The 112,225-nt window shown below is 64.1% G+C and carries 105 protein-coding genes and 4 tRNA genes (1 of these 109 only partly in view); 56 read left to right on the top strand and 53 right to left on the bottom strand.

Features of this window, described 5'->3' with window-relative positions:
- The first annotated feature begins 54 nt into the window (after window positions 1-54).
- The 6 genes from AC5FRW_RS12635 (at window position 55) to bioD (ending at window position 6,384) form a co-directional block, all read left to right on the top strand.
- Window positions 55-1,446 carry a hypothetical protein gene (locus AC5FRW_RS12635; RefSeq protein WP_493568820.1) on the top strand — a complete coding sequence of 464 codons (1,392 nt, stop codon included), beginning with the start codon at window positions 55-57 and terminating at the stop codon, window positions 1,444-1,446.
- 77 nt (window positions 1,447-1,523) lie between these two features.
- Window positions 1,524-2,648 carry a biotin synthase BioB gene (gene bioB, locus AC5FRW_RS12630; RefSeq protein ID WP_493568819.1) on the top strand — a complete coding sequence of 375 codons (1,125 nt, stop codon included), beginning with the start codon at window positions 1,524-1,526 and terminating at the stop codon, window positions 2,646-2,648.
- Between the two features lie 12 nt (window positions 2,649-2,660).
- Entirely contained in the window at window positions 2,661-3,785 is a 1,125-nt protein-coding gene (bioU, locus tag AC5FRW_RS12625) for a (S)-8-amino-7-oxononanoate synthase BioU (RefSeq protein ID WP_493568818.1), read from the top strand.
- Window positions 3,786-3,854: 69 nt separating this feature from the next.
- Complete coding sequence (locus AC5FRW_RS12620) at window positions 3,855-4,499, top strand: hypothetical protein (RefSeq protein ID WP_493568817.1); 645 nt, start codon at window positions 3,855-3,857, stop codon at window positions 4,497-4,499.
- On the top strand, window positions 4,496-5,707 hold the full coding sequence (locus AC5FRW_RS12615; protein WP_493568816.1) for an aminotransferase class I/II-fold pyridoxal phosphate-dependent enzyme: 1,212 nt from the start codon (window positions 4,496-4,498) through the stop codon (window positions 5,705-5,707). Before AC5FRW_RS12620 ends, AC5FRW_RS12615 begins: the two co-directional genes overlap by 4 nt.
- Complete coding sequence (bioD, locus tag AC5FRW_RS12610; protein ID WP_493568815.1) at window positions 5,704-6,384, top strand: dethiobiotin synthase; 681 nt, start codon at window positions 5,704-5,706, stop codon at window positions 6,382-6,384. Before AC5FRW_RS12615 ends, bioD begins: the two co-directional genes overlap by 4 nt.
- A gap of 17 nt (window positions 6,385-6,401) precedes the next feature.
- Here the strand turns inward: bioD and AC5FRW_RS12605 are convergent, their stop codons facing one another.
- Complete coding sequence (locus tag AC5FRW_RS12605; protein ID WP_493568814.1) at window positions 6,402-7,469, bottom strand: phosphotransacetylase family protein; 1,068 nt, start codon at window positions 7,467-7,469, stop codon at window positions 6,402-6,404.
- On the bottom strand, window positions 7,466-9,565 hold the full coding sequence (gene acs, locus AC5FRW_RS12600; RefSeq protein WP_493568813.1) for an acetate--CoA ligase alpha subunit: 2,100 nt from the start codon (window positions 9,563-9,565) through the stop codon (window positions 7,466-7,468). Before acs ends, AC5FRW_RS12605 begins: the two co-directional genes overlap by 4 nt.
- A gap of 113 nt (window positions 9,566-9,678) precedes the next feature.
- Here acs and AC5FRW_RS12595 point away from each other — a divergent pair, with 113 nt between their 5' ends.
- Both AC5FRW_RS12595 and dpsA read left to right on the top strand, forming a co-directional pair.
- Window positions 9,679-10,056: a DUF8048 family protein gene (locus AC5FRW_RS12595; protein WP_493568812.1), complete on the top strand. Its 378-nt coding sequence runs from the start codon at window positions 9,679-9,681 to the stop codon at window positions 10,054-10,056.
- 143 nt (window positions 10,057-10,199) lie between these two features.
- The gene (gene dpsA / locus AC5FRW_RS12590) at window positions 10,200-10,745 is read left to right on the top strand and encodes a DNA starvation/stationary phase protection protein DpsA (protein WP_493568811.1); all 546 of its coding nucleotides are present in this window, start codon (window positions 10,200-10,202) and stop codon (window positions 10,743-10,745) included.
- Between the two features lie 11 nt (window positions 10,746-10,756).
- On the opposite strand, the gene AC5FRW_RS12585 is transcribed toward dpsA, so the two are convergent.
- Window positions 10,757-10,915 carry a DUF7331 family protein gene (locus tag AC5FRW_RS12585; protein ID WP_493568810.1) on the bottom strand — a complete coding sequence of 53 codons (159 nt, stop codon included), beginning with the start codon at window positions 10,913-10,915 and terminating at the stop codon, window positions 10,757-10,759.
- Between the two features lie 93 nt (window positions 10,916-11,008).
- On the opposite strand from AC5FRW_RS12585, the gene AC5FRW_RS12580 reads away from it, so the two are divergent.
- Together AC5FRW_RS12580 and AC5FRW_RS12575 are read left to right on the top strand one after the other, a co-directional pair.
- On the top strand, window positions 11,009-11,626 hold the full coding sequence (locus AC5FRW_RS12580; RefSeq protein WP_493568809.1) for a DUF7547 family protein: 618 nt from the start codon (window positions 11,009-11,011) through the stop codon (window positions 11,624-11,626).
- 153 nt (window positions 11,627-11,779) lie between these two features.
- Window positions 11,780-12,259 carry an HTH domain-containing protein gene (locus tag AC5FRW_RS12575; RefSeq protein ID WP_493568808.1) on the top strand — a complete coding sequence of 160 codons (480 nt, stop codon included), beginning with the start codon at window positions 11,780-11,782 and terminating at the stop codon, window positions 12,257-12,259.
- Between the two features lie 54 nt (window positions 12,260-12,313).
- On the opposite strand, the gene AC5FRW_RS12570 is transcribed toward AC5FRW_RS12575, so the two are convergent.
- Window positions 12,314-12,679 carry a Zn-ribbon domain-containing OB-fold protein gene (locus AC5FRW_RS12570; RefSeq protein WP_493568807.1) on the bottom strand — a complete coding sequence of 122 codons (366 nt, stop codon included), beginning with the start codon at window positions 12,677-12,679 and terminating at the stop codon, window positions 12,314-12,316.
- Entirely contained in the window at window positions 12,676-13,827 is a 1,152-nt protein-coding gene (locus AC5FRW_RS12565; protein ID WP_493568806.1) for a thiolase family protein, read from the bottom strand. Before AC5FRW_RS12565 ends, AC5FRW_RS12570 begins: the two co-directional genes overlap by 4 nt.
- 152 nt (window positions 13,828-13,979) lie before the next feature.
- Between AC5FRW_RS12565 and AC5FRW_RS12560 the strand changes: the two genes are divergently transcribed.
- Window positions 13,980-14,168 carry a DUF7836 family putative zinc-binding protein gene (locus tag AC5FRW_RS12560; RefSeq protein WP_493568805.1) on the top strand — a complete coding sequence of 63 codons (189 nt, stop codon included), beginning with the start codon at window positions 13,980-13,982 and terminating at the stop codon, window positions 14,166-14,168.
- A 265-nt stretch (window positions 14,169-14,433) separates the two neighbouring features.
- On the opposite strand, the gene AC5FRW_RS12555 is transcribed toward AC5FRW_RS12560, so the two are convergent.
- From AC5FRW_RS12555 to AC5FRW_RS12545, 3 genes are read right to left on the bottom strand one after another with little or no spacing between them, the layout of a single operon-like run.
- Window positions 14,434-14,778 carry a DUF8022 family protein gene (locus AC5FRW_RS12555; protein ID WP_493568804.1) on the bottom strand — a complete coding sequence of 115 codons (345 nt, stop codon included), beginning with the start codon at window positions 14,776-14,778 and terminating at the stop codon, window positions 14,434-14,436.
- A gap of 2 nt (window positions 14,779-14,780) precedes the next feature.
- A complete protein-coding gene (locus AC5FRW_RS12550) occupies window positions 14,781-16,373 on the bottom strand; it encodes an acyl-CoA carboxylase subunit beta (protein WP_493568803.1) in 1,593 nt (530 codons plus the stop codon).
- Between the two features lie 2 nt (window positions 16,374-16,375).
- Window positions 16,376-17,119: a beta-ketoacyl-ACP reductase gene (locus tag AC5FRW_RS12545; RefSeq protein WP_493568802.1), complete on the bottom strand. Its 744-nt coding sequence runs from the start codon at window positions 17,117-17,119 to the stop codon at window positions 16,376-16,378.
- A 214-nt stretch (window positions 17,120-17,333) separates the two neighbouring features.
- On the opposite strand from AC5FRW_RS12545, the gene AC5FRW_RS12540 reads away from it, so the two are divergent.
- The 6 genes from AC5FRW_RS12540 to AC5FRW_RS12515 are packed head-to-tail and all read left to right on the top strand — an operon-like array spanning window position 17,334 to window position 25,276.
- Entirely contained in the window at window positions 17,334-18,539 is a 1,206-nt protein-coding gene (locus AC5FRW_RS12540; protein ID WP_493568801.1) for an alpha-1 4-glucan-protein synthase, read from the top strand.
- Between the two features lie 44 nt (window positions 18,540-18,583).
- Entirely contained in the window at window positions 18,584-19,807 is a 1,224-nt protein-coding gene (locus AC5FRW_RS12535) for an extracellular solute-binding protein (RefSeq protein WP_493568800.1), read from the top strand.
- Window positions 19,804-21,429 (top strand): ABC transporter permease, encoded by a 1,626-nt coding sequence (locus tag AC5FRW_RS12530; protein WP_493568799.1) that lies wholly within the window; start codon window positions 19,804-19,806, stop codon window positions 21,427-21,429. Before AC5FRW_RS12535 ends, AC5FRW_RS12530 begins: the two co-directional genes overlap by 4 nt.
- A gap of 6 nt (window positions 21,430-21,435) precedes the next feature.
- Window positions 21,436-23,460, top strand: coding sequence for an ArnT family glycosyltransferase (locus tag AC5FRW_RS12525; protein WP_493568798.1), 2,025 nt, complete (start codon window positions 21,436-21,438; stop codon window positions 23,458-23,460).
- A 26-nt stretch (window positions 23,461-23,486) separates the two neighbouring features.
- Window positions 23,487-24,059 carry a gluconate 2-dehydrogenase subunit 3 family protein gene (locus AC5FRW_RS12520; RefSeq protein WP_493568797.1) on the top strand — a complete coding sequence of 191 codons (573 nt, stop codon included), beginning with the start codon at window positions 23,487-23,489 and terminating at the stop codon, window positions 24,057-24,059.
- 59 nt (window positions 24,060-24,118) lie between these two features.
- Window positions 24,119-25,276 (top strand): ABC transporter ATP-binding protein, encoded by a 1,158-nt coding sequence (locus AC5FRW_RS12515; RefSeq protein WP_493568796.1) that lies wholly within the window; start codon window positions 24,119-24,121, stop codon window positions 25,274-25,276.
- Between the two features lie 89 nt (window positions 25,277-25,365).
- On the opposite strand, the gene AC5FRW_RS12510 is transcribed toward AC5FRW_RS12515, so the two are convergent.
- The 10 genes from AC5FRW_RS12510 to AC5FRW_RS12465 all read right to left on the bottom strand — a co-directional run bounded on the left by AC5FRW_RS12510 (window position 25,366) and on the right by AC5FRW_RS12465 (window position 36,101).
- On the bottom strand, window positions 25,366-26,121 hold the full coding sequence (locus AC5FRW_RS12510) for a dolichyl-phosphate hexose transferase (RefSeq protein WP_493568795.1): 756 nt from the start codon (window positions 26,119-26,121) through the stop codon (window positions 25,366-25,368).
- 78 nt (window positions 26,122-26,199) lie between these two features.
- Window positions 26,200-27,252, bottom strand: coding sequence for an HTH-type sugar sensing transcriptional regulator TrmB (gene trmB, locus AC5FRW_RS12505; RefSeq protein ID WP_493568794.1), 1,053 nt, complete (start codon window positions 27,250-27,252; stop codon window positions 26,200-26,202).
- 165 nt (window positions 27,253-27,417) lie between these two features.
- The gene (locus AC5FRW_RS12500; protein ID WP_493568793.1) at window positions 27,418-28,482 is read right to left on the bottom strand and encodes a glucose 1-dehydrogenase; all 1,065 of its coding nucleotides are present in this window, start codon (window positions 28,480-28,482) and stop codon (window positions 27,418-27,420) included.
- 78 nt (window positions 28,483-28,560) lie between these two features.
- Entirely contained in the window at window positions 28,561-29,625 is a 1,065-nt protein-coding gene (locus AC5FRW_RS12495; RefSeq protein WP_493568792.1) for a Gfo/Idh/MocA family protein, read from the bottom strand.
- A gap of 48 nt (window positions 29,626-29,673) precedes the next feature.
- Complete coding sequence (locus AC5FRW_RS12490; RefSeq protein WP_493568791.1) at window positions 29,674-29,880, bottom strand: DUF8005 family protein; 207 nt, start codon at window positions 29,878-29,880, stop codon at window positions 29,674-29,676.
- A gap of 2 nt (window positions 29,881-29,882) precedes the next feature.
- Window positions 29,883-31,067, bottom strand: coding sequence for an ABC transporter ATP-binding protein (locus tag AC5FRW_RS12485; RefSeq protein WP_493568790.1), 1,185 nt, complete (start codon window positions 31,065-31,067; stop codon window positions 29,883-29,885).
- A 4-nt stretch (window positions 31,068-31,071) separates the two neighbouring features.
- Window positions 31,072-32,070: a carbohydrate ABC transporter permease gene (locus tag AC5FRW_RS12480; RefSeq protein ID WP_493568789.1), complete on the bottom strand. Its 999-nt coding sequence runs from the start codon at window positions 32,068-32,070 to the stop codon at window positions 31,072-31,074.
- Between the two features lies 1 nt (window position 32,071).
- Window positions 32,072-33,064 (bottom strand): carbohydrate ABC transporter permease, encoded by a 993-nt coding sequence (locus tag AC5FRW_RS12475; protein ID WP_493568788.1) that lies wholly within the window; start codon window positions 33,062-33,064, stop codon window positions 32,072-32,074.
- Window positions 33,065-33,141: 77 nt separating this feature from the next.
- Window positions 33,142-34,695 (bottom strand): substrate-binding domain-containing protein, encoded by a 1,554-nt coding sequence (locus AC5FRW_RS12470; RefSeq protein ID WP_493568787.1) that lies wholly within the window; start codon window positions 34,693-34,695, stop codon window positions 33,142-33,144.
- Window positions 34,696-35,021: 326 nt separating this feature from the next.
- Window positions 35,022-36,101 (bottom strand): TrmB family transcriptional regulator, encoded by a 1,080-nt coding sequence (locus AC5FRW_RS12465; RefSeq protein ID WP_493568786.1) that lies wholly within the window; start codon window positions 36,099-36,101, stop codon window positions 35,022-35,024.
- Between the two features lie 288 nt (window positions 36,102-36,389).
- On the opposite strand from AC5FRW_RS12465, the gene AC5FRW_RS12460 reads away from it, so the two are divergent.
- Window positions 36,390-37,190: a DUF8054 domain-containing protein gene (locus tag AC5FRW_RS12460; protein WP_493568785.1), complete on the top strand. Its 801-nt coding sequence runs from the start codon at window positions 36,390-36,392 to the stop codon at window positions 37,188-37,190.
- A gap of 430 nt (window positions 37,191-37,620) precedes the next feature.
- The gene (gfcR, locus tag AC5FRW_RS12455) at window positions 37,621-38,253 is read left to right on the top strand and encodes a transcriptional regulator GfcR (RefSeq protein ID WP_493568784.1); all 633 of its coding nucleotides are present in this window, start codon (window positions 37,621-37,623) and stop codon (window positions 38,251-38,253) included.
- Here gfcR and AC5FRW_RS12450 read toward each other — a convergent pair.
- From AC5FRW_RS12450 to AC5FRW_RS12425, 6 genes are all read right to left on the bottom strand, one after another.
- Entirely contained in the window at window positions 38,250-39,908 is a 1,659-nt protein-coding gene (locus tag AC5FRW_RS12450; RefSeq protein WP_493568783.1) for an alpha-glucosidase, read from the bottom strand. The two genes, gfcR and AC5FRW_RS12450, sit on opposite strands and share 4 nt — an antisense overlap.
- Window positions 39,909-39,980: 72 nt before the next feature.
- On the bottom strand, window positions 39,981-41,090 hold the full coding sequence (locus AC5FRW_RS12445; RefSeq protein ID WP_493568782.1) for a M24 family metallopeptidase: 1,110 nt from the start codon (window positions 41,088-41,090) through the stop codon (window positions 39,981-39,983).
- A complete protein-coding gene (locus tag AC5FRW_RS12440) occupies window positions 41,087-42,202 on the bottom strand; it encodes a Gfo/Idh/MocA family protein (RefSeq protein WP_493568781.1) in 1,116 nt (371 codons plus the stop codon). Before AC5FRW_RS12440 ends, AC5FRW_RS12445 begins: the two co-directional genes overlap by 4 nt.
- 84 nt (window positions 42,203-42,286) lie before the next feature.
- Window positions 42,287-43,009: a TIGR00266 family protein gene (locus tag AC5FRW_RS12435; protein ID WP_493568780.1), complete on the bottom strand. Its 723-nt coding sequence runs from the start codon at window positions 43,007-43,009 to the stop codon at window positions 42,287-42,289.
- Window positions 43,010-43,087: 78 nt separating this feature from the next.
- Window positions 43,088-44,053 (bottom strand): sugar phosphate isomerase/epimerase family protein, encoded by a 966-nt coding sequence (locus tag AC5FRW_RS12430; protein WP_493568779.1) that lies wholly within the window; start codon window positions 44,051-44,053, stop codon window positions 43,088-43,090.
- A 75-nt stretch (window positions 44,054-44,128) separates the two neighbouring features.
- Window positions 44,129-45,598 carry a methyl-accepting chemotaxis protein gene (locus tag AC5FRW_RS12425; RefSeq protein WP_493568778.1) on the bottom strand — a complete coding sequence of 490 codons (1,470 nt, stop codon included), beginning with the start codon at window positions 45,596-45,598 and terminating at the stop codon, window positions 44,129-44,131.
- 189 nt (window positions 45,599-45,787) lie between these two features.
- Between AC5FRW_RS12425 and AC5FRW_RS12420 the strand changes: the two genes are divergently transcribed.
- From AC5FRW_RS12420 to AC5FRW_RS12410, 3 genes are all read left to right on the top strand, one after another.
- Window positions 45,788-47,032 (top strand): mandelate racemase/muconate lactonizing enzyme family protein, encoded by a 1,245-nt coding sequence (locus AC5FRW_RS12420; RefSeq protein WP_493568777.1) that lies wholly within the window; start codon window positions 45,788-45,790, stop codon window positions 47,030-47,032.
- Between the two features lie 400 nt (window positions 47,033-47,432).
- The gene (locus tag AC5FRW_RS12415) at window positions 47,433-47,807 is read left to right on the top strand and encodes a DUF7718 family protein (protein ID WP_493568776.1); all 375 of its coding nucleotides are present in this window, start codon (window positions 47,433-47,435) and stop codon (window positions 47,805-47,807) included.
- Window positions 47,808-48,008: 201 nt separating this feature from the next.
- Entirely contained in the window at window positions 48,009-48,911 is a 903-nt protein-coding gene (locus tag AC5FRW_RS12410) for a 1,4-dihydroxy-2-naphthoyl-CoA synthase (protein WP_493568775.1), read from the top strand.
- 33 nt (window positions 48,912-48,944) lie between these two features.
- Here the strand turns inward: AC5FRW_RS12410 and AC5FRW_RS12405 are convergent, their stop codons facing one another.
- Entirely contained in the window at window positions 48,945-49,385 is a 441-nt protein-coding gene (locus AC5FRW_RS12405; protein ID WP_493568774.1) for a DoxX family protein, read from the bottom strand.
- Between the two features lie 193 nt (window positions 49,386-49,578).
- On the opposite strand from AC5FRW_RS12405, the gene AC5FRW_RS12400 reads away from it, so the two are divergent.
- The 3 genes from AC5FRW_RS12400 to AC5FRW_RS12390 are packed head-to-tail and all read left to right on the top strand — an operon-like array spanning window position 49,579 to window position 53,113.
- Window positions 49,579-50,532, top strand: a complete 954-nt coding sequence (locus AC5FRW_RS12400; RefSeq protein WP_493568773.1) for a 1,4-dihydroxy-2-naphthoate polyprenyltransferase — start codon at window positions 49,579-49,581, stop codon at window positions 50,530-50,532.
- Window positions 50,529-51,569: an o-succinylbenzoate synthase gene (menC, locus tag AC5FRW_RS12395; protein ID WP_493568772.1), complete on the top strand. Its 1,041-nt coding sequence runs from the start codon at window positions 50,529-50,531 to the stop codon at window positions 51,567-51,569. Before AC5FRW_RS12400 ends, menC begins: the two co-directional genes overlap by 4 nt.
- Complete coding sequence (locus AC5FRW_RS12390; protein ID WP_493568771.1) at window positions 51,566-53,113, top strand: class I adenylate-forming enzyme family protein; 1,548 nt, start codon at window positions 51,566-51,568, stop codon at window positions 53,111-53,113. Before menC ends, AC5FRW_RS12390 begins: the two co-directional genes overlap by 4 nt.
- On the opposite strand, the gene AC5FRW_RS12385 is transcribed toward AC5FRW_RS12390, so the two are convergent.
- The 3 genes from AC5FRW_RS12385 to AC5FRW_RS12375 form a co-directional block, all read right to left on the bottom strand.
- Window positions 53,097-53,885, bottom strand: coding sequence for a mechanosensitive ion channel domain-containing protein (locus AC5FRW_RS12385; RefSeq protein WP_493568770.1), 789 nt, complete (start codon window positions 53,883-53,885; stop codon window positions 53,097-53,099). The genes AC5FRW_RS12390 and AC5FRW_RS12385 overlap by 17 nt on opposite strands.
- Window positions 53,885-54,694 (bottom strand): diadenylate cyclase DacZ, encoded by an 810-nt coding sequence (gene dacZ, locus AC5FRW_RS12380; RefSeq protein ID WP_493568769.1) that lies wholly within the window; start codon window positions 54,692-54,694, stop codon window positions 53,885-53,887. Before dacZ ends, AC5FRW_RS12385 begins: the two co-directional genes overlap by 1 nt.
- Before the next feature lie 73 nt (window positions 54,695-54,767).
- Window positions 54,768-55,778 (bottom strand): nicotinate-nucleotide--dimethylbenzimidazole phosphoribosyltransferase, encoded by a 1,011-nt coding sequence (locus AC5FRW_RS12375; protein WP_493568768.1) that lies wholly within the window; start codon window positions 55,776-55,778, stop codon window positions 54,768-54,770.
- Between the two features lie 87 nt (window positions 55,779-55,865).
- Between AC5FRW_RS12375 and AC5FRW_RS12370 the strand changes: the two genes are divergently transcribed.
- Window positions 55,866-56,093, top strand: a complete 228-nt coding sequence (locus AC5FRW_RS12370; protein ID WP_493568767.1) for a DUF7385 family protein — start codon at window positions 55,866-55,868, stop codon at window positions 56,091-56,093.
- Between the two features lie 230 nt (window positions 56,094-56,323).
- Entirely contained in the window at window positions 56,324-56,833 is a 510-nt protein-coding gene (locus AC5FRW_RS12365; protein ID WP_493568766.1) for a universal stress protein, read from the top strand.
- Between the two features lie 340 nt (window positions 56,834-57,173).
- On the opposite strand, the gene AC5FRW_RS12360 is transcribed toward AC5FRW_RS12365, so the two are convergent.
- Window positions 57,174-57,257 (bottom strand) — tRNA-Leu (locus tag AC5FRW_RS12360).
- A 116-nt stretch (window positions 57,258-57,373) separates the two neighbouring features.
- Window positions 57,374-57,892, bottom strand: a complete 519-nt coding sequence (locus tag AC5FRW_RS12355; RefSeq protein ID WP_493568765.1) for an MOSC domain-containing protein — start codon at window positions 57,890-57,892, stop codon at window positions 57,374-57,376.
- A 73-nt stretch (window positions 57,893-57,965) separates the two neighbouring features.
- Between AC5FRW_RS12355 and AC5FRW_RS12350 the strand changes: the two genes are divergently transcribed.
- On the top strand, window positions 57,966-58,277 hold the full coding sequence (locus tag AC5FRW_RS12350) for a transcription initiation factor IIB family protein (protein ID WP_493568764.1): 312 nt from the start codon (window positions 57,966-57,968) through the stop codon (window positions 58,275-58,277).
- On the opposite strand, the gene AC5FRW_RS12345 is transcribed toward AC5FRW_RS12350, so the two are convergent.
- The 5 genes from AC5FRW_RS12345 to AC5FRW_RS12325 all read right to left on the bottom strand — a co-directional run bounded on the left by AC5FRW_RS12345 (window position 58,278) and on the right by AC5FRW_RS12325 (window position 62,366).
- The gene (locus AC5FRW_RS12345) at window positions 58,278-58,766 is read right to left on the bottom strand and encodes a phosphopantetheine adenylyltransferase (protein WP_493568763.1); all 489 of its coding nucleotides are present in this window, start codon (window positions 58,764-58,766) and stop codon (window positions 58,278-58,280) included.
- A gap of 76 nt (window positions 58,767-58,842) precedes the next feature.
- The gene (locus tag AC5FRW_RS12340) at window positions 58,843-59,478 is read right to left on the bottom strand and encodes a helix-turn-helix domain-containing protein (RefSeq protein WP_493568762.1); all 636 of its coding nucleotides are present in this window, start codon (window positions 59,476-59,478) and stop codon (window positions 58,843-58,845) included.
- Window positions 59,479-59,759: 281 nt separating this feature from the next.
- Window positions 59,760-60,842, bottom strand: a complete 1,083-nt coding sequence (locus AC5FRW_RS12335; RefSeq protein ID WP_493568761.1) for a glutamate--cysteine ligase — start codon at window positions 60,840-60,842, stop codon at window positions 59,760-59,762.
- A gap of 64 nt (window positions 60,843-60,906) precedes the next feature.
- Complete coding sequence (locus AC5FRW_RS12330; protein ID WP_493568760.1) at window positions 60,907-61,533, bottom strand: fibrillarin-like rRNA/tRNA 2'-O-methyltransferase; 627 nt, start codon at window positions 61,531-61,533, stop codon at window positions 60,907-60,909.
- On the bottom strand, window positions 61,530-62,366 hold the full coding sequence (locus tag AC5FRW_RS12325; protein ID WP_493568759.1) for an NOP5/NOP56 family protein: 837 nt from the start codon (window positions 62,364-62,366) through the stop codon (window positions 61,530-61,532). Before AC5FRW_RS12325 ends, AC5FRW_RS12330 begins: the two co-directional genes overlap by 4 nt.
- Before the next feature lie 109 nt (window positions 62,367-62,475).
- Between AC5FRW_RS12325 and AC5FRW_RS12320 the strand changes: the two genes are divergently transcribed.
- Both AC5FRW_RS12320 and AC5FRW_RS12315 read left to right on the top strand, forming a co-directional pair.
- On the top strand, window positions 62,476-62,964 hold the full coding sequence (locus AC5FRW_RS12320) for an Hsp20/alpha crystallin family protein (RefSeq protein WP_493568758.1): 489 nt from the start codon (window positions 62,476-62,478) through the stop codon (window positions 62,962-62,964).
- A 129-nt stretch (window positions 62,965-63,093) separates the two neighbouring features.
- Window positions 63,094-65,067 carry an AMP-dependent synthetase/ligase gene (locus tag AC5FRW_RS12315; protein WP_493568757.1) on the top strand — a complete coding sequence of 658 codons (1,974 nt, stop codon included), beginning with the start codon at window positions 63,094-63,096 and terminating at the stop codon, window positions 65,065-65,067.
- Between the two features lie 108 nt (window positions 65,068-65,175).
- Here AC5FRW_RS12315 and AC5FRW_RS12310 read toward each other — a convergent pair whose 3' ends face one another.
- From AC5FRW_RS12310 to AC5FRW_RS12285, 6 genes are all read right to left on the bottom strand, one after another.
- Window positions 65,176-66,618 carry a DASH family cryptochrome gene (locus AC5FRW_RS12310; RefSeq protein ID WP_493568756.1) on the bottom strand — a complete coding sequence of 481 codons (1,443 nt, stop codon included), beginning with the start codon at window positions 66,616-66,618 and terminating at the stop codon, window positions 65,176-65,178.
- A 303-nt stretch (window positions 66,619-66,921) separates the two neighbouring features.
- On the bottom strand, window positions 66,922-67,302 hold the full coding sequence (locus tag AC5FRW_RS12305; RefSeq protein ID WP_493568755.1) for a secondary thiamine-phosphate synthase enzyme YjbQ: 381 nt from the start codon (window positions 67,300-67,302) through the stop codon (window positions 66,922-66,924).
- Window positions 67,303-67,359: 57 nt separating this feature from the next.
- Window positions 67,360-69,351 (bottom strand): SpoVR family protein, encoded by a 1,992-nt coding sequence (locus AC5FRW_RS12300; protein WP_493568754.1) that lies wholly within the window; start codon window positions 69,349-69,351, stop codon window positions 67,360-67,362.
- Window positions 69,348-70,664 carry a YeaH/YhbH family protein gene (locus AC5FRW_RS12295; protein WP_493568753.1) on the bottom strand — a complete coding sequence of 439 codons (1,317 nt, stop codon included), beginning with the start codon at window positions 70,662-70,664 and terminating at the stop codon, window positions 69,348-69,350. Before AC5FRW_RS12295 ends, AC5FRW_RS12300 begins: the two co-directional genes overlap by 4 nt.
- Complete coding sequence (locus AC5FRW_RS12290) at window positions 70,655-72,937, bottom strand: PrkA family serine protein kinase (RefSeq protein ID WP_493568752.1); 2,283 nt, start codon at window positions 72,935-72,937, stop codon at window positions 70,655-70,657. Before AC5FRW_RS12290 ends, AC5FRW_RS12295 begins: the two co-directional genes overlap by 10 nt.
- Window positions 72,937-75,009 (bottom strand): PrkA family serine protein kinase, encoded by a 2,073-nt coding sequence (locus AC5FRW_RS12285; protein ID WP_493568751.1) that lies wholly within the window; start codon window positions 75,007-75,009, stop codon window positions 72,937-72,939. The genes AC5FRW_RS12290 and AC5FRW_RS12285 overlap by 1 nt, the downstream gene beginning before the upstream one ends.
- Before the next feature lie 947 nt (window positions 75,010-75,956).
- Here AC5FRW_RS12285 and AC5FRW_RS12280 point away from each other — a divergent pair.
- On the top strand, window positions 75,957-76,334 hold the full coding sequence (locus tag AC5FRW_RS12280) for a DUF5820 family protein (protein ID WP_493568750.1): 378 nt from the start codon (window positions 75,957-75,959) through the stop codon (window positions 76,332-76,334).
- A 67-nt stretch (window positions 76,335-76,401) separates the two neighbouring features.
- The gene (locus AC5FRW_RS12275) at window positions 76,402-76,851 is read left to right on the top strand and encodes a UPF0179 family protein (protein WP_493568749.1); all 450 of its coding nucleotides are present in this window, start codon (window positions 76,402-76,404) and stop codon (window positions 76,849-76,851) included.
- Between the two features lie 12 nt (window positions 76,852-76,863).
- Here the strand turns inward: AC5FRW_RS12275 and AC5FRW_RS12270 are convergent, their stop codons facing one another.
- From AC5FRW_RS12270 to AC5FRW_RS12260, 3 genes are all read right to left on the bottom strand, one after another.
- Entirely contained in the window at window positions 76,864-77,649 is a 786-nt protein-coding gene (locus AC5FRW_RS12270) for a M14 family metallopeptidase (protein WP_493568748.1), read from the bottom strand.
- 57 nt (window positions 77,650-77,706) lie between these two features.
- Window positions 77,707-78,237: a DUF309 domain-containing protein gene (locus tag AC5FRW_RS12265; RefSeq protein ID WP_493568747.1), complete on the bottom strand. Its 531-nt coding sequence runs from the start codon at window positions 78,235-78,237 to the stop codon at window positions 77,707-77,709.
- Between the two features lie 62 nt (window positions 78,238-78,299).
- Window positions 78,300-78,596, bottom strand: coding sequence for a DUF7501 family protein (locus AC5FRW_RS12260; RefSeq protein ID WP_493568746.1), 297 nt, complete (start codon window positions 78,594-78,596; stop codon window positions 78,300-78,302).
- Window positions 78,597-78,694: 98 nt separating this feature from the next.
- Between AC5FRW_RS12260 and AC5FRW_RS12255 the strand changes: the two genes are divergently transcribed.
- The 4 genes from AC5FRW_RS12255 (at window position 78,695) to AC5FRW_RS12240 (ending at window position 82,164) form a co-directional block, all read left to right on the top strand.
- Window positions 78,695-78,778 (top strand) — tRNA-Leu (locus AC5FRW_RS12255).
- Window positions 78,779-79,819: 1,041 nt separating this feature from the next.
- A complete protein-coding gene (locus AC5FRW_RS12250; protein ID WP_493568745.1) occupies window positions 79,820-80,017 on the top strand; it encodes a hypothetical protein in 198 nt (65 codons plus the stop codon).
- 52 nt (window positions 80,018-80,069) lie between these two features.
- Window positions 80,070-80,900, top strand: a complete 831-nt coding sequence (locus AC5FRW_RS12245; protein WP_493568744.1) for an inositol monophosphatase family protein — start codon at window positions 80,070-80,072, stop codon at window positions 80,898-80,900.
- A 97-nt stretch (window positions 80,901-80,997) separates the two neighbouring features.
- Window positions 80,998-82,164, top strand: coding sequence for a DUF63 family protein (locus AC5FRW_RS12240; RefSeq protein WP_493568743.1), 1,167 nt, complete (start codon window positions 80,998-81,000; stop codon window positions 82,162-82,164).
- Here the strand turns inward: AC5FRW_RS12240 and AC5FRW_RS12235 are convergent.
- From AC5FRW_RS12235 to AC5FRW_RS12220, 4 genes are all read right to left on the bottom strand, one after another.
- On the bottom strand, window positions 82,161-83,462 hold the full coding sequence (locus tag AC5FRW_RS12235) for a hypothetical protein (RefSeq protein ID WP_493568742.1): 1,302 nt from the start codon (window positions 83,460-83,462) through the stop codon (window positions 82,161-82,163). The genes AC5FRW_RS12240 and AC5FRW_RS12235 overlap by 4 nt on opposite strands.
- Before the next feature lie 145 nt (window positions 83,463-83,607).
- Window positions 83,608-85,353, bottom strand: a complete 1,746-nt coding sequence (locus AC5FRW_RS12230; RefSeq protein WP_493568741.1) for a YcaO-like family protein — start codon at window positions 85,351-85,353, stop codon at window positions 83,608-83,610.
- A gap of 32 nt (window positions 85,354-85,385) precedes the next feature.
- On the bottom strand, window positions 85,386-86,204 hold the full coding sequence (tbsP, locus tag AC5FRW_RS12225) for a transcriptional regulator TbsP (protein WP_493568740.1): 819 nt from the start codon (window positions 86,202-86,204) through the stop codon (window positions 85,386-85,388).
- Between the two features lie 251 nt (window positions 86,205-86,455).
- Window positions 86,456-88,510, bottom strand: coding sequence for a hypothetical protein (locus tag AC5FRW_RS12220; protein ID WP_493568739.1), 2,055 nt, complete (start codon window positions 88,508-88,510; stop codon window positions 86,456-86,458).
- Window positions 88,511-88,653: 143 nt separating this feature from the next.
- Between AC5FRW_RS12220 and glyA the strand changes: the two genes are divergently transcribed.
- The 4 genes from glyA to AC5FRW_RS12200 all read left to right on the top strand — a co-directional run bounded on the left by glyA (window position 88,654) and on the right by AC5FRW_RS12200 (window position 92,161).
- Entirely contained in the window at window positions 88,654-89,928 is a 1,275-nt protein-coding gene (gene glyA / locus AC5FRW_RS12215; RefSeq protein ID WP_493568738.1) for a serine hydroxymethyltransferase, read from the top strand.
- Window positions 89,929-90,103: 175 nt separating this feature from the next.
- Window positions 90,104-90,688 (top strand): hypothetical protein, encoded by a 585-nt coding sequence (locus AC5FRW_RS12210; protein WP_493568737.1) that lies wholly within the window; start codon window positions 90,104-90,106, stop codon window positions 90,686-90,688.
- An 80-nt stretch (window positions 90,689-90,768) separates the two neighbouring features.
- Window positions 90,769-91,662, top strand: coding sequence for a bifunctional methylenetetrahydrofolate dehydrogenase/methenyltetrahydrofolate cyclohydrolase (locus AC5FRW_RS12205; RefSeq protein WP_493568736.1), 894 nt, complete (start codon window positions 90,769-90,771; stop codon window positions 91,660-91,662).
- A 1-nt stretch (window position 91,663) separates the two neighbouring features.
- Window positions 91,664-92,161, top strand: coding sequence for an NUDIX hydrolase (locus AC5FRW_RS12200; RefSeq protein ID WP_493568735.1), 498 nt, complete (start codon window positions 91,664-91,666; stop codon window positions 92,159-92,161).
- On the opposite strand, the gene AC5FRW_RS12195 is transcribed toward AC5FRW_RS12200, so the two are convergent.
- Window positions 92,162-92,875, bottom strand: coding sequence for a DUF7117 family protein (locus AC5FRW_RS12195; protein ID WP_493568734.1), 714 nt, complete (start codon window positions 92,873-92,875; stop codon window positions 92,162-92,164).
- 57 nt (window positions 92,876-92,932) lie between these two features.
- Between AC5FRW_RS12195 and AC5FRW_RS12190 the strand changes: the two genes are divergently transcribed.
- Window positions 92,933-93,079, top strand: coding sequence for a DUF8555 family protein (locus tag AC5FRW_RS12190; protein ID WP_493568733.1), 147 nt, complete (start codon window positions 92,933-92,935; stop codon window positions 93,077-93,079).
- A gap of 480 nt (window positions 93,080-93,559) precedes the next feature.
- The gene (locus AC5FRW_RS12185) at window positions 93,560-93,835 is read left to right on the top strand and encodes a PadR family transcriptional regulator (protein ID WP_493568732.1); all 276 of its coding nucleotides are present in this window, start codon (window positions 93,560-93,562) and stop codon (window positions 93,833-93,835) included.
- A 132-nt stretch (window positions 93,836-93,967) separates the two neighbouring features.
- Here the strand turns inward: AC5FRW_RS12185 and AC5FRW_RS12180 are convergent, their stop codons facing one another.
- The gene (locus tag AC5FRW_RS12180; protein WP_493568731.1) at window positions 93,968-95,149 is read right to left on the bottom strand and encodes an AI-2E family transporter; all 1,182 of its coding nucleotides are present in this window, start codon (window positions 95,147-95,149) and stop codon (window positions 93,968-93,970) included.
- Between the two features lie 134 nt (window positions 95,150-95,283).
- On the opposite strand from AC5FRW_RS12180, the gene AC5FRW_RS12175 reads away from it, so the two are divergent.
- The 9 genes from AC5FRW_RS12175 to AC5FRW_RS12135 all read left to right on the top strand — a co-directional run bounded on the left by AC5FRW_RS12175 (window position 95,284) and on the right by AC5FRW_RS12135 (window position 104,111).
- Window positions 95,284-96,552 carry an MgtC/SapB family protein gene (locus tag AC5FRW_RS12175; protein ID WP_493568730.1) on the top strand — a complete coding sequence of 423 codons (1,269 nt, stop codon included), beginning with the start codon at window positions 95,284-95,286 and terminating at the stop codon, window positions 96,550-96,552.
- A 54-nt stretch (window positions 96,553-96,606) separates the two neighbouring features.
- Window positions 96,607-97,944, top strand: coding sequence for an aminotransferase class III-fold pyridoxal phosphate-dependent enzyme (locus tag AC5FRW_RS12170; protein WP_493568729.1), 1,338 nt, complete (start codon window positions 96,607-96,609; stop codon window positions 97,942-97,944).
- A gap of 34 nt (window positions 97,945-97,978) precedes the next feature.
- Entirely contained in the window at window positions 97,979-98,998 is a 1,020-nt protein-coding gene (locus AC5FRW_RS12165) for a succinylglutamate desuccinylase/aspartoacylase family protein (RefSeq protein ID WP_493568728.1), read from the top strand.
- A gap of 120 nt (window positions 98,999-99,118) precedes the next feature.
- Entirely contained in the window at window positions 99,119-99,514 is a 396-nt protein-coding gene (sdhC, locus tag AC5FRW_RS12160) for a succinate dehydrogenase, cytochrome b556 subunit (protein WP_493568727.1), read from the top strand.
- Window positions 99,514-99,879, top strand: a complete 366-nt coding sequence (locus tag AC5FRW_RS12155) for a succinate dehydrogenase hydrophobic membrane anchor subunit (RefSeq protein ID WP_493568726.1) — start codon at window positions 99,514-99,516, stop codon at window positions 99,877-99,879. Before sdhC ends, AC5FRW_RS12155 begins: the two co-directional genes overlap by 1 nt.
- A 2-nt stretch (window positions 99,880-99,881) precedes the next feature.
- Window positions 99,882-100,769 carry a succinate dehydrogenase/fumarate reductase iron-sulfur subunit gene (locus AC5FRW_RS12150; RefSeq protein ID WP_493568725.1) on the top strand — a complete coding sequence of 296 codons (888 nt, stop codon included), beginning with the start codon at window positions 99,882-99,884 and terminating at the stop codon, window positions 100,767-100,769.
- Window positions 100,770-100,788: 19 nt separating this feature from the next.
- A complete protein-coding gene (locus AC5FRW_RS12145; protein ID WP_493568724.1) occupies window positions 100,789-102,621 on the top strand; it encodes an FAD-binding protein in 1,833 nt (610 codons plus the stop codon).
- Between the two features lie 57 nt (window positions 102,622-102,678).
- Entirely contained in the window at window positions 102,679-103,974 is a 1,296-nt protein-coding gene (locus AC5FRW_RS12140) for a 5'-deoxyadenosine deaminase (protein WP_493568723.1), read from the top strand.
- Between the two features lie 38 nt (window positions 103,975-104,012).
- Window positions 104,013-104,111, top strand: a tRNA-Trp gene (locus AC5FRW_RS12135).
- Between the two features lie 1,429 nt (window positions 104,112-105,540).
- On the opposite strand, the gene AC5FRW_RS12130 is transcribed toward AC5FRW_RS12135, so the two are convergent.
- Window positions 105,541-105,625, bottom strand: a tRNA-Leu gene (locus AC5FRW_RS12130).
- Window positions 105,626-105,757: 132 nt separating this feature from the next.
- On the opposite strand from AC5FRW_RS12130, the gene AC5FRW_RS12125 reads away from it, so the two are divergent.
- Genes AC5FRW_RS12125 through AC5FRW_RS12115 form a run of 3 tightly spaced genes read left to right on the top strand, consistent with a single transcriptional unit; the run spans window position 105,758 to window position 108,021 of the window.
- Window positions 105,758-106,258, top strand: a complete 501-nt coding sequence (locus AC5FRW_RS12125; protein ID WP_493568722.1) for a helix-turn-helix domain-containing protein — start codon at window positions 105,758-105,760, stop codon at window positions 106,256-106,258.
- A gap of 47 nt (window positions 106,259-106,305) precedes the next feature.
- Window positions 106,306-107,436, top strand: a complete 1,131-nt coding sequence (locus tag AC5FRW_RS12120; protein ID WP_493568721.1) for an acyl-CoA dehydrogenase family protein — start codon at window positions 106,306-106,308, stop codon at window positions 107,434-107,436.
- Between the two features lie 42 nt (window positions 107,437-107,478).
- Entirely contained in the window at window positions 107,479-108,021 is a 543-nt protein-coding gene (locus AC5FRW_RS12115) for an HAD family hydrolase (RefSeq protein WP_493568720.1), read from the top strand.
- On the opposite strand, the gene AC5FRW_RS12110 is transcribed toward AC5FRW_RS12115, so the two are convergent.
- Window positions 108,003-108,236: a DUF5822 domain-containing protein gene (locus AC5FRW_RS12110; protein ID WP_493568719.1), complete on the bottom strand. Its 234-nt coding sequence runs from the start codon at window positions 108,234-108,236 to the stop codon at window positions 108,003-108,005. The two genes, AC5FRW_RS12115 and AC5FRW_RS12110, sit on opposite strands and share 19 nt — an antisense overlap.
- 95 nt (window positions 108,237-108,331) lie before the next feature.
- Between AC5FRW_RS12110 and panB the strand changes: the two genes are divergently transcribed.
- Complete coding sequence (gene panB / locus AC5FRW_RS12105) at window positions 108,332-109,138, top strand: 3-methyl-2-oxobutanoate hydroxymethyltransferase (protein ID WP_493568718.1); 807 nt, start codon at window positions 108,332-108,334, stop codon at window positions 109,136-109,138.
- A gap of 142 nt (window positions 109,139-109,280) precedes the next feature.
- A complete protein-coding gene (locus tag AC5FRW_RS12100) occupies window positions 109,281-111,839 on the top strand; it encodes an efflux RND transporter permease subunit (RefSeq protein WP_493568717.1) in 2,559 nt (852 codons plus the stop codon).
- A 37-nt stretch (window positions 111,840-111,876) separates the two neighbouring features.
- Here AC5FRW_RS12100 and AC5FRW_RS12095 read toward each other — a convergent pair whose 3' ends face one another.
- Window positions 111,877-112,225 carry the 3' portion of a COG1361 S-layer family protein gene (locus AC5FRW_RS12095; RefSeq protein WP_493568716.1) on the bottom strand. 2,657 nt of this gene lie beyond the right edge of the window, so 349 of the gene's 3,006 nt are visible here — the last part of the coding sequence; its start codon lies beyond the right edge, outside the window; the stop codon is at window positions 111,877-111,879.

Below are 112,225 nucleotides of genomic sequence, written 5' to 3'. Positions count from 1 at the left end.
ACGGTGCAATAGTCATCCAAATACTTATGACTTTGATAGCAGACTTACGGTGGTATGAGAGAGCGTTCTTTCTCGCGGCGAGACGTGTTACGGGCCACGGCGGGGATGGCGACGGTCGGTTCCCTCGGTGGCCTCAGTGGGTGCAGTCAGATATCGAGTTCGCTGGGCGGGACCGGTGACGGGAGCGATCCGATCGAGACCGTGCCGGACGGCTCTCAGTACGTCCTCGAAGTCGACTTCGCAGCGATATACGGCGACGAGGCGCTCCGTGAAGGGATCAACGAGGAACTGACAGCGGTCCGCGGGGAGATGCAGTCCGACGAGGTGCCCGAAAGCGTCACCGCGGCGCTCGACCGGATCGAGGAGGAAGCGGCCCTCGACCCGCGGTCGATGTCGACGGCCATCCTCTCGGGTACCTACGAGGACGACGCCGACTACGACCAGACAGCCTACACCTTCTGGACGGAGTGGTCCGAGGAGGACCTGCTCGCCACGGTCGAGGAAGAAGGTCCAAGTTACACCGAAGAGAGCTACGGCGACACGACCGTCTACGCGCCCGAGCAACGGTCTCGGATTGGTGCGCCGGCACGCCTGGCCGTGCTCGAAGACGGCGTGTTCACCGTGGGGACCAAGTCCCACGTCGAGGCGACCATCGACACGCACAACGGCGACGCGGAATCGGTCAGCGGCGAGGTCCGCGAGGGCTACGACGCGTCGGCCGATGGGCACCTGCGCTATGCCTTCGACGTGGTGGCGTCGGAGATACCCGACTCGTCTGGCTCACAGTTCGACACCACCGCGTTCAGGGACGTGACCTACGGCTATGGCTCGCTCTCGGCCGAGGAGAGCGACCGGGTCGCGAGCCTCGGCATGAAGACGGCCGGCGAGGAGACCGCGAAAGACATCACCGACATCCTGCAGGGACTGCTGGTACTCGCCGAGCAGCAAGTCGAGAACAGCGACGCGACCGACACCGAGGAACTGGTGACGGCACTGGAGGCCACGGAAATCTCGTCGGACGGGAGTACCGCTACCGTCACGCACACGCGCCCGGCGAGTGAGTTCGCCGCTGTCCTGACGCCGGTGTTGCTGTCGTTCGTCGTCGGCACCGGGACAGCACCGTCCGAGCGGCCGCCACAGGTGTCGTTCAGCTTCGATTACACCGAGAGCGGTGGCGACCAGAATCAGGTCTCGATCACCCACACCGCCGGCGACAGCGTTCCCGCGTCCCGTCTCAGCCTGCGGGGCACCGGCTTCGAAGACGTGGACGGTGTCGATCAGGTGCAACCCGGACCGTGGCAGGGGACGACGACAGACGGTGACATCGTGGCGGGAGACACTGTGTCCGTCGGCGTGTCGAGTGACTACGAGCTTTCGCTGGTCTGGATGTCCGAGAGCGGCGACTCCTCGGCGACACTTGCGACCAATACGGGACCGGACGCCTGAGAACGGTCCCGAAAGCGATCAGCGACAGGTCTGGCGACACCCGAACCTATAAGTTCTCGTCAACTGCCATCTAGGATGTGGTTTACGAGACGGGAAACCGAACGATCGACGACGCTGTCGCACGAGTGCTAGACGGCGAGCAACTGGATCGCCGTGACGGACTCGCTCTGATGGCCCAGCCCGTCGACGAACTGGCGGCCGCTGCGGACTACGTTCGCGCCCACTTCGGCGACGGGACGGTCGACGCGTGTTCGATCGTGAACGCCAAAGCCGGCAACTGCGCCGAAGACTGTGGGTTCTGTGCCCAGTCGGCCCACTTCGACACCGGCATCGACAACTACGACTTTCTCGACCCCGAGGAGATCCTCGACGCCGCGAAGCGCGCCGAGCGCGACGGTGCCCAGCGATTCGGCATCGTCGTCGCCGAGAAAGGCGTCTCGAAGGCAAAGCGCCCCGAGGAGTGGCAAGAGGTGTTGCGCGCGATCAGACTGGTCCGGGACGAGACCGACGTGGAAGTCGACGCCAGCCTCGGCATTCTCACCGAGGAGGAGGCCGCGATCCTCGCCGACGAGGGGCTGAATCACTACAATCACAACATCGAGACCTCGCCGCGATTCTTCCCCGAAATCGTCGACAGCCACCGCTTCGAGGACCGCGTGGCGACACTGGAAGTCGCCAAGGACGCCGGCATGGATCTGTGTGCCGGCGTCATCCTCGGCATGGGCGAGTCGCCGACCGACCGGGTCGACGCGGCCATCGCCCTACAGGACATCGGCGTCTCCTCGCTGCCCGTGAACATCCTCAACCCCGTCGCCGGGACCCCGCTGGCCGAGAAACTGGACGGCACCGCCGACATTTCGACTGAAGGGATCGTCGAGACCATCGCGGTGTATCGGCTGCTCCACCCCGAGGCACGCGTGCGCCTGACCGGCGGGCGTGAGGTCAACCTCGACGCCGACGAGCAGCACCTGCCCTTCGAGGCGGGGGCCGACGGGATGCTCACCGGCGACTACCTGACGACCAGCGGCCAATCGCCCGGCGAGGACATCGAGACCGTCGAGCGCGCAGGACTGGAACCGAACATGGAAGCAAACGAGTTCGACCCCGACGCGGTCAAGGCCCGCGGCGACGGCGTGGAGGCCGACGCCGGCCCCGACACCGCCGCCGGGACGGCGACCAGCGAAGCGGAGTCGAGCGACTGAGACACGACACCTATGGACGACATTCGATTCGCAGTACTCGGCACTGGTGGTATCGGCAGACGAACGCTCGACGTCGCGACCCACAAGGACGGCCTGACGCCCGTCGCGGCCTGTGACCGCAACGGCGTCGCGATCGACCACGACGGACTGGACGTGGACGAGCTGCTCGACGCGACGGAGGGGAACATCGCGAGCGGTCCCGAGGACCCCGACGTTGCCGCCGACGGCGTCGTCGGGAGCGACGCGACCGACGGCTCGTCTGATCTGCGATCGGACGGCGGGGCACAGGCCTCGGCGACGGCCGACGGCGTCAAACAGCACGGCCAGCAGGCCGGCATCGTCGCCAGCGAGCAGGGCCGCGAGACCGAGACGCCCATCGACGACGTGATCGCCGAATCCGATCAGATCGACGCCGTCCTGATGGCTCTGCCCAATCTCGAACACGACTTCATCCCTCGCGTGGCTGAGCGATTCGCCGAGGCGGAGTACGAGGGCGTCCTCGTGGACGTGCTCAAGCGCTCACGGGTCATCGGGATGCTCGACGACCGCACAGAAATGCTCGAAGAATCGGGGATCACGTTCGTCTGTGGCGCTGGCGCGACCCCGGGCTTCCTGACGGGCGCGGCCGCACTCGCCGCCCAGTCGTTCGTCGAAATCGACGAGGTCGAGATCTGGTGGGGCGTCGGCCTCAAGTCGGGCTACGAGGACAACCGCGGCACCGTCCGCGAGGACATTGCCCACCTCGACGGCTACGACATCGAACGCGCTCGCGAGATGAGCGAACAGGAGATCGAGGATCTCATCGCCGAACACGACGGTCGACTGGAGTTCCACGACATGGAACACGCCGACGACGTGTTGCTCGAACGGGCCGGCATCTGCGACGCCGAGGACGTCCACGTCGGTGGCGTGCTGGACGTGCGCTCCGACGAGAAGCCCACGACCACGACGGTCCGGGTCACCGGGACGACTTTCGACGGCGAGACCGGGACCAACACCTTCCAGCTAGACGACGCCACGAGCATGGAGGCCAACGTCAACGGTCCCGCCATCGGCTACCTGAAGGCAGCGGTCCTGCGCAATCGTGCGGGCGATTACGGCGTCTACGGCCCGGCCGAAGTGATGCCGAGCTTCTGACTGGGACCGCCTGTGACCCCCTCTCAGGGGTCCAACAGTACTTACACCGACGAACGTCTCCGACAGGACATGACCGATATCGAGGACCTACTGACCTTCTGTACGTTCGGCGAGGACCGGGTCTATCTCCTGCTGGCGATCGCCCGTGCGAAAGAAAATCCCGACACGACCAGCAACGCAGCGCCGGCCATCCGCGAAGTCGTCGAGGACCGCTCGGAGTTGGCCCAGAAGATCGTGCAACTGGACCACGCGGTCGCCCGGTTCGACGAGCAGTTTCGACTCTATCTCACCGTGAACGCTCGCGACGCACTGAAAGCGACCTTTCAGCTTCGACGCCGAATGGACGACTGGCTCGAAGCCCGTCTACACGGTGACGAGGGGAGCAAAGCGAAGTTCAGGCAGGTCGACAGCGAGTACAAGTCCGTCCTCCAGTCCGACGGCTGTGCGGACGAGACGTACTTCATCTTCGACCTGGACGACGCCACCGCCGACGACTGTGCGCGCCTGCGCGAGCAACTGGACGCACGGACGACCGTCGAGTTCGTCACGGAGACGCCGAACGGCTACCACGTCGTGACCGCACCGTTCAACTACACCGAACTGACGACGGACATACCGTACGAGCTGAAGACTGACGGTATGGTGTTCGTCTCCTACATCGGCGACGGCACGCTGACCGAGCGAGTGCGAGCGGTTACGGAGGGCGACCCGTGACCGACCACGGCTTCGATCTGAGCGGGCGACTCGACGAGCGCGCGGAGCAGAACCTCCGCCGACACCTCCGACCCGCCGAGTCGGTCGCCCGCGAGACTCGTTTCGCCGACGATCCGAAGGGCGAAGCGATCGAGTTCGAGGCCCCCGAACTGGTGTTCGCTGCGAACAACTATCTGGGGCTGGCCGACGACGCGCGCGTCCAGCGGGCCGCAGAGACGGCCGCTCGGTCTGTCGGGACCGGTGCCGGCGCGTCACGGCTCGTGACCGGCGACACCGCGGTCCACCGGTCGCTGGAAGCCGACCTCGCCGACTGCAAGGGGACCGAGCGCGCGCTCGTCTTCTCGTCGGGCTACGCCGCCAACGTCGGCACCATCGACGCACTCGGCCCGGATGTCGTCTTCTCGGACGAACTGAACCACGCCAGCATCATCGACGGCTGTCGGATCGGGGCCGCAGAGACCGTCGTCTACGACCACTGCGATCCCGACGATCTGGCGAGCGCGATGGCGCGTCGAGAGCGAAAAGTATCGGAAGCCGGGGACGAGTCGTGGCTCGTCGTCACGGATAGCGTGTTCTCGATGGACGGCGACATCGCACCGCTCGCAGCGATTTGCGACGTGGCCGACGACTACGGCGCGTGGGTGCTGGTCGACGAGGCCCACGCGACTGGCGTGGTCGGCGACGCCGGTGGCGGTGTCGTCCAGCGCGAAGGCTTGGGCGACCGCGTCGACGTGCAACTGGGCACGCTCTCGAAGGCACTGGCCGCACAGGGCGGCTACGTCGCCGGGGACGAGACACTGATCGAGATGCTCCTGAACGCGGCGCGTACCTTCGTCTTCTCGACCGGGCTGGCACCGCCAGCGGCCGGCGCGGCCCGCGAAGCCCTGCGTATCGCACGCGAGGGCGAGCGTCGGGATCGGCTCTGGGACGTGGTCGAACAACTCCGTGACGGTCTCGAATCGGCCGGATTCGAGGTGTGGGGCGAGTCCCACATCCTGCCGGTGCTGGTCGGCGATAGAGCGGACGCACTCGCGCTCGAACGGGCAGTTCGCGACCGGGGCATCGTCGCCCCGGCGATCCGCCCGCCGACGGTCCCCGAAGGCCAGTCCCGGCTAAGAGTCGCCCCGATGGCGACCCACACCGACGCCGAGATCGACCGCTGTATCGCGGCCTTCAGGGCGGGCGGCGAGGAGGTGGGTCTGCTGTGAGCCTGTTCGTCGTCGGCACCGACACCGGCGTCGGCAAGACCGTCGTCACCGCCGGACTTGTCGGGTGGCTTCGACGCGACGGGATCGACGCCGTCGGCGTCAAGCCCTGCCAGACCGGTGCGCCCGAGGACGACGACGCCCGATTCGTCGCGCAGGTCTGTGGCGAGCGCGACGCTGCGACGTGTGGCCCACGGCTCGGCCCGGCGCTCGCGCCGGCAGTAGCTGCTCGTGAGACTGACACGTCACTGTCGTACGAGGGGATCCGCGACCACTGCCGCTCTGCCACCGACGCACACGAGCGTGCCGTCGTCGAAGGGATCGGCGGTCTGCGAGTGCCGCTGACCGAGGAGACAGAGGTGATCGACCTCGTCGTCGATCTCGATCTGCCGACCCTCGTCGTGGCTCGCTCGGGGCTTGGCACGCTCAATCACACGGCCCTGACGGTCGAGGCACTGCGCGAGCGTGGCGTGGCCGTCCGTGGGGTCGTTCTCAATCAGTACGAGGGCACGAGCGTCGCAGAACGGACGAACCCCGAGGTGATCGAGGAGATGACGGACTGTCCGGTTACGACACTGTCACCGATTACGGCCGGAGAGGCTGCAACACTGGCAGACGACGGTGACGCGGTGATCGACGCGGTCGCGTCGGCACTCCCGTCGTCGTTTCGAGAGGGATAGGAGACCCGCGTCGCCGGCTACAGGCCCAGCGCGAGGATTCGCTCGATGTCGACGCTCTCTTCGAGGAGCCGTCCCATCCGCTCGACCGTCGCCTCGTTGCGGGTCCGGCCCGAGCGAAGCAGATTCTCGACACGGTCGATCGTGGTCCGGGTGTCAGACTGGACCAGCAAGATCGGGACGCCTTCCTCCTGTGCACGGCCCAGCACTGCGCTGGCGGGGCGGAAGCCGCCGGTGAGCAGCAGGGCCTTGATACCGGCCGCTTCGAGCGCGGCGGTCTGGATCTCCGAGCGGTCGCCGCCGGTGATCATGATGGCATCCCGGGTACGCCGGAACTGGTCGAGCGCACTGTTGCCACCCATCGCGCCGACGGTGAACCGTTCGACGTGGTCGTCCAGTCCGATCTCGGGGGTGAGCACGTCACAGCCGAGACTCCGGGCGAGGTCGTCGATCGTGACGCCGGCCAGTTCCTGCACGCGGGGGAGCGCACCGTAGACCGGGGCGTCCCTGCTGTCGAGGAACGGCATCACGTCGTCGTTGAGTTCGTCCATCTTGGCGTCCGCGACGCCGTTGAACACGACGCCTTCGAGACGGTCACCGACTGCTCTGGCGCTCGACAGGACCTCGTCGGTCGTCGACACCGATTCGTAGCCAGTCACAAGCAGGACCCGAGCGTCGAGCGCCTCGGCGATGTCCACGTCGGTCAGGTCGACGATGCTCCCCGTCGCGAGGTCGCCACTGCCCTCGACGATCATCAGGTCCTTCTCCTCTGCGAGGGCCTCGAAGTTCTCGACGACCTGCGATCGGAGTTCGTCGGGGTCCTCGCGCCCGCGAATGGCCTCCTGAATGAACGTCGGCGAGTAGACGATGGGTTCCATCTCGTGCATCTCGGCGTCGAGGTCCAGTAGCTCACGGGCGAGCATCGGGTCCTCGTCGCGGGTCTTGCCGACCGCGCTCTGGAGGCGCGTGCCCTTGGGTTTCATGTAGCCCACGTCGTAGCCGGCCTGCTGTGCGTGCCGGGCCAGGGCGAGGGTGATCGCTGTCTTGCCGATGCCGTCGTCCGTCGAGGTGACCAGTAGCGTGTTCATAGTTCCTCCTGATCGAGGGTCAACCGCAAGTCGATGGCCGCCACCCCGTCCGAGGTTGCGACCAGCGGATTGATATCTAATTCAAGGATCGCAGGGAAGTCACTAACCAGTTGCGACAGGCGCTGGATGGTCTCGACGAGAGAGTCCTCGTCGACGGGCGCGCGCCCGCGTGCCCCACGTAACAGCGGTGCCGACTCGATGTCGTCGAGCATCGACCGCGCTTCCGGTTCAGAGACCGGTGCGACTCGCAAGGTCGTGTCTTCCAGCACTTCGACGAAGATGCCGCCCAGACCGAACAGGACGAGCGGCCCGAACTGTGGGTCGCGGTTGACCCCGAGGATCGTCTCGGTGCCACCCTCGATATCGACCATCTCCTGAATCTGGACGCCGAGGATGCTCGCGTCGCGCTGGTAGTTGCGCGCCCGGACGACGAGGTCCTCGTAGGTGTCACGCACGTCCTCGGGCGCGACGCCGACCTCGACGCCGCCGATGTCGGACTTGTGAAGGATATCGGGGCTGACGATCTTCATCACGACTTCGTCGCCGATCTCGTCGGCGACACGCTGGGCCTCCGAGGGCGATTTCACGACTTCACCGTGGGGGGTCGGAATTCCGTAGGCGTCGAGCAAGTCCATCGCTTCGACGCCGAGACGGTTCTGATTCCGGTCGGCCGCCGATTGGAGGATCTCGCGGGCACGCTCGCGGTCCACGTCGAACGACTCGGGTTCGACGTACTCCCGTGACTGGATGTCGTCGTATTCGGCCAGCGCGTCGAGACTGTCGACGGCCCGGGCCGGGTCGAAGTAGTTCGGGATGCCCGATTCGGTGAGCGTCGGGGCCGCCGGACCGACACTCTTGCCGCCCATCAGGGTGGTGGCAACGGGAATCTCGTACTCCGCCTGTACGTCGACGACGACCTCGGCGAGGTTCTCGAAGTCGAGCACTGCCGTCGGGCAGGCCACGACGACCGCCATCGCGACGTTGTCGTCACCCAGTACCGTCTCAAGTGCCGCCTCGAAGCGGGCGGCCGGCGCGTCGCCGATGATGTCGACGGGATTGTAGATGTTGGCCTCGTCGGGCATCGTCTCGGCGAGACGCTCGATCGTGTGATCGGTGAAATCGGCCAGTTCGAGGTTACTGTCGCCGACGGCGTCGGTGGTCATCACGCCGGGACCGCCCGCGTTCGTGACGATGGCGACTTCCTTGCCGTCGGGCAGTGGCTGATCGGAGAGAATCTGGGCGTAGTCGAACAGTTCCTGAACGGTCTCGACACGGAGTGCGCCGGACTGTTCGAGACCGGCCTCGTAGGCCTCCTCCGAGCCAGCCATCGCGCCGGTGTGGGAGGCGGCGGCGCTCGCACCGGCGTCGGTCCGACCGGACTTGACGAGGACGATCGGCGTGTCCTGCGTGACCTCGCGGGCGGTCCGAACGAAGCCAGCGCCGTCCTCGATGTCTTCGAGGTAGCCGAGGATGACGTCCGTGTCGGGATCCGATCCCCACTCGTCGATGAAGTCGCGCTCGTCGAGTACGGCTTTGTTGCCCAGCGAGACGATGTCTTTGAAGCCCACGTCGCGCTCGGCGGCCCAGTCCAGCACGGCCGTGACGAACGCGCCGGACTGACTCATGAAGGAGATGTCGCCGTCGGTCGCCATCTCGTTGCCGAAAGTCGCGTTGAGACCCTTCGGCGTACTCATGATGCCGAGGCTGTTCGGGCCGACGAGATTGAGATCGTACTCGCTGGCCGCAGCTTTGAGATCTTTCTCCCGTGCTGCGCCCTCGGTACCGGTCTCACCGAAGCCAGCGGTGATGACGACGACGTTCTCGACGCCGGCCTTGCCGACCTCACGGATCGACTTGACGGCAACGTCGGGTGGCACGACGATGATCGCAACGTCGATGTCGGCGTCTACGGCACCGATCGTGTCGTAACAGGGCAAGCCAAGCACGTGGTCTTTGTACGGGTTGACAGCGACGATGTCACCCGTGAACGACGCCTGTAGGTTTTCCGTGATCGCACGACCGACTGCGCCATCTGAATCTGTCGCACCGACGACGGCGACCCGGTCGGGCGAGAACAACGTTGAGAGGCGTCCCATGCAGTTCGATGTTTTCGACGTGTGGGGATAACTCTGCTGGGGAATCTCACTGGCTGGAAACGCCCGAAGGCGGCCGACGACCTTTTATAAGCCCTCCAGCCGAAAGCGAAGCGATGGAGACGGACGAACCGACGCTGTTCGACCGGCGTCACGTCGAGGCATCGGCGATAGCACACGACATCGACGTAGAGGGTCTCGCGACGACGCTCGGTGAGCACCAGGACGCCGTCGAGGAACTGCCCGGTGTCGAAGACATCGTCTACGAGTGGCGCAAACAGTACGAGGACCCGCTGGTCGATCGGACCGAGGGGGCCTACTATCTCGTCCTTCCTCGCCACGTCTGGGACGAATTCGCTACGGCGCTGGACATCAGCGAGAACGAACTGGCGGCCGTCGTCGAGGTCCACCGACGGACGGTCGCAACCGACACCGATGCACCCACGACACCGGCCGAAGACGAGTGCTACGTCGCCCTCGACCGGACTCGGTAAGCCCAATCCGAGACGCAGTGACACCGTGAGTCGATCCGGTCGCCACAGGAAGTTGTACAAAATAGGAAATGATTTTTCTATACAGCAAACTATCCTTTCCAATGTGAAAACTTAAGTGCCGCACGACCGTACTCGTAGTTGTAATGAGCAAACAGCGCTCGGTCCAGCAGGAGTTCGGAACAGTCGGCGAGAACGCGCTTCGACTCGACGAGGACAAGTCAGCACAGATCATCGACGCGCTGAACACGGACCTCGCGTCGGCCTACATCCTCTATCATCAGCTCAAGAAACACCACTGGAACGTCGAGGGGGCGGAGTTCCGTGATCTGCACCTGTTCCTCGGCGATGCCGCAGAGCACGCAGAGGAAGCGGCCGACGCGCTCGCCGAGCGTGCGCAGGCGCTCGGTGGAACGCCGGTCGCCAGTGGCAAAGCACTGGAAGAGCACGCACCTGTCGACCCCGAGGACGAGGATGTCTACGACATCCGTACGTCGCTGGAGAACGATCTGGAGATCTACGGCGCCATCATCGAGTCGCTGCGCGAGCACGTCGAGTTAGCCACGAACCTCGGCGACCACGCCACCGCACAGATTCTGCGAGAACTGCTCGTCGAGACAGAAGAGGACGCACATCACATCGAACACTATCTGGAAGACGACACTCTCGTGACCGAGGCAGCGAGGCAGTAACCCCAGAGAAGTTATCGCCGTAGCTCGACCGTCAGATCGGTCGCGATCCACGCGTCCGAGTTTCCTTCTTCGGTGAAGACAGTTCGATCCGGCGTACACTTGTGTGCATTGACAGTCGTCTCGACCTCGTCGGGTTCGGTTGTAGCCTCTCGTTCCGATGCGGGAGCCATTGGAGAAGGTTAGGCTACCCTAAAGCTAAAAGGGTTTTGGTTCCCCTAGTCCACGCGACTGGGTTTTTATAGCTCACGGTGCAAGCCCCGGTCATGAGTACCTCCGACGACGACCTCGCCACGTTGGTCGGTGATCTCGTCACCACCCTCCGGCGACTCGAAGACGAGTTCGAACCACGGACCGACGACGGTCGTCCCCGTCCGCCGACACTGCGTGAACTGCTCCGTCTCACGAGTGACGTTGCGATCCCCGCGACGATTCTCCTGCTCAGAAGTAACATCGAGGCTCTGAAACTCCTCCAGCGGGCGCTGCGGATGGCCGACGGTCGGTCTCCGACGACCGGCAGTGGAAGCGCTGAGGTGCGACAGCGGGCCGAACAGCTCAGTGCAACCACGCTCTCGAAACTCGATGGGGCGCTCGCAGACCTGCAGGACGCCGTCGAGGGACAGCCAACGGACGACGACGCGCGCGAACTCCTGACGGAGGCACGACGGCTACGGTCCGAGATCGAAGACCGGATCGGAGAGTCACAGGACGAGCGTCCGATCACGGTCGACGGTGACAGATCGGACGACGACACGGAGGAGACGGCCGACGACGTGCCGGTCGATGTCGACGCTGAGCTCCAGTCGCTCAAAGACGACATGGCCGACGCGGGCACCGGCGAGGATCGAGACGATGAAGATGGCGACGGCGAGGAATCTCCCTGATCTGTCGCATCGATCGGTAACGGCTGCCAGCCAGACAGTACCATCTGTAAGCTGTTTTCGACGGGATGCGGCGTCGATGCTACAGCCTCCCCCAAAACATAGCTCTATAAACATAATGTTTTATAATCTAAGACCTGTTATGGTGTATCACCCATGCCCGCGACAGAGACGACGGGGGAGCTTCGAGCGACACTGTACGTTCGAGAGACCCTTCCGAAGCCGGCGAAACGGTGCAGCCAGACGATCATCACTCGACTGGAGCGACTCGCCGCAGAGGGAGTCCTCGAAGACTACACCGTACTGTCGTGGGCAAAACGACTCCCGGTCGAAGGTGCAAAGCGACCAGACCAGCGGGAACGGTACAACGAGTTCAGCGACTGGGCACGCGCGAACGGGGTCCGACTGACACCGTTTTTCGACACCAGAGAGTGCTACTCGATGACGACCGGCGCGAAACGAACGGAACTAGTCTTTCCAGCGATCTGCCTCGCCGTCTACGAGGACGACGAGCTGCAGGTCGTCGCGCCACACACGGCCGAGACGGCGGCCGAGTCGGTCAACGACTGTCTCGACCGTCTCAGTGAACAGGCCGCGGACGACCCTGTCCAGCAGACGACGCTGACAGCCGACTGAAACGGACGCTTTTCACTTTCGCTTCGCAGTCACGTGGTTCGCGCCCGAGTCTGCTCACTGGACAGGTTCGAAGCGATACCCATCCCAGTCCTGACTTGCCGGTTCCTTGATCCCGATGTCGGGATCGCGAAGTTCCTCGACGTAGACGGGTTCGACGATGTCGCCGGTCTCCACATCGTCGGTCGTGACCTGACCGATAGCGCGGACGAACGTGTCCTCGACGTCGAACTCGACGATCGCCAGCGTGTTCGGTTCGCGCACACCCGGTGGGGTCGCCGTGGAGTGGGTCCACGTGACGACCTCGCCGCGCCGTTCCGAGAGGTCGATGGTCTCGACCTGCTTCTCGCCACACTCGGGACAGAGCGTGTGGCCGGGGTACGTTACGTGACCGTTCGCACAGCGGTGGGCATCAAACGTCATTCTGCGGCCTCCATGATCGTGGTGATGACACAGTTGCCGAAGCCACCGACGTTACAGGCCAGTCCGACATCGGCCTCGACCTGTCGCGGGCCGGCGTCGCCGACGAGCTGTTCGTAGATTTCGACGCCCTGGGCGACACCGCTCGCACCCAGTGGATGGCCCTTCGATTTCAGGCCGCCGGAGGTGTTGATCGGCAGTTCGCCGTCCTTGGCGGTGTACCCCTCCATCGCGAGTTCCCAGGCGGTCCCCTGATCGGCAACGCCGATGCCCTCTAGCTGGAGGAATTCGAGGATGGTGAACATGTCGTGGAGTTCGGCCACGTCGAGGTCGTCGGGACCCAGCCCGGCCATCTCGTAGGCCTGCTGGCTGGACTCGACGACGCCGCCCATGATCGTCGGGTCGTCGCGCTCGTGGACGACGTGGGTGTCGGTCGCCCCGGCGATCCCGGAGACGACGGCGTAGTCGTCGGTGAGTTCGGCCGCGCGTTCCTCGGTCGTAAAGAGCATCGCCGCGCTGCCGTCCGTGATCGGACAGAAGTCGTACAGCCGTAGCGGGTCGGCGACGATGGGCGACTCCAGTGCTTTCTCCATCGTGATCTCTTTCTGGAACTGCGCGTGGGGGTTGTCTACGCCGTTCTTGTGGTTCTTGACGGCGACCTTCGCCAGTGACTCGCGGGGGGCGTCGAACCGTTCGAGGTAGTGACGGGCGGTCAGTCCCGCAAACGAGGGGAGTGTGACGCCGTGTTTGTACTCGTCGGGGTGCGTGATCGAGGCGATCACGTCGGTCGCCTCTGGCGTGGTCTTGTGGGTCATCTTCTCGCCGCCGACGAGCAGCGTCATGTCGCTCGCGCCGGAGGCGATCGACTGCCAGGCCTCGTAGATGCCCGCCCCGCCGGAGGACGATGTCTGGTCGACCCGCTCGCTGTAGGCTGGCATCAGACCGAGGTCGTGGGCCAGCGCGTTCATGATCCCGGTCTGGCCCTCGAACTCACCGCTCGCCATGTTCGAGACGTACAGGTGCTCTACCTCGTCGTTGTCGATGGGTGCGTCGGCCAGACACGCCTCGCCTGCCTCCGCGAGTAGTTCGCGGATCCAGGCGTCGCGCTGGCCGAACTTCGTCATCGACGCTTCGATTACGGCGACTCCCATGTCCCTGCACTCTCGCGGGGGTATTGTGTTCGTTGTGGTTCCAGTTGTCTTTGCCCTGACCTGTCACTGAATCAGTTGCTTTCGAGCGTGTGGTTTCTCGCTGTCCGGGAGCCCGGACAAAATATATCAGTGTCCCCCTGTCAGACAGACACATGCAGGAAGCCTGGATACAGCTTCAGTGTCCCGATTGTAACAGTGAGTGGGAAGCGAACGTGGGCGACCTGCCGGCACCGGGACGGCAGTTCCAGTGTGATCACTGCGATAGCTACAGTTCGATGTCCGAGTTCACCAAGACGGCGCGTGATCTGGAAGTCCTGCGGAACATGAACGGCGAGGCGTAGCCGGCGTTCGTATCGGTCGCGCGTCTATTTTCGAGTGTCTGACGAGTCAACGAGTGGTAACCCTTCGTGTCGATACAGGAACCCCACTATGCTTCCGACGGCGACACCGATCGACACCGGCAGCGAGTCGATCACACTCGCGACTGGTGCGTTCGACAGCACGAGGACGTGTCCCAGTGTCAAAAAACAGAGTGTCAGGACGAGGGTCGACAGCAAGCGAAAAAGAGCCCGTTGCACCGTGGGATCGAGCCGTGGGATGTCCATCTCAACGGTAGAACGACCGACCAGCGGCTTTCCACTCCTCGCCCTTCTCGACCTGTCCCGGTCGGCGACGTTTGCCAAAACGTGCGAGGCGTCCCTCCAGCACCCACTCGTTTGCGTACTCGGGCGAAGACTGACTGGCGGCGGCCGCGGCGGCCGCGCGCTGGCGGTCGGTCACGTGGGCACCGATGGCAGCGGCGATGGCCGCAGCCTCGGAGTTCGAGGCGTCGGCCGGGAGTGAGATGTCGAGGTCCTGCTCGCCGGCGGTGATCGAGACCGTCGCGTCGGTCTCGGACTCCTCGACGGTCTCTGTCGGCTCTTCTTCGTCGGTTGGTTCCAGTGAGGACATGGTTACAGTGGGATGTTGCCGTGGTCTTTCGGCGGCGACTCCTCGCGTTTGCGTTCGAGCAGGTCCAGATCGTCGATGAGTCGCGAGCGCGTGTCTTTCGGTTCGATCACGTCGTCGAGATAGCCACGCTTGGCCGGGCCGTAGGGATGGGCGAACTCCTCGCGGAACTCGTCCATCAGTTCCTCTCGGCGGGCGTCGGGGTCGTCGGCCTCTGCGATCTCGTTGCGATGGAGGATGTTGACCGCACCACGCGGGCCAAGCACCGCCATCTCGGAGCCGGGCCAGGCGTAGTTCACGTCCGAGCCGAGGAACTTCGAGGACATGACGATGTAGGCCCCGCCGTAGGCCTTCCTGACGACGACCGACAGCAGCGGCACGGTCGCCTCGGCGTAGGCGTAGATGAGCTTGGCACCGCGGCGGATGATCCCGTTGTGCTCCTGATCGGTGCCGGGCATGAAGCCGGGCACGTCCACGAACGACAGGATCGGGACGTTGAACGAGTCACACATGCGGATGAAGCGTGCGGCCTTTTCCGAGGCATCGATGTCCAGGGTCCCGGCGCTGACGCGGGGCTGATTGGCGACGATCCCCACGGAGCGGCCATCCATCCGGGCGAAGCCGACGACGACGTTGCGCGCCCAGTTCTCGTGGACCTCGAAGAACGACTGGTCGTCGACGATGCTGTCGATGACCTTCGTCATGTCGTAGGGCTTGCGCGGGGCGTCGGGGACGATGTCGGTGACCTCAGGTACCTCGCGGTCGGGGTCGTCCCACGGCTTGACGCGGGGCGGGTCCTCCATGTTGTTCTGGGGGAGATACGAGAGGAGTCGCCGGATATTCTCCAGCGCTTCCTCCTCGCTCTGGTAGGCGAAGTGTGCGACGCCGGACTTCGAGGAATGGGAGCCAGCGCCACCGAGTTCCTCCTTGGAGACCTGCTCACCGGTGACGGTCTCGATGACGTTCGGGCCGGTGATGAACATGTGGCTGGTGTCCTCGACCATGAACGTGAAGTCCGTCAGCGCGGGCGAGTACGTCGCACCGCCGGCACACGGACCCATGATCGCGGAGATCTGTGGGATCAGCCCCGACGCTTTCGTATTGCGCTGGAAGATCTTCGCGAACCCGACCAGCGAGTCGACGCCTTCCTGAATGCGCGCGCCGCCGGAGTCGTTCAGCCCGATCACGGGGACGCCGTTCTCGATGGCCTTGTCCATCACCTTACAGATCTTGTCGGCGACGACTTCGCCGACGGAGCCACCGAGGACGGTGAAGTCGTGGGCAAAGAGGAACACCTTGCGCCCGTCGACCTCGCCGTAACCGGTGACGACGGCGTCGCCGGCGAACTTCTTTTCCTCCATGCCGAAGTTCGTCGAGCGGTGTTCGACGAAGGGGTCGACCTCGTTGAACGTACCCTCGTCGACGAGGAAGTCGATGCGCTCGCGAGCGGTCATCTTGCCCTTGTCGTGCTGGGACTGGATGCGGTCCTCGCCCCCACCGAGTTCGGCCTGGCGTTTGCGTTCGCGCAGTTCCTCGATCGGATCTGTGATCTCCTCGCTGGCCGTTCCGTCGTCCTGATTCTGGTCCTGCTTGCTCATCCTTACCACTCCATGCCGCCGTTGACGCCGAGGATCTGACCGGTCATGTAACTGGACTCCTCGCTGGCGACGAACCGGACGATCCCGGAGATGTCGTCGACCGTCGCGAATCTGTCGAGGGGAATCTCGCGCAGGATCTTCTCCTGGACTCGCTCGGGGACCTCGTCTAGCATGTCCGTCGCGACGAAGCCCGGTGCGACGCAGTTGGCCGTCGAGCCGGTGCTGGCGAGTTCGAGCGCGAGCGTGCGCGTAAAGCCGAACAGACCGGACTTCGTCGTCGCGTAGTTTGCCTGCCCGTAGTTGCCCTGCTGGCCGACGACCGAGGAGATGTTGATCAGGCGGCCCGCCTCTGCGGCCTTGAGATCGTCGAAAAAGGCGTTCGTACAGTTGAACACGCCACCGAGGTTCACGTCGATGACGGTCTGCCAGTCCTCGCGGGTCATGTTCTCGAACTTCTTGTCGACGGTGATGCCGGCGTTGTTGACCAGTACGTCGACTGGGCCGAACGTGTCTCTGACACGTGCTGCCATCGACTCGACATCGTCCTGCACCGAGATGTCGGCTTGCGCTGGCATCGCGGTGCCGCCGGCGTCCTCGATGGTATCGACGACATCGCGGGCTTCGCCCTCCGAAGAGCGGTAGTTCACGACGACCTCCGCACCGTGGTCGCCGAGGTCCTCCGCGATGCCGCGACCGATACCGCGTGACGCCCCTGTAACGACGCAGGTCTGGCCCTCCAGATTCATAGCTGCAATCGACCGCCTCCCGAAGTTCGTCCATTCATGGTAGTGAAACACGCCGCCGGAAGGCAAATAATAGTTCGCCTTACACAGTCGACAGTTCGCGGCCGGATTTTCAACCATTGTTTAGAACGCACGATTCGGCCGTCGTTTCAACCGTCGTGGGCATATTTCGACAACGACAGTTACTTTAGGGTTGCCTAAAGAGACTGTGGCAAGGATGGGAGACATCTGCGTTATCGTTCCGACGATCAGGGAATACGAGTGTATCGAGAGTTACGTCGCCAACGCACGCGAACACGGCTTCGACACGGACCGCCTCGAATTCGTCCTCGTCACGGAGGACTTCTGTGACAGCGAGGCCATGCAGCAAATGCTCGACGACCTTGCGGTCGAGGGGGAAGTCTTCGACGGGAGCAGGCGCACCGAGTGGTTCGAATCACGCGGGCTGTCCGAGTACAGCCATCTGATCCCCGAAGCGAGTCACGCCCAGACCTCCTTTGGCCTGCTGTACATGTGGGACGGCGACTACGAGTACGGCGTCTTCATCGACGACGATACGCTGCCCCACGACGACGTGGACTTCTTCGGCACCCACATGGAGAACCTCCACTACGACGGTGTCGTCGAGGAAGTCAGCTCAGACGAGCAGTGGGTCAACGTCCTCTACCAGTCCGACCACGACCTCTACCCACGTGGCTACCCCTACGCGGCGATGGACGAACAGGTCGAGACCGAGACGACCGAGGTCGGGAACGTCGTCGCTTCACAGGGCCTCTGGACGAACGTGCCGGACCTCGACGCCGTGCGGATCCTGATGGACGGTGACCTGCAGGGGCAGGCCCAGACCCGGACGACGGCAGACGACTACGGTGACGACTTCGTCGCCGCCCCCGGCCAGTATCTCACCGTCTGCTCGATGAACCTCGCCTTCCGCCGGGAGGTGATCCCGGCGTTCTACCAGCTGCCGATGGACGACAACGAGTGGGACGTGGGCCGGTTCGACGACATCTGGAGCGGCCTGTTCCTCAAGCGCGCCGCAGACGTACTCGGCGGGGAGATCTACAACGGTGATCCGCTCTGTGAGCACAACAAGGCCCCACGCTCGACGTTCTCGGACCTCACGAACGAGGTCCACGGGCTGGAACTGAACGAACACGTCTGGGAGATCGTCGACAGCGTGGGGCTGGAGGTCCCACGGAACGATCAGACGGCAGAGCCGTCTGACCCGGTCGGCGACGACGCCGACACCTACGCCGGAGTCTTCCGTGAGATGGCCGAGGCGTTCGCCGAAGGCGACTACGAGGACTGGGAGAACGGCCCCTTCCTCAACTACTGTGGCGAGTACATGCTCGACTGGCTCGACTGCCTCGACGCGATCGATTCGACGGACAGAGAGCAGGTGCCGGCCGCCGCGGACGACTGAAAACACAATCCATTTAGGCATTCCTAAAAAACCACCAGCTATCAATGACCGACACACACGACACGACCGACGACACCGGATCGACGTCGTCTCGCCGACGCTTCCTCGCACTCGGCGGGACCGCGACCGTGAGCGCACTCGCTGGCTGTTCGAGCGTCTCGTCGCTGCTTGGCGGTGACAGTACCAGCGAGGAGGGATCGAGCACCGGCAACGCGACGAGCCAGACCGCCGAAATTCCGTCCCTGACCGAATTCCGCGGGTCCGGGTCCCTCGTCGAGGGCCGACCCGCACCGGGCGGCACCTCGATCGAAGAGCTACCTGATCTCTCCGGCTCGCTGAACCTCTATATCGGCGGCGGCGAAGGTGGCATCTACTTCCAGTTCGTCGAGATGCTCCAGAAGATCTATCCGGAGTTCGACGTGTTCGCCAGCAGCGCAGCGTCTTCGTCACTGGCTCAGACGGTCGTCGAAGAGGTCGACGCCGGTTCGCCACAGGCCGACGTGTTCTGGTCGATCGACGCGAGTTCGCTCGGCTACGTCGCGGACAACGACGCCTACGAGTCACTGCCGGACGACGTCGTCGAGCCGGTCCCCTCGGGCTTCCGTGGCAGCGACAACGCCTGGACAGGTGTCGCCGGCCGCGCACGCGCAATCCCATACAACACGAACGAACTCAGCGAGAGCGACGTGCCAAACAAGGTCGAGGAGTTCCCGAACACCAGCGCGCTGCAGGGGACGATGGGCTGGGCCCCGACCTACGGCGCGTTCAAGTCCTTCGTCACCGCGATGCGCCTGCAGAAGGGGCGCAAGGCGACAAAGCAGTGGCTCGTCTCGATGCGGGAAGCCGGGACCGAGAAGTTCCCCAACGAGTACGTCGTCTCCCAGCAGGTCGCCGACGGCGCGCTCAACGCCGGGTTCGCCAACCACTACTACGCGCTGCGCGTGAAAAACCAGCGTCCCGACGCCCCGCTCGACCTCGCCTTTACGCAGGGTGACGCGGGTGCGCTCGTCAACGTCGCAGGTGCCCTGCGCATCAAGGGCACCCAGAAAGGCGACCTCGTCGACACCTTTATCAAGCACCTGCTGTCGGCCGAAGCTCAGGAGTTCTTCACCACCGTCAGCTTCGCCTACCCGATGATCTCCGGCGTGACGCCCGCCGGGGGACTGCCGACCATCGACGAACTGAGCCCGCCGGACATCGACCTCTCGGAGCTGTCGGACCTCGAACCCACGCTCGAACTGATGCGTGAGGCGAACGTCCTCGGATGAGCATCCGCGAGCGTGTGGCACGGATCGGTGCCGGAGCGAGCGGTGAGGACGGCACAGCCGGCGGTGTCGGACTGACGCTGCTCGCGGCAGCGATCGCTGCGGCGCTCGTACTCCCGCTTGGCTGGCTCGTCACCGACGTGTTGAACCTCGGCGGACGAGCGATCGATCTCACGGTCGACCCACAGACACTCGAAGTGCTCGTCCGGAGCGTCGCGCTCGTCGGCGTCGTCACGACTGGGAGCGTCCTCGTCGGCGTGCCACTGGCCGTCCTCACCGTACAAGGGGACATCCCCTTCGGTCGATTCTGGACGGTGATCGCCGCCCTGCCCCTCGCGATTCCAAGCTACCTCGGGGCCTTTGCTGCCGTCTCTGTCTTTGGCCCGCGAGGAACCCTCGCCGACGGGCTTGCACCGCTCGGTATCGAACAGGTGCCGACGATCTACGGATTCGGCGGCGCGGCACTGATCCTCACGCTGTACACCTACCCCTACGTGTTCCTGACCACGCGCGCGTCGCTGTTGTCCCTCGATGCCTCGCTCGTCGAGGCCGCCCGCTCGCTCAACTGTAGCCGCTGGGAGGCGTTCCGCCGGATCACGCTGCCCCAGATCACGCCCGGGATCGCCGCAGGTGCGCTGCTGGTCGCCCTCTATACGCTGTCGGACTTCGGGACGCCAAACATCATGCGCGTCGAGGTGTTCACGCAGTTCATCTACGCCCGATACAACGGCTTTATGCGTGACTACGCGGCGCTGCTTTCGGTCCAGTTGTTCGCCGTGACCGCGGTCATCCTCGCGCTCGAATCCCGGATCGGGGCCGACCGCTCCGGTGCCTACGAATCGAGCGGGAACCGTGGCGGGGCGGATCTGGACCTCGGGCCGTGGCGGTTCCCGGCCATGGTGCTTCCGGCGGCGGTGGGACTGGTCGCGATCCTGTTGCCGATCGGCATCTTCGGGATGTGGTTCCTGCGGACCGGGCCGGGATATGCCAGCGGATCGATGGCGTTCTCGTGGGCCTACGGCTGGAACTCCGTCTACGTCGCCTTGCTCGCCGCGGGCGGGTCGATTCTGGTCGCGCTCCCGATCGCGCTCCGGTCCGCCGTCTCGAACTCGCGGCTCGCAGCGCTGGCCGACCGGGCACCCTACGTCGGCTACGCGACGCCGGGTATCGTCCTCGCTATCGCGCTGGTCAGCTTCAGCCTCGACGTGTTCCCCGCAGTGTACAAGACGATCCCACTGCTGGTGTTTGCCTACGTCGTCCGGTTCATGCCACAGGCGATCGGCTCGATTCGGACCTCGGCGCTGCAGGTCGATCAGAGCCTCGTCGAGGCCGCCCGGACACTCGGTCGGTCGCCGATGAGTGCGTTCCGTGAGGTGACGCTGCCACTCGTCCTGCCGGGAATCGCGACCGGTGGGGCGCTCGTGTTCCTCACGACGATGAAAGAGCTGCCCGCGACCCTGCTGTTGCGCCCGCTCCGATTCGACACGCTGGTGACCTACATCTGGCGCGTCGAGGAGGCCGGCCTGTACGGTGCGGCCGCCGTGCCGGCACTCGCACTCGTCGTGGTCTCCGGGCTCTCGATGGCCGTCATCCTGGCGCAGGACGGTGGTGGCGGTGCCGCCTGATCGCACATGAGCGTCGACAGCCGACGATTCCGACTCGGGACCGGCCTGCTCGCGGCTCTCGGCGCACTCGTCGTGGGACTGATCGCGACGAACGTCTTTCCGTACCACTCGCTGAACCACGACGAAGGCGTGTACCTCCAGCAGGCCGCGATGTTGCTGGAGGGAAAGCTGTTCTTGCGGCCCCCGGTCGAGGACGTGTTTCACCCGTGGTTCTTCGTCGAGGACGGCGAGAAGCTATACCCGAAGTACTCGCCGGTGCCGGCAGCGCTGTTCGCCATCGGCAAGCTACTCGGTGGCTTTCGCGTCGCGCTCGTCGCTATCGCCGCGGCAAACGTCGCGCTCGTCGCGGGCGTCGTCCGCGAGGTGTTCGACCGTCCAACGGGACTCGTGGCCGGCGGGTTCGTGCTGGTCTCGCCGCTCTTTCTGATCGACTCGTCGGTCTTTCTCCCGTACGCGCCCACGACGATGCTGAACCTCACGTTCGCGTACGCCTACCTCAGGGCCGACCGGACCGACGACCGCCGCTTCGCGACACTGGCCGGCGGCGCGGTCGGGCTGGCCTTCTTTTCGCGGCCCTACACCGCAGTGCTGTTCGCGACACCGTTCGTCGTCCACGCACTCTGGACCCTCGCAGCCGACTGGCGAAGAGCGCTTGCGCGACAGGCGCGGACGGCCACAGTCGGGGCCGCCGGCGTCGGAGTCACCTTGCTGTACAACGCCGTCGTGACCGGCTCGCCGCTCGTGTTCCCCTACGAGGCCTTCGCCCCGGAAGACGGGCTTGGTTTCGGGCACCGCCAGATTCTCGGCCACGAGGCAGTCTACTCGCCCGAAGTCGCGATCCAGTCGAACCGGCTGGTTCTGGAACTGTTCTTCACCGAGTGGGTCGCCGGTGGGATCCTCGGGACCGGTCTCGCCGCAGTCGGTCTGGTCCTCGCCGCCCGCTCGCGGTTCAGCCCCCGTGAAGCGATCCTCGCCGGCCTATTCCTCACGGTCGCGGCCGGGAACGTCTACTTCTGGGGCAATTTCAACATCCTCGGCGAACTCGACCGTGCGGGTGACGGACTCGTCTCGGCGTTCGGTCCGTACTACCACTTCGACTTGCTCGTCCCGACCGCGGCGTTCGCGGCGATGGGGGTCGTTGGGATCGGTCGAACACTCTGGCGAGGGTTCGACGAGCGACTCGACGCACGGATGGCCGGCATCGCCGTCACCGCCCTCCTGCTGGTGAGCGTCGGCGCGTTCGGGTCGGTCACCTCCGACGCGATCGACCACCGTATCGAAGAGAACATGGACGTGACGGCGACCTACGAGACGGCGTACGAACCCTTCGCCGACGGGCCGCCGGCGAACTCGCTCGTCCTCCTGCCAGACCCCTACGGCGACTGGCTCAATCACCCGTTCCAGCCGCTTCGCAACGACCCCGGATTCGATGGGCGGGCGATATACGCCATCGACGACGCCCCATTCGAGACCGCGGCGGCGTTCCCCGACCGGCAGGTGTATCGCTACGTCTATCGGGGTGCGTGGGCGCCCTACGCCGATTCGCCCGACGGCGCGCACCTCCAGCGTGTACAGGACGTGTCCGGCGAGCGCATCAGGCTGGCGACGACCGTCGGCATCCCCGACGGGGCGTCCAGTGTCACGGCCCGGGTCGGGACCGACGACGGGAGCGCCTACTACGTGGTTCCCGACGCCGCCGAGACCGTCACACTCGATCTGACGATCACCGACGGCGAGGTGTCGGTCGTCAGTGACCTGCGGCCGGTCGACGAAGGCCGGCTCACGGTCGACGGCCGAGAAACCGTTCAGCTCACAGTGTTCGTCGATTACGGTGCAGGCGGGGGCTTTACCTACCGGTTCGACCTCCCCGTCGAGTCCGGGGAAGACGGACAGACCAGAGCACTCACCCCGCGCGTCGAGCGGTGCGTGAACGCCCGCGCCTGCGGTGGCTCTGCCGCATACATCCCCGAATCGGCACCGCCGGGCGTCTTCGTCGAAACGAATGTGACGGCCGATGAACGGAATCCATAAGTTTAGGATCCCCTAACGAACCTGCAATGGAACTGAATCGGCGGGACGTGATCGCCGCGCTCGGGGCGGCCGGCGTCGCCGTCGGCGGGGGTGGTGCGATAGTGCTCTCCGGTGACCGATCGGCAGACTCCACGGACACCCCCGAATCCGATGACGCCAGCGAGGACCGCCGCTCGTTGACGGAACACGAACGGGCGACACTCGTGGCGGCCGCCGAGGCGCTGTACCCCAGTGAACTCTCCGGGATCGACGGGTTCGTCACCGACTACGTCGACGGGCGTGGGGCGGCCCGACCCGAGCACGCGGCCGGGATGGCCGACGCCGTCGCGTATCTCGACGACTACGCCCGTGCGTGGTTCGACGACGACTTCGCCACCCTCGATCCAGCCACTCGACGGGAGGCGCTCCACCGGATGAACGCCGACACAGTAGAAGCCGACCCCGACGGGGGAGACACCGCACGCGTCCGGTACTACGTGGTCGACGAGTTACTGTTCGCGCTGTATGCCTCGCCGACCGGTGGCGAACTCGTCGGGATCGAGAACCCACAGGGCCACCCCGGCGGCATCGAAAGCTACAGGCGGGGGCCGGAGGCGTGACCGGGCGTCGCCGCTGGGACCACGGGCGATTTCGATCCGATCAGGAGGAAGACTAACCGATGGCAAACAGAACGAGCACGACACGAACCTCAGATTTCGACACGATCGACGCAGCGGTCTCGGACCCGGAGAAGACCGTGCTGGATATCGACGGCATCACCAAGGACTACGGACAGGAAATCGCCGTCGACGACCTCTCGCTGTCGGTCAAGGACGGTGAACTACTCACGATGCTCGGCCCATCCGGGTGTGGAAAGACGACCACGCTCCGCCTGCTCGCCGGGCTGGAACGCCCGACCGAGGGTGAGATCACCATCGCCGGCGAGACCGTGACGGGCGACGACGAGACGCCGTTTCGACAGCCAGACCAGCGCGACGTTGGGATCGTCTTTCAGGACTACGCGCTGTTCCCGCACCTCTCGGTCGCCGAGAACATCGCCTTCGGCCTGACTGATCAGGACGCGACGGCGACTCAGGAGCGTGTCGACGAGCTACTGGCACTGGTCGATCTGGAGGATCACCACGACAAGATGCCGGGTCAGCTCTCGGGCGGTCAGCAACAGCGGGTCGCGCTGGCTCGCTCGCTCGCGCCCGAACCCGACGTGCTCCTGCTCGACGAACCGTTCTCGAACCTCGACGTGCGCCTGCGCGTCGAGATGCGCGAGGAGGTCCGCAAAATCCTCAAACGCGCCGGTGTAACGGCGATCTCGGTCACCCACGATCAGGAGGAGGCGCTGTCGATCTCCGATCGGGTGGCGATCATGCAGGACGGGCGGATCGAGCAAGTCGGCGACCCCGCCGAGGTGTTCGAAAACCCCGAATCACGCTTCGTCGCGAGCTTTCTCGGGCAGGCGAGTTTCCTCTCGGCTCGCGTCGCGGACGACCAGATCGAGACGGGCATCGGAACGTTCGCGACGGATCGGCTCAACGGTCCTGTCGAGGCCTACAACGGTGCGACCGTCGACGTGCTCGTCCGGCCGGACGACTTGCGTGCTGTCCCCGCCGCGGAATCGACAGCCGACGGCTACGTCACACAGCGCCAGTACAACGGTCCGTCGTTCGTCTACCGGGTAAAACTCCACAGCAACGACGTGGTCCATTGCCTGCACAACCACAGCGAATCGTTCGAGCCGGGCGAACCGGTCGAGATCGACCTGACCGCGGATCACCCGCTGGCCTGGTATCCGACTGATAGGGATCATCGTAGTAATCCATAGATTTCCTCTCGGGAGAATCGAAGCCCTCGGCTGGTCGAGGTGGCGTGTTCTCTCCGACCGGCTACGATGATCCCTCTAAATAAGCGGGGCTACCGGACGCGTTCTTCCAGACAGACTTTGACGATCGATTTCGCGATCGCTGCACCGCCGCTGAGTGGATCGAGTTTCGTCTCGCCTGCTCGTTCGGCGTAGGCGATCGGTTCCTCGCGTACGTCGTACTCGCGCATGAGCGGGCGGATGAGCAGTTCCGCCGAGAGACCGGTGTTCTCGGTCCACTCGATCTTCTGGATCACTTCGCGGCGGTACGCTCGCATGCCGGTCGTCGTGTCGTGGACTCGCTGGCCCATGAGGACGCTGGCGAGCGCGGCAAAGGCGTGGTTGCCAAAGCGGTTGAAGGCGGGCATCGCATCGGCCCCGTAGTACAACCGATCCCCGCTGACCACGTCCGCGCCGTCGTTGATCTGATCGAGGAAGTCGCCCAGTCGATCCATCGGGTAGGTGTCGTCACAGTCGGTCGTGACGATCACCGGTCGGTCGGCGGCCAGTACGGCGGCCCGAACTGCGACGCCGTAGCCCTGTGGCTGCTGTTCGATGACGCGAGCACCCTTTTCGCGTGCGATCTCGGGCGTTCGGTCGCTGGAGCCGTCGACGCAGATCACGTTCGCTCGGCCGTCGGTCTCTGCCTCGATGTCGTCGAGAACGGTCCCGATGGCTGCCGCCTCGTTGTAGGTACCCATCACGACCGTCAGGTCGTCGAACGTGTACTCGTCGTCAGTCTTCTCCGCCCCGGTATCGGCCGTCGTGTCCCCGCCGGCCCCATCGTCAGCAGCGAACTGTTGGCTCATTAGATAGCCCTCTCGGCCCGAGTAACTTGAGTTTTAGGTTTCCCAAAAACGCTGGTGCGTGGTAACACGCGACCTCGGCTACAGTTCGGGTGGCGCACCGCGGCCGACGTTGATCGTGAACGCCTCGATGTCTTCGTAGGCGGCAACACGGTCTCCGACAGCGACCTGTCCCTGCTCGGTCTCGATGGTCAGGGTCGCGACCTCGCGATTGCGGCCGAACTCGGCTTCGACGATCTGTCCTTCGACGACGCGAGAATCACCCGTCGCAACGTCTCGACCTTCGATCGCAGCGTAGAACTCTCCGTCGAGGGCCTGCAGATCGGAAATACAGCGTCTGATCGTCCCGTAGCGCCGGGGAAAGGAGAGGTCCTCGCCGTTGCCGACGATGGTCTCGGCGGTCGTCCAGAGCACCGTGTTGAGGAACCCGGAGACCAGAAAGCCGAGTTCCGAGCGATTGAATATGACGCCGTAGCGGTCGTTGTTTCCGCGCACGCTCTCGCGGGTGGCGTACATCGAGTAGCTTCCGTCGGCGACAGCGACGACCGGCGTCGTGATCCCGCGCCGGCCCTTGACCGTGGTCGCGAGACTCCGGTAGTCGAACTGACCAGCCTGTGGGGCTTCCGACGCCGGCGAGACGACCATTTCGATGGCGACGCCCTCGTCGTGGACCGCTCGCAGCGTGTCCTCGAACCGGTCGAGCAAGCGCGGGGTCAGCGACAGCATCAGTTCGTACTCGGCGGCCGTGATGATGTCTTCGAGGTATCGGAGGATCGTCGGACGCGACTTGACGAGTGAGACTGCCTCCGGTTTGCGCGTCGGTGCGGTGTAGCGCCGCGAGAGATCGTCGACCAGATCGTCGAGCGAGGTCTGGACGTCCTCGAACGCCTCGCGCGGATCGATCGCCAGCACCGTCATCGGCCGACTGTCTTTCAGTTCGACGAGTCCCACGTCGCTCAGGCTTCGGACCGTGTCGTACACCCGGGGCTGGGGAATGTCGGTGTGTTCTGACAACTCCGACGCCGAGAGTTCGCCGTGTTGTAGCACCGCGAGATACGCCGTCACCTCGTATTCGCCGAGGTCGAAGACGGTGATGACCTGCTCCAGTGCATCCCGGAGGTCGTCGCGGGGCATGGGCGACCGTTGACGGACGGAGTAACTAAGTCTTCCGGGCGAGCATTCGCGAACGGCGACTCCACCGCAAGCGAACTGCTAGACCCGAACACCTCGAAAGCCCTCGCCCTTTCGAAATGGTCGGCGTCCTGAAAAAGAGAGCGCAGAAGGCAGTGACCGAGTCCGCTAGATCGCTTCGAACTCGACGATGGCCTTGATCTGGTCGTCGCCGTCGTCGAAGGCGGGGGCCACGTCGTCGGGGCTGGTGACGGTCGTGACGAGGTGATCGAGCAGGTCCTCGGGCATCGCCTCGACGACCTCGATGGCCTCTTCGAAGTGGCGCAGGCCGGCGTTGACAGAGCCGATCAGGCACTTGTTGTGGAGGACGATGTCGTTGTGCAGCGACCCACCGTCGATCTCGAAGTCCCACGAACTCGGGATGCCAAGCAGCGCGCCGACGCCGTTCTGGTCGAGTGCGGTGATCGTCTCGAACGCGTGGGGCGCGTAGCCGGTCGCCTCGTAGATGAAGTCCATCGCCTCGTACTCGTCGGGAATCTCGTCGACGGGCGTCTCTCGGGAGTCGATGTAGGTCGCGCCGACTTTATCGATGAAGTCGATGGTGGGGTCGGGGCGGTCACGACGACCGAGACAGTAGGCGCGGTCGAACTCCTGGGCACACTGCCAGAGCGTGAGCAGTCCCAGCGGGCCGTTCCCGAGGACGGCGGCGGACTCCTCGTCCCACTTGAACGCAGAGCGGGAAGCGCGGGCGTGTTCGAGCGCCTTCTCCGTGTTCGAGAGTGGCTCGACGAAGATGCCGTAGGGGGCGATCTCTTCGTCGATCGGGATGAGGTAGTCGGCGGGACTGGTGAAGTACTCGGACATGTAGCCGTGCTCGCCGACGATCCCGCGCTCGAAGTACTCGCCGTCGGGGGCCATATCCGGCTCGTTCCGGCGGAAGTACTTGTTCGTCTCACCGTTGGGCTTGCGTCGTACCGTCGGGACGACGTGCTGGCCTTCTTCGAGTCCGGTGCCGTTTGGGTCCTCGACGACGCCGACGGCCTCGTGGCCCATGACCATGTGGTCCTCGCCGTCGGGGAAGCCACCGTGAGAGCCGCTGAGGACTTCGTGGTCGGTGCCGTCGACACCAACGCGGAGCGTGCGCACGAGCGCCTCGCCGTGTTTCGGTTCCGGTCGTGGCTTGTCGATCAGTGCTGGCTCGTCGCTACCGCGACGAATGGCGACTGCTTTCATGAAGGTTCTATCGGAGAATGAGAGTACCGCGGATTAAATCTTCCTCTCTCTGCATATAAGCCGCCGGTAACGGGCCGCTTATTCGATGGAAACGGCCTGTCCGGTCTCGCCGGAACGGTAGATCGCGTCCATCACGCGCTGGACGGTTAGCCCCTGCTCGACGGTGTTCATCGACGGTGCGTCACCGCTCGCGGCGTGTTCGAGGAAGTACTTCTGTTCCAGTCCGTGGGCCTCGGCCTCTGCGGTCTCGACCTCGGTGTCGCGGTGATGTGACGCCCCGGCCGGCGAGGTGTCGAGTACCGTCAGCGAGTCGTCGCCGATGTCGAGATGGGCACCGCCCTCGTCACCGCGGACGACGATCTCGCGGCTCGGGAAGCGGTTCGTCGCCCATGCGACTTCCAGCGAGAGGGTCTTGCCGTCGGCACAGCGGACGAACGCCGTCGCGGAGTCTTCGACGTCGAAGCCGCCTGCCCCCTCGTCGTAGCCCCACATGTTGAGGTAGGTGTAGTCGTCGTCGGGACCGAACTGTGCGCGCGTCTGAGCGGAGACTTCCTCGACTTCCGGGAAGCCCATCAGGTACAGCGCCACGTCGATGGCGTGGGTACCGATGTCGATCACTGCGCCGCCGCCCGAGACCTCCTTTCGCGTGAACCAGCTTCCACGTCCCGGGACGCCGCGCCGGCGAATGTAGTTCGCCTCGACGTGGGACACCTCGCCCAGTTCCCCGTCGGTACGGTACTGATCGAGGACCTGTACGGGGCTTCGGAATCGGTTGTGGAAGCCGATCATACAGAAGCCGTCGGCGTCGGCCGCCACGTCCGCGATCCGTTCGGCACTCTCCAGTGAGTGTGCCAGTGGCTTCTCGACGAGCACGTCCAGTCCGGCTTCGAGCGCGCCGGTGACGTACTCCTCGTGGAAGCGATTCGGTGTCGAGACGACGACGGCATCGACGTGTTCGTACATCGCCTCGGCGTCTTCGAACACGTCGGCGTCGTACTTCTGGGCGAACGTCTGCCGTGCTCCGTCGTCGACGTCCGAGCCAGCGGCGATGTGACCGCCGATTTCGAGAATTTCGTCTGCGTGCAGATGCGCGATGTTTCCGAGTCCGACGAAACCGAGCCGGACGCTAGAAAAGTCTGTCATAAGTGTGTGAAGCTCTGATTGTGTCGGTTAAAAACGTGCTGGATTTGTTTAGTACAGCTGTTGTTCTCGTTCTTCTCGTTCCTGTTCGCGATCCCGTTCCTCCTTCATCCGTCGCCGACCCCGCCGGTACTGGAAGATGCCGGGGATGATCTTGTTCTTCAGGTCGAACCCGAACGACACGATGCCGTAGACCCAGAAGAAAAACAGGACGAGCATCCCACCCCAGTAGACGAACGCAGCAGTGTCGGCCAGCATGGTCAGTCGTCGCTCTCCGCTGGGGTTCCGCCCGATTCGTCACCGGCCGTATTCTCCGTGAGATCGTGGGAAAGGGCCTCGCCGGTCGTGCTGTGGAACAGGTGGATCTTGCGCCTGTCGAGGACGACGTCGACCGTCTCGTCTTCTTGCATCTCCGAGTCGGGTTCGATGCTCATGAGCAACTGATCGTCCGTCGCGGCCTCCTGAGACATGGAGGTCTCGCCGTCGCCCAGCAGGAGGTAAGCGAAGATTTCGTCTCCCATCGGTTCCAGCACGTCGGATCGTGCCGTAATCCGGGCCGAGGGGGACGGCAAGTCCTCGGCTGCGTCGGCCGGATACACGTCTTCCGGGCGGACACCGAGTGTCACGTCGTCGCCCGGCCCGACACCCTCGACGGTCGCGGGATCGAACTCGACCGAGAAGTTCGGCGTCTCGATCGCATCAGTGCCGACACTCCCGTTGACGAAGTTCATCGACGGCGAGCCGATGAATCCGGCGACAAAGAGGTTCGCAGGCTCGTTGTAACAGACCAGCGGCGGATCGATCTGCTGGAGTTCCCCGCTGTCGATGACGGCGATCCGGTCGGACATCGTCATCGCCTCGGCCTGATCGTGGGTGACGTAGATGATCGTCGTGTCCAGTTCCTTGTGGAGGCGCTGGAGTTCCGTCCGCATGTGGACGCGAAGCTTGGCGTCCAAGTTCGCCAGTGGCTCGTCCATGAGGAACACGTCTGGCTGACGAACGATGGCGCGTGCGATGGCGACGCGCTGGCGCTGGCCGCCTGACATCTCGTCGGGCATCCGTTCGAGCATGCCCTCTAGCTGGACGATATCGGCCGCGCGGGAGACGCGCCGGTCGATCTCGTCTTTCGGGTAGTCACGCAGTCGCAGCCCGAAGCTGATGTTGTCGTAGACGTCCATGTGCGGGAACAGCGCGATGTTCTGGAACACCATCGCGATCCCCCGGTCTTTGGGCGGAAGATTCGTGACCTCGCGGTCACCGATGTGTACTTCGCCTTCGGTCGGGATGGTGAGACCGGCGATGGTCTCCATCGTCGTCGACTTCCCACATCCCGACGGACCGACGAGGCAGATGAACTCTCCGTCTTTGATGTCGAGATTCATGTCGTCGACAGCCGTGACATCTTCGTAGCGTTTCGTGACGTGTTCGAGTTTGACGTTTGCCATTGTGTTACTCCTTGAGTGCTCCTGCGGTGAGTCCGCTGACGATGCGTTCCTGTGCGACGATCACCAGAATCACGACCGGCAACACCGCGATGATGCTCGCGGCAGCCATCAGATTGTACTGCGTCGTGTACTGCGTCTGGAAGCTCAGGATGCCGCCGACGATCGGTGACCAGTTCTCTGCCGACGGTGACGTTGCCATGATCGAACTGAAGAAGTACTCGTTGTACACGGCGATGAACGTCAGGACGGCAGCGGTCGCGACGCCGGGTGCCGACAGGGGGATGATGACCCGGAACAGCGCGCCCAGCCGCGTCGTCCCTTCGACCCGCGCGGCGTCCTCCAGTCCGTCGGGGATCTGGCCGTAGAACGTCGTCAGGATGAAAATCGAGAGCGGCATGAAGAGTGCGCTGAAGGGCATCACCATCGATCCGGGCGAGTTCAGCAGCCGCGGCGGCGTAAACAGCGGAATATCCGTGAACGGGATCAGGATCGCTGCACGACCAGTGAACGCCTCGAAGAGCGGCACGACGAACGCCGCCGGCGGGAAGTAGCTGATCGCGAGGATAGCGAGCATGAGCACGGCCCGACCGGGGAAGTCGAGACGACCGAACACGTATCCCGCGAGGCTCGCGATGATGAGCACGATAACCGTCGTACTGACCGCCAGCGCGAAGCTATTCAGCATGTAGAGGTGGAACGGAAGCTGATTGAACACCTCGATGAACGCCTGGGGATTGAACCCCTGTGGCACCGGCAGCGGGAACGTCGCCGAGATGCCAAAGAGGTCGATCGACGGCAGGTAGCTCCCGGAGAGCAGTCGCCCCTCCGGCGTGATCGCTAGCACGAGCAGCCAGTAGAAGGGGAACAGCGTGGTGACCATGAAAAACACCATCGCCGCGTAGAACAGTGCCCGGTACACCCGTTCGGGGTTCTCGATGGCGCTCTGTGTCCACCGCTGGAGCGGTCCACTGGCGTCGTCCGATTGGGATGTTTCAGTCGCCATCTCAGATCGCGTCCTCCCCTTGCCAGTAGATGATGCCCATCACGACAGCGCCGATGATCGCCGCCGTCGTGAAGGCGATAGCCGCCGAGGTTCCCTGTCTGCGCAGGAACGTCGCGACGACCATACAGGAGAGCGACGGCACGGTTTCACAGCCCGACACGAAGTCGATGATCCCGTAGACCCGCATCGCCTGCACGCTGCGGAACAGGACCGCGATACCGATCGTCGGTAAGATCAGTGGGAACGTGATGTAGCGGAACTGCTGGAACTTCGAGGCACCAGCCACCTTCGCCACGTCGTAGAGACCGCGGTCGATGCTCTGTAAGCCTGCAAGGATCAACAGCGCCATGAACGCCGACGTCTTCCAGATGTCGGCGACGATGACGATAAACAGCGAACTCGCCGAGTCGTTCAGCGTGTTCGTCGGAGCGAGGATGCCCAGATTGGCGAGTGGCTCCGTGAGGAAGCCGATATTGGAGTTGAACATCAGGAAGAACATCATCCCCTGAATGACGATCGGCACCGCCCACGGGATGATGATCGCTGCCCGAATCCACCGGCGGCCGTAGAAGTCCTGATCGAGGATCAGCGCCTGACCCAGACCGATGAGCGTCTCGAAGAAGACGCTCACGACCGCGAAGATGAGGGTCACGACCAGCGCGCTCTGGATCATCGCCCCGAAGGTCAGGCTATCGGGTAAAAACGTGGTCGAGCCGGGCAAAATCGGGTCTTTCGCGCCAGTGATTAGCCCGATGTAGTTGTCCAGGGCGACGAACGTCCCCTGTCCCTGTCCGAGTCGAGTCTCGAACAGGGATAGCTCGAACGTCCGCAACAGGGGGTACAGTGCGATGGCACCGAGCAACACGAACACAGGGACCAACAGCAAGTAGGCGTACTGCGTATCGCTCAGGTTCTCCATCCAGCGCATCACCCGAACGGTGACGCCCGACCGCCGAGACTCGCGTTCGCCAGCACCGGCGGTGTCAGTGCTCACGGAGTGACCCCCCGTCGTCTGGTATCAAATGTCATGGTTTGTTGTTATAAATGGCTACTGTATAGCTGTTGTGCCTGTTAGCCGCTCTGTTCGATGTCTTCGAGACTGGACTGCAGCGTCGCCATCGCGTCTGCAGAGCTGGTCGCCTGGTCGACGGCGCGGTTGGCCTGCTCTGCGATGACGCTGACCTGATCGGTCCAGACCGAGGTCACGGGGCGGGCCATCGTGTTCTGACCGGCGACACGCAGCGTATCGAGGTAGCGCCCGATCACTTCGATGTTCTGCGCTTCGTCGGAGTCGAACAGGGACGGCCGCGGCGGCACCCAGCCCATGATCGAGAACAGTTCGAGCTGGAAGTCCGAATTCATCATGGCCTCGATGACCTGCGCACAGGCGTCTTTCTTCTGGCTGTTGGGGTTGACCGTCGTGTGCCAGCCACCGAGTGCGGCGGTCGTCCCGCCAGTGCCGGGTTCCTCGGCGTCGGATTCGGGCACGGCGTATGGAATCGGCATCGCACCGAGGTTCTCGCCCAGCGCCGGGTCGTCGGTCTCGTCCGGGTTGCGCCCAGTGAGTGCGAGTGAGTACGGCCAGTTACGGTGCATGACCGCGTTGCCCTCGGCGAAGGGCGCACGGGAGGTTTCCTCAGTCCAGCCGAGGATCTGCGTCGGTGCGATCGATCCGGCCATGTCGTTGATGTTGACGCCCTTGTAGTTCGTCTCGAACTCCTCGCCGTGGACGAACCGGCGCATCATGTTCAGCGACTGGACGACCGGTTCCTTGTCGACGGTGACCGGGCGCTCGCCGACCGGTCCGAAGAGGTTCTCGCGGCCGCCGAAGTACGCGCCGCCCCACGAGGACATGACTTCGTTGAAGTCACAGCAAGCCGTCCCGACGTAGACGTCCCACTGCGTGGTAAAGCCGTGTTCGACGCCGGAGTTGTCGAGCGTGTCGGCGGTGATGTGGGACCACTCTTCCCACGTCATCGGCTCGGTCGCCCAGTTGTTTCCTTCTGGGTCGTAGCCGGCCTCCTCGACGAGGTCCTTGCGGTACTGCATCGTCGGGAAGTCCGGGTAGATCGGCACGCCGAAGAGGTCACCGCTGCCGGGGTCACGGGCCGTCGCGGTGAAGCCCTCGAAGAACTCTTCGTCGACCGTCGACACCAGCTCGCTCGGGAGCAGTTCGCTGAGGTTCTCGATGAGGCCGGCCTGAATGAAGACGTTCACCCAGCCGTTGTCCATCATCAGCATGTCGGGACTGGTCTCACCGGAACTCAGCAGTCGAGTGTAGTTGTCACGTCGTGCACCCGTCTCCTCGTCGCCACCGATGAAGTTGACCTCGATATCGTCCGAGAGGCCACCGAGTTCGTGGAGTGCCGTCGTGATATCGTCGCTGAAGTCCTGGGCTGCCGTCGGGTCGAACCCGAAATTGACCGTCGTCGCTGCACCGCTCCCGCCATCACCAGTCGACGTTCCGGTATCACCGTCCCCGCCCGTGTCACCGTCGCCCCCGCCGACGAGGTCGGCACATCCTGCGAGTGTCGCCGCCACGCCCGTTGCCCCGCTCGCTGCAACGAACCGCCGTCGTGAGACACTGCTTCGCTGTCCGTCGTCGTGTGAGCCGTTATCTGACATCGTCTTTCGTTGAGTTGCGGCGGTCATACTTAAACGTTGCCGATAGTTAACCACACCTGTTGTAAACGTCGTTAGAAACGATGTATTTTCGGATGGATGAACACACATATTGTTAGAATAAATTCACATCTGCACGGACATATATAAATGGACGAGCGGAGGTGTGGAACCGGGATAGTAAACGCGAAACAGATTTCTTGTTTTCTGAAATCGTTAACGGCGGGTGATAACGGCTAGAAGGTAGTGCTTACTGGCTGTCTGACAGGGCCTACCGTCGGCTTATTCGGTGTCGCTGTACGAAAAGGAGACAGTCAAGCGACGAGCCGTCAGTCGTACCGGACGTCTTCGATCGTGATCTCGGAGGCTTCGACCTCCTCGATGACGGCCCCCCAGCCACCGACTTCGACGGGACCGTCGTCGGTTTCCAGCGTGATGCTGACGCGGCCGGCCAGCTGTGAGAGCGGGAGTTGCTGGTCGCGTCCGACCGTCTCGCCCGAGTAGTTCACACGGGCGATCCGGCCGTCGAGGGACACCGTCTCGTTCGAATCGGTTTCGTACCCCTCGACGGTCGCCCTGATCGTCGCACCCTCTTCGAGCAGCGGGTCCACGTCACGGACGCAGTGGCGAAGGTCGACGTAGGTCGTCGGCGTCGTCGGCGTTCGGAGCGTGTAGACCGTGTCCCAGATCTCCCAGAGGCAGGTGAGGAAAAACCAGTGGAACACGTACGTGTGGGTCCGGTCGCTGACGAGCACACCGTACTCGTTGAGTGACTGGCTGTGGGGTGCAAAACAGGTCCAGCGCCGGTCGACGAGCACGAGGAACGGGGAAGGGATGTCCCTGTGGCGGGCTTCCGTACACACACGCGCGAGTTCGTCTTCGGTCGGAAGTGCCTCGTCGTCGGGCGAGGTACAGAGGCTAAGTTTGATGTTGACGCCGCGGTCGAGGGCGTCCGCGAGGGCGTCTTCCAGCGCCCGGAACTGCTCGACGTTGATGCCGATCTGAATCTGTTTCTCGGCGTTCTCGATGATCTCACGAGCGCGATTCATCACCGTGTCGAAGCGCTTGACGATGCTCACTTCGTGTTCGGTGACTGCGGGCTGGTTCCACCGGTCTTCGATCTCCTCGGCGGCGGTCAGGTACTCGCTCGACCGGGATCGGAGGTCGTCGAGCACCGTTTCCGGGTCGTGTGCCCGGGCCGTGAGACTGTCCTGCTGGTACGTCTCGATGTAGCCCTTGGATTCGAGGTCCCGCAGGACATCGTAGATCCGAGGGTCGGGAACCTCACAGGCGTCGGCGATGTCGGTCGCCGAGGCGTTCCCGAGTTCCAGCAACGTCACGTAGGCCTCCGCCTGATACGGCGACAGACCTGCGTCCTCGAGAACCTCGATCAGATCATCGTCGTTCATCGTTTGTGTGTCGCTTCCACAGGATAGGTTATATGCCCGTTGTTCTGTACATTATCTGTCCCCGGGGCGGACGTGACTGTACAGCCGGATCGAACGAGGATCGAGCGAGAGTTCGACCGAGCACCGTCGCTGGGTTCCGGCCGGCCAGCGCTCGAACCGGTGTCTCGGGTGATCGTCTGCCACTGGCACGCCATACCATGCCTTACAACAGGAGTTGTTAAAAACATTGGTGACGGCGAGCCAGTCGGGTTCGCCAACCCTCAAGCCACCCGGGAACGAAGCCGTGGTATGAACGTCCTCGGCACGCTCCGTAATCCGTCCCATACGGGAGAGCGCCGCTGCGTGCCGTGTACGATCGTCAACGTCGCCCTCCTCTGGGCGCTGGTCAACGTCATCGTACTGCTGGGGCCGGCGGTCGTCGCGGTCCCGGTCCTGATCGTCGGTCTCGGTGTGATCTGGCTCCGTGGCTATCTCGTTCCCTACACGCCACGGTTCGCCCCGAAACTGGTCGCCGCCTCGCCGATTCCCGACGAGTGGTTTCACGAGACGAACGAGGCCGGCGCACTCTCGCCCGCCGACGTGGACGGCGAACAGTTGATCGCGGCTCTCGTCGACGCCGGTATCGTCGAGGTCGAGGGCCAGCAGGTGTTACTGGCGCGTGAATTCGAGCGCCACTGGCACGAGGAGATGGACCGACTGGCGGCGCGCTCTCTCTCGGGACTGGCGGACGAAATCGATTCACACGCGGGCGCTCCCGAGGCACGGCCGATCGAGACAGGGGGACAGTCGTGGCTCGCTGTCGACGGGCAGACGGCGCTCATTCCTCGACACGTCGCCGTCGCGGAGGTGGGTGCCGTCGAGGCGCTTTCAGAAGCTATCGAGGACCCAGAGCAGCGACTGGCGATGGCGCGACCGCTCCGTGAGTTCCTCACTGTCTGTCCGGTGTGTGAAACGGCGTTCGAACGGGCGACGGAGGTCACTTGCTGTGGGGGCCACACGAACCCACGCGAGACACCGCGCGAGACGCTAGTCTGTCCGACCTGTGAGCAGGAGTTCCTGCGATTACCGTCGGCACCGGACACAGAGTGAGAGACTATAGTAGCCATTGAAAGTCAATGCACACCCGATCGCACGAGGACAGTGCGATCGGTGTGTGAATCGTGTCAATTGTTACTATAGCAGCCGGCCGGACGGTATGTGGAACGACGAGCAGTTTCGTCGGTGCCGTCCGGCAGGCCGGTACAAGGTGGCCGGGTGTGAAGTGGGGGGATATGGCAGAGGTGTTGTGGGGGGTGAATAGCGTCTGCCGCCGTCGTTCGGGGGGACAAACGACGGTGTCCGACCCAGCCACACGATTTTTACATCAGTTGTAGTAAAAATCTACCGATTCGTATATTTCATAGAATTTGACACGAAACAAGCTCGTGCTCGGCCATTGTGAGTGACGAACGGTCGCCCGTGGACGCGTCGAAATCCCACTGGGTATTAATCCCTCCCGGTCGGAAGGGTCAGTACGACAATGAAGAACATCGACGATCTGATCGAAAGTGCTGCCGATCTCGCCGAACACGGACTCTCGAAGGGTGAGATCGCCGACGAACTCAACGTCTCTCGCGAAACGGCGAGCTGGCTCGTCGAGCAGAGCGGAGGGGCAAGCGAGCCGACGACGGAGCCGACCGGGGGGCCGTTCGACATCCACGTCGACTGGAGCGCGATCGGTCGCGACAGCAGTCGTCTCTCGGCGGTCGGTTCCGCGATGGCCGACCTCCTCCTGAAGCAGGGCGAGGAGATCGACCTCGTCATCGGGATCGAGAAGGCCGGCGCGCCGCTGGCGACGACGGTCGCGACCAACCTCGATGCGGACCTCGGTACGTACGCACCGAGCAAGCACCAGTGGGACGACGACACCGAACAGTCGCTCGATGGCTCGTTCTCCCGGAACTTCGCGCAGATCCGCGGCCGAGACTGCTACATCGTCGACGACACGATCACGTCGGGAACGACGATGACCGAGACCATCGAAGCGATCCGCGATCAGGGCGGCAATCCCGTCGCCTGTGTCGTGCTGGCCGACAAACAGGGCCTGAGTGACGTGAAGGGCGTCCCGGTCTACTCGCTGCTGCAGGTCATCCGCGTCGGAACCGAGAACTAGATGCGGTAGACGGCGGCTTCGTACGGTCGAAGCGTCGTTTCCGAAAGGGTGGTCCCCGGATCGTCGTAGTTCGACAGGAGACACTCGGTCGCGGCTTCGACCGGTAACTCGACCGTCGGCGTCTCGCCGGAGGCGTTCAGGACGACGACGATCCGTTCGTCGTCAAGGCGTCGCTCGTAGACATAGACCTGCTCGTGTGCTGGCAGCAGATCCTCGAAGTCGCCGTCGATCAGCGCCGGTGTCGCCGTTCGTAGCTCGATCAGGTCCCGGTAGTACGAGAGCACGGACTCGGGGTCGTCCGTTTGCTGGGCGACGTTGATCTCGCTCGCGTTGGGATTCACGTCGATCCACGGCTCGCCGTCCGTGAATCCCGCGTGCTCGCCATCGGTCCACTGCATCGGTGTCCGGGCGTTGTCCCGCGTTCGATACTCGACGATCGGTCGAATCTCCGCGTAGCCACAGTCGCGCTCGTCCATCAGTTCGTGGGCGTGGTTGATCGCGTCGACGTCACGAAGGTCGTCGAGCGACTCGAACGGCGCGTTCGTCATCCCCAGTTCCTGTCCCTGATAGACGAACGGCGTGCCCCGGAGCGTCATGATGAACGTCCCCAGTAGCGTCGCCGACTCCCGTCGATACTCGTCGGTGTCGCCGTAGCGGGAGACGACGCGTGGCTGGTCGTGGTTCTCCCAGTAGAGTGCGTTCCAGCCCTCGTCGGCGAGACCGGTCTGCCAGCGTGCCGTGATCTCTTTGAGTTCGGTCAGATCCCAGTCGCCGACGGACCAGCGCCCCGCTGGCCCGTAGTCGAGTTTGGTGTGCTGGAAGTGAAACGCCATGTCGAGCGGCCCGTCCAGACCGGTGTAGGTCGTCGCGTCCTCGACGGTCAACTGTGGCATCTCGCCGACGGTCATCGCGTCGTAGTTCGAGAGGACTTCCCGTTCGAGTTCGACGAGATAGTCGAGCAGTTCCGGTCCATCGATGAAGTGCTCCGAGCCGGTCCACGCAGCGGTCGGATCGCCGTCGGGCAGTCCCTCGGTCTTCGACAGCAGATTGATCACGTCCATGCGGAAGCCGTCGATACCTTGCTGGAACCACCAGTCGACGACCTCGTAGACGGCATCGCGAACGTCCTCGTTCGCCCAGTTCAGATCCGGCTGGCTCGTGTCGTAGAGATGGAGGTACTGGGCGTCACGCACCTCGTCGTCCGCCCAGGCCGACCCACCGAAGAAGGAGTCCCAGTTGTTCGGTGGCTCACCATCCTCGCCCTCGCGCCAGTGGTAGAAGTCCTCGAACTCGGGGTCACCCTCGCGCGAGCGCTGGAACCACTCGTGGTCGACGGACGTGTGGTTCACCACGAGGTCCATCACGAGTTTCATATCGCGGTCGTGGACCTCGTCGAGCAGGCGTCGCCACGTCGCCATGTCGCCGAAGGTGTCGTCGATGGCCCGGTAGTCGCTGATGTCGTAGCCGTTGTCCCGCTGGGGCGATTCGTAGACAGGATTGAGCCAGATCACGTCGACGCCCAGATCGGCGACGTAATCCAGTTTCTCGATGATGCCTTGCAGATCGCCGATTCCGTCGCCGTCCGAGTCGTAGAAACTGCGCGGATAGATCTGGTAGACGACTGCCTCTTGCCACCACGTACGGTCCCGTATCATACCACAGCACTAGCGAGAGTTTACTTAGTCTTTTGCAAGGAGTACAACAGCAGTTGTAAATTATTCTTGGCGCTACAGATGTAACACGTCGTGACGTTCTAGCGTCAGATCGTCTTCGACCGACGACACGGTCATCGTCGGCCAGTCGCCAGTGACAGACAGCGTCTCGACGCCGTCCTCGGTGATCAACTGCGTGTCCTCGCTCTTTGCTCCCTGTACCGTCGGATTCCACGAGTAGGCCATCGGCAGGTAGACCGGCGCGTCGTGGGTCGGCGTGGCGATCCATTCACGGCCGGCGAATCCGGCGGCCCCGCCCTGATGGTGATGCTGCCACTCGCCGTCCCAGCCCAGATCGGCGTAGGCGTCCTGAATCGCAGCGAACACGTCACCGGCGGTCCCACCCGCGTTGCCGACTCGCTGGGTCGCGGCGACGGCCGAGGTCTCGACGCGCGCAGCGTCTTCGGTTCGCGATTCGAGCCAGTCGGGTGCGTCGAACGCGATGGTTCGAGACGTACTCAGGAACAGACCGTCGCGCATCGACGTGATGCTCGCGAGGGCGTAGTCGCCCAGTTCCGTCTCCTTTGCGGTGTAGTGGCGGTACACGGGTGCGCGCTCGCCCCCGCCCACGAGGACGACCGGCGACCAGATGCCCTCGTCTTCGAGCGCACTGTGGATGCGGGCCGCGACCTCGCGTTCGGTATCACTCTGGTCGGCGTTCTGCAGGACCGATTCGAAAGCCGCGGTCGCGTCCGCCGCGAGCGAGCGGTACTGCTCGATCTGGTCGTCGGTGAGTGGCTGGCGGAGATCCCGTGCGTCGACCCGATCGAGTCCGGACACGTCGAAGTCCGCGGCGGCAGGCGTCGGCGTGTGTTCGAGGATCGCGTCGGCAACGCCGTCCTCGTACCACTGGACGGTCTCGACCGCCACGTCGCCGACCTCCTCGTCGATCAGGCGCTGGCCCTCGATGTTGTTCGTGACGACCGTCCGCTCGTCGCCGTCGTAGCCGACCGCGCCGACGCCGATGTCGGTCGCGCGGTCGACGATGTTGTTCCCGCCGCCGGTGAGCCACGCGAAGGAGTTCGGTCGAGCGAACCAGACCGCTTCCAGCCCCTCGCGTTCGAGATAGTCGTCGAGACGGGCCAGCAGCGGCTCGGGATCGACGGCCACGTTCGAGGCCGTCATGCGACGCTCACCCACTCGCCGCGCTCGTCACTGCGCTCGACGGCATCGAGCACCCGCTGTGCTTCCAGCCCGTCCGCGAAACTCGGCTCGAAGTCGGTGCCGTCCCGGATCGCGCTGAGGAACTCGTAGTTCTCGTGGACGAACGTGTGTTCCCAGCCGATGACGTGGCCCGGCGGCCACCAGTGGTCGATGTAGGGATCGTCTGGATCGGTGACCAGCACCGTTTCGAAGCCACGGTTCCCCGCGCGCTTGAGTTCGAGTTCGTTCAGGCGTTCGAGGTTGAATCGCAGGCTTCCCTCGGAACCCTCGATCTCGATCGTGTGGTCGTTCTTACAGCCGTTGGCAAAGCGAGACGCTTCGAGCGTCCCCATCGCGCCGTTCTCGAACTCGACCTGGGCGCTGTAGGCGTCGTCGACCGTCACTGCTCGTGTTTCGCCCGCACTGCCGTCGACGGGGCGCTCGTCGACGAACGTCTTGAGATGCCCGCTCAGTCGTTCGATGTCACCCGCTGTGTCACCGAGCAGGAAGTGCGCGAGATCGACCGTGTGGGCACCCAGATCGCCCAGCGCGCCGCTGCCGGCCATCTCCTCGTCGTTGCGCCAGCTCCACGGTGCCTCGGGGTCGACGAGCCAGTCCTGTAGATAGCGCCCACGGAAGTGATGGATCTCGCCGAATTCGCCCGCTTCGATCAGGTTTCGGGCCTTCCGCAGCGCCGGGACGAAGCGGTAATTGAACGCCGTGCCGTGGACGACGCCGGCATCGGCCGCGGCGTCGGCCATGTCCTCGGCCACGGCAAGCGTCGGTGCAAGCGGTTTCTCACAGAACACGGGCGTCCCTGCTTCGAGCGCGGCGATAGATGGCTCGGCGTGGACGTGGTTCGGGCCGAGATTGTAGAACACGTCCACCTCGTCGACCACGTCGCGCCAGTCCGTGGCGGTCCGGTCGAAGCCGAGCCGCTCGGCCGCGTCTGCGAGTGCCTTCTCGTCCCGTCCCACGATCACGTCGCGGTTGGTGTCCGGTGCGTCGTCGAAGAACATGGGCAGGCGGTCCAGCGCGTTGGAGTGAGCCTTGCCCATGAACCCGTACCCGAGAATACCGATATCGAGCGTCATGTTGAGATCACCTCAAGAGTCACGCCTGACGGTTCACAACGGTGGTAGTATAGTCCTTCGCCTCGGGGCAACAGCCGAAAGTCACTACAGGAAGTCGTCGATACCGGGACTCTCGCCGCCGGACCCACCACCACTGTCGCCACCGGGGACCAGTTCGGCGACGGCCGTCGCGAAGGCGTTGAGACCGCGCGTTTGATACCAGACAGTGCCCGGCCCGGAGAACTCGAAGACCAGTCCTTCCCCGCCGAGCAGCGTCGATTTCATGCCGCCGGGTCGGTTGGCGTCGAAGTCGACCGACCCCTCCCAGGCGACGACGTTCTCGTTGTCGATGTGATACGTCTCGCCGGCGTCGAGTTCGATCGACTCCAGCCCCCCGAACGCTTCGAGGAACACGTCCCCGGTCCCGTCGAGCGTGAGCGGCGTGATGCTGGCCCCCGCCAGCATCGACTTGAGACCGCCGAATTCCGTTTCGATATTGACCGCGGGGTCAGACGCTAGCCACGCGCCGTCGACGGCGTAGATCGTCTCGTTCGAGAGGTCGTAGTGCATCACGTCGCCCGGTGTCGGCGGTGCGAGCGTGACGCGACCGGACCCACCCGTCGCGGTGAACTCGTTCGAAAAGAAGGACTCGCCACCGAGCATCGACTTGGCGGAGTCGAGCAGTCCGTCGTTGCTCGTCGTCGTATCCATCGACACGTTCGAAGAGTGACTCGTCATGGCGCCCGGTTCGGCCTGAATCGTCTCACCGTCGTCGAGGTCGACGACGACGTGCGTGTAGGAGGGCTTGTGTGTCAGCTCGTACTCCATATTGGCAAGTGGCTCGGTGCTATGGTATAAACCTACGGGAAAAGACAGTACGGAGATACTTCTGTGCAGGCGAGTGGACTACACCCAGTGAGCGTCGCCGGGCTGGGTCTCGAAGACGACCTGTTTGAGCAGGTCGACGCCCTTTTCGAGACCTTCGTTGGCGGAGGTCAGGGAGTCCTCGTGTTCGATCGAGAGCGCGCCGTCGTAGCCGACCATCCGCAGCGTCGAGACAACGTCGCGCCAGTGATCCTCGCCGTGGCCGTAGCCGATCGAGCGGAACAGCCACGAGCGGTCGATTTCGTCCGTGTACGGCGTGGTGTCGAGGACCCCCTTCGTGCGGGCCTGCTCCTCGTAGACCTTCGTGTCCTTGGCGTGGAAGTGATGAATCGCGTCGTGCTCGCCCAGCAGGCGAATCGCGTCGGTGATCGAGATACCCTGCCAGTACAGATGTGAGGGGTCGAAGTTCGCACCGATGTACTCGTTGGTCATCTCGCGGAGGTCGAGCATCCCCTGTGGCTCGTAGACGAGCATGTTGGGGTGCATCTCGATGGCGACGTGCACGTCGTGGGCTTTGGCGTGTGCTGCGAGGTCAGACCAGTAGTCGACGGCCACGTTCCACTGGTACTCGTGGGCCTCAGCGTGTTCGTTGGGCCACGGTGCGGTGATCCAGTTGGGTACCTCGCCGGCCTCGCTCCCGGCGGGGAGTCCCGAGAAGCAGGTGACGGCGTCGACGCCAAGTTGGTCAGCCAGTTCGATGGCTTCGCGCAGTTCCGTGTCCGCTTGCCCGGCGCGCTCCTCGTCCGGGTGGAGGGGATTGTTGTGCGTCGCGAGCGCGCTGACCTGCATGTCGTGTTCGTCGAGCAGATCGTGCAGTTGAGCCTGTGCGTCCTCGTCGTCGAGATACTGCTCGCGTGAGAGGTGGTCGTCGCCGGGAAAGCCACCACAGCCGAGTTCGACGGCGTCGACACCGATGGTATCGAGGTACGAGAGGGCATCTTCGAGGGACTGACCACCGAGGGGAACGGTTAGTACACCTACGTCCATGGCCGAGTTTTACAACGGTCGTTGTTATAAAGACAGGGGAGCGTCACGGTGCGCCTGACGGCATCACGATGGGGCTTACTCCGCGACGGAGTAGCGGTCGAACAGCGTCGAGAGCTGTTTCGAGCGCATGGTGAGCATCTTGACGTTGACGTACATTTCGCCGAGTGCGAGGTTCTGCTCTTCGGCGATGCCGGCGACGTGTTCGGCCTCCTCGACGTTCTCTCGGGAGATCTCGGCTGCCTGATCGGCGATCGAGGCGACCTCCTCGGAACTGGCGGCCTGGTCGTCTGCGGCGTTGCTAATTTCCTTGACGCCACTGGAGGTTCGCTGGACGTGTTCCATGATCGATTCCAGCGATTCGAGGCTGTCCTCGACGGTCTCGCGACCGGTCTCGACCGAGCCTTGCATCTCCCTGATCTCGTCGGATGCCTGCTCGGTCTGGTCCTGTATTTCGCCGATGAGGTTCTCGATCTGGTTGGTCGCGTCTTTGGTCTGCTCTGCCAGTGATTTGACCTCGTCGGCGACGACGCCGAAGCCGTTGTTGTTCGCCCCCGAAGAAGCGTGGGCTGCCTCGATCGAGGCGTTGAGCGCGAGGATGTTCGTCTGTTCCGCGATGTTGTCGATCAGGTCGACGATCTGGCCGACCTCGTCCATCTGGGCGTTGAGTTCCTCGATGGAGTCGACCACGTCTTCGGTCTGATCGGAGGTGTCGACCATCGCATCACGGGCTTTTCGCCCCGACTCGATGCCTTCGACGGTCTGTTTCTCGGTCTTGTCCGCCATCTCGGAGACCTCGTTGGTCGACGCAGCGATCTCCTCGATGGTCGCGGACATCTCACCCATCTCGTCGCTGATCTGGGAGATCTGCTGGTGCTGGTCGTGGAACACGTCCGCGATCTCCTGGACCGACTCGGCGACGTTGGCACTGGCTTCCTTGACGGCCTGGGTCGCCGACGTGACCTGCTCACTCGAGCTTGCAACGTCAGCCGAAAAGGCCCCGCCGGTCTCGACCGTCTGTTCGAACGCCGCGGACATCTCGTTGTACTCGCGGCCGAGTTCGTTCAGGGCCTCCGAGGGCGTGTCAGTGTCCATTCGCTGACCGAGATTTCCCTCGGTGGCCGCGTCGATGACTTTACAGCTTCTGGCGATGTGCTCGTCGAGTTCTTCGAACGTCGACCCATCACCCGCGGCGACACCCCCGTCCGGCGTCACGGTCGGGTCGGAAGACGGATCCGGTAACGAGGCTCTGGCCTGTTCCAGATCGGCACGGATCTCCTGAAGTTCGCCTTCGAGGGTCGCGCGCCGCGAGTGGACCGATTCGTTCTCCGATCGGAGCGCATCACGTTCCTCGATGAGTGAGTCGACCTGCCGGCGGAGGTCGACGACCGAGTAGACGCCACCGGCCACAGCGACGAGGAGACCGAGCGCTGCGAGCGGCAAGTACGCACCACCGGTCACGACTGCTGGAAGCGACATCTGATAGATGCCGTGACAGAGTTGCCCACCGACAGCGACGGAACCACTTCGTTTGATAGTGTCTTCCATGGTCATTGGCTTTGAGAGGGATTCACTATCTTTACTGGTCGGTTCATAATCTTAGCGGCAATACACCACGGAGTATAAAGTGCTGATGGGTCCGATTTCAGCGTCTGATAATCCACCCACCGCGCCGGCAAGCGTTTCGAGTGGCGCAACATGGAATATCTTTTTACCTGCCGGTCGGAATCAGCAAGCATGGGAAACGACATTAATTACGCAGACCTGCACGATCCCAACGCGGAGTATACGATGCGGGACCTCTCGTCGGAGACGATGGGTACGACGGCAAAGCGCGGCGGCGGCCGCGACGTAGAGATAACGGACGTTCAGACCACGATGGTCGACGGAAACTTCCCGTGGACCCTCGTGCGCATCTACACCGACGCCGGCATCGTCGGCACCGGTGAAGCCTACTGGGGAGCAGGCGTCCCCGAACTCATCGAGCGAATGAAGCCGTTCGTCATCGGGGAAAACCCACTCGACATCGACCGCCTCTACGAGCACCTCATCCAGAAGATGTCCGGCGAAGGCTCCGTCGAAGGCATCACCGTCACCGCCATCGCCGGCATCGAGATCGCACTGCACGATCTGGCCGGCAAGATTCTCGAAGTGCCGGCCTATCAGCTTCTCGGTGGCAAGTACCGCGACGAGGTTCGCGTCTACTGTGACTGCCACACCGAAGAAGAGGCCGACCCCGACGCCTGTGCGGCCGAGGCCCGCCGCGTCGTCGACGAACTCGGCTACGACGCCCTGAAGTTCGACCTCGACGTGCCCAGCGGTCACGAGAAAGACCGCGCGAACCGACACCTCCGCCCGGGCGAGATTCGCCACAAGGCCGAGATCGTCGAGAAGGTCACCGAGGAAGTCAAAGACGAGGCCGACGTTGCCTTCGACTGTCACTGGACCTTCTCCGGTGGCTCCGGCAAACGCCTCGCCAACGCCCTCGAAGAGTACGACGTGTGGTGGCTCGAAGACCCCGTTCCGCCGGAGAACCTCGAAGTGCAGGAAGAGGTCACGAAGTCCACGATGACGCCGATCACCGTCGGTGAGAACCGCTATCGCGTCACCGAGGAACGCCGCCTGATCGAGAATCAGGCCGTCGACATCATCGCGCCCGACCTCCCGAAGGTCGGTGGCATGCGCGAGACCCGCAAGATCGCAGACGTGGCGAACCAGTACTACATCCCCGTCGCGATGCACAACGTCTCCTCACCGATCGCGACGATGGCGAGCGCCCACGTGGGCACCGCCATCCCGAACGCGCTGGCCGTCGAGTACCACAGCTACGAACTGGGTTGGTGGGAGGACCTGGTCGAAGAGGACGTCATCGAGAACGGCTACATCGAAATTCCCGAAGCGCCGGGTCTCGGCCTGACGCTGGACGAGGACGCCGTCGCCGAGCACATGGTCGACGGCGAGACCCTCTTCGACGAAGCGTAGCAAAGCGAGCTTCGTCGTGCTCGATAGACGAGGGTAGCGAGTCTATCGGTGTTCGATCTGGCTGAATAAGCCGGATCGAACCGGCGAATCTCCGATTCGACTCGTTCGACGAAGCGTAACGGAGTGAAACGAATCGTCGAGCCAGCAAATCTCCCGATTTGTATTGTTTGACGAGGCGTAGCGAGTCTGTCGATTTTCGACGAAGCCAGAATTCCGTCGAGGCAACAAGTCTCTGATATATACTGTTTGAAAAAGCTCGAGGACCCACCACTTCAGCGGAGAGTCGGTGATGCTGACCGTCTGAAGAGAGAATTTTCGAGTGCTGGTACCGCTGCCAGCACCATCCGAAGCGATCCTCCGAGAATACTTCAGGGATCACGAGGGCACGGCAGAACGTTGAATGCCACACTATGAAGTGACACCGCCGCCGGACCGGATCGCCGATCGTGTACAGATCCGCTCTGGTTTCACCACGGAACGGGGAGAAGTGATCCGATTCATGGTACAACTCGAATACTGGTATGAAGGAAAGTGGACGCCGGTCGTTCGGTACGATCACGACCGTTATGCAGACGGCGGCCACGACATCACCGAGGAAGGACTGCACGTGGACATCTATCGCAACGGAGAGAAAGTGGACGTGAAGGGCATCTCTGGCCCGATTCCAGCCGACGAGGGATTCGACTACGCCGAAGACGACTTACGTGAGAACGTGCAACGATACATCAAGAGGTTCGAGCAATGGCACGACATCAGGAACGGGAGCAACCTGTGAGCGACGAAGAACTCGATGCGATGCCCGACCGTATCAGTGACCACTTCGACCGCGTTCGGGAGGCACTCGACGAGTCGATCGAAGACGAGTAGCTCCGTTTCAAACGTCCTCTCTTCTCGGTGCCACGAGAGCAAAGACACCTCTTCGAACGGAGACACCGACCTCGGCACCTTTTTGCGCGCACCACCCCGACTCACCGCCATGGTTTCGGAGCTGTTCGACCCCGACGCGTGGGAGGCTATCGACCGTTTTGACTTCTCGGACATCACCTACCACCGGGCGACGGAGACGGGTGCAGTCCGCATCGGCTTCGACCGCCCCGAGGTCCGCAACGCCTTCCGCCCGGAGACGGTCGACGAACTGTCGACGGCGCTGGATCACGCCAAGCGCCTGACCGACGTTGGGTGCGTGTTGCTGACCGGTAACGGCCCGTCGCCGAAAGACGGCGGCTGGGCGTTCTGTTCCGGCGGCGATCAGTCGATCCGAGGGGAGTCGGGTTACGAATACGATGCAGATGCCGACATCGGCGCAGACGACGCTCCCGACAACGTCGGCCGCCTCCACATCCTCGAAGTCCAGCGCCAGATCAGACACATCCCCAAGCCCGTCGTCGCCGTCGTACCGGGGTGGGCCGTCGGCGGCGGCCACTCGCTGCACGTCGTCTGTGACATGACCATCGCCAGCGCCGAGCACGCGAAGTTCCTCCAGACCGACCCCGACGTGGGAAGCTTCGACGGCGGCTTCGGCTCTGCCTATCTCGCCAAGCAGGTCGGCCAGAAGAAAGCACGCGAAATCTTCTTTCTCGGGAAGACCTACGATGCCGCCGAGGCGGCCGATATGGGGATGGTCAACGAGGCCGTGCCCCACGAGGAACTGGAAGCGACGGCCCTCGACTGGGCCGAGCGCATGAACGGTAAGTCACCCACCGCGATGCGGATGCTGAAGTTCGGCTTCAACGCGACCGACGACGGAATGGTGGGCCAGCAGGTGTTCGCCGGCGAAGCGACGCGACTGGCGTACATGACCGACGAGGCCCAAGAGGGGCGAGACGCGTTCAACGAAGGGCGCGACCCCGACTTCGACGACTACCCCTGGCACTATTAGCTCGGGTCAGAGTTCGCGAGCAGACGGGAGCGCTCAGAACAGTGCGAGACCGACGCTGTAGGGCCACGTCGCACCGGCGAGTGCGGCGAAGGCCAGCGCACCGCCCGCGCCGAACAGATTCTTGAGGAAACTCGTCATCTCGTTTTGCTGTTCCTCGGGGTCGTCGACCGACCAGAAGTCGTGGAACAGGACAGCCGACGCCAGCAGGAAGAGAGCGAGCGCGAACCCGGACAGCACCGGGAACGCACCGGCGGCGATGCCGAGCCCGGCGAAAACGAGCAGGCCGCCGGAGGCAAGCACCGAGAGTTTCGGGGCCGGGGCGCCCTTGAACTGCGCGTAGCCGACCATGTCCTCGGTGTTCATGAAGTGGTTCAGGCCCATGAACGCGAGCACGCCGCCAAACAGGAGGCGAGCGAGCAGGAACACCTCGGCGCTGCCGGTCGCCGCGAACAGGTCTGTCTGGAGTGGAATCATGCGTTCACCGTGACAGTACGTTTCGTCTGGTTAGCTGCTTTCATTACGTTACTACCTTGGCGGGACGCCTTTATATCGATTTGGCGACACGACAGTTACCAGGTGACAGCGATGCCACGCGGGGACACGCGTGCCGGCACAGCGGTGGCGAGAACCACAGTCGCTTTGGGTCTCCCAGCCCGAGAATACGCCAATGAGTACGGCGACAGCGGACGTTTCGAAACGGCGAGCCTGGGTGATGGCTGCCCGGCCACAGACGTTGCCAGCAGGGTCGGCCCCGGTCATCGTGGGTGGCGGACTGGCGCTGCACGACGGTGTCTTCGCACCGTTGCCGTGGGTGGCCGCGCTGGTGGGCGCGTTGCTCATCCAGATCGGGACGAACTTCGCGAACGACTACTACGACGCCGTCAACGGGACGGACACCGAGGATCGCGAGGGGTTCACCAGAGTGACCGCTGGCGGTCTCATCCCGCCGGCGCAGGTCAAGTACGCGATGCTCGGGACCTACGGGCTTGCGGTCCTGCTCGGGAGCTACCTCGTCGCGGTCGGCGGAGTGCCGATCCTCGTCGTCGGCCTGACGAGCATCGCCGCGGGCATCCTCTACACCGGCGGTCCCTACCCCTACGGCTATCGCGGACTGGGCGATCTGTTCGTGTTCGTCTACTTCGGCGTCGTCGCCGTCACCGGGACGTACTACGTGCAGGCGGTCGCCGAGAGCGGCGTCGCGCTCTTTCCGATGTGGATTCCGAGCGGCGTCGATCTGGTGACGGCAGCGGTCGCGAGTCTCCCGGCCGCCGGTCTCTCGACGGCCATCCTCGTCGTGAACAACGTTCGTGATCGCGAGACCGACGCCGAGACCGGCAAGCGAACGCTCGCTGTCATGCTGGGCTATGGCTTCAGCCGAGTGGAGTTTCTCGCGATGGTCGGAATGGCCTACGTCGTGCCGATCCTGTTCGCCCTCGACGGGGGCTTCGGTCTCGCCGCGCTTGCCCCGCTGCTCACGCTGCCGCTCGCAGCGTCGGTCACCGAAACCGTCCTCGAACGGACCGACGGCGACGCACTGAACCCCGCGCTCGAACGGGTCGGCCAGACGCTGTTCGTCCACTCGCTCCTGTTCGCGGCCGGACTTGCCATCACAGGACTATGAGCTGTCGACGGTTCTCACTCCCGCTCGCGACGCCGCTGTCGACCGCTGACGGGTCGATCGAACGCCGGGAAGGGTTCGTCGTCCGGTTCGACCACCGTGGCGAGACGGGCATCGGCGAAGCGACGCCCCTCGCTGGATGGACCGAATCACTCGACGACTGTGAGCGTGCGATCGAACGGGCACTCGACACGTACGAAGACGACGGCCACAGCGCCGCACTGCTGGAACTGGACGCCGACGCTGTGCCGGCCGCCCGCCACGGCTTCGCGACGGCGTTGCTCGACGCCGACGCCCGCGCCGACGCCATTCCACTGGCCGAGTGGTTCGACGGGGACACCGAGACCGGGTCGGTGCCGGTCAACGGAACGATCGGCGACGGCGGCGTCGACGAGACGGTCGAAGCCGCCCGAGCGGCCGTCGACGACGGCTTTGGCTGCCTGAAACTGAAAGTCGGTGCCCGCGACCTGTCGACCGATCTCGACCGCGTCGCCGCGGTCCGGGCGGCCGTCGGCACCGACGTGACGCTTCGAGTCGACGCCAACGGCGCGTGGGACCGTGAGACGGCGGCCGAGGCCGTCGACGGACTCGCCGACCGCGATGTCGAGTACGTCGAACAGCCGCTGCCGGCCGACGACCTCGACGGACATGCGGACCTTCGCAATCGAGGCGTCGAAATCGCACTCGACGAGGCGCTGCGTGCCCACGGCGCTGCCGAAGTCCTTCGCTCTGGGGTTGCCGACGTGCTCGTCCTCAAGCCGATGGTCGTCGGCGGCCCGGGCAACGCCCACACGCTGGCGATGCGAGCGCGAGACGCGGGCATCGAGCCGGTGATCACGACGACCGTCGACGGCGTCGTCGCCCGGACTGCGGCCGTCCACGTCGCAGCGGCGATCCCGGCCGTTCGCCCCTGTGGACTCGCCACGGCGAGCTATCTGGCCGACGATCTGGCCGACGACCCGGCACCGGTCAGCGACGGCCGCATGGCGGTCCCCGACGGCCCGGGACTCGGTCTCGACCCCGAGGAGGTGTCGCCGTGACACTCCCGTCGCCCGCGGCGTGGCCGGTCGACGATCCGCTGCCAGCGGAATCGGCCGACGTACTCCGGGAGCGTGCCGAGTCGACGCCGGAAGCGACGGCCCTCGTCGATACGGACAGTAGTCGTTCGATGACCTACGCACAGGTCGACCGGCGGGTCGACGACTGGAGCGCAGCGCTCGCGTCGGCGGTGACCACAGAGTCAGAACGGATCGGTCTCGCGCTTCCGACCGGTCTCCGGTTCGCGACGGCGTACGTCGCCGTCATACGGCACAACTGGACCGCCGTCCCGCTGAATCTCCGGGCGGACGAGGCGACCGTCGAACGGCAGGCGTCCGCGGCCGACCTCGACGCGGTGCTGTGTACCGGTGCGACTGTCGCCTTCGCTCGCGCGGTCGCGCCGACTGACGCGGTGATCCTGTCGGTCGACGGTGCAGACGGCGCTGGCGTCACGGCCTTCGACCCGGACGCGAGCGCAGTCGCGGACGACGCCGTGGGCGACACTGCCGACCGGGAGACCGAGCGGCTCGTCCTCTTTACCTCGGGGACGACCGGCGACCCGAAAGGCGTCCGGCTGACGCGTGGGAATCTGCTTGCCAGCGCCGTCGGCTCTGCCTTTCGACTCGGCGTCGAATCCGGCGACCGCTGGCTCGTCTGCCTCCCGATGTGCCACATGGGCGGACTCGCACCGCTCGTCCGGTCGACGCTGTACGGGACGACGACCGTCCTGCAGTCGGAGTTCGACGCGGGCGCGACCGCGACGGTGCTCGACGAGTACGGCGTGACCGGCGTCTCGCTCGTGCCGACACAGCTCACGCGACTGCTCGACGCGGGGTGGACGCCCTCGGACACGCTTCGGTTCGTCCTGCTCGGGGGCGCGCCGGCACGCCCTGAACTGATCGAACGCTGTCGAGCGGCCGGCGTTCCGGTGTATCCGACCTACGGCACGACCGAGACAGCCTCACAGATCACGACCGCGACACCCGAGGAGGCGTTCGCCGATCCGGCGACGGTCGGTCGGCCACTCCGCGGGACGAGCGTGGCCGTCCTCGACGACGGGAGCGACTGTGAGCCGGGAACGACGGGCGAACTCGTCATCGCCGGGCCGACCGTGACGCCGGGCTACCTCGACGACGCCCAGACTGCCGCGGCCATCGACGACCGCGGCTTTCACACCGGCGACGTGGGCTATCGGGACCCAGAGGGGCGATACGTCGTCGCCGGTCGCGTCGACGACCGAATCGTCACCGGCGGCGAGAACGTCCAGCCGGCGATGGTCGTGCAGGCTCTCGAAGCACAGGACGAGGTCGCGGCTGCCGCAGTCGTCGGCATCCCGGACCCTGAGTGGGGCGAGCGCGTGGCTGCGGCCGTCGTCCCAGCGACCGACGGCTGCACGCCCGAGACCGTCCGAACGGCGGCGAGTGAGCGACTCGCGGACTTCGCCGTCCCCAAAACGATCGAACTGGTCGAGGCGCTCCCACGGACGGCGTCGGGGACCGTCGAGAGAGCGCAGGTGCGCGAGATGCTCGCTAACTCCGAATCTTGACGACGCCGGCCCCGAACACCGTGTCGTTCGGAACGATGTACTCCTCGCCGTCGCTCTCGATGTGGGTGACGAAGATGTCGACTTCCTGAACGATCCCCTGCTGGTCGTCGATCCGTATCTCGTCGCCGATACTGTATGGCTGGGTCAAGACGAGATACAGTCCGGCCGCGCCGGCCGAAAGGAGATTCTTGAACGCAAGCCCACAGAGGAAGACGAGTCCGAAGGCGTAGGCCGCGAGCAGGATCAGGAGTGCGGCCGTCGCGACACCCAGTTGCCCGAGCGCGACCAGTGCGGCGAGGAAGACGATACTGTACTTCACGAGCGTCGGCAGCAGTTCGGCCTGTGGCAACTTGACGCTGCGAAGCTTCTCGCTGACCGAGAGCTTCGCCTTGTCCCCGGCGATCAGCCCGACGATCAGCGCGAAGACGGCGACAAAGAGATTCGGCAGGAACGTGACGAACCGCGACCAAAACGAGATGTCCCGAAACAACTGCGAGACGTTCAGCGCGAGCAAGATCGCACCGATGTACACGAAGATGGCGGCGAGTGTCGCGATCAGGCCGATCGTCGACGTACCAAAGCGCTGTGTCGTCCGCTCGAACGGCGTCCCCTCGACGGCTTCCTGAACACCGGCATCACGGAGGAAGTAGTACGTGTATCGCCAGACGAGATAGGAGAGCAACACGCCAGTGACGAGGATGCCGACCGCCACTGCGAAGGCCGCCTCCTGAGAGAACAGTTTGCGGATCAAATCCGGCCAGTTGAACTGCATCAGTACTCCTCCGGATCGACTTCGAGAATGATTTCACCGCCTTTGAACGCCCGAACTAGCCCGTCACTCTCCGAGAGGACGATGGCGATGGCGTTCGTATCACGCGTGACCGCCCCCGCCGCCATGTGGCGCGCGCCCAGTCCCTTCGGAATGTCGACGCCCTCTGCAGAGGGTTCGAGGTAGCGATAGGCCGAGACGATCTTGCCGGCGTCCGAGATCACGAACGCCCCGTCGAGCCGAGAGAACTCCTTGAGCATCACGTTCACGATCGGATCGCCCACATGGACGTGTGACTTCTCGAAGGGATTGTACGAGAGCGGACGGGACTTGTTCATCACCTTGCCCGCGTCGCCGACGACGAACAGCGCGCCGACCGGCTTGCCTTTCTGGCCCTTTTTGCCGAGTTCGACCGCGACTTCCAGCACGTCGCGGATCACTGCCGGCTCCGCCCGCGAATTGACGAACAGGTCGTACACCCCGGAGGCCGAGAACTCGCCGACCTGAATCCGAAGGAGCGAGTCCGAAGCGTCGTCGAACACGTCCGCGACACAGACGACGGTGGCGTCCTCGTCGACGAACTCCTGTTCGAGTGCACCCTCGACTCCGAAACGGACACGGCCAGCCAGATCGGTAAATTCGAGCGGTAGCTCGACGAAATCCGGCGCGTCCACCGTGTTCTCGGACGCGACGACGACCACGTCGACGTCCTCGTCCGCGAACGACTGGTACAGTGACGCACTCGGCGCGAACAGAAACACCGCGTCGGTGTCGGCAACGATGTCGTCGAAGAACTCACGCAACGCGCTCATCATCCGAGGTTCAGCGCGGCCCCTCAAAAAGGTTTGCTGGCCGTCAGACGCCTGTGGGGTAGTCGTCAGTCACTCATCGAGAACGTGTCAGTTCGTCTGCGAGTGTCGCGACCCGGTCGCGCACAGTGGCGCGGTCGACGCCCGCACGCTCGGCCAGCGCCAGCGCACCACCCATTCCGACGCCTTCTTTGGCCTCACCAGCCTCGAACCGCTCCATCACCACGTGATCGCCCGCGTCGAACGCGGGATCTGTCACCGTCAAATCGAGGTCGAGGTCGGACGCCAGTGTTCGCAGTTCCGCCGACGGATCACGATCGACGTACGCTGTCGTCGCGAGCGACAGCGGCCCTTCGACACCCGCGTGTCGGACGAGTGCCCCGACGGCGGCCATCTGAGTGCCACCAGCGAGCATCACCGCTCGGTCGGACTCTATCGCACCGATCGCGATCCCGGCGGCGACGGCGAGTACGGGATCACCCATCCGACGAACCGCTCGCTTTGGCTGGCCCGCTGCATCACCCGGTGCCAGTGCACTCGCCGCTAGCCCCTCCTCGACGACAGAGCGCTCCTGTTCGATTGGGTTCTCTGGCAACGACGACGACACCGCACCACGCTCGCCCAGCGCACGGAGCACCCCGAGCGCCGTCGTCGTCCCCCCGGGGATCGACTCGCCCAGCATAACCTCGTCCGCGGGCAGTACACGCCCAAACTGGCGTGCCGCTTCGAACGCACCGGGCGCGGACGACACCGGATCTTGGTCCCGGATATCGGCCCCCGGGTGTGCGCCGACCGACACCGTCGGCGCACCGCTTGGCTTCGCCAGTCCACCGTCGACGACCGTCACGTCGAGATTCAATAGCTCGACGACCGCCCGCGTGACGACCGCCGGTGTGAGACAGCCAGTCGGACTCTGTGGCACTGCCGGCGCTCTGAGTAGCCCGCCGTACCTGAGAATCTCGGCGTCCGCCGCCGGGGTGTGCGCGACGAGCGCACCATCCGCACCCGCCCCAGAGAGCCCGTCGATTTCGGCCGTCCGTGTCGATCCGCCCACGAGAACGAACCGCGTGCCGCCGCTTCCGTTCATACGCGTGGCGGCGTCCCTCGACACCTTCAACACGTCGATCCCGAGGACGCCCCAACCATTTATTGCCAGCCCACCCCCTCCACCGGTATGGAAGATTTCGACGAACTCGTCTCGTCGCTCACGCCACGAGAGGACAACGAAGCCATCTCGTCGTATCAGAACACGACGGCCGTCGCGTGCCCGGCCTGCGAACAGCCGTTCGACGACATGGTCGTCTGCAAGAACGAGCACACGTCACTGAACCTCGATATGGAACTGGACCTCTGTACGACGATCCACGACGGCAACGTCGTGCTGTTCACGCACAAACCCTGACCGACCGACGCGTCACCGGGACAGCATCCCCACCCGTCACTTCGCTCCACGTCGCTACGAATTGCAGGTCTCCAAATCAGGTCCTGCTCTTCGCTCATCGTGTGGAGGGATGCGACGACCAGAGGCTCTGGTGACTGTCTTCAGATCCCACTTGAACGACTCTTAGCCACGGTTCCCATTGTTTGATAACGGTCCCGGGAAGCTATTTGTATTATCAATAAACTTTACATATGACACTCGTTGTTCCGTTCGATGGCTCGGACCTCGCTGAGGCGGCACTCGTTCGCGCAACAGAGTTCGGGAACGTCTTCGACGAGGACGTACTGGCTGTCAGCGTCATCCCACAGGGAGCCACCGACTATGCCAGAAAACGCGGTTGGATCAAGCAGAACGAAGAATTCGATATGAACACCGTTGTCTCAAGATTACACGAACAAGTGACCAACTTAGCGCCGAGTGCAGATTTCAGACATAAAGTTGTCGGTCGTCGTGCACCATCTGGCTCTATAGCAAAACGTCTGCGAAGAGTGGCGCGAGAAGAAGACGCCTCGATGGTCTTCCTCGGCAGTGAGAATGCCGGTCATCTCGTTTCTGCGGTAGGGAGCGTCGGGTCGACTGTTGCGGCTGATGACGCCTACGATGTCGTCATCGTTCGCGATCGGACTCCCAGCAAGATTGCCAAATTAAAAGCTGCCTCGCCACACGAACGCTCGAAGTCGGATTTTTATGTTACAGAGTGAACGACGACCCAGGCACTATCGTGAAGTTGTCATGAGGGCAGATCACTCACCCGCTAGAATCCGAAGTTTGTGTATGATTGCTGCTGCTCGCGGGCTTGCTCGCAGCATCAATGCGCGGGACCGGATTTGAACCGGAAGAAGACTCGCTCCGCTCGTCTTCTGGGGCTCAAATCCGGTCCTGCTCCTTCCTTCGTTTTCTCGCTACGCTCGAAAAACTCAGTCAGTGCGCGGGACCGGATTTGAACCGGAGTCAGACGTGCTCACTTCGCTGCGCGCGACTGACGGGATACAAATCCGCTCGTCTGATTGCTGCTGCTCGCGGGCTTGCTCGCAGCAGCAATGCGCGGGACCGGATTTGAACCGGCGGACCCCTACGGGATAGCGTCCTAAGCGCTACGCCTTTTCCTGGCTTGGCTACCCGCGCTCATACGGAAAGTTGTAGATCTTTCCCGGATCGACCGCACACATCGTGCAGTCGGTCCGAGTGAACGGCTACAACTTTTCGTATCAGTTTGGCGTATTCCCGACCGCTTCAAGTACTTATCGCTCTCCGATGCGGTCCCTGATGGCGTCGGCGAGGGCATCGGGGTCGTCGAGACGGTCGACGACAGCGAGTTCGTCGTCGACGGCGATGGTCCCAGACTCGATCACGTCGGCACAGATGCCGCCGCGTTCCTCCCGGAGGGCGCGGGCGACCCCGTCTTCGTCGGCGACTTCCTCGACGTGGGCACAGGGCGGGCGTCGGCGCGTTCCCTCGAAGACGGCGTCGCCGATCCGAAAGCGGGTGTCGAGCAGGTCGACCACGTCGACGCCGTCGACGACGACGTTGCGGCGGTGGCGACCGTCGAACAGATCGATGTCGAACGCTCGTCGGATGTGGGTGAGCGCCGAGCGTGAGACGAGCGTCACCTGACACACGTCGTACGGCGCGTAGTGGCCGGTCCCCGTCGCGTACCGGTCACCGCGGAGTCCCGCGTCGGCGATGGCCTCGACATGGTCGTGAGATTCCATCGGCGCACCACCCTCTGGGGCAGTCCAAAGCTGTGTGACAGTCGGCATAGGTGACGTTGGCACGGGTCGCTCATAGCTTCGCCGACGAGCGTTTAAGACCGATGGAGAACAAGCGCTGGGTATGTACCGTGCGAGCGACCGGCGGGAACACGAAGCGTGGTTAGAGAAACTCGAAGCAGCGGCGGACCGACTGGACCTCGAGAGTACCGCCCGGTCGCGGGCGATTGACCTCTTCCTCTCCTCGATGCCGGTCGACGAAGAGCGATCCAAGCGGGCGGTGATGGCGTCGAGTCTCTACGTCGGCGCGCTGGTGAGTGGACAGGAACGATCACAGCGGATGGTCGCCGACGCGACGGACGTATCTCGGCTGACGATCCAGCAACGGTGGAAACCACTCCTCGAAGAGGCGGGTCTGGACGCGCCAGACTGGTGATTACATCCGTTCCGCGCGGCCGTCACTCTCGGGCGTGACGGTGCCGTGTTCGTCGATCTCGCCGCGGACGATTCGGGTACTGGAAATGATGTCCCCGTCGTCGGCGTGGACGTGGGGTACGACTTCGATTTCGAGTGGGTCGTCGCCGTTGTCCGTTCGGATCTCGTTGATACGCTTGCCGCCGGTCTCGGTCTCCGGGGAGACGACGAGCACCTCGAACTGGGACTCGGTCGCGATCCCCGTCGGCTCCGTCAGTTCGCGGATCTCGTAGGCGCGGTCGTACTCGGTGGCGAACCGTTCGAGTTCCGAGTCCAGATCCGCACGGCGTTCCGAGAACGATCTGATGTGTCGGTCCGCGTGACGGGTGTTTCGCGCGAGATCGTCGCTGGTCAGTCCAACCGTTACGTCGCCGAGTTCGAACGCACGCTCGAACAACGCACGATGCCCATCGTGTATCGGATCGAACGTCCCGCCCAGCGCGACCTTCATACAACGGGCCAGAACGTCTCCGGGTTTATGGGCTTCGACTCCGGCAGTCCAACGAATCGATCACACACACCGTCGATCACTCCTCGGTGTCGTCGGGTTCGTCGCCGGCCGCCGAGTCCGCCGGTGTGTCGTCACCGGTCGCACCGTCCTCGGCCTCGCCGCCGTCGTCCGTCTCCTCGCTCACACTGATCGTGACTGGCTCTGATTCGGCCTCGGTGTGCTCGTCGCGGTCACCGAGATAGCGATCCAGATTGAACACGGTGTTCAGTTCGGACTGCACGTCGTCGACCACTTCACCGACCAGTTCGCTCGGCGCGATAGCAGCGTACTCGTAGGGGTTGTTGCCGGCACCACTGTTCTCGCGTTTCTTGCGCGTCACTTTCCCCTCGTCGTGGAGTCCGGCCAGGGCTTCGCGGACAGTGCTCGGATACAGGCCCGTTCCGTCTGCGATCTCCTCGCTCGTGCTGTCGGGCCGCTGCCGGAGGTGGACGTAGATCCGGGCGCGTGTCTCCGTGTCGAGCACCCACGAGAGGAGATCGACGATCCCCTCGTCGAACGATTCGACGGCGCGGTCTGCCTCCTGTTCGAGGCGCTCACGCACGTCTACATCGTCGCTGAGTGGGTCTTCGTCGGTGTCGTCGAACGGATCGTCACCGAACGGGTCCTCGCCGAAGCCGTCGTCCGTGTCGTCGGGAGTCTCGTCATCAGTCATGTCCTTTCTAGAAGGACGGAAGTCCCTGTTTCACAAAAACCCTTGCTTCGGGGCGGAGTTCGATTACCACCGAGCATTACTGACTTAAAGAGCGGTCGAAACCCCGTCCTGTTATCGACGGTGAAACGGCTCGGTAGCTATTTACCCTCCTGAGAGCAATATAGCAACAGCGGTGTGGCATGGGATGATACACCGCAGGTGGTCTTCGATCGGAGTGGTGATCCGATCGGCACCGGGACGCCCACTCTGGGCGCGACGGCTGGGGACTGGGGGGTGGGACCCTACTTCGTTCGGAGAACGAGATCGTCAGCGAGCGCAGCGACGCCGTCTTCACGGCGGAGTCGTCGTTGTCGCGTCGCACCGCTCGGAGCGTCGTAGAGGTCTTTGAGACCGTCGATTCCGAGTCGATCACATTCTCTGTCGACGAGTGTGCCAAGCGACGCCGTCGAGCCGTCACGAGTCAGCAGTGACGCGTCGTGGCCGTGGCGAATCGCTCGCCACTTGTTTTCGTCGAGGTACTCACGACGCATCGCGGTGTTTTGCTCGCCATCCTCGTATCGGTCGGCCATCGACTCGACCAGCGCGTGGACGTACTCGACGAACGCGAGGACGTACTCGGGGTCGCGCTGTCCGTCCGGGGTCCGTACCTCGACGGTGCCGTGGCCCGAGTGGGGGCGCACGTCGAACCAGAGTTCGCCGCGGTCGTCGATGCTGTCGGTCTCCACCATTCGCCGTTCGAAGCGCTCGAAGGCTCCGTAGTCGTCGAACGCCGTCGGCATACCGGTGTTTGGCAGCCCCTCGAATATCTTCGCGCGGGCAGAGGCAAGCCCGGTATCGAAGCCGTTCCAGTACGGCGAGTTCGCCGACAGTGCGAGCATGAGCGGGAGATGCCACCGGAGTTCGTTGGCGATCCAGACGGCCTTGTCGGCGTCGTCGACACCGACGTGGACGTGCAGGCCCGCCGTGGTATTACGATGCTGTGGATACTGGATTCGGTCGAGCTGTGCCCTGTAGCGTGGCTTCTGGGCGTGTTCGAGTTCGCGCCACTTCGCCAGTGGATGTAGCCCTGCGGCTGCGATCTGAAACCCGTTCGCGTCGGCGTGTTCGACGAGGGCGTTCCTGACTGAGTGCAATGCCTCACGGGCGTCCGTGAGTCCGTCGAGCGTCGGCGTCTGGGTCTCGACGACGGTCTTGAACAGTTCGTGGTCGAGGCGTCCGTCGAGAATCGCCGGTGGCTCGCTCTCGTAGACCAGTTCGTCAGACCCCGAGGTCGGCCGACCGTAGTCGTCGACGACGTAGAACTCCTCCTCGATACCGAGGGTACCCATCCGGTCGAACGCTGCCGCGGAACCCGTCTCCTCCATCGATCTGGTTGTCGGTTGCCCAGCGTTAAAACGTTCCGTCACGGCCCAGCGTCGCGCCTCGATCCTATCGCGGCCGGGCGACGACGCCGAGGTGATCGTCGTGGTACGGCCCAAGCGGTTCGGTCGACAGCAGCTCGTACTCGGATTCGAGCGTGTCCAGCACGTCTTCGAAGACCGTCTCGGGATCGGCGGTCACGTCCTCGCTGCGGGCCTTGATCGCGAGCAACAGGCGTCCGTCCGCACGGAGGAACTGAGCGTTTCGGTTCGCCACGAGCGCCTGTCCGCGGGTCGCAACGTCCTGAACGATCACGTCGACCGGTTCGACGACGTGGGCGTAGGTCTCTGGCTTGCGGGCGTCCTTGAGGAGCGGCAAAAGGTTCCCGCGCGGCTCGGCGGCGTCCAGCAGGTCCCGGACGGGTCGGGGCGCGAACTCGACGGCGTAGGTCGGGCCGGCGAAGTCCGCGACGTGGCTCACGGTGGTCCCGGCGGCGGCACCGAGATAGAGGACCGTCTCGCTCCCGTCGAGACCCGTCTCCATCCCGTGTTCGAGCATCGCGCCGAGTTTCGAGCGGTGGGGGTCCCAGCGTCGCCAGTCGCCGTCCGTCGCTTCACCGTACACTGGCTCTCCGCGGGTCGCCAGTCCGGTCTCGGAGCCGAAGGCGTGACGCTCGACGCCGTCGGGAAGCGTCATTCCGCACCCTCCGTGCGAGCCTGAATCGTCTCGATCCGCTCGTTCAGGTCGGCCTGTAGTTCCGGTCGCAGATCACCGCTGTAGTGGTCGACGCGCGCCGCGATAGAGAGCTTCCCGGCCAGCGCGCGGGCGGCCGATCCGCGGTTATCTGGATGCGTGCCGCGAACTGCTTCGTGCGTGAAGATGATCCCGTGTTTCGGTGAGGGAGCGTTGCCCCGGAGGTGTGCGAACAGCGCGTCCTCGGCACCGAGGACCTGCACAGTGCCACTCGGCTTCTTGGCGAGCGATTCGAGACCACCGGCCAGCGAGAGTAGTCGTGCGGTCAACACCGGCCCGGCGAGCGCCGAGAGGTTCGGTGCGACTTCGGGTGCGGTCTGGTCGATGTAGGCGCGCAGGCGCTCTGCTTCCTCGTCGAGGTCGACGACGCGCTGGGCGAGCGACTGCAGGCCAACGCCGGCCGCGTCAGTCCCGTCAGCAGCCGCCAGTTCACGGGCGTAGTCGATGCCGCTCCCGGCGTCGGTCGAGCGGCTCTCACCCCACTCCGCGACACGCTCGGCGAGTTCGTTGGCCGTTCGCTCGCAGTCTGCCATCGCTCGTACCGCGTGGACCAGCTGTCGGTCGTCCGCACCCTCCCGGGCCGCGACGGCAGCCTCGGTGGCCGCCATCGTCGCGTCGTGCAAGCGCTCGTAGTACGCCGTCGCATCGTCGGCGTACCCCTCCTCGATCGCGATTTCGGGCCAGTCCGCTGGCCGCGCTGTGCTCCCGTCACGGATCGCGGCAGCCGCTCCGTCGAGGTCGTCGGGGTCCAGTCCGTCGAACCACCCGTCGGTCATACCACTGCTTGCAGGGCGGCCGCGTTAAAGGGCGCGATCACGCTATCGGACGACTGCTAGCAAACATCTCACTATATTTATATACTTACGGAGACAATTATAGGGTGTTATGCGAGAACGCATCGACCCCTTCGAGCAGATGGACCGAATGTTAGACCAGATGCGGCGCGGTCTCTGGACAGGCTACGGCGGTCCCGACACTGCCCAGTTCGGTGTGTGGCGGCCTACGGATCTCCCTGCGGGGCGTGACGAGATGAGCAGTGGTGACGGTATCGAGGCCGTCGACCGGACGGGTGGCGACCACGCGCTGACGCTCGACCACACCGACGACGGCTTCGTCGTGCTGGCTGACCTCCCCGGCTTCGAGAAGTCGGAGATCGACCTCACTTTCGAGGAGGGCGTCCTCGCGATCAGTGGCACCCACGAGGTCACCGACGACCACAGTGCACGAAGCCGTACGGTCCGCGAATCGGTTCGAGTGCCCGGAGAGGTACTGGTCGAGGACATCAGCGCCACGTACCAGAACGGCGTCCTCGAAGTGACGCTCCCACTCGACGAGGGTCACGCGACCGACGACCACCGCATCGACATCGAATAGCTGACATTCTTCGCAGGCACCGGGCGATTTCTTCGTGGGAAATAAACGGAAGTCAACGGGAACGGTCGAGAACCTCGACCCCGTTACACCCCCTTATTTATATGATGGTCGACCGTGTACATTCGTCACATGGTAGGGTCTCGATCTGAGCCGGCGTGGCGAACGGCGGAGCGAGAGTACACGGACGAAGTGATCGGCGATACGACGGTCCCGGAGTTGTTCGAGGCGAGTGCCGACCGGAACGCGAATCGGTCGGCACAGCTATACAAGGGTGGTGTCTACGAGCGCTCGCTCACGCCGAGCGTGATCCCTGCCGCACCGGAGGGTGCGTACGCCTCGATCACCTACGACGAGATGCAATCGATCGTGCGCCATCTGGCCGCCGGATTCCGCGAACTCGGCGTGGACCACGACACACGTGTCGGTATCTTTTCCAGTACCCGGATGGAGTGGGCACAGTCCGACTTCGCCGCACTCACTGCCGGCGCGATCGTGACCACGGTCTACACCGAATCCTCACCCAGACAGGTGCAGTATCTCCTGAGCGACCCCGGCGCGGACGGCGTCGTCGTCGAGAACGCCGCGTTGCTCGACCGTGTGCTCGATGTCGAGGATCGGCTGGGCCTCGAATTTATCGTCGTCATGGACGAGTACGAGACCGACCGTGACGACATCTACACACTGGGTGAACTCCACGACCTCGGACAGAGCGTCTACGACGACGCGAGCTATCGGTCGTGGCTCGAAGAACGCTCGCCCGACGACCTGGCGAGCCTGATCTACACCTCCGGGACGACCGGCCAGCCCAAGGGAGTGAAACTGACCCACCGAAACTTTCGCTCGAACGTGAATCAGGTGTACAGACGGCTCGCACCCCGCCCCGACAAGGACCCGGACATGCCGACGTTGTCACCGGAGACGACATCCATGGCGTTTCTCCCGCTCGCGCACGTTTTCGAACGGCTCGCAGGACACTTCGTCATGTTCGGCGTCGGAGCGGCGGTGGCCTACGTCGAGGACCCCGATACGATGGCCGACGACATCAAACTCATCAAGCCCGACACCGGCGCGTCCGTGCCACGAGTCTACGAGCGAATCTTCGACCGAATGCGCGAGCAGGCCAGCGAGTCGCCGATCAAACAGCGCATCTTCGAGTGGTCGGTCGAGGTGGCCCGCGAATGGGCCAGAACTGACGACCCGGGTGTCGGCCTGCGATTGAAACACGCCATCGGCGACCGTCTCGTCTACAGCCAGCTCCGGGAGAACCTCGGCGGGAACATCGACTTCATGGTCAGTGGCGGGGGCAGCCTCGCGAAAGAACTCTGCGAGACGTTCCTCGGCATGGACTTCAAGATCGTCGAGGGATACGGTCTCACCGAGACCGCCCCCGTCGTCACGGTCAATCCGCCCGAAGACGTTCGCCCCGGCACGCTCGGCGTGCCCGTCGTCGACGAAGAGGTCAAGCTCGACACGCACGTCGTCGATCAGGACGACTTCGACACCAGTCGCGATGTCGGCGAACTGCTGGTACGGGGCCCAAACGTGTCGACCGGCTACTGGAACCGCGAAAAAGAGACCGCTCAGTCGTTCAGCGACGACGGCTGGTTCCGCACGGGCGACATCGTCGAACGGACCGAGGACGACTTCCTCATCTACCACGACCGACTCAAGGAAGTGATCGTCCTCTCGACGGGCAAGAACGTCGCTCCCCAGCCGATCGAAGACGAGTTCTCGACGAGCGACCGCGTCGCACAGGCGATGGTCGTCGGCGACGACCAGAAGTTCGTCGCCGCGCTGTTCGTCCCGAACTTCGAGCAACTCCGCAAGTGGGCCGACCGCGAGGGGATCGACCTCCCGGCGACGGAAGCCGAGATGTGCGACGACGAGCGAGTCCGCGAGTGGATTCAGGAGGACGTCGACGAGGTCAACGAGGACCTAGAGAAAATCGAGACCATCAAAGCCTTCGAACTCGTCCCCCGCGAGTGGACCGCCGAGAACGACCTGCTGACGCCGTCGATGAAGAAGAAGCGACGTAACATCACGAAGGCGTTCGAGGAGCGCCTCGACGATATTTACGGTGAAGCGGCGACCGCCGACGACTGATCGGTCCTGACGCCGGCCCCGCTTCGTACCGTCGGCCATAGACTACCGAAGGGGTTCGCCACCGCGAGGTGGCGGCTCTCTTCGTGAAGTGACAGCCAGCAGTCTCAGCTAGGCCGACGACCCGTCCAGACCGACCATCGGTGCCGGATAGTCGATCCCAATTTCGATGCCGTATTCGGCCTGTTCTTGCTCGCTCATCGCCCACGGTCTGTGGGCGTACTCCGGCGGGAGTCCGTCGAGTTCGGGACACCAGTGGGTGACGTACTCGGCGTCGGGATCGTACCGGTCTGCCTGCCACAGCACGTCGAAGGAGCGGTCGCGCGAGTCGTTCCCGACCCCCGCCTGATAGGCCCAGTTACACCAGTTCGAGGCCACGTCGTAGTCGACCAGTCGCGCCTCGAAGTACGCCGCGCCCAGCCGCCAGTCGATGCGGAGATTGTTCGCGAGAAAGGAGGCGACGTTCTGGCGTCCGCGATTGCTCATGTATCCCGTCGCGTTCAGTTCACGCATGTTGGCGTCGACGAAGGGGATACCGGTCTCCCCGGCCGCCCACCGCTCGAACTGCTCGCGATCCCGTCGCCACGTGATGTCGTCGCGCTCCCTGATCCCGCCGGGCTGGAACCACTTCCGGCCGTACTTTTCGAGCTGGAACTGGAAGAAGTCCCGCCACGTGAGTTCGAACCGGAGCCAGTACGTCGAGTCGTTCTCGATGCGTTCTCGTTCGTACTCCCGGATCGCCGCGTCGATCCGGCGCGGCGAGAGACAGCCGAGTGCGAGCCACGGCGAAAACTTCGTCGAGTAGTCGCGTCCGAGGAGACCGTTGCGGGTCTCGCGGTACTCTCGAAGCCGGTCGCGGTCCCAGACGTACTCCTCGACCCGCTCCAGCCCGGCCGACTCACCGCCGGTCCAGTCGAGGACCCCACGCTCGTCGACGACGGCGTCGTCCGTCTCGAAACCGAAGGTCGACAGCGTCGGCAGCCGTCCCGGATCGATCTGCTCGCCGTCGACGGCCGCGGGTGTCGGCACGTCGACCGGAGTAGGCACCGGCTCACGGACCGTCGTCTTCGCTTCCGTTCGGTCTTTCCACGGCGTGAACGTGTCTTCGATCTCGTCGACCGGCCGCGGAAGGTCGTCCCGGTGATACAGCGTGTGCGTCCAGAACGACCGGAGGACGACGCCGCCGTCGGCGAGCGCCCCACGAACACGGCCCGCCTCGCCGCGTTCCTCCGTGCCCGGAAGGTCCTGCCAGTAGACGGCGTCGGCGTCGAACTGCGCGGCGACTTCTGGAACGACCTGCCCGGGATCACCCTGCCGGACGAACAGACCGCTACCCCGCTCGCGCAGCGATTCGCGGAGGTCTGCGAGGCTCTCGATCAGGAACTGTGCACGGTAGGGGCCGACCTTGTCGAGCCCGAACATGCCGTCGCTGGTCAGTCGGTCGGGCACGCAGTACAGCGGGATCACTTCGTCGGCGTCCGCAATAGCCTGACGCAGGGTGGGGTTGTCGTGACAGCGCAGATCACGACGGAACCAGACGACGATGGTGTTCATATCGATACGTCGGGCCGCGTCGGCCTGAGTACGATGGATAACAGCGTAGGTATTCGGTCGGAACGAGTGATAAGAACCGGCACGGGGTCGGCGTTCGGTCGTCCGCTCAGTCGTCGAGGTTCCGCCAGTCGCAACGCCACGCCTCGTGCTGGCGCGCTCGCTGTGTTCGGATACGATCCGCGATGTCGTCGGGTTCGGTGGAGGATGTCGTCATAGTGGACCGTCGACAGGGACTGTCGACATCCGAGGCGACGCCCGTCGATGTAAAGTGCTTCGTGGAGGCTACAACGTGTCTTGAAGCGATCACGCCCGCACGTCGACCGCCCGCTCACGCGGGCCGTCACACTCGACGAGCAGCACCGATTGCCACGTTCCCAGGTCGAGTTCGCCGTCACTGACCGGGATGGTCACGCTCGGACCGATCAACAGCGCCCTGATGTGCGAGTCGGCGTTCCCGTCGAGGTCATCGTGTTGCCAGCCCTCGTCCGGGACGAGGTCGGCGAGCGCCGTCTCGAAGTCCCCCAGCAGACGGGATTCGCGCTCGTTGACGGTGATCGCTGCCGTGGTGTGGCGAACGAACACCGTCGCGGTCCCGTCGGCGTCGTCGGGGAGGTGTGCCCGAACGCGGTCGGTGATGTCGACGACGGAGAGCCGGTCCTCGGTACTGACGGTGAATCGTGACATACCGGAACACACGGGCAAGAAATAGAACTGTCTTTCCCCGGCACAGCGTCGGCGCGACTACGACACCCACTCTTCGGGCTTGGTGTCGTAGTCGATGTCGTCGGCGTCGAGATGCTCGACTTCGGACCAGTCGACCTCCTGCATCGTGATCTCCTCGCCGTCGTAGCGGATGCGCCGACCGACTTCCTCGGGTTCGGGTTCACGGTCCCGACGACGGGCGACCTCCACGTCGTGTTCGTCGAACTGCTTGTCGATGGTCAGCAGATTGACCGGGCGACCCCAGAGTTCGAACACGCGCTCGAGCGTCTCCTGTGCCTGCCCGAGGTCCAGTACGACGCCGTTGTACTGGTGGGTCAGGAGGAGTTCGTTCCGATTTCGATAGTTCCCGTCCTCGACGGTGATCGTCGGCTTGCCGAAGTTCGTGAACTGGAGCATCAGCTTCTTTTTCACGTCCTCGGCGGCCGTCGAGGTCGCGCGGAAGTCACCCGACGAGTGGGTGTACTCGTAGGTGAAGTAGTTGTGCTCGTCGACGAACTCCTGAGTGAGGAACTCGTCGAGGAAGGTCACGTCGTTGTGACTCTCCCGGACCTCGCGCATCCGATCCCACCCGCGGGTGTACTCGACATCGGCCAGCGCCTCCTCGATGGTACTGTAGCGGGCGTCGTCGAACATGTACCGCGAGATGCGTTCGAGATCGGACTGGGCGATCCGCGAGACGAAACCGCGGTACTGGGGCTTGACCAGCGAGTAGTGGCGTTCGGCCAGCCCCTCGGTGGTCAGTACCTTCCACGGGTACGCGTCGACGTCGAGGTCCCCGTTTCTGGCCGCTTCGAGTGCCTCGGCGTCGACGCGAGGGTCCGCTGGATCGAACGCATCGAGGTTCCCCGGCACGTCTTCGAGCAGCGGATCGGGCGCGATGAGGTCCTGCACCTCAGTGAAGTCGATCACGTCGTGGAAGTTCCGCCACGTCACGTCTTCGACGCGCAGCAGGCGCTCGACGACCTCGCGGCGGTTCTCGCTGTTTTCGAGGTACTCCCACAGCTCTTTGCCGAGTTTGTAGGGGTTCAGCCCCGGCGAGCCGAGCACGCGGGCCTGATGGTCGGCATAGAGGACGAACTCGTCGTCGCCGGCAAACAGCTCCTCGCCCATCATCATCGACTCCCAGTAGGCGGCCCACCCCTCGTTCATCACCTTCGTCATCTTCTGGGGGGCGAAGTAGTACGCCTCCCGACGCAGGATACCGAGGATGTCGATCTGCCAGTCCGCCATCTCGACGGCTTGCTGGCCCTCGCGGTCGTACTGCATCCCGTGCTGGCGCAAGAACGCGAGCACGTCTTTCTGTGGTTCCTCGGGGAACGTGATCGGCTCGTCGTCGTCGGTCTGGGCGTCGAGCCACTCCTCGGTAAAGACCTGCCGACGGACTTCCTCGGAGAGTTCGAGGTCGTCTAGCTGGTCGGCGACCTCTTCTAAGTCCACGTCTTCGGGCCGATCGTGACTCCCGACGGGCGAGTAGGGCTTGTGCTGGTCGATGTTGTCCTCCAGACAGAGGACGTGGTCGATCCACTTCTCGACCTCGGCCCGATCGATCTCGGGGTCCTGCATGTACTCCTGAATCGTCTCGGCGTGGCGAGCCAGCATCGCCGACGCGTCGGGGTCGTCGGCGAACAGGCCGAACCACTCGTTGTTCGCGAAGAAGTCGGCGTGGGCCTCGACGTGCGTGATGACGGCCTTCTGGTCGGCCAGTTCGTTCGACTCCTGCAGGAACGCGTGGGCCGGCTTGTCGTTGTTGACGATCTCGAAGGCCTTCCCGCCGAGGAACTGGCCCTGCTTTTGCTGGCGGTCGTACTGCATCCCCCAGCGCCAGTGAGGGTATCGGTGCTGGAAGCCGCCGTAGGCGATCAGTTCGTTCATCTCGTCGTAGTCGACGATCCAGTAATTGACCGGATACGGCGAGAGACCGAGTTTCTTCGCGAGTCTGGCCGCCTCGGTCACTGGCTCTTCGAGGTCGCCAGCGACGCGCTGTTTTCTGATGTGGTCGTCGGTCGTCATTGGTCGTCCTCCGTGCTCAGGATCTCGTAGATGGCGTCGACCACGTCCTCCGGCGTGGAGACGTAGGCGACGGCCACACCGTTCTCGCCGCGGAAGTGCCGTTCGACCTCCTCGGCGTGGGTCGCGTTGATCGCGTTGCCCGACGGCTGGGTCTCGACGTACGCGTGGAGGTTGGCCGGAATCTCCTCCATCAGTGGAATCACGTGTTCCTCGGTGTCGTTCGAGGAGTTCTCTGAGTCACCCGCGGCGAAGACGTAGCGGTTCCAGTCGCTCCAGGGATACTCCTCTTCGAGCCGATCCAGCGCGACTTCGTAGGCGCTGGAGATACGGGTGCCACCACCCGATCGGATGCCGAAGAACTCGTCGCGGTCGACTTCCCACGCGTCGGCGTCGTGGGCGATGTAGACGAACTCGGCGTGGTCGTACTTGCCCTGGAGGTACCAGTCAAGCGGCGTGAACGTCCGTTCGACGAGTTCCCGTTTCTTCTGGCGCATCGACCCGGACACGTCGCGGATGTTGACGACGACGACGTTCTTCTCGCGTTCCTCCTCGATTTCGGGGTAGCGGTAGCGCTCGTCTTCCCGGCGGAAGGGAATCTCCTCGACGCCCTCCCGGCGGATCCGGGTCGCGGTGTCCTCTCGCTCGACGTTGTCGCGCATCTCGTCGATGCTCGCCCACGTCGCCGTCTCGTCGGCGGGCAGTTCGTCGTAGGCGTCGTCGATCCACGCCTTCGAGACCGGGATGTTCTCCTCGCGCGCCCACTCGAACACCGTCGCCGGTCCCCAGCCGTCGACTTTGAGCGCTTCGCGGACGAAGTTCTCGTCGAAATCCATCGCCAGCTTCCGCTTGAGTCCCTGCTTGAACAGTCGTTCGAAGTCGAGCGTCGAGGACGGGCCGGTCCGGGTGATGTCGGTGAAGTCGCCTTCGACCTCCTCGATCACCTTCTTGCCTTTCGGTTCGAGGTCGAGTCCGAGTTGCTCGTCGAGTTCCTGTGCGAACTCCTCGGGGTCCATCTCGTAGTACTCGTGCTGGCCGCCCTCCTCGCCCGGCTCGCCGTCTTCGTCGCCGTCCTGATCTGGCTGGGGCTGGCCGACCGGATCACCGGGCTGGGGCTGGCCGCCCTGTCCCTGTCCGACGCCGCCCATGTCGCGCTGGTCGTACGCGAACTCCGGCAGGTCGACGATCTTGATCGGGATCTGGACCGAGTCCTGGCGACTCTGACCCAGATCGCCGTACTGGATGAAGTCCGCGAGGTCCTGTCGTCGTTCCTCGCCGACCTCACGATACCGTTCGAGGTCGTCTTTCAGTCCCATTTGTAACTCACCTGGCTCATGACGTGGCGGCTCGTCAGTTCGGCCGACGCCTCGCTGTAGTCGAACAACTCTCGCATGTTCTCGATCGTCTCCGCTTTGAGATCGGCCGTCTCGGTCCCGCTCGGTGGATTGTCCCACTGGCGCGGGTCGAAGTCCTCGTAGGTCCGTTTCACGTCGGCCCAGTCGTGACTCCCGAGGACGGTCTGGATGACCGGTATCTCCTTGGGGTTGACATCGCTGACGCGGAACTCGTCGTCACGGGACTGCCACGCGTGGCGGTTCAGCGCCGTGATGATCTTCTCGGTGCGGAACTGTCGGACCGCGTCGTCGGGGTCGTTCCCGTCGTAGTTCTCTTCGGCGAAGCGCCCGAGGTGCTCGATCTCGAAGATCTTCATCTTCAGCGGATCCGGCTCCTCGTACTCGCCGCGCTCGTTCTCGATCTGTTCGTCGCCATCCCAGGCGTAGACGTGTTCGATGTACTCCTCGACGGTCGAGGTGTCGACGCGCTTGTCGCGCATGATCGCATCGAGCACGTCGCGTTCCTGCTCGCCGAAGATGTAGTTTTTCACCGGGACGACCCGCTCTTCGAACTCCGTGGCCTCGGTCGGTGAGAACACCGGGGCAGTCCCGAGCTTCTCGGCCATCCGATTGAGCACGTCCCGTGGCATGATGACGTTCTCGACGGGCAGGTTCGGGTGGTGGCGGTCCTGCTCCTCGTGGAGCAGGTCGGCGATCACGTCACGGGTGAAGGTGACAGGGATGCCACCCTCGCCATCGTCTGCGTTCTCACCGAGGTCGAAGTCCTCGACGGCGATTCGCTCGTCGCCCTCCTGCAGATAGCCACGGTCGAACAGGAGCGCCTTGTCGACGAGGTCCAGTCCGCCGGGCACGTCCGAGCCGTCGAGTCGCGAGACGACCGCGAACATCCCCGCGGCCTCGATAGCGTGCGGAGCCAGTTCTACGTCGGTCACCCTGCTCGAACTGTCCCGGACGGCGACGGTCAAGGGTTCCTGAATCCAGTCTTCGAGTTCGTCCCACGAGTCGGCGTCCCAGACGCTCGTCTCGTTCGTGAGTTCGCGCCGGAGCAGTTCGGCCTCCAGCGAGAGATTCGTCAGATACGTGAACTCGTGTTTGTCCAGTCTGCGCTTCAGGGCCTTCAGCGGGTCCTGTCCCTCGCGCTCGGCGTGTTGATTCAGGCGCGCCTCCAGATCGGGATTCGAGATGATGATCAACTGCGTGTCGATGTCCATCCCGATGCCCTTGTCCAGTTTCACGTGGCCCTCGTCGGGGACGTTGAGCAGTTTCTGGAGCAGGTCGGCGTGCTGGGCCGCGTCCTCGACGATGGTCAGCAGGCCGTTGCCCTGCGAGAGGACGCCGTCGTAGGAGAAGGCCTGTGGGTTCTTGCGCCCGCGCGAGTCGAGTTCACGCAGCATCCCGTGCATCCACGACCCGACCAGCCGTTCCTTGGGTGACCCCTCGTCTTCGGAGTGGAGTACGCCGATACCGTCGCCCACGTCGACGACGAAGTTCTTGATCCGCAGGTGCTTCGGGTCCGTCACGGCCGAGAACAGGTCCGTGACGCCGTCGCGTCGGTACTGCTCTTCGAGGAACTCGTAGGCCTCCCGGGAGAACGGATCGAGCTTGCCGTTTGCCTGCAGACTCACGTGATCGTCGAGCCTGTCGTTTAGCTGTGCCAGCAGGTCCCGGCGCACGTCCATCGGGAAGACGGTCAGCGGATTGACCTGCACCGGACTGGCGTACCAGTCGTCCTCGTCCTCGGCCGGGCTATCGCCGTAGGTCAGCGCACTGTCGCTCGACCCCGCGCCGGAGACGTTCCACTCGACGGTGTATCGGCGGCCGTCGTCGGTGCGAGAGTACTCCCGCAGGCCGTTGATGAGACAGCGCTTGAGTTCGGACTTGCCCGTCGCCGTCGGGCCTTCGAGCCAGATGATCTTCTCGTCCTTGCCGCGACCGGCAGCGATGGATCGGAGGTCGTCGACGAGTTTGTTCAGGACCTCCGTGTTGCCGAGGATGGCGTGCTCGCCGTCGTTGTGCGGGTCGTCGAAGAAGCGGTAGCGCTCCTTTCGCTCGCCCTCTTCGATGACGCTTCGCGTGCCGGCGTCCTCGATGGCGTCGAGCAGGTACTTCGAGGCGTGGGAGGCCAGTTCCGGGTGCTCTAGCAGGCGGTCGACGTACGCCGAGAGGCTCATCGGCTCTTCGTAGGTCTGATCGAGCGCCTCGTCCGCGCGACCGATGAAGTCCTCGCCACTCATTACTCTTCCATCTCGCTTTTGGCGACCTCTGCACCGGCGAACTCCAGCACCTCCTTGGCTCCTTCCTCGGAGTAGCCCTGCTCGATCAGTGCGTCGATCCACTCGTTGCGCTCGTCGTCGTCCATCTCGCCGCTGGAGACCAGCGCAGAGAAGTTGATGTTGTGTTTCTTGTCTTCCCAGAGCTTTCGCTCCAGCGCGCGCCGCAGGCGGTCGTTGTCCTGCGGATTGAACGTGTCTCCTTCGCGTGCGCGCCGCGAGACCCAGTTCGACACTTCCTGTCGGAAGTCGTCCTTGCGGTCCTCGGGCAGGTCGAGTTTCTCCTCGACCGAGCGCAGGAACTGCTCGTCCGGTTCCTGCTCGCGGCCCGTCAGATCGTCCTCGACGGTGTCGTCGTCGATGTAGGCCATCACGTGGTCCATGTACTTCTCGCCCTGGCGCTGGATCTCGTCGATGTCGTAGGCCAGTGCGTGGCGCACGTCCTCGATGGCTCGCTCCTTGTACTCCTCACGGACGAGTTCGAGGTACCGGTAGTACGTCGAGAACTTCTCTTCGGCGATCGAGCCGTGGTTTTCGAGGTTCCCTTCGAGGTGATTGAACGTCGTCAGCGGCGAGAGGAACTGCCGGTCGCGGTGCATCGAGTCCATGATCGCCTCTGCGATCTCGTCGCCGATGAACCGCGGCGAGACGCCGTCCATCCCCTCGCCGATGTCGGCGGTCGCTGCGGCCTCCTCGCGGAGTTTCTTCACGTCCACGTCCTCGGCTTCACCGATCTCGCCGTTGTAGGCTTTGGCCTTCTGGAGCATGTCGACCTTCTCGGCGTCCGGCTCTTCGATGCGGGTAAGAACGCCGAAGAGACCCGCCATCTCCAGCGTGTGTGGTTCGACCTGGATGTCCGGCAAGTCGGCGTTTCGCAGCATCTTCCGGTAGATCTGGGCCTCGTCCTCGTAGCCCAGCACGTACGGGAAGTCGATGCGCTTGGTGCGGTCGTTGAACGCCTCCATCTTCTCGTCGCCCTTCTTGTCGCGGTACTCGGGCATGTTCGTCCGGCCGACGATCACCTGATCGATGTCGATCCGGGGGTTGCTCTTGGGCTTGATCGTCTGTTCCTGGGTCGCGTGCAGGAAGTCGTAGAGGAACTCGCGCTGGAGTTTCAGCAGTTCCTCGCCGGAGAAGATACCGCGGTTCGCGTTACAGAACGCCCCGGAGTAATCGAACGCTCGCGGATCGCTCTCGCCGTAGATCGCGATCTTCGAGTAGTTCACGTCGCCGGTCAGTTCGGTCTCGTCCTGATTCTTCTTGTCCTTGGGTTCGAACGTCTCGATCCCCTGGCGCTGGTTCTCGTCGGCGACGAAGCGGATGATCTCGACGTGGTTCTCCAAGACGGCCTGCAGGTCGTCGTCGTAGTGAGCCAGCAGGCGATCCATGTAGAACTCACTGGCCGGGTCGAGCGCCTGCTCGTTGCGGATCGTGTACGGTGCGTCGAGCGTCTCGTTGATGTCTTCGATCACCCGGTCGCGTTGCTTCTGTGGCAAGAGGACGATCGGGTCCTGATTCATCGGCGACCGGACGATGTCGTCGGCCGGGTCCTGATCGTCGATCACGTCACAGAGGTTCGTCCAGCGGAAGGTGTACATCCGCCCCTCGTCGAGTAGCGTGTAGTCTTCGAAGTAGCGACGGACCTGCCGGTCGAAGTCGGACTTGCCCGACCCGACCGGCCCGAGCATCAGTTTGATTCGCTTTTCGGGACCGAGACCGCGAGCCCCCGATTTGACCTTGTTGACGAACTCGTGCATCGCCTCGTGGACGACGCGACCGTAGAAGGTGTTCTCGCCGTCGTGCAGTGGGTCTTCGGAGGCCAGTTTGTACTCGACGACCCCGGCGTCCTCGTCGTACTCGGTGCCGTAGTAATCGAACATATCCGCCACCCGCTGGTGGGCGTTGCGGGCGATCCGAGGATCGTCGTACAGTTCGTCGAGATACCAGTCGAACGAGTGGGTCGTCCGCAAGTCCGCAGGGATGGAGTCCTGGTACTCTCTGCTCAACTCTTCGAGTGATTCTTTGGTGCCTGTCATGCTATCACAGCGTCTGGGGCGCTGACGACGTGGTTAGTCGCGCAGAGACCCCTGTCTCGGGAACCGTTCGTCACAGCAGTAAGCCGACGCCACAACACCCGCTCTCGCGACCGGGCGATGCGTGACTGCGTCGTTCGATGGGTGCATGCCATGTTCATACGTACCAACCGGCGTCACGGGGACACCGTTCTGAGGGTTGGTACCATACCGCTGACCGGAACCGTTTCCGATACTATTTATTGTATGAGTCTTGTGACCATATAACAGTTGCCTCGACCCCCCACTCACCCGCCATTAATTCCAAGGTTTTTTGTCGAGAAAGTACGGTTGCGTAAGCCGGTAGCTCCGAACTACTGAGTGAGAGCGAACAACAGGCACTTATATGATACTGGGTGGGCCGGCGGCCACAGGGACAGCGCAAGTCCGATGCCGTCCATGGATTTCGGGGACGGATCGGCACCGGCGAGCGAACTCGTGAGACGGATGCGGGGTCGACGACGAGCACTGTCGTTCTGGGCCTGTCGCGGCCCTGTGCCGGGGCCGTCCCAGCATCGGAATCGGCGCGCGCCCGGAACTCCGATACCACGGCTGCGATCGTCAGTAGCTGTGCTGGGATCGACAGGGCGGCGACCAGCAGTTGCAGCCATAGCAGGTGCTCTTGGGTGAGAGACACGATGTGCTCCTCCTGTCGAACGGGGCCCCGTAGACACCGGAGACCGCGTTCGTGACAGCGGACAGATCAATTGGAGGGCAGTGAGGCACATAACACTTGCTTCGACTCCTGCTCACACATCATTACTTCCAAACCTCGTGTGTCGAAAAGTGCGCCAACACAGGAAGATCGGTGATCCGCTTGACCGATCCAAACCGACTGCGTTTAAATAGTGGGTGGAACGCTTTCGAACCCGGACCGCTGGACTCTTTTCCACACGTGTCGGAGCCTGTGTATGGCACTCGACTCGCTCGGGACCGCGTGGGTCGTCTGGAACGAGGAAGACGCACGTATCGTCCTCGCCTACCGACCGGACGTGTTCGACGGTGGCGACCTCCCGGCCCCGTGCATGCCGACCATCTACGTCACCCGCGGCCGACGGGGCCGACGCCCGGGCGGCGAGCGCGTCGGCGCGGACTGGTTCGTGACGCTGTATCTCGAACCCGACGTGGACTGTGGCACCGACAGCTACGAGAGCCGAGCGGAAGCCGTCGATGCTGCCGTGGCACTCGCCGAGGAGTTCGCGGCTGGAGAGATCGATTACCGTGACCAATATCAGGTCCCCCGCGAAGCGTACTTTCAGCGTCTCGACGACCTGACCGGGCGCGAGTGAGCACGCGAACTCGTCGGGGCGTCCCGGGCCGATACCCTATAATGTGCTGGCACGTGTAGACGCCCCCATGACCACAGTCACGCTGATCGGCGCTCGTCTGGCCTCGACCGGCGAGGAATTCGTCTACCGAGGGGAGGCCAGTGGGTGCGAGGGCTGTCCGTATCGCGACCAGTGTCTCAATCTCACTGAGGGGCGTCGCTATCGTGTGACGGACGTGCGCGAGTCCGGCCAGTTGCTCGACTGCGCCGTCCACGACGAGGGCGTCAAAGCCGTCGAGGTCGAACCGGCCCCGATCAAGGCCAACGTCGCTTCGAAAGGAGCCTACGCCGGAAGTAGCGCCACGCTCGAAGGGCCATGTCCCTACACCGGCTGTCCGAGCCACGAGTACTGCGAACCCGCCGGGGGGGCCTTCGACGAGGAGTATCGCATCGACGAGGTCATCGGCGACCCACCCCACGACTACTGTGGACTGGACCGTGACCTGACGCTCGTCGAGTTCGCTGCGCCCGACGAGTAAGTCGACCGGTCGCTACAGCGTGCCGACGCGTTCTGCGGTGTACCCGAACACGTCCTCGTACCCCTCGGGCGAGAGGAGGACGGGATAGAAGTCTTCGTCGGCCACGACTGGCTCACCGTCCGTCGCGGCGAACTGTTCGCCCGCGGCCACCCGCTCGAAGTTGCTGGCATAGACTTCGTACACTTCGCCCATACCCTTGGGAATCGGCCGGCAGAGGTCGAACACGGGGAGGTCGCCGTCGGCACCCGCCGGTTCGCCTGCCAACACGTCGAGCGCTCGCAGGAACGCCCGAGTGATGCGCACCGCGTTGTCGGCGGCCGCCTGTGACCCCTGATACCCACACTCGACTTCGACCGTGGCTGGCACGCCCGAGAAGATCCGTCCCTCGTTCGTGTCGCGCGTCTCGATGACGGCGTCGATGGGTAACTGCGGGCAGATGCGTCGCCAGCGGTCGTCAACGGCATCGACGAGGGCGAACATGCCTTCGTAGGACTGGGTCGAGTGCAGCGCCAGCGTCGTACAGTCACCGATTTTCTCGACGAGTGCGGCGGCGAGTCGTTCCTCGTGGACCGGCGAATCAGGATCGCCGGGGAACGAGCGGTTCAGGTCTGCGTCGACGTAGCGCCGCTCCCGTTCGATCGCTTCCTCGTTGGCGAGGACGAACGCGACCGGACGCTCGACGGCCGGTGCTTCCGACAGGAGCGTCTCGACAGCGTGGACCCCACAGGGTTCGTCTCCGTGAATCCCACCCACGACCGCGACCGCAGGCTCCCCGGTGCCCAGTTGTTCGACGTACACAGACGAGTGAACGATCTGGCGCAAAAAGAGTGCCTCGCTTCGTGTATCACGGCGATCTCACTCCAGACGTTCGACGAACTCGAAGTCCGCCTCGCGCGCGGTGGGATAGTCGCCGTCGAGCCTGATCTGCCAGTCGTGCAGGACCGTCGGATCGTCGAGCGCGTTCGTCAACGTCGTCCGCACGTCGAGGACGTCGACGCCGTAGAAGTCCCCGGGAACTCCCTGAAAGTACTGCAGCGACGTGCGAAACAGCGAGCGCATCCCCTCGTCGTCCCCTTCCGGGGGATCCCCGTTTGGGTTCCCCGTCGCACGCTGCTGGGGGCTCTCGAAGTCGAAGTGCTTGTACGCGCCGGCGGCCACCTGCACCATCGCGTGGAGGAATTTGCTCTCGACGCTGCCGCGGCCGTAGTTGTACCACTCGTCTTCGTAACAGTCGTGGGATTCGTGATACTCGCCCGCGTTGTACAGACGCACGCCGTGGACGACCGCACGTCGGAGCGTCGCGTGCTCCCAGCGGCCGTCGTCGCGCCACCCGGTCGGGTTTCCGTCCGGCGGCCCGACGCTCGGGTCGCGAGTGTGTTCGTCCATACCAGAGAGACGGGACGCAGGCTGGTAATCCCACCGCTCCACTTGGCTTTGCTCCTCCTCGATCAAGCGAGCCCGGCCCAGTCGATTCGGCTGGCGATAAAGACGATGCCGCTGGCGATGACGCCGAGCAAAATCGACCCCTGGATCACGAGCGCGTACAGCATGATCACGGCGACGAGGACCCACACGGTCGCGCGCTGGGCGTCACTCGGCATGCGTACCACGCTCGACGAGCCGCCCGAGTTCCACTGTGTGAACGACGCCGCGCAGTCGTCGTGCGCATCGAAGTGGTCGTCGAGCGATTCGTCCATCGACAACCGCGCACCGCAGAACGGACAGTAGTCGGGGTCGGAGGGCATGGCTGGCGCTTCAGCGGGACCGCGAAAAAACGATTCGGTGCCCCACAGCGTTTCGTGCCGCATTTATACTTCCCTCCGTTCCCTACGAATGCAAGCGTGCGAGGGTAGCCAAGCCTGGAAACGGCGGCGGACTCAAGATCCGCTCCCGTAGGGGTCCAAGGGTTCAAATCCCTTCCCTCGCATGACGCGGCGACACACCGTGTCGGCGCGGAATGCACAAGTGGAAGGATTTGAAGCAGGGAAGTCGCAGCGGTCGAGGCGACGAGACCGACCGTCTTCCCGTGGTTCAAACCCCTTCCCTCGCACTGTAGCGAGGCGCACTAACGCGCCGAGCGAAGTGCACACGGAGAGATTTGAACAACGTCGGACCACATCCGACGGTCGTTCAAATCCCTTCCCTCGCACTGTGACCGACCGCTCTCGCCGCCGGGCGACGACAGCCGCCCGGTACGTGAGAGTAGTCGGGCATCGGACTACCGCGGTCCCTCGCAAACAGTGCAGGAAGATCCACACGGAGTGATCTTCCCTCGCAAACTTCTACAGCGGACAGACACAAACAGCCACGCTTGGATACGGCGGCGGACTCACGATCCGCTCCCGTAGGGTCATCGCGAGCGAAGCGAGCGATTGCTCGGAAGACGAGCGGTGCGCGGTTTGAACGGAGTGAAAACCGCGATAGCGAACGGCGAAGCCGTGAGCAAGCGAGTCTTCCGGTGGTCCAAGGGTTCAAATCCCTTCCTCGCATGACGCGGCGACACCACGTGTCGGCGCGGAATGCACAAGTGGAAGGATTTGAAGCAGGGAAGTCGCAGCGGTCGAGGCGACGAGACCGACCGTCTTCCCGTGGTTCAAATCCCTTCCCTCGCACTGTGACCGACCGCTGTCGCCGTCGGGCGACGACGGTCGTCCGGCACGTGAGAGCGGTCGGGCATCGGACTACCGCGGTCCCTCGCAAAACAGCGAGTCGGTGCAGGAAGATCCACACGGAGTGATCTTCCCTCGCAAATTTACGCCGACGTACTAACACGGAGAGCGACGCTCACGGCACCGGAGCCACCAGTCGCCCCCCCGTGCAGCCAGCCCGATGGAAAGCGCCGCGACTCACGTCTGAGTAAGGACACATAGAGCGCCGGTGCTGGCGTGCATTCAGGTAATTTCGTGCGCTGTGCGAGACAAATCCGTCTGGGCGTAGATTTAAGCCCATTGACGTGGTATGTTAAGGCATGGCAACGGACCAGCGAGAACCGACGGGTCTGGACGTGACGCCACTGGAGAACACGGCGTTCTTTTCCATCGAGACCGACGACGGCTACGTCCGCATCGAACAGTCACTCGGGAATCAAGTACTGTACACCCCCGAGGAGGCCCGCGACATCGCGGAGTCCATCCTCGAAGCGGCCGAGCGGGCACCGGAGCAGTAGACAGGCAGCCGGAAGCGACGGGGCTTTTTAGCAGGGCGACCCACCCGCGAGCATGACGGACGCCCATCACAGAGCAGCCATCGCCGAGCGAGCAGCACGCGCCGGCGGTGTCGTGGCCCGCGAGCAGTTCCGCGGCCACCTCGACGTCGAGACCAAGGACGACAAGACCGATCTGGTGACGGTCGCCGACCGCGAGACCCAGCAGCAGGTCGTCGCGACGATTAGAGAGGAGTTTCCCGGCGATCAGTTCGTCTGCGAGGAAGACAGTCCACAGCTATCCGGTCCCGAGAGCGGTGAGACGGAGCCGACGATGGTCGATGACATCCCCGAGACCGGCGCGTCGTGGATCATCGACCCCATCGACGGGACGACGAACTTCGTCCGCGAGAGTCGCCTGTGGGCCACGAGCGTCACGGCGCTGGTCGACGGCGAGCCGGTCGGATCGGCGAACTACCTGCCGGCGATGGGCGACCTCTACGCGGCCGGTCCAGAGAGCGTCAGCCGTGACGGAAAGACGATGCGCGTCAGCGAGGCGACCGACCCCGAAGCGTTCCTCGTCGCGGTGGTCAATCGCTGGACCGATCCCGACGCGTTCGGCGCGATGTGCCGGGCCGCCGACGAGCACCTCGGCGACATCCGCCGACTCGGGTCGTTTCAGGCGACGCTCGCGATGCTCGCGGACGGTGGCTTCGACGCGGCGGTCTGCACCCAGCAGGCCAACGCGTGGGACACCGTCGCGGGGGTTCACATGGTCAGGGAAGCCGGCGGAACGGTGACTGACGTCGACGGCGAGCGCTGGCACGCCGACAGCGAGGGGATGGTCGCGTCGAACGGGACCGCCCACGACGAAGTGCTGGCGGCGGTCGAGGCGGCCATGGAATGATACCGCTGGTCCCACCGTGTGACGAGGGTCGTGGCGGTTTCCACGGGCGACGCACAGGACCGGAACGCTAAAACAGCCACCTCACGCCGGAACACACATGCAACAGGAGGCTCGACAGGATTCGAGACTCGGCGGGCGGGACCCACTGAAGCTCTGGCTCGCGTCGCTGGTGGGGCTGGTGGGGCTGGTCATCGCGGCGGCGAGGGTCGCGACCCAGACGGTCTGGGATCGCTTCATCTGGCAGTACTTCTGGGGACCGATCGCGGCCGACGCACAGGCCGCACGCTGTGCGCTCAGAGACGGGAGTAGCGTCGAGCTACTGTACAGCAGTAGCGCGTGTAGTCAGGCCCAAGCGGCCGGTCGGCTGATCTACGCGGAGCCGGGATACACGATCACGTCAGAGATCGGGTACATGGTCGTCCTCGTGTACATGCTGGTCGGCGTGTATCTCGGCCTCCAGCGGTACGATCTGGTCACGGATGTCGAACTGTACTACCCGCTGGTGCCGTTCATGCTACTCGGTGGCTCGCTGCGAGTCATCGAGGACGCCACCGACGCCGCCGTCCGTGCCGGCATCGACCCGGCGATCCCCTACCCACTGAATACGCTGCTCGTCAGTCCGATCATCTACTTTACGCTGTTCGTGCTGACGCTTGGCTCGCTGGTCGTCGTCCGTCGATTCGAACGAAGCGGCCAGATCGAAGACGGGAATCGGGCGCTGGGAGTACTCGGCAGTGGCTTCCTCGGGCTGACACTCGTCTACCTGCTCGCGCTGTCGGTCACCAAAGAGTACGTCACACTGTACCCTCAGATGGTGACCATCGTCGTGGTCGGCGCGGTCGTGTTGGCCTACCTCAACTGGCGAGGCATCGAAGCGATCTGGCCGGAACTGCGCAGCGCCACGGGCTACATCGGCTTTTTCGTCCTCTGGGGCCACGCCATCGACGGCATCGCGAACGTGCTCACGGGCGACTGGCTCGACGCGCTGGGTATTCCCGGTGACTACTTCGCGAAGCATCCCGCCAACCGCATCATCATCGCCGTGACCGAGTCAGTCCAGCCGGCGGAACTGTCGGCCGTCATCGGTACCTCGTGGCCGTTCCTCGTCGTGAAGATGCTCGTCGCTTCGCTCGTGCTCTGGCTGTTCACCGAGGAGTTCGTCGAGGACAGCCAGCGCTACGCCCTGCTCTTGCTCGTCGCAGTGACCGCCGTTGGTCTCGGACCCGGGACGCGAGACATGCTTCGGGTCACGTTCGGGATCTAGCGTCGTTCCCGCGGACGATCACGGGCGAGTGCGTGTCCAGCGAGCACCAGTGGCAGGCCACAGATGACTACCGCAACGGCGTAGAACGTGTTCAAAAAGCCCAGCAGGAACGGAATCCCGAACGGAGCGAAACGCGAGAGGACCGCGACGGCGAACCCGGCGACGACCGTCATCACGGCCAGCCGGCGGCGTCCTCGCGACAGCGCGTAGCCGGCCGGGAGACACGCGAACACCGGCACGGCGAACCACAGCGCCACGAGTTCTGAACGGAGGAGACCACCCGAGTGAAACAGCGACACACTCGCGACGGTCGTGCCGGCACCGACGGCGAGACCGATCGCCGAGTGACCGAGCAGGGCTCGATATGACTGGCCCGCCCGCACCGAGAGCAGTGCGCCGAGTGTCGCGATTCCGACACCGGCACCGAACATCGGTCCGTCGGACGTACCAAGGAACGACCCCGTGGCCGCGAGCAGCGATCCGACGGCGGTGACGACGCCGAGTATGCCGAGGGCGGTGGGGACCCGGTCGGCGACGGACGAGAGGTCGGGACTGAGCCACGCAAGCGCGCCACTGAGGGCACCGAAGAGAACGCCAAACACCGCGGTCGGGAGACCGACCGAAACGAAAGCGTTGAGCGCGACGACAGGACCGACGAGGTCGAGGATCGAAAGCAGGCTCCACAGTGGTGCGAGCGCATCATCGGACTCGACGAACGTGACGAACCCGGTGTCGTCGAGTGCGGTCAGCGTCATCCGTGACCGGTCATCCGAGACGGTCGCGCCCGGCGCGGCCCAGCCGATCGCCATCCCATCCGGTGCGACGACAGTGAGCCGGTCGGCACCGAGACCGTCGAGATTGCGGTAGCCGTATGCCTCCGTGAACGCACCCGAGCGCACCGTTCCCGCGACAGCGCGCTCGGCGAACTCGGGGTCTCGGTAGCGAAGCGTCACCACGCCGTCACTGGAGACGTTCGAACCAAGTAACTCGGTGTCCCACATCGCGCGGTCCGCGATCGCAGTCCGGTGGCTCTCGTTCGCTCGCAGTCGTTCCAGGCCACTCGATTGCGCGAGTTCGTTGTGGACGGTCCATATCGCGGTCCCGTTCTCGTGGACACGGACGGTCGCCGTACTGCGTTCGACGACCACATCGACGCCGAACCCGTCAGCGGTTTCGGCGAACGTCTCACCGCAGGCGTCACAGAGCGGACGAGGCGGCGGTGCGCCGGCGATGGGAGCGCTGAACGTGGCGAAAACGAGAAGTACGAGAGCGACGAGGGCGAGGGGGCGGCGACGCATGTCGGCGGCCACGAACGACGGAGACAAGAAAGTGCGGAACACTCAAACGGCGATCGAACCGACCGGGGCAGACGGATCGTAACGCCGCTTGCCCGGTCGAACGACTGTGTGCGGTGTATCCGGGGCAGATCGACACCCGTCCGTATCAGGGGAACGGATGGAACGGCCGGTCGAGCGCCGGTTCAAAGCCCAGTTCTTCGGGGACTCGCTCGGCGCGCTCTCCGAAGAACGGGTCACTGAGGAAGAGTGGCTGGGCCTCGGGAACGAGGACACGGACGCCTTCGAAGCCCAGCGCATCGAGATCACGCGTCGTCGTCCGGGCGGCGTACGGCGTCAGATTTCGCTCGTCGAGTTTCTCGACGAGGAATGCGAGTGCGTCCTCGCCGTCGGGTACCTGATCGGGACCGACCGCGGCGGCGGGAATCGTCTGGCTGTAGTCCAGCAGATCGACGGCTCGGTCGGGCATCCGGGCGTACTCCCCGATCGCACCGCTCGCCCCCTCGGCCTGTTCCGGCCCCATCCCGCGCAGCTCCATCCAGTTCTGGAGCGCCTCTTCGAGTGCGCCGCGTGCAGCCTGTGCTGGATCGAGGTGGGCACTGGAGCCGATGGCGAAACTGGGCCACTCATCGCGGTGGACTGCGACGGCGACGACCGGCACGTCGACGTCCTGCGTCAGCAACAGCGGCGTCACGGCCAGGTCCTCCGACTTGGCGCGGGCGTACAGCGTCCCGAACACGTCGTCTTCGACCGTCAATCCGAGCGGTTCGAACGTCGAGTACCACGACAGCATCGCAGCGTCGCGCTCGATCACCTCGTACAGACCGGCAAGCAGCGCCCCACAGCCGGCCGAACCGAGTCCGAGACCAGTCGTCAGCGGCGGCCGAATCACGGAGTCGGCCGGCGGGTGAACGACCAGTTCCGCCGGGACCATCGCCGACGCTCCGGTCCCGAGGTGCTCGGCGGCGACCCAGTCAAGTTCCGTCTCGGCGTCGACCTCTCGTGAGTCCGGTGCGACGAAGGCCGACGGCGACACCGCACCGTCGAGTTCGGCGGCCGTCGCCGTCGTCACGTCCGCCTCGGAGTAGACCCCGGCAGCGTAGCGCTCGTAGGACTCACCGAGTGCTTTCATGAACGCGCTGTTCCAGTCCGCGGCGACCCCGGCGGCCTGTCGCGGTGCCGTGACCTCGCTAAAGCCGACGGTGTCGGTCAACTGCGCGAGGTAGTACGGTGCCGGGAACGACTCGGCTTCGGCGACCTGCTGGACGATGCCGACGCGGTCGTCGAGGGCCTGCTCTGCGCGAGCGAGCGCCGTTTCGGTATCGACAGGGTCGTAGCTGTGGTCGAGGGTCGTGTCGCGCTCGCCAGCGCACGAACAGCCCGGAAGCGGGAAGAACCGACGCTTCTCGTAGGGGAGTTCGATCGTGTGACCGAGGATCGACGAGCGCTCGCCGGCCGCTGGATCGTCCTCGTCGGCGGACCCAGTGAGATGTTGTGCGACCGCTTCACCGGCGACCGCACCGGCGACGCGTTCGGTCGCGGCGTCCGGGTCGTCGACCGACGCCGCGTCCGCCGTCGTGTTCGCGGCGACGCGACCTTGCAGACAGTGATAGCACTCCCGTTCGGGATCGAATCCAGTGATCGCGGCGGGCGTGAGCGCCGCGCCACCGATCCCACCGAGTTCGACGGCCAGCCACGCGGTCCCCGCCGTCAGCGCCTGCTCGGTCGCCGTCTCGAAGACCTGTGCGCCGGTCTCGGCGACCACGACCGCGAAATCGGCGGCATCCATGGCGGGGCGCTCGCGGCGCTCGATGCGCACGTCCAGATCCGAAAGCGTCGCGAGAATCGATTCTGTCGCTGGTCCACTCCCCACGACTTCGACTACCGATGCCATGGGGAGGGGTGTCGGGGACGGGGTAAAAAGGACTAGGAGGCGAGGATACCCTGCGCGACACTCGCGAGTTCGTCACTGTCTGCCGACTCCAGTCGGTCGTCACCGAGCATCAGACGCAGGCGCGGTCGGCCGACATCGATCGGGACTTTCTCCGTGTCGATCAGGCCCATGTCTTCGAGGGTCGTCTTCGTTCGGGAGAACGTCGCCTTGCTGGCGAGACCGATGTCTTCGCCCCACTTGCTGATGTCGTAGAGCAGTTCGCCGTTCTTGGCGGCCACGAGCAGGCTGATCGTCACTTCGTCGAGACCGTCGCCGTCGCCACGGGCGGTCTGGAGCGAGGAGAGGACACCCTCGAAGTCGGCCGCGGTCTCCGGGCCGATGTCGGATTCGAGCGTGCTCATGACGCGCGTCATCGCGGGCGTCCGCAGCGAGTAGCTGTCGGCACGCTCCCACTGGTCGTCGTAGAACGAGGAGATGTCGTCGAGGAACGCATCTTCGTCGGTGGTGAGTCCGGCGACAGCGTCACCGGCGTCGATCAGCGAGACGACACTTTCGGAGCCGATCAGCAGCGAGTGATTCGGAACGCGCGACAGAATTTTCAGTTCGAGCACGTCGGCCTCGATAAGGTCTGCAGCCGTACTCGCGACGATGAAATCGCCCATCTCGTCTTTCAGCGCACGGTTCTCCGCGAGCAGTCGCACCGTGGGTGGACTCTCGTGTGCATCGAGAACCGAAATTAGCTCAGAGAGGGTCTCTCTGGAGGGGTTCACGACCATCAGCGATTCGCTTTCACTGTCGAGTGCCTCAGAGAGAACCGTCCCGATATCGTCTTCGAGTAAGTTGGTGTGCATTGTTCTGTTAGACATCTACGACTTTGTCATATTTAATTTTACTGGCCCCATTCTATTGAATTCGTAAACAGAGATAATACTGCCATGGTATCATGAACTAAATATTGCCGGCTCCTGTGAAGCCCCAACTGCCGCCTTCGCTGGTCGGAACGATTCGGGAGGTGCTGCTTCGAGATGCGGTCTTGCGACGACAGCAGTCGCTCGTGCGAGCGTCGTCGTGCCGACGATTTCGTTGAACAGTGGAAAGGACGTTACAGGGCGTCGACCAGTTCCTCGGACCAGTGGAAGTCGCCGTCGTAGATCACCGGCAGCGACATGGAATCGAGCACGCGTTTCAGTTCGGCCCCGGAGACGGTCGTTTCGAGGGAGTCCCCGTTGAGGATCTCACGCCCGTCGAACGGGAGGTCGTACCGATCACCGTTGGACTGAGCGGTCAGCATCTCACAGCGGATTCGATACCCCGTTTCGCCGTCCCTGATTCGGACCACTGCCGGCTGTTTCGGGCTGGGCAAGAGCGCGTACGTGCCGTCGCCGACGACGGCGTAGTCTTTGCCCATCATGATGCGACGCCGTGCGAGCTGGAGGGCGCGCTCGATGCTGAAGCCGTGGACGAGCAGTCGTGCGAACGCCGTTCCGACCTTTGCCGCTTGCTTGTCCAGTACTTTCTTGAACGTGACGCCGCCGGCGATAGAGCCTTGCTCGACGAGGGACAGTCCCTGCTCGTAGGAGCCACAGGCGTTGAGGAAGAACGTCTGCGTGTTCGACGCCTCGATGTCTGCGATGTCGAGGTTCCCGTCGGGACACCTGAGACCGCCGTCGTCACAGTGACCGATGTAGTGGACGAAGTCGTTGTTCGCCTCGAAGGTGGCGGCGAGTGCCGAGCGACTCAGCCCGGACTGGATGGTCACGTCGATAGGCAGGTCCGCCGCACGTTCCTCGTAGATATCCGAGACGGTCTCGTGTTCGTCACACATCCGGTCGTCGTTGAGGACGACCGAGACCTGCAGGCAGTCGTTCTCCCGGGTTCCGTACTTCGCTCGATTCCGGTAGGCCTGTGGCACCGGCTTGAACGCGTCGATGGGCGTCCCCGGCGCGAGCCACGCGTGTAGCTGGCCCGCCTGCAGTTCCGGCTTTAGGACGCCCGACGACGAGGTTTCCCCGCGGGCGGGATAGGCGTCGGTCAGCGTCTGATCGAGCAGTTCGTTCCGGTTCAGTTCTGTCGCGCGCGGGAGATAGATCAGGCTGAGCCGATCGAGCAGATAGGGGAGACACGAGATACGGTCCGGTGTCGGCTTCGCGTACGTCGAGAGATGCCAGTCGGGCAACAGTGAATCGAGGTCGCGAGCGGAGATAGCGAGACACTGTTCGAGTCGCCCCGCCGGGCCGAGTTGACACAGTGCGTCGATGTCGACCGGAAGCTGATCGAGCGCGTCGCTGCAGGTCCTGTCCGGCGCGACACGGCGGGCCTGACAGTCGAGGAAGAACGACCGGCGGAGCAACTGCGCACACTGATGCTGAAAGCCGGGCAGCGCGTCGAACTCGTGTTCGATCGATCGGTCGTCGACGCGGAGCATCGGCGTCTCGCGGTCGGTGACACGGACCGTCGCGCCGAGATAGTAGGCAAGCGGTGCGGCCACGAACAGTTTGTCCAGTTCGTCGGGCAGGAGGAACTCGATGCCGGTGTCGGGAGTCCCGGCCGCGACGGCCGACGGCACGCTCGTCTCCGATCCAATCTCCAGCAGCGGCGGGTGCTCGCGGAAGCTCGGATGCGAGCGGACCGGGGCCGTCGTGTGGTGGGCGGCCGAGAGATGGGTCAGTCCCGTCGCGAGTCCTTCTGGCGTCGGTTCGATCGTGATGGTTCCGACACCGGCACGGTCGCCCGACGACCCGCCGACGGTGACGGTCGTCGGTTCCCAGAACGAGACGACGTAGTGTTCCCCGTCGGGCTTGACCGAAACCGGCCCCGGGAACCTGAGATAGCTCGTCGGCGAGTGGGTTGTCGACTTCGACGATCCGCGGCAACGAAGGAGATATTCACCGTCCGGTAGTTCCGTCGGTGTCGTGACGCGATACTGTGCATCGAGGTCGAGTGCCGTGACCGTCACGTCGGTACACGGAATCGCGAGTCGCTCGGCCTCGCCGCGAAAACACTCGTCGACGTCTCTCGGGATCGCATCGCGTGTCGTTTCCGTTGGCCGATCCAGTTGGGCACACAACGCTGGCAATCCAGTCGCCACCGTCCCCTCGAACTCCCCATCCGAGGTCGACGACTGCATCCCTGCGTATGTCACCCCCCAAGTAGACATACGACAGAGTATGTGTCCTTTGCATACATAATGGTTGCTGGTCGTGTACCAGACTGACACGTTCGTTCTGTGAGGAATGACAAGCAGTGACAGTCGGTCTCGGGAAAGGTAGATTATTGACACCCCGACCGTACGGTTCGAGTATGCACTTCGACTATCTGGAGTCGGCAGACCCCGACGTGGCAGCGGCCCTGTCGGGCGAAGTCGAACGACAGAACGACACGCTCGCCATGATCGCCTCCGAGAACCACGTCAGCGAGGCCGTCCTCGAAGCGCAGGGTTCGGAACTGACCAACAAGTACGCCGAGGGGTACCCCGGCGAGCGCTACTACGGCGGCTGTGAGTACGCCGACGAGGTCGAAGAACTCGCCATCGAGCGCGCGACGGAGCTGTACGGTGCCGACCACGTCAACGTCCAGCCCCATTCGGGCTCACAGGCCAACATGGGCGTCTACCTCGCGGTGCTGGAACCCGGTGACAAGATCCTCTCGCTCGACCTGACACACGGCGGCCACCTCAGCCACGGCCACCCGGCGAACTTCGCCGGGCAGGTGTACGAGGTCGAACAGTACGAGGTCGACGCGGAGACGGGCCGGATCGACTACGACGACCTCAAAGCACAGGCCGAGGAGTACGACCCCGACATCATCGTCTCGGGCTACTCCGCGTACCCCCGTACCGTCGAGTGGGAGGCAATTCAGGACGCGGCCGACGCCGCCGACGCCTACCACCTCGCCGACATCGCTCACATCACGGGCCTCGTCGCCGCCGGCGTCCACCCCTCGCCGGTCGGCGTCGCCGACTTCGTCACTGGCTCGACGCACAAGACGATCCGGGCCGGCCGCGGTGGGATCATCATGTGCGACGAGGAGTACGCCGACGACATCGATTCGGCCGTCTTCCCCGGCATGCAGGGCGGCCCGCTGATGCACAACGTCGCCGGCAAAGCGGTCGGCTTCGGCGAAGCGCTCGAACCCGAGTTCGAGGCGTACGCCCAGCAAACAGTCGACAACGCGAAAGCACTTGGCGACCGCCTGCAGGAACACGGTCTCGACCTCGTGAGCGATGGCACCGACAACCATCTCGTCCTGATCGACCTCCGTCCCTCCCATCCCGACACGACCGGCAAGGAAGTCGAGGAAGCCCTCGAAGAGGCCGGCATCATCCTCAACGCCAACACCGTCCCCGGTGAAACCCGATCCGCGTTCAATCCCTCGGGCATCCGCGCCGGGACGCCCGCCCTCACCACCCGCGGCTTCGACGAAGCAGCCTGTGAGGAAGTCGCCGATCTGATCTTCGAGGTCGTCGACGCCCCCGGCGACGAGGACGTGATCGCCGAGGTCAGCGACCGGGTCGACGAACTCACCGACGAGTTCGACCTCTACGGCGAGGACAGCGAAGGGCTCGTCTACGAGTAGCGAGGGGCGACACGAGCGAAGCGAGTGTCGGCCCTCGAAGCGAGCGGGTGCGAACTGAGTGAGCGACACGCGAGCAGCGAGAGACTGAGCGCAGCGAAGGGTCTCGTCCGTAGCGTGACCAACTCGCAACCACGACACAACCGATCTTTTTGCCGCCCGCGTGCGTTCGACCGGCATGCCCACCGAGCGACCGCGCCGGGACCTGCTCGTCGGCTGTGTAGCGACTGCAGCGTGGCTCGCAGGCTGTCGCCAGCCCGGACAGGCCGGCCGATCCAGTCGCCCCGCTGGAGAGTCGACAACGGGGGACCCGCGCGAGGAACAGCCCGTGAGTACGGATTCGGCCGACGGGACAGCAGCGGCGACCGACACGCCGACCGCGACGCCGGAACTCGACTTGCGGGAGGCGAACGTGGTCGGAGTGACGGCCGAATCGGTCGACGACGGCCGATACCGCTTCGACGTGACCCTCCTGCACGACGACGACGGCGAGGACGGCTACGCGAACTGGTGGCAGATCGAGACGCTGGACGGCGAGCAGTTGGGTCGGCGCGAACTCCTGCACGCCCACTCGACGGCACCCTTTACCCGCTCGGAGACGGTCGAGGTGCCCGAGAGCACGACCTGCGTCGTCGTCCGGGGCCACGACCAGACCCACGGCTACGGCGGGCAGGCGATGCTCGTCACGCTCGACAGTGGTGCCACGCGAGCAGTCCAGCAAGGGTCAACACGGACTGATCTGTCCGGTCGAGAGTGTCGGTAGGCGGGCAGTCGGTCTGTGTCCCAACTGTGTCGACACTGTCATAGGAGGGCTTTTGGTTCGGGGGCCACCCCCATCAGGTGATGACCGAGATTATCGACGGCAACGAGGTCGCCCAATCGATCCGGGACGGCCTCGGTGATGCGATCGCGACGCTCGAAGACGAGGATGTCACGCCCGCGCTGGCGACGGTGTTGATGAGCGACGACCCCGCCAGCGAGACGTACGTCTCGATGAAGCAAAACGACTGTGAGGAAGTCGGCATCGAAGCGCTGGACATCGAGATCAGCCCCGACGCCGACGCCGAAGAGCTGTACGAGACCATCGGCGAACTCAACGCCGACGACGCCGTCAACGGCATCCTCGTCCAGATGCCGGTTCCCGAGCAGGTCGACGACCGGAAAGTCCTGCGAGACATCGACCCTGCGAAGGACGTCGACGGCTTCCACCCCGAAAACGTCGGCCGCCTCGTCGCCGGCAACGCCCGTTTCAAGCCCTGCACGCCCCACGGGGTCCAGAAGCTCCTCGAATCCGCCGGTGTCGATACCGAAGGCAAGGACGTCGTCGTGGTCGGCCGATCCGACATCGTCGGCAAGCCGATGGCGAATCTGCTGATCCAGAAGGCGAAGGGCGGCAACGCGACGGTGACGGTCTGTCACTCCCGGACCGACGACATGGCCGCCAAGACCCGCGACGCAGATATCGTCATCGCCGCGGCCGGCGTCCCCGAACTGATCGACGGCGACATGCTCAGCGAGGGCGTGACCGTCATCGACGTGGGCGTCAATCGCGTCGACGCCGACACCGAGAAAGGGTACGAACTCGTCGGCGACGTGGACTTCGACAGCGCCAAAGCGAAGGCCAGCGCCATCACGCCGGTTCCCGGCGGCGTCGGGCCGATGACACGAGCGATGTTGCTGTACAACACGGTCAAAGCGACGGCCCAACAGCACGACATCGACGTGGACCTGCCCTGAGATGGCCGACGGAGACGACGACTTCGACCTGCCCGAGGACGCCCGGCGGTTCGAGACCACCCAACGGCTCGATCCAGACGCCTTTACCCACGCCGAGTCCAGAGTCGACGGCGGGTTCGAGACCGGCGTCGAGGCCTTCGTCACGGACGACGACGGCCGCCTGCTGCTGGTCTGTGAGGACGGACGCTGGTCGCTGCCCGGCGGCGAAGTGACAGACGAAGAGCGTCAATCACTGCCCGACACAGCGGCGACGGCCGTCGACGCGGCGACCGGGCTGACAGTCGAGAGTGGCGACGTGCTGGCCGTCAACGAAGTGACGCTGACCGACGGCGAACGCGAGGCGACGCTCTCGTTCGTGATCTACGAAGCGACACCGGTGGACTCGTCCGAGACGGCCGATCCCGGCCGGAACTCGATCAGCGCCGTCGAGTGGCACGATGACCTCCCGGCGGCGACGATCGATCGGTCAGTGCTGGCCGCCTTACTCGACGAGAACTGATCAGTTCTCGATGCCGTTGAGCCAGTTGTCCGCGGTGACGAGCGCACTCTCGTCGTCCCGTTGCAGATACTTTCCGAGGTCCCGTGTCGCCCGGAGGAGGCGCTCTGCGTCTTTGGGCGCGACATCGCCGTCGAGTGCTTCCATTCGTTTTCGGTGGTCGCGGATGCGCCCGGAGAGGCTGCTTGCCTGTTGGTCGGGCCGGTCGGTGAGGTACTCGCGAACGTCGCGCTGGTAGGTCTCGACTGCATCCGCCATCGCGAGCCCGTACGGTTCCCGGAGGCTATCTGGGACCTCGTCGGCCGGCGGTCGGTCGCCGTCGTCGGTCCCCCGCAACAGTTCGAGGAAGTAGAGTTCGTCTCCGTCGCTGGTCCTGAGGCCGCGCGCGAGGGTTCCACCGACGTGTCGGAGTACCGTCGCGGCGACGAACGTCTCGTCGAGGACGAGCAACTCGCCCGCGTCGACGAAACCACGCTTGCGAACGTACTCGGCCGACCGTTCGGCGGCGTCCTCGGCGATCTGCCGGAGTGACGCCTCGTCGATCCGCGACCGGACCGGTGTGAGATCGAGTGTCGCGGGAGTGTTGGTGTGGCGCGTTCGGTCGTCGACGCCGACGCTACGCAGGCTCCCACAGTCCGGGCAGGCGACGCTCGCAGTCTCGTAGTAGGACCAGCGCGTACCACAGTCCTTGCACTCGCGGTCGCCACGAATCTTCATACCGCCTCTGGGTCCGGTGGCCTCAAGTTCCTTCCGTCACCGGTCCGAAGTAGGCCCATGCGCTCGGAAGCGGAGATCAGAGAGCAGTACGAGTTCCTCTGTGAAGAACTCGACAGCGAGGAAATGACCCACGACCGTGTCCGGATGATGCTGACCCACTATCGCCGCGCACTCGGCTGGGCGCTCGAAGAGGAACATCTGTAGTACCGAGACAGTGATCAATTCGGAAACCAGAATCGGCGGCTGGCGATACTTTTATAATGCTGAGTCACCCATCGTCAAGTGACGCTTCGCTTTGGAGGGCCGAAGCGTCAGCGGGGACCAATTCAGGGCGGCAAGCGAACCGGGTCTTTTCACCCGGTTCGCTTTCCACTTACTTTACTCGACGATCGATAGATCAGCCGTTCGCTCGTCACTGCTTGTGGGGGCGCGTGTGCTGTGTGCAGGAAATCACTTGCATGTCAGCACCGACCAAACATCACGGATGTAGATTATACTCTTGGCACAACACTTTGCTCGGATCAAATACAATCAGTCTCACAACCATTCTATCAGGAAGAGTAGTACGAGCGCAGAAGTGTAGTCGGTCGACTGTTCCGAGGATAAGGAAGACTCGATGAAATATCGAGTCGGATCCGATATACTTATTAGATTCCGACAATAACTGATGGATGGACTTTACCGATGTACGACCTGACAGGTTTTCAGCGTGACCTCCTCTACGTCATCGCTGGGAAGGAGGAACCCCATGGGCTGGCGATCAAGGAAGAACTCGAGAACTACTACGAGAAGGAGATTCACCACGGGCGACTGTACCCGAACCTCGATACGCTTGTCGACAAGGGTCTCGTCGAGAAGGGGCAGCGCGACCGACGGACGAACTTCTACAGTCTGACTCGGCGGGGGCGACGAGAGATCGAAGCGCGACGCGACTGGGAAGACAACTACGTCGAAGTCTGATTCTCGCCGGGCCGGCCCGTCGCTGGTGTGTCGGGTCGAATCAGCGGTGACGACGGGATCCACGGATCGGTCTCGTACTATCAGTTGTCGTCGAAAGCCGAAAGCGGGGGCGACGGAATCGCGACCGTTGGGCTAGACGCTACTCTGTGCGCCGTCCTCGGTATCGCTGTCAGTTTCCGGTGCCGGCTGTGGGTGTTCCCCCGAGAGTGACGACGGTTCGAGCGAGTCTGGCTGGATGCGCTCGTTTCGGAGCAGTTCCGGGAGGATGATTCTGGCGAAATGCGAGAGCAAGACCAGAATGACGGGTCCCAGAAAGATGCCGTACCAGCCGAAGACGAGCGGGCCAAGGATGTACGCGAACATGAGCGCGCCGGTGTGGAGTTTGCCCCCGGAGACGTAGGGCCTGACTAGCAAGTCGGGAATGACGTCGACGACGACGAAACTGATCGCCGCGAAGACGACGACGAACCACCACCCCTCGCCGTTCGTCCCGGCGAGAATCGCGAGATACCCCGTCATCGGCACGTAGACGAGTTTCATCCCGACGATGGGGATCAGACTGGCACCACCGGCGAGGAGACCGGTCAGCGCCGGGTACGGGACGAACACCGCTGCGGGCGCGAACTGATTCAGTACCGAGAAGACGATCGCACCGATGATGGCAGTGATGATCGCGTTCAGGATGTTGCCGTAGAACACCTTGTCGAAGCTCGCGTCGACCTGTGCGACGAACTCCTCGAAGACGCTGCGCTCTGCGGTCAGATGACCGGCCCAGTCGACGAAGCGCGATCCGTCCCGGAGGAGGTAAAACGCCAGTGCGAACATCACGAACAGGTGCAGGAGTCCGGTCCCGACGACACCGAGATAGCCCAGCAGCGATCCAAGCGTCGTCGTCACCGTGTCCATGCCGCCGATGTTCGTCAGAGCCGACCCCGGATCGTTGAGCGTCGCTGGCAGATCAAGATACGGCTGCGCCGCTTCCAGCAACTGATTGAGCGGTGAGTCGGAGCCGACGCCGTTCAAACTCTCGACGAAGCGGTCTAGCTGCCTGAAGCCGATGACGAGCGTGTACGAGAGGAGTGCGAGCGCCGGGAGCGCGAGACCGACGAGCGAGATACCGGCGGCCATCGACGGCTGATTCACCCAGCGGCGGACGTGCCGATACAGGCGTCGGGTCGCGTAGTAAATGAACAGACCGAACACGAACGTCCCCACGAAACGGTAGACGACGTAGAGGAGGGCGGCCCCGAGCACCAGACCGAACACGAGCCAGATCGTCCGGGGCCAGTCGATGTCGAATTCGAACTGGACCATAGCGCCTCCTTCGACACACCCGATTAAAACGTTCGGGGTCGATCCAGTCAGTCCCCGGTCGTCGAGACGGTCCAGCGACGTGGGCTAGATCTGCCTGCCGTGGACATTTATACTCCGCGCGAGTAGTCGGAGGGGTGACCGCACTCGACCAGTTAGCCCTGTCGCCGCTCGGGGGCGAAGTACTCAGGATCGTTCTCGCCGGTGCGCTCGGGATGTTTCTCGGGCTAGAGCGAGAGTGGTCACACAAGGCTGCCGGGATCAGGACCTTCGCGCTCGTCAGCCTGCTGGGGGCCGTGTTCACGCTCGTGGAGTCCGAGAGCCTGCTGATCATCGGTGGCCTGCTGGTGGTCGTACAGGGAATCTTACTCGCGGTCGCAGGATTTCGGGACGAGGAAGAGGGACTGTCACTGACGACCTCGGTCTCGATGCTGGTCGCCTACGGCGTCGGGGCACTCGTGATGCAGGAGTTCATCCTCGAAGGCGTCACGGTCGCGGTCCTCTCGTCGCTGTTGCTCGTCCTCAAGCGCGAACTCCACAGTTTCGCGTGGGGACTGGAACGTGAGGAACTGCGCTCGGCGACCGAGTTCGCGATCCTCGCGTTCGTCGTCTACCCACTCCTACCGGCCGACCCGGTCGTCGTTCCGGTCGTCGACCTCTCGTTCGAACTCGAACTTCGGGTCGCGTGGCTGCTGGTCGTGACGGTGGCCGGTATCGGCATCGTGAACTACGCGATCGTCCAGAACTACGGAGGACGGGGCATCGCAGTCACGGGATTTTTCGGCGGTCTCGCATCCTCGACGGCCGTCGTCGGGACGATGCTCGATCACGTTCGACAGCGCCCGGAGGCGGCCAGTTACGCCATCGCTGCGATCTTGCTGGCCGACGCCGCGATGGCGCTTCGCAACCTCGTCATCGCGATCGCGTTCACGCTGGAACGCGGCATTCTCTTGCAAGCAGTCGTCCCGCTCGGCGCGGTCGTACTGGGGAGTGTCGCCGTCGCGGCCCACACCGCGGACTGGCGTGAATCGGTCGAGATGGAACTGGAGAGTCCGTTCTCGTTGCGGAACGCGCTCGCCTTCGGGACCATCTTCCTCATCGTGCTGGCGGGCAGTGCACTCGGCAAAGCCCAGTTCGGGACCGGTGGACTGTACGTGACGGCGCTCCTCTCGGGACTGGCCTCCAGCGGCGCAGCGACCACCTCGGCGGTCTTGCTCTACCGTGGCGGCGCCGTCGGCGCCAACGCCGCGACGGTCGCGATCTTGCTGGCGACCGCATCGAGCATCGTCGTCAAGGCCGCTCTGACCGTTGCGAGTCCCGATAGCGGGTTCGCAGTTCGGGTCGCACTCTGGAGTACCGCACTGCTGGCTGGGGCGGCGGTCGTGACGGTCCTGACGATGATCTGACCGTCACCAGTTGCGCGTTCTTTTATTACAGTCGGCCTCGAATCACGTGCTAGCATGGACCGTGATAGCGTCGAGCCGTCTGTCACCGACGTTCCGGGACCGCGCGCGAGCGAGCGGGTCGACTACCACCACGAACACGCGGCACCGAGTACCTACCTCTACGAGTTCGTCTGGGATCACGACGCGCCAGCGATCGGGCCGTTCTGTACAGACGCCGACGGCAACGTCTTCATGGACTGGACTGGTCACGTCGGTGCGATGCCACTCGGGTACAACAACCCCAAGATCCTCGATCCACTGGCCGAGTTCGACCTCGTCGATCCAACGAAGATCGCTGGACAGGACTTCTACGCGACGGCCGGAGACGGGAGCGACCTGCCGGGTGCGGCGGAGTTGATGGATCGACTCACCGACGTCTCCAGCCACTACGAGATGGACACGGTCTTCCTCTCGAACAGCGGCGCGGAAGCCGTCGAAAACGCGATCAAGATCAGCTACGACCACCGCCGCGGCAAGTACGGGATCACCTTTCAGGGAGCGTTTCACGGCCGGACGCTGGGTGCGCTCTCACTCAACCGTTCGAAAGCGGTGTACCGCCGCCACTTTCCGGAGATTCCCTCGATCCACGACGCCCCCTTCTGTGACGACCGCCACTGCACGCCCGAGACGTGTGACTGTGGCTTCTTCGCCGGCGACACCTCCGTCCTCCGACGGATGCTCGATACCGAGACCGGCCACGTCGACGCCACGGAGGTCTCGTATCTCATCCTCGAACCCATTCAGGGAGAAGGCGGCTATCGCTTCCCCAGCGACGCGTTCGTCGACGAGATCACGGCTCTCACCGAGAGCCACGACATCCCGATCGTCGTCGACGAGGTCCAGTCGGGGCTGGGACGGACGGGCGAGTGGTGGGCATCCGACCACTACCCCTTCGACCCGGACGTGATCGCCAGCGCGAAGGCCCTGCGCGTGGGCGCGACGATCTCGCGATCGCACGTGTTCCCGGAGGAACGGAGTCGCCTCTCCTCGACGTGGGGCGCGGGCGACGTACTGGCCTGTGCACAGGGCGTGCTCACCATCGACGCCATCGCCGAGTACGACCTCAGGGACAACGCCGTCACGCGAGGGCAGGCGTTCAAAGAACGCATGCGCGACGCGACCGCGGGCCTCGATGCCGTCACGGACGTCCGCGGGAAAGGACTGATGCTCGCCGTCGAGTTCGATAGCAAGGAACATCGTGAAGCGGTCGTCGAGGCCGCCCTCGAACGCGGACTGCTGACCGTCGGCTGTGGTAACAGGACGCTTCGAGTGTTACCGCCGCTCGATTCGACGGCGCGTGAGATCGAGCTCGGAACGACGCTGCTGGCCGAAGCCATCGACGCCGTGGTGTGAGAGGGGTTTTACCGCTCGACATCGTTGGGCGGCTATGGACGAGGCGAGCCCGTTCACCTACGACGGCGGGCGGGTAGACCCCGGCGAGACGGCAAACATCCGATACACGGTCAGTGAGACGTACATGGGCGATCCGGTGCGGATACCTGTGACGATCATCGTCGGCGAGAAACCCGGGCCGACGGTGTTCCTCTCGGCGGCGGCCCACGGCGACGAACTCAACGGCGTCGAAGTCGTCCGCGAGGTCGCCCACGAGTGGGACCACGCTGACTTGCACGGCACGCTGGTGTGTCTGCCGGTGTTGAACGTCCCCGGCTTCATCGCCCAGCAGCGGTATCTCCCCGTCTACGACCGGGACCTGAACCGTTCGTTTCCGGGCAAAGACGACTCGACGGGCGCAAAGCGGATGGCTCACCAGATCTTCCGCAACTTCGTCGCGCCGTGTGATCTCGGACTAGACTTCCACACGTCGACGCGAGGTCGCACGAACATGATTCACGTCCGTGCGGACACGGGTAATCGACAGGTGGAGCGTCTCGCCAAGGCGTTCGCGACCAACGTCGTCATCTCCTCGGACGGTCCCGACGGAACCCTGCGGCGGGAGGCGACCGACGCGGGCGTGCCGACGATCACGATCGAGATGGGCGAGGCCCACCGATTCCAGCGCCCGCTGATCGACCGCGCACTCGTCGGCGTTCGGTCGGTGCTTGCGGAGTTCGGGCTGATGCCCACCCACTCCGTGTACTGGCCCGGCTGGCGAACGATCATCGCCGACAGCGACGACAAGACGTGGATCAGAGCCGATGCCGGCGGTCTCGTCGATATGCACTACGATCGGGGCGACTTCGTCGACGAGGACGAGGCGATCTGTACCATCGCGAACCCCTTCAAAACCGAGAGCACTGTCGTCGAAGCGCCGTTCCCCGGATTGCTCGTGGGCGTGCTGGAAAACCCACTCGTCTACCCCGGCAATCCGCTCTGTCACCTCGTCAAACTCGACGAACGGACCCGACGGGCCATCAAACGCAACGGCGGAACTGACGACCGTATCTGACGGCTCGCTGTCTTTTTCTGCAGTCGATATTTCCCAGCACGAAAAACGCGGCGCGCGACTGGTGACAGCGCGCGGGCGTTGTAGTAACTTCTATTTGTCCCCGCGCTAAGTCCCGGGTGTATGAGTCAGTCTTACAACCGCGGCACCGTCGAGGACTTCGGACGGTGGCGGGACTTCTCGGCCGGGATGTGGGCCTGGATCTTCCACAAGTTCACCGGCTGGGTACTCGTCGGCTACCTCTTTACCCATATCGCCGTGTTGAGCACGTCGATCCAGGGAGCGGAACTGTACAACGGCACACTGCAGGGACTCGAAGCCCTGCTCGTCGTTCGGTTCCTCGAGGTGGGCCTGCTGGCCGTTGCCGTATTCCACATCCTCAACGGTCTCCGCCTGCTGTTCGTCGACCTCGGTGTCGGACTGGAAGCACAGGACAAGAGTTTCTACGCGTCGATGGTGCTGACGGGCGCGATCGTCATCGCCAGCATCCCGACGTTCCTCGGGGGGAAGCTCGTCTAATGGCCGAACACTACTCCTCTTTCGAACGGAAAGGCTCGCGCTGGCTGCTCCAGCGTGTCACGGCCGTGTTCCTGATCGGCGTACTCGCCTTCCACTTCATGCTGTTGCACTTCGTCAACCACGCGGCTGAAGTGACACTCGCGGGCACGACGACCCGGATGAGTTCCGTCGGCTACTTCACGACGATGTGGCTGTTCCTCGTCACCGCGACGTTCCACGGCGTCAACGGCGTGTACAACGCACTGATCAACCAAGGCCTGACCGGCACCCGCAAGCAGGCAGTCAAGTGGGTGCTCGTCGTCGCCGGCGTCCTCCTGATCGCTCAGGGGACCCGCGTCGCCGTCGCCATGACCAACCTCGTCTAACTATGAGTACGATCGAACAGGAAACAGAGACAGAGGAACCAACCGACGAGACCACCGATGTGGCCGTCGAATCACCCGGCGAACGCCGTCGGGCCGAGAAGCGAGAGCGGACCCAGGCCCGAGAGGACCAGCGCGTCGACGAAGAGATCGACTCCTCCGAAGAGACGATCACGCTGAAAGTCTTCCGCTACGATCCCGAAGTCGAGGGCAAGGAAGAGCCGCGTTTCGACGACTTCACCGTCCCCTTCCACAAGGGGATGACCGTGCTGGACGCGCTGATCTACTCGCGCGACCACTACGACTCCTCGCTTACCTTCCGCCACTCGTGCCGACAGGCCGTGTGTGGCTCGGACGCGCTCTTTATCAACGGTCGCCAGCGACTGGCCTGCAAGACCCAGATCGCAGATCTGGATGCGGGTACGATCCGCATCGAGCCGCTTCCCCATCAGGAAGTCGTCAAGGACCTCGTCGTCGACATGGAGCACTTCTACGACCAGATGGAAGCCGTCGAGCCATACTTCGACGCCGACGAGCTGCCCGACGACGAACTCGAAGAACAACGTCAGGATCGGGAAAACCGCGAGAAGATCAAGATGTCGACGCGCTGTATCTGGTGTGGCGCGTGCATGTCCTCGTGTAACATCGCCGCAGGGGACAACGAATATCTCGGGCCGGCCGCGATCAACAAGGCCTACCGCTTCGCGATGGACGAGCGTGAGGGCGAGCAGCGCAAGCAGGAACGCCTCAAGATCATCGAACAGGAACACGGCGTCTGGCGGTGTCAGACCCAGTTCTCCTGTACCGAGGTGTGTCCGAAAGACATCCCGCTGACCGAGCACATCCAGGAACTCAAGCGGGAAGCGGTCAAGAACAACCTCAAGTTCTGGTAGTCCTAAGCGACATCAAATCATGTACGAACACGACGTGATCGTGGTCGGTGCCGGCGGTGCCGGCCTCCGAGCGGCGATCGCAGCACACGAAGAGGGCGCCGACGTGGCGCTCGTGACGAAGCTCCACCCGGTTCGGAGCCACACGGGCGCGGCCGAAGGCGGGATCAACGCAGCACTGCGCGACGGCGACGACTGGGACCTGCACGCCTACGACACGATGAAGGGGTCGGACTACCTCGGGGACGCCCCCGCCATCGACACCTTCGCGCAGGACGCCCCCGAAGAGGTCGTCCAGATCGAACACTGGGGGATGCCCTTCTCCCGCGAGGACGACGGGAAGGTCTCACAGCGACCGTTCGGTGGGATGTCGTTTCCACGGACGACCTACGCCGGTGCCGAGACGGGCCACCACCTGCTTCACACCATGTACGAGCAGGTCGTCAAACGGGGCATCGAGGTGTACGACGAGTGGTACGTCACGAACCTCGCAGTGACAGATCACGACGACCCCGAGGAACGCCAGTGTCACGGCGCTGTCGCCTACGAAATCGCGACTGGCAACGTCGAAGGCTTCTGGGCGAAAAACGGCGTCATCCTCGCGACGGGCGGACTGGGTCAGGCGTTCGATCACACGACCAACGCGGTCGCCAACACCGGCGACGGCTGTGCGATGGCCTACCGTGCGGGCGTCCCGATGGAGGACATGGAGATGATCCAGTTCCACCCGACGACGCTGCCCTCGACCGGTGTCCTCATCTCCGAGGGTGTCCGCGGTGAAGGTGGCATCCTCTACAACGACGAGGAAGAGCGCTTCATGTTCGAGCACGGCTACGCCAACAACGACGGCGAACTCGCCTCCCGTGACGTCGTCTCGCGGGCCGAACTCGACGAGGTCAACGCTGGCCGCGGTATCGAGGACGAGTACGTCGATCTGGACATGCGCCATCTGGGCGAAGAGCGCATCCTCGACCGACTGGAGAACATCCTGCACCTCGCGGAGGACTTCGAGGGCGTCGACGGGCTGGACGAACCGATGCCGGTCAAACCCGGCCAGCACTACGCGATGGGCGGCGTCGAGACCGACGAGAACGGCGAGACCTGTATCGAGGGTCTCTACGCTGCCGGCGAGACGGCCTGTGTCTCGCTGCACGGTGCGAACAGGCTGGGCGGGAACGCACTGCCGGAACTGCTCGTGTTCGGTGCCCGCGCCGGCCACCACGCCGCCGGCAAGGACATGAAGACCGCCGAGATCCAGACCGGCCTCTCCGCCAAGAGCGAGGACGGTGACGTGAAACCGCCCGTCGAACCCGGAGCCATCGAGGCCGGGAGCAGTGACGGTGACGTCGCCGCTGACGGCGCGATGGTCGAACCGAAAGAGACACTCGAACACGCGATCTCACAGGAGCGCGCGCGCATCGAGACGCTGCTGGAGGAGGACGGCATCAACCACGCTGAGGTCCGCTCGAACGTTCAGGAGACGATGACCGAGAACGTGAACGTGTTCCGTGAGGAAAGCGCGCTCAAGGACGCGCTGCGCGACCTGCGCCACGCCCGTGAACGCTACGAAGACGTGGCCGTCGCCGACCCCTCCCGCACCTACAACACGGACCTGATCCACACCATAGAGACCCGCAACATCCTCGACGTGGCCGAAGCGATCACGCTGGGCGCACTCGCCCGCGAGGAGTTCCGCGGTGCCCACTGGCGCAAGGAGTTCCAGGAACGCCGCGACGAGGAATGGATCAAGCACACGATGCTCGCGTGGAACGACGGCTCGCCGGAACTGTACTACAAGCCCGTCGAACTCGAAAGCCAGTGGAAGGAGTACGAACCAAAAGAGCGCTCGTACTGACCGGACTGACTTTTCTGACCCCAATCGCTTAGACGCTGGCGCGGTTGCCCTGTAGTGATGCGACTTACCGGGACCATCGTCCCAGACTGCCAGACCGTCCACGAAGCAGGTGCCGTCGTCACGAGCAGCGACGAAATCGTCTTCGTGGGGGACGCCGAGACCGCCGCCGAGCGCTATCCCGAACACGCCGAGCGACGCTTCGATATCGTCGCGCCGGGGCTAGTCGGCGCACACGTCCACTCCGTCCAGAGCCTCGGCCGCGGGATCGCGGACGACGAAGCACTCCTGCCGTGGCTGTTCGAACACGTCCTCCCGATGGAGGCTGCGATGGATGCCGACGAGATGTGGACGGCGGCGATGCTCGGCTACATGGAATGTCTCGCGAGTGGCGTCACGACGGTCGTCGATCACCTCTCGGTGAACCACGCCGAGCAGGCCTTCGAAGCCGCTGGGCAGATCGGTATCCGGGGAACACTGGGGAAGGTGCTGATGGACCGTGATGACTCGGACCTGCAGGAAGACGCCGAGAGCGGGCTGGCCGAATCAGAACATCTGATCGAACAGTACCACGGGAGCTTCGACGACCGGATTCGCTACGCCGTCACGCCGCGCTTTGCGGTCTCCTGTACGGAAGAGTGTCTCAGGGGTGTGCGTGAACTGGCCGACGCCCACGACGGCGTTCGAATCCACACCCACGCCAGCGAGAACCGCGACGAGATCGCAACTGTCGAAGAACGGACGGGAATGGGCAACATCGAGTGGCTCCACGAGGTCGGCCTGACCGGCCCGGACGTGACGCTCGCTCACTGCGTCTGGACCGACGAACGCGAGCGCCGACTCCTCGCAGAGACCGACACGACGGTCGTCCACTGTCCGAGTTCGAACATGAAACTCGCCAGCGGCGTCGCACCCGTCGGCGACTACCTCGACCGCGGGATCACCGTCGCGCTGGGTAACGACGGCCCGCCGTGTAACAACACACTCGACGCCTTCACCGAGATGCGACAGGCCGCGCTCCTCCAGAAGGTCGACCATCTCGACGCCACGGCGCTGCCCGCAACGACCGTCTTTCGGATGGCGACCGAGCACGGCGCACGCGCAGCCGGCTTCGACGTGGGCGTCCTCGAAACGGGCCGGCCCGCCGACGTGATCGGGATCGCGACCGACACCCCCCGATCGACACCCATCCACGACCCCCTCTCACACCTCGTCTTCGCTGCCCACGGCGACGACGTTCGGTTCACGATGGTCGACGGCGAGGTCGTCTACGACAACGGAGCGTTCCCGAACGTCGACGCCGACGACGTTCGAAGTGACGCACAGCGGTTCGCCGACGCGATTGCACGGCGCTGACCGAGGATTAAAGCCGCTCACGTCCCAACGCCTACTGCGGAAGGGTGGCTCAGTGGTAGAGCGCCGTCGACCGGCTCCAGCACCGGTGGACGGTTACCCGCACAGGGCTTCGCGTGGTTCGAATCCCGCCCCTTCCATCGTGCGCCGAACGACAGTGAGGAGCCGATGGATTAGACGAAGGGATTCGAATTATAGAAGACGCAATCTCGTTCGCGAGGAAGCGTCTTCGGGTGGTTCGAATCCCGCCCCTTCCATACGTCACCGCGAACGGACGTGAGCGGTGCGTACACAGACAAGGGATTCGTGCCCTGGAAGACGAGCGCAGCGAGTCTTCCTCCGGTTCGAATCCCGCCCCTTCCATCGTGCGCCGAACGACAGTGAGGAGCCGATGGATTAGACGAAGGGATTCGAATTATAGAAGACGCAGTCTCGTTCGCGAGGAAGCGTCTTCGGGTGGTTCGAATCCCTCCCCTTCCATCGTGCGCCGAACGACAGTGAGGAGCCGTTGCTACACGCATGGAAACGAGCCACAGCGACGGTCCGAAGTGACCGACCGTCTCGTCCAGTTCGGATTCCGAAAAGCGGTCGTGGTCGTCGGTGAGCGAACACACTGCTGTCGCTCACGGGTGTGAAAAGTAAGGAAGGGGTGGTGGGTGGTGGTGGTATTGGCACCGGGATGGCGCCGTAGATACGAATTGCCGCCAGCAGGTAATAAAGATATCGGCCAATTATCGATTTCTATAACAGGAGTGGAGATTCTGGACCGGCGACGGTGAGCGAGTCATCTCGGTGGACTTACCGACCAGAACCGGGCGATAGCACTGGGTTCGCGATGGGTCGACCGACGCTATCGGAGGAGGATACGGCGCTGCTTGTGGATCATCTTACGAGCAGTCGTGGACGAGTATCAATGCTGATGACTCGACAGGCAACTCAATACTACGACGACAGTGGGAAGACACTGAACGCCGGTCAGATTTCGACAACAGACGGGAGAACGGATTCGAACCGGAGCAAGACGGTCGGCCTCGCGATGCTCGGCCGCTGCGACTTGCAGGGTTCGAATCCTCGGTACGATGTTGCCACTCGCGAATGTGCTCGTGGCAAAAATGCGTGGGACCGGATTCGAACCGCCTGAACTTCGGTCGCTTCGCTCCCTCGTTCCGTGCTTCGAATCCTCGGTACGATGTTGCCACTCGCGAATGTGCTCGTGGCAAAAATGCGTGGGACCGGATTCGAACCGGAGCAAGACGGTCGGCCTCGCGATGCTCGGCCGCTGCGACTTGCAGGGCACGAATCCGCTCGTGATGCATCTCTTCACTCGTGTCCACTCGTTCAGAAGATGCGTGGGACCGGATTCGAACCGTACTCAGACGTGCTCGCTTCGCTGTGCGCGACTGATAGGATACGAATCCGTTCGGAAAGATTTCTGCTGCTCACGATGTTGTTCGCAGCAGAAATGCGTGGGACCGGATTCGAACCGGAGGAAGACTCGCTGCGCTCGTCTTCCAGGGCACGAATCCGCTCGTGATGCATCTCTTCACTCGTGTCTACTCGTTCAGAAGATGCGTGGGACCGGATTCGAACCGGCGGACCTCTACAGGACAGCGCCCTCAACGCTGCGCCGTTGGCCTGGCTTGGCTACCCACGCTCGTTGCGTCGTGCGCATTCGTTGCTATCCCGTGGTTGGGTAAAAGCACTTTCGTTTGCGATGCTCCGCGCGAACCTCTCACACTCGCGACAAAGCGGACGTTTCAAATACGTTCGGACCGCTACGGCCCGCATGGCAAAATACTCGACCGGCAGTGGTAGTGGAAGCGCCGGCGAGAGCTGTGAACTCTGTGGCGCGTCGGGTGACGATCTGGAGACCGCGACAGTCGCAGGGGCGACGTTGCAGGTGTGTTCTGACTGTGCCCAACACGGCGAGGGTGGGGACACCGGCAGTTCGAGCGGTTCTCGCGACGATCAGGACGTCAACCGGAAGAAGCGCGCGGCCCAGAACGCTGCCCGACTCCACGACGCCCAGCAAGGGGACAGCGGCCACTGGGAGGATGGTGCGAACTACGACGACGATCAGCTCCCGTATCTCGTCTCCGAATACGGCCAGACAGTCACCGAGGCGCGCCAGGACGCTGGTCTCCAGACACAGGAACTGGCCGAGGAACTCGATGTCGAGGAGTCCGAAATCCTCGCCGTCGAGCAAGGGCGTGCGACGCAGGCAGGCGTCGGCGGTTCGGTGATCGTCGCGCTCGAAGACTACCTCGACATCGAACTCTCCGAGTAGCGCCGCCGCGCCGTGGCACCTTTTGTCACCCCGCTCCAATGGGGTGTATGGATCTGTCGTCCGAACAGCGTGCGATCCGCGACGCCGTTCGCGAGGTCGCCGTCGAAGAGATACGACCGACGGCCAGCGAGTGCGACCGCGAGGGACGGTTTCCGGAGGACGCGTGGGACACGCTCGCCGACATCGACGTGACCGGGCTGACCGTGCCCGAATCCTACGGGGGGCTGGCCGTCGACCGATCGACCTACGCCGTCGTCAACGAAGCCGTCGCCTACGGGTCGCTGTCGGTCGCGACGGCGCTTTCGGTCCACTGTCTCGCGACCTCGTGCATCGCCGAGTTCGGCGACGAGACGCTCCAAGAGGCGTGGCTGCCCGAGATGGTCGACGGCCGCCCGGTCGGCGCGTTCGCACTGTCGGAGCCACAGGCCGGCTCGAACCCGCGCCAGATGAGCACCGTCGCACGCCGCGAGGGCGACGAGTACGTCATCGACGGCGAGAAAGCGTGGATCACGAACGGGAAACGCTCCGGCGTGGTGATCGTCTTCGCCAAGACCGACCGCGACGATCCAGACTCGGTGACGCAGTTCCTCGTTCCGAAAGACGCCGACGGGCTGACTGTCGGGGAGAAAGAGGAGAAACTGGGACTGCGCGCGAGCGATACGACGACGCTTTCCTTCGACGGCGTCAGGATCCCCGCGTCGAATCGCCTCACAGAGGAGGGGCAGGGCCTCGCCGCCGCGCTGTCGATCCTCAATGGTGGACGGATCGGTATCGCAGCACAGGCCGTCGGTCTCTCGCAGGCCGCCATAGACGAGACAGTCGCGTACGTCACCGAGCGCGAGCAGTTCGACGGCCCGATCAGCGACATCCAGAGCGTCCGCCACACGCTCGCGGAGATGGAGACGACGATCCGGGCCGGTAGAGAACTGACCCACGCCGCCGCGCGAGCGATGGATCGCGGCGAGAACGCGCGGGCCACCGCCAGCGTCGCGAAGTATTTCGCCACAGAGGGCGCGGTCGACGTGACCGAGCAGGCCGTCCAGTTACACGGTGGCTACGGCTACACCACCGATTTCGACGTCGAGCGGTTCTACCGCGACGCGAAGGTGACGACCATCTACGAGGGGACGAGTCAGATCCAGAAGAACGTCATCGCCCGGGCACTGCTGGGCGAGTGAGTCGCCCGAAGGCTCTTTTCGATCGGCCGCCTTCGTCCGGTCGTGACCAACGACTACGACGCCGTCGTCTACGATCTGGACGGAACTCTCGTCCGTCTCGCTGTCGACTGGGACGCCGTTGCCAGTGACGTTGACGCGGCGTTGCGTGAGCGGGGCGTGGACACCGACGGCCGGTCGCTGTGGGACATGCTCGAACTGTCCGACGAGACGGGCCATCGCGATCTCGTCGAGAGCGCCATCGCCGACCACGAGCGAGCGGGCGCACGCCAGTCCAGTCGGCTCGGACTGGCCGACGAACTGCCCCTCGACGTACCGGTCGGCGTCTGCTCGCTCAACTGTGAGAGCGCCTGCCGGATCGCGCTTGCGACCCACGAGATCGACGCGCACGTCGAGTCCGTCGTCGGCCGTGACTCGCTTGCGACGTACAAACCCGATCCCGCGCCGCTCAGAGCGATCCTCGACGATTTCGGCGTCGAGCCGTCGGCGGCGCTGTTCGTCGGCGATTCAGAGAGCGACCGGACGGCCGCCGAACGGGCGTCGATGGACTTCCAGTGGGTCCGTGATCGTCACTCGTCGTCCCGGTAGCGAGCGTAGGTGTAGACGCCGGCCGCAGTGAGGAACCAGACCACAGCACCGACCCTGATTGCGAACTCGGCCCAGCCGAGCCACGTCGTCAGTTCGACGAACAGCGAGAGCATGGCGACGACGGGCGCGCCGAGGAGGATGGTCGTGACGAACGTCGTCTGCATCACCCACCCGAAGTCGACGCCGTCGGGATCGGTCTCCTCGACGTGTGGCATACCTGCGACTCGGGTGTTCTCGTGCTAATCAGTTGCGGATCGTCACCAGTCAGTCTATGACAGTGTTTATCAGCGGGCGAGGCCCATCCACGGGTATGCGGGCCAAAGACATTCGCGCGAAGGCCGGCGAGAAGCCGGTGACGATGCTGACGGCCTACGATGCGGCCGATGCGACAGTCGTCGACGAGGCCGGCGTCGACATCGCGCTGGTCGGGGACTCGATCGGGAACCTCCGTTTCGGCCACGACTCGACGCTGCCGGTCACCGTCGACGAGATCGCCAGCCACACTGCCGCAGTCGCCAGAGCGACCGAAGAGGCGTTCGTGGTCGCGGACATGCCCTTCCTCTCGTATGGCGTCGACGAGGCCGAGTCGATCCGAGCGTGTGGCCGGATGGTCAAGGAGGCCGGTGCCGACGGCGTGAAACTCGAATCCGGTCCCCACACCGTCGATCTGACCCGACGGCTCGCGCAACTGGGCATTCCCGTGCAGGCCCATCTGGGGCTGACCCCACAGAGCGAGAACGAGACCGGTCTGTTCCGGCAGGGGACCGACGCGGAGTCGGCCGAGGAGATCATCGACCTCGCACGCGCCCACGAGGAGGCCGGTGCCTTCTCGCTCGTCCTCGAACACATCCCGGCGAACCTCGGGGCCGCCGTCACCGACGCCATCGACATCCCGACCATCGGTATCGGTGCCGGCCCGGAGTGTGACGGGCAGGTCCTGACCATCGACGAGGTGATCGGACTCTCCGAGCGCGTCGCACCGTTCTCGAAGCGCTTTGGCAACGTCCGCGAGGAGATGAACTCGGCCGTCGAGAGCTACGTCGACGCCGTCGAGTCCGGCGAATTCCCGGGTGAGGAACACAGTTACGTCGAAGACGAACTGGACGATCTGTACTGATACTGCCGGCTGTAACTGTTTCAAGATGTTCGCGACCCCGGGGTCGCGAAATTCTTCACAGACGTACAGCCGGCAGTATGCGGAGCCGTCGCCCGATTCGGCGGTCGTTATCCCGTGCAAGCGAACCTTACTCCACTGAACGGTGTCGTCCGTTCTTGGACTGGCGGCCGTTCTCCACTCCGTGGCACCGAACCGCTCGACGCCAGCCTCGGAGAACGACAGCGAGACTGACGGCAAGTCCGCTCGCGGTGTCGAACAGGTCGTCGCGCTCGTGGTTGGGCGACCGCGCGTCGTCGTCCTGACCTTCCTCCTGCTGACGATCCCGTTCGCGGTGGGTCTGGCGAACGTGACGACCGAAACCGGCACGGAAGCGTTCTCGGAGGAACTCCCCGAACAGATCGCGCTAGAGGCCGTCGAACGGGAGTTCGCGCCGCCGTTCACGCCGGCCGACGGGACGACACAGTTCATCCAGCGCGGCGAGAACATACTCGAACGGGACGCACTGGTTCGGATGCTCGTGTTGCAGCGTGAGATCCGCGAGCGGCAGGACCTCCGCGTCACGGACACCCGGAGCGTCGCCGAGCGGGTCGCACTCGAACTCGATCCGGGGGCGACGACGCCGGCCGAACGGGTCCGTGTCGTCCGTCGAGCGCCGCCGAGTGAGATCGACGACGCCGTCCGCCGGGCCGGGGCCGATCCCGGATTCTCGGCGCTGCTCAGCACCGATTTCAATCGGGAGGCGGCCAGCGCCTCCGCGACGATCGCAGTCGTCTCGCACGCCGTCCCGGCCGCGCCAGAGGGCGTCGAACCGCTCGGGCCGATCCAGCGCCGCACAGCGCTCGTCGCCGACACCCTCGCACCCGACGTGACTGTCTTCGGCGGCGGGATCATCGAAGGCGAGTTCGGCGCGGTGATCGGCGATACGCTGCTCGTGGTCGTCCCGGCGTCGGTCGTGTTGATCGTCACCTTCCTGATCCTCGCGTACCGTGATCTGGGGGACCTGCTGGTCGGACTGGTCGGGCTTGGGATGACGACCGTCTGGACGTTCGGGCTGTTGGGACTGATCGGGCAGCCGTTCGACCAGATCCTCGTCGCCGTGCCGCCGCTGGTGCTCGCGGTCGGTATCGACTACGGCATCCACGCGATCAACCGTTACCGCGAAGAGCGGGTCGAGGGAGCGGCGATCAGGCCCGGGATGGCGGTGACGGTCCGACAGTTGACCGTGGCCTTTGGCGTCGTCACGATCACCTCGGCGATCGGATTCGCCTCGAACCTCTCCAGTGGTCTCCTCCCGATCCGGCGGTTCGGACTGGTCGCAGCCGTCGGAATCGTGTTCACGGCGCTCGTGTTCGGCGTGTTCGTCCCCGCTGCGAAGGTACTCGCCGACGAGTATCGCGCCCGGACGTGGCTGCCCGAGGCGACGGCCAGACCGATCGGGTCCGATCGATCCCGTGTGGGGCGAATGCTCTCTGTCGGCGTCGTCGTGGCTCGGCGCGCACCGCTGGTCTTTCTCTTGCTCGTAGCTGTCGTGACCGCTGGAGCGACCGGCTACGCCACCGGTGTCGACACGGAGTTCTCACAGGAGGACTTCCTGCCCCCCGCCGAGACGCCGTCGTACCTCGACGCTCTCCCCGAACCGTTCCGGCCGGGCGAGTACACCGTCACGCGAACGCTGGATTTCCTCGAAGACCGCTTCGAGACCGGCGAGGAGGACACCGTCACGATCTACGTTAGAGGGCCGTTGACAGCGGACGGAACGCTCGAATCGCTCCAGCGGGTCGGCACCGATCCACCCGGGACCGTCGTCACGGGACCGGACGGCACCGCCCGGAGCCAGTCGATCGTGACCGTCATCCAGGCCTACGCAGCGGCCGATCCCGACTTCCGTGAACTGGTCCGGCGGAACGACCGCGATGGCGACGGGATCCCCGACCGGAACCTCGGGCAGGTGTACGACGCACTGCTGGCCTCGCCGGCGGGCGAGACGGCCCGCTCGTACCTGAGCGAGAACGGGCGCAGCGCACGGATCGTCTACGCGGTCGAGGCCGACGCCGATCCGACCGACGTGACGGCGAACGCCAGAACGCTGGCGGACCGGATGCCGTACACGGCGACGGCGACAGGCGACATCGTCGTGTTTCAAGCCGTCGCCGACCTCATCTTCGCGTCGGCGCTGTCGAGTCTCGCGGTCGCGCTGGTCGGGACCGGGCTTGCCCTCGCAGTGGTCTTCAGGCTGCTGTTCGGCCGGGCGACGCTGGGGCTGACGGTCCTGCTCCCGATCCTGACGACCGTCGCGCTGGTCGGTGCGTCGATGCGAGCCATCGACATCGCGCTGAACGCCTTTACCGCGACGGTGCTCGCGCTCACCATCGGGCTTGGGGTCGACTACGGCGTTCACTTCGTCCACCGGTTCGCCGACGAGCGCCGTGGCGGTGCGGCCCTCGACGACGCACTCACGACGACGGTGACCGGGACCGGTGGGGCACTGGCTGGCTCCATGCTAACGACGGTCTTTGGCATCGGCGTCCTCGTGCTGGCGACGTTCCCGGCGATCGGACAGTTCGGTGTGCTGGCCGCGCTGAGCGTCCTCTATGCGTTCCTCACGTCGTTGCTGGTCCTGCCGTCCGTGCTCGTCGTCCGGGCGCGCTGGGCCGGTGCCGTGGGGGGAGACGCACGGTCGCCGACGCCGGCACGGTCCTGATACGGAACGTTGTCGTTGCGTCTGAAAGTATCCGGCGTCACTGCCCGAACGCACCGAGGATCGCCGCCCGCTTGACGTAGAGGAGTGCGACCAGTACGAGCACGGCGACGCCGACCGTGACGGGCAAGATCGGGACCGGGAACTCACGGGCGGGCGGTTCGACCACGTCCGCGGCCACGAAGTACGTATCAGAGAGGACGCTCTCGCCGCGCTCGTCCTCGTAGGTGAAGTCGACGAGCAGGGGGTACTGCTTGCGAACGGCACCGGCGTCGGCCGAGACCGCGAACCGAAGCGTGGCCGTCTCGTTCGGGCCGAGTTCCGGAATGAAGGCTTCGCTGTTGTCACTCGCCAGCGGGTCGTCGACGAACAGGCGCGCCCGAACGTCT

The sequence above is a fragment of the Halomicrobium sp. HArcht3-1 genome, assembly GCF_058933345.1.
This window is presented reverse-complemented; position numbering and strand designations above follow the sequence as displayed.

Bases quoted from the DNA above. Each gene is read 5' to 3' on its own strand.
- AC5FRW_RS12515 (WP_493568796.1), top strand. From the start codon at position 24,119: ATGGCAAACAGAACGAGCACGACACGAACCTCAGATTTCGACACGATC.
- AC5FRW_RS12385 (WP_493568770.1), bottom strand. From the start codon at position 53,885: ATGCAGTTCAACTGGCCGGATTTGATCCGCAAACTGTTCTCTCAGGAG.
- AC5FRW_RS12320 (WP_493568758.1), top strand. From the start codon at position 62,476: ATGCGAGAACGCATCGACCCCTTCGAGCAGATGGACCGAATGTTAGAC.
- AC5FRW_RS12180 (WP_493568731.1), bottom strand. From the start codon at position 95,149: ATGGTCCAGTTCGAATTCGACATCGACTGGCCCCGGACGATCTGGCTC.
- AC5FRW_RS12565 (WP_493568806.1), bottom strand. From the start codon at position 13,827: ATGGGAGTCGCCGTAATCGAAGCGTCGATGACGAAGTTCGGCCAGCGC.
- AC5FRW_RS12155 (WP_493568726.1), top strand. From the start codon at position 99,514: ATGGCCGAACACTACTCCTCTTTCGAACGGAAAGGCTCGCGCTGGCTG.
- AC5FRW_RS12200 (WP_493568735.1), top strand. From the start codon at position 91,664: ATGGCCGACGGAGACGACGACTTCGACCTGCCCGAGGACGCCCGGCGG.
- AC5FRW_RS12310 (WP_493568756.1), bottom strand. From the start codon at position 66,618: ATGAACACCATCGTCGTCTGGTTCCGTCGTGATCTGCGCTGTCACGAC.
- AC5FRW_RS12210 (WP_493568737.1), top strand. From the start codon at position 90,104: ATGCCCACCGAGCGACCGCGCCGGGACCTGCTCGTCGGCTGTGTAGCG.
- AC5FRW_RS12290 (WP_493568752.1), bottom strand. From the start codon at position 72,937: ATGAGTGGCGAGGACTTCATCGGTCGCGCGGACGAGGCGCTCGATCAG.
- AC5FRW_RS12555 (WP_493568804.1), bottom strand. From the start codon at position 14,778: ATGTCCTCACTGGAACCAACCGACGAAGAAGAGCCGACAGAGACCGTC.
- AC5FRW_RS12520 (WP_493568797.1), top strand. From the start codon at position 23,487: ATGGAACTGAATCGGCGGGACGTGATCGCCGCGCTCGGGGCGGCCGGC.
- AC5FRW_RS12605 (WP_493568814.1), bottom strand. From the start codon at position 7,469: ATGAACACGCTACTGGTCACCTCGACGGACGACGGCATCGGCAAGACA.
- AC5FRW_RS12370 (WP_493568767.1), top strand. From the start codon at position 55,866: ATGGAAGATTTCGACGAACTCGTCTCGTCGCTCACGCCACGAGAGGAC.
- AC5FRW_RS12185 (WP_493568732.1), top strand. From the start codon at position 93,560: ATGTACGACCTGACAGGTTTTCAGCGTGACCTCCTCTACGTCATCGCT.
- AC5FRW_RS12365 (WP_493568766.1), top strand. From the start codon at position 56,324: ATGACACTCGTTGTTCCGTTCGATGGCTCGGACCTCGCTGAGGCGGCA.
- sdhC (WP_493568727.1), top strand. From the start codon at position 99,119: ATGAGTCAGTCTTACAACCGCGGCACCGTCGAGGACTTCGGACGGTGG.
- AC5FRW_RS12345 (WP_493568763.1), bottom strand. From the start codon at position 58,766: ATGAAGGTCGCGCTGGGCGGGACGTTCGATCCGATACACGATGGGCAT.
- AC5FRW_RS12110 (WP_493568719.1), bottom strand. From the start codon at position 108,236: ATGCCACACGTCGAGGAGACCGATCCCGACGGCGTCGACTTCGGGTGG.
- panB (WP_493568718.1), top strand. From the start codon at position 108,332: ATGCGGGCCAAAGACATTCGCGCGAAGGCCGGCGAGAAGCCGGTGACG.
- AC5FRW_RS12485 (WP_493568790.1), bottom strand. From the start codon at position 31,067: ATGGCAAACGTCAAACTCGAACACGTCACGAAACGCTACGAAGATGTC.
- AC5FRW_RS12545 (WP_493568802.1), bottom strand. From the start codon at position 17,119: ATGAATCTGGAGGGCCAGACCTGCGTCGTTACAGGGGCGTCACGCGGT.
- AC5FRW_RS12530 (WP_493568799.1), top strand. From the start codon at position 19,804: ATGAGCATCCGCGAGCGTGTGGCACGGATCGGTGCCGGAGCGAGCGGT.
- AC5FRW_RS12250 (WP_493568745.1), top strand. From the start codon at position 79,820: ATGGCAACGGACCAGCGAGAACCGACGGGTCTGGACGTGACGCCACTG.
- AC5FRW_RS12410 (WP_493568775.1), top strand. From the start codon at position 48,009: ATGGTTTCGGAGCTGTTCGACCCCGACGCGTGGGAGGCTATCGACCGT.
- AC5FRW_RS12635 (WP_493568820.1), top strand. From the start codon at position 55: ATGAGAGAGCGTTCTTTCTCGCGGCGAGACGTGTTACGGGCCACGGCG.
- AC5FRW_RS12540 (WP_493568801.1), top strand. From the start codon at position 17,334: ATGGGAGACATCTGCGTTATCGTTCCGACGATCAGGGAATACGAGTGT.
- AC5FRW_RS12460 (WP_493568785.1), top strand. From the start codon at position 36,390: ATGAACGTCCTCGGCACGCTCCGTAATCCGTCCCATACGGGAGAGCGC.
- AC5FRW_RS12405 (WP_493568774.1), bottom strand. From the start codon at position 49,385: ATGATTCCACTCCAGACAGACCTGTTCGCGGCGACCGGCAGCGCCGAG.
- AC5FRW_RS12205 (WP_493568736.1), top strand. From the start codon at position 90,769: ATGACCGAGATTATCGACGGCAACGAGGTCGCCCAATCGATCCGGGAC.
- trmB (WP_493568794.1), bottom strand. From the start codon at position 27,252: ATGCCCCGCGACGACCTCCGGGATGCACTGGAGCAGGTCATCACCGTC.
- AC5FRW_RS12550 (WP_493568803.1), bottom strand. From the start codon at position 16,373: ATGAGCAAGCAGGACCAGAATCAGGACGACGGAACGGCCAGCGAGGAG.
- bioU (WP_493568818.1), top strand. From the start codon at position 2,661: ATGGACGACATTCGATTCGCAGTACTCGGCACTGGTGGTATCGGCAGA.
- AC5FRW_RS12235 (WP_493568742.1), bottom strand. From the start codon at position 83,462: ATGCGTCGCCGCCCCCTCGCCCTCGTCGCTCTCGTACTTCTCGTTTTC.
- AC5FRW_RS12580 (WP_493568809.1), top strand. From the start codon at position 11,009: ATGAGTACCTCCGACGACGACCTCGCCACGTTGGTCGGTGATCTCGTC.
- AC5FRW_RS12355 (WP_493568765.1), bottom strand. From the start codon at position 57,892: ATGCCGACTGTCACACAGCTTTGGACTGCCCCAGAGGGTGGTGCGCCG.
- AC5FRW_RS12340 (WP_493568762.1), bottom strand. From the start codon at position 59,478: ATGACTGATGACGAGACTCCCGACGACACGGACGACGGCTTCGGCGAG.
- menC (WP_493568772.1), top strand. From the start codon at position 50,529: ATGAGCTGTCGACGGTTCTCACTCCCGCTCGCGACGCCGCTGTCGACC.
- AC5FRW_RS12170 (WP_493568729.1), top strand. From the start codon at position 96,607: ATGGACCGTGATAGCGTCGAGCCGTCTGTCACCGACGTTCCGGGACCG.
- AC5FRW_RS12165 (WP_493568728.1), top strand. From the start codon at position 97,979: ATGGACGAGGCGAGCCCGTTCACCTACGACGGCGGGCGGGTAGACCCC.
- AC5FRW_RS12120 (WP_493568721.1), top strand. From the start codon at position 106,306: ATGGATCTGTCGTCCGAACAGCGTGCGATCCGCGACGCCGTTCGCGAG.
- AC5FRW_RS12315 (WP_493568757.1), top strand. From the start codon at position 63,094: ATGGTAGGGTCTCGATCTGAGCCGGCGTGGCGAACGGCGGAGCGAGAG.
- AC5FRW_RS12495 (WP_493568792.1), bottom strand. From the start codon at position 29,625: ATGACAGACTTTTCTAGCGTCCGGCTCGGTTTCGTCGGACTCGGAAAC.
- AC5FRW_RS12300 (WP_493568754.1), bottom strand. From the start codon at position 69,351: ATGACGACCGACGACCACATCAGAAAACAGCGCGTCGCTGGCGACCTC.
- AC5FRW_RS12140 (WP_493568723.1), top strand. From the start codon at position 102,679: ATGCGACTTACCGGGACCATCGTCCCAGACTGCCAGACCGTCCACGAA.
- AC5FRW_RS12560 (WP_493568805.1), top strand. From the start codon at position 13,980: ATGCAGGAAGCCTGGATACAGCTTCAGTGTCCCGATTGTAACAGTGAG.
- AC5FRW_RS12230 (WP_493568741.1), bottom strand. From the start codon at position 85,353: ATGGCATCGGTAGTCGAAGTCGTGGGGAGTGGACCAGCGACAGAATCG.
- gfcR (WP_493568784.1), top strand. From the start codon at position 37,621: ATGAAGAACATCGACGATCTGATCGAAAGTGCTGCCGATCTCGCCGAA.
- AC5FRW_RS12125 (WP_493568722.1), top strand. From the start codon at position 105,758: ATGGCAAAATACTCGACCGGCAGTGGTAGTGGAAGCGCCGGCGAGAGC.
- AC5FRW_RS12490 (WP_493568791.1), bottom strand. From the start codon at position 29,880: ATGCTGGCCGACACTGCTGCGTTCGTCTACTGGGGTGGGATGCTCGTC.
- AC5FRW_RS12240 (WP_493568743.1), top strand. From the start codon at position 80,998: ATGCAACAGGAGGCTCGACAGGATTCGAGACTCGGCGGGCGGGACCCA.
- AC5FRW_RS12335 (WP_493568761.1), bottom strand. From the start codon at position 60,842: ATGGAGGAGACGGGTTCCGCGGCAGCGTTCGACCGGATGGGTACCCTC.
- AC5FRW_RS12480 (WP_493568789.1), bottom strand. From the start codon at position 32,070: ATGGCGACTGAAACATCCCAATCGGACGACGCCAGTGGACCGCTCCAG.
- AC5FRW_RS12265 (WP_493568747.1), bottom strand. From the start codon at position 78,237: ATGGACGAACACACTCGCGACCCGAGCGTCGGGCCGCCGGACGGAAAC.
- AC5FRW_RS12145 (WP_493568724.1), top strand. From the start codon at position 100,789: ATGTACGAACACGACGTGATCGTGGTCGGTGCCGGCGGTGCCGGCCTC.
- AC5FRW_RS12280 (WP_493568750.1), top strand. From the start codon at position 75,957: ATGGCACTCGACTCGCTCGGGACCGCGTGGGTCGTCTGGAACGAGGAA.
- AC5FRW_RS12285 (WP_493568751.1), bottom strand. From the start codon at position 75,009: ATGACAGGCACCAAAGAATCACTCGAAGAGTTGAGCAGAGAGTACCAG.
- AC5FRW_RS12570 (WP_493568807.1), bottom strand. From the start codon at position 12,679: ATGACGTTTGATGCCCACCGCTGTGCGAACGGTCACGTAACGTACCCC.
- AC5FRW_RS12330 (WP_493568760.1), bottom strand. From the start codon at position 61,533: ATGACGCTTCCCGACGGCGTCGAGCGTCACGCCTTCGGCTCCGAGACC.
- AC5FRW_RS12510 (WP_493568795.1), bottom strand. From the start codon at position 26,121: ATGAGCCAACAGTTCGCTGCTGACGATGGGGCCGGCGGGGACACGACG.
- AC5FRW_RS12585 (WP_493568810.1), bottom strand. From the start codon at position 10,915: ATGGCTCCCGCATCGGAACGAGAGGCTACAACCGAACCCGACGAGGTC.
- AC5FRW_RS12350 (WP_493568764.1), top strand. From the start codon at position 57,966: ATGTACCGTGCGAGCGACCGGCGGGAACACGAAGCGTGGTTAGAGAAA.
- AC5FRW_RS12430 (WP_493568779.1), bottom strand. From the start codon at position 44,053: ATGGACGTAGGTGTACTAACCGTTCCCCTCGGTGGTCAGTCCCTCGAA.
- AC5FRW_RS12420 (WP_493568777.1), top strand. From the start codon at position 45,788: ATGGGAAACGACATTAATTACGCAGACCTGCACGATCCCAACGCGGAG.
- AC5FRW_RS12465 (WP_493568786.1), bottom strand. From the start codon at position 36,101: ATGAACGACGATGATCTGATCGAGGTTCTCGAGGACGCAGGTCTGTCG.
- dacZ (WP_493568769.1), bottom strand. From the start codon at position 54,694: ATGAGCGCGTTGCGTGAGTTCTTCGACGACATCGTTGCCGACACCGAC.
- AC5FRW_RS12190 (WP_493568733.1), top strand. From the start codon at position 92,933: ATGCGCTCGGAAGCGGAGATCAGAGAGCAGTACGAGTTCCTCTGTGAA.
- AC5FRW_RS12445 (WP_493568782.1), bottom strand. From the start codon at position 41,090: ATGACGGCCTCGAACGTGGCCGTCGATCCCGAGCCGCTGCTGGCCCGT.
- AC5FRW_RS12375 (WP_493568768.1), bottom strand. From the start codon at position 55,778: ATGAACGGAAGCGGCGGCACGCGGTTCGTTCTCGTGGGCGGATCGACA.
- AC5FRW_RS12150 (WP_493568725.1), top strand. From the start codon at position 99,882: ATGAGTACGATCGAACAGGAAACAGAGACAGAGGAACCAACCGACGAG.
- dpsA (WP_493568811.1), top strand. From the start codon at position 10,200: ATGAGCAAACAGCGCTCGGTCCAGCAGGAGTTCGGAACAGTCGGCGAG.
- AC5FRW_RS12325 (WP_493568759.1), bottom strand. From the start codon at position 62,366: ATGACCGACGGGTGGTTCGACGGACTGGACCCCGACGACCTCGACGGA.
- AC5FRW_RS12440 (WP_493568781.1), bottom strand. From the start codon at position 42,202: ATGACGCTCGATATCGGTATTCTCGGGTACGGGTTCATGGGCAAGGCT.
- AC5FRW_RS12525 (WP_493568798.1), top strand. From the start codon at position 21,436: ATGAGCGTCGACAGCCGACGATTCCGACTCGGGACCGGCCTGCTCGCG.
- AC5FRW_RS12435 (WP_493568780.1), bottom strand. From the start codon at position 43,009: ATGGAGTACGAGCTGACACACAAGCCCTCCTACACGCACGTCGTCGTC.
- tbsP (WP_493568740.1), bottom strand. From the start codon at position 86,204: ATGCACACCAACTTACTCGAAGACGATATCGGGACGGTTCTCTCTGAG.
- AC5FRW_RS12260 (WP_493568746.1), bottom strand. From the start codon at position 78,596: ATGCCCTCCGACCCCGACTACTGTCCGTTCTGCGGTGCGCGGTTGTCG.
- AC5FRW_RS12400 (WP_493568773.1), top strand. From the start codon at position 49,579: ATGAGTACGGCGACAGCGGACGTTTCGAAACGGCGAGCCTGGGTGATG.
- AC5FRW_RS12245 (WP_493568744.1), top strand. From the start codon at position 80,070: ATGACGGACGCCCATCACAGAGCAGCCATCGCCGAGCGAGCAGCACGC.
- AC5FRW_RS12450 (WP_493568783.1), bottom strand. From the start codon at position 39,908: ATGATACGGGACCGTACGTGGTGGCAAGAGGCAGTCGTCTACCAGATC.
- AC5FRW_RS12415 (WP_493568776.1), top strand. From the start codon at position 47,433: ATGCCACACTATGAAGTGACACCGCCGCCGGACCGGATCGCCGATCGT.
- AC5FRW_RS12425 (WP_493568778.1), bottom strand. From the start codon at position 45,598: ATGGAAGACACTATCAAACGAAGTGGTTCCGTCGCTGTCGGTGGGCAA.
- AC5FRW_RS12220 (WP_493568739.1), bottom strand. From the start codon at position 88,510: ATGTCTACTTGGGGGGTGACATACGCAGGGATGCAGTCGTCGACCTCG.
- AC5FRW_RS12620 (WP_493568817.1), top strand. From the start codon at position 3,855: ATGACCGATATCGAGGACCTACTGACCTTCTGTACGTTCGGCGAGGAC.
- AC5FRW_RS12595 (WP_493568812.1), top strand. From the start codon at position 9,679: ATGGAGACGGACGAACCGACGCTGTTCGACCGGCGTCACGTCGAGGCA.
- glyA (WP_493568738.1), top strand. From the start codon at position 88,654: ATGCACTTCGACTATCTGGAGTCGGCAGACCCCGACGTGGCAGCGGCC.
- AC5FRW_RS12535 (WP_493568800.1), top strand. From the start codon at position 18,584: ATGACCGACACACACGACACGACCGACGACACCGGATCGACGTCGTCT.
- AC5FRW_RS12275 (WP_493568749.1), top strand. From the start codon at position 76,402: ATGACCACAGTCACGCTGATCGGCGCTCGTCTGGCCTCGACCGGCGAG.
- AC5FRW_RS12575 (WP_493568808.1), top strand. From the start codon at position 11,780: ATGCCCGCGACAGAGACGACGGGGGAGCTTCGAGCGACACTGTACGTT.
- AC5FRW_RS12295 (WP_493568753.1), bottom strand. From the start codon at position 70,664: ATGGGACTGAAAGACGACCTCGAACGGTATCGTGAGGTCGGCGAGGAA.
- AC5FRW_RS12305 (WP_493568755.1), bottom strand. From the start codon at position 67,302: ATGTCACGATTCACCGTCAGTACCGAGGACCGGCTCTCCGTCGTCGAC.
- AC5FRW_RS12500 (WP_493568793.1), bottom strand. From the start codon at position 28,482: ATGAAAGCAGTCGCCATTCGTCGCGGTAGCGACGAGCCAGCACTGATC.
- acs (WP_493568813.1), bottom strand. From the start codon at position 9,565: ATGGGACGCCTCTCAACGTTGTTCTCGCCCGACCGGGTCGCCGTCGTC.
- AC5FRW_RS12195 (WP_493568734.1), bottom strand. From the start codon at position 92,875: ATGAAGATTCGTGGCGACCGCGAGTGCAAGGACTGTGGTACGCGCTGG.
- AC5FRW_RS12470 (WP_493568787.1), bottom strand. From the start codon at position 34,695: ATGTCAGATAACGGCTCACACGACGACGGACAGCGAAGCAGTGTCTCA.